At 70.8% G+C, this 115,343-nt stretch carries 95 protein-coding genes, 2 tRNA genes and 2 pseudogenes (2 of these 99 only partly in view); 61 read left to right on the top strand and 38 right to left on the bottom strand.

Annotated elements, in window-relative coordinates:
* Positions 1-3,684, bottom strand: partial view of a hypothetical protein gene (locus tag AB0O01_RS20620; protein ID WP_365315206.1) — the 5' portion only. The gene continues 348 nt to the left of window position 1, outside the view; 3,684 of the gene's 4,032 nt are visible here — the first part of the coding sequence; the start codon lies at positions 3,682-3,684; its stop codon lies beyond the left edge, outside the window.
* A gap of 557 nt (positions 3,685-4,241) precedes the next feature.
* On the opposite strand from AB0O01_RS20620, the gene AB0O01_RS20615 reads away from it, so the two are divergent.
* From AB0O01_RS20615 to AB0O01_RS20600, 4 genes are all read left to right on the top strand, one after another.
* Positions 4,242-4,898: a hypothetical protein gene (locus AB0O01_RS20615; RefSeq protein ID WP_365315204.1), complete on the top strand. Its 657-nt coding sequence runs from the start codon at positions 4,242-4,244 to the stop codon at positions 4,896-4,898.
* Positions 4,899-4,964: 66 nt separating this feature from the next.
* Positions 4,965-5,612, top strand: a complete 648-nt coding sequence (locus AB0O01_RS20610) for a copper resistance CopC family protein (protein ID WP_365315202.1) — start codon at positions 4,965-4,967, stop codon at positions 5,610-5,612.
* Positions 5,602-7,695, top strand: a complete 2,094-nt coding sequence (locus tag AB0O01_RS20605) for a cytochrome c oxidase assembly protein (protein WP_365315201.1) — start codon at positions 5,602-5,604, stop codon at positions 7,693-7,695. The genes AB0O01_RS20610 and AB0O01_RS20605 overlap by 11 nt, the downstream gene beginning before the upstream one ends.
* On the top strand, positions 7,692-8,360 hold the full coding sequence (locus AB0O01_RS20600) for a thioredoxin domain-containing protein (RefSeq protein ID WP_365315200.1): 669 nt from the start codon (positions 7,692-7,694) through the stop codon (positions 8,358-8,360). Before AB0O01_RS20605 ends, AB0O01_RS20600 begins: the two co-directional genes overlap by 4 nt.
* A 141-nt stretch (positions 8,361-8,501) precedes the next feature.
* On the opposite strand, the gene AB0O01_RS20595 is transcribed toward AB0O01_RS20600, so the two are convergent.
* The 4 genes from AB0O01_RS20595 to AB0O01_RS20580 all read right to left on the bottom strand — a co-directional run bounded on the left by AB0O01_RS20595 (position 8,502) and on the right by AB0O01_RS20580 (position 11,213).
* Positions 8,502-9,104, bottom strand: coding sequence for a DUF433 domain-containing protein (locus AB0O01_RS20595; protein ID WP_365315198.1), 603 nt, complete (start codon positions 9,102-9,104; stop codon positions 8,502-8,504).
* An 8-nt stretch (positions 9,105-9,112) separates the two neighbouring features.
* Positions 9,113-9,946: a hypothetical protein gene (locus tag AB0O01_RS20590; RefSeq protein WP_365315197.1), complete on the bottom strand. Its 834-nt coding sequence runs from the start codon at positions 9,944-9,946 to the stop codon at positions 9,113-9,115.
* 270 nt (positions 9,947-10,216) lie between these two features.
* Positions 10,217-10,342 (bottom strand): DUF397 domain-containing protein, encoded by a 126-nt coding sequence (locus AB0O01_RS20585; protein WP_365315195.1) that lies wholly within the window; start codon positions 10,340-10,342, stop codon positions 10,217-10,219.
* Positions 10,299-11,213 carry a helix-turn-helix transcriptional regulator gene (locus AB0O01_RS20580; protein ID WP_365315193.1) on the bottom strand — a complete coding sequence of 305 codons (915 nt, stop codon included), beginning with the start codon at positions 11,211-11,213 and terminating at the stop codon, positions 10,299-10,301. The genes AB0O01_RS20585 and AB0O01_RS20580 overlap by 44 nt, the downstream gene beginning before the upstream one ends.
* Before the next feature lie 177 nt (positions 11,214-11,390).
* On the opposite strand from AB0O01_RS20580, the gene AB0O01_RS20575 reads away from it, so the two are divergent.
* Positions 11,391-11,837, top strand: a complete 447-nt coding sequence (locus tag AB0O01_RS20575; protein ID WP_365315480.1) for an ATP-binding protein — start codon at positions 11,391-11,393, stop codon at positions 11,835-11,837.
* A 125-nt stretch (positions 11,838-11,962) separates the two neighbouring features.
* Positions 11,963-14,017, top strand: coding sequence for an AAA family ATPase (locus AB0O01_RS20570; RefSeq protein ID WP_365315191.1), 2,055 nt, complete (start codon positions 11,963-11,965; stop codon positions 14,015-14,017).
* 15 nt (positions 14,018-14,032) lie between these two features.
* Here the strand turns inward: AB0O01_RS20570 and AB0O01_RS20565 are convergent, their stop codons facing one another.
* Complete coding sequence (locus tag AB0O01_RS20565; protein ID WP_365315190.1) at positions 14,033-15,724, bottom strand: translation initiation factor 2; 1,692 nt, start codon at positions 15,722-15,724, stop codon at positions 14,033-14,035.
* A gap of 242 nt (positions 15,725-15,966) precedes the next feature.
* Between AB0O01_RS20565 and AB0O01_RS20560 the strand changes: the two genes are divergently transcribed.
* Positions 15,967-16,431 carry a hypothetical protein gene (locus AB0O01_RS20560; protein ID WP_365315189.1) on the top strand — a complete coding sequence of 155 codons (465 nt, stop codon included), beginning with the start codon at positions 15,967-15,969 and terminating at the stop codon, positions 16,429-16,431.
* 294 nt (positions 16,432-16,725) lie between these two features.
* Here AB0O01_RS20560 and AB0O01_RS20555 read toward each other — a convergent pair whose 3' ends face one another.
* The 3 genes from AB0O01_RS20555 to AB0O01_RS20545 form a co-directional block, all read right to left on the bottom strand.
* Positions 16,726-18,738 carry a class I SAM-dependent DNA methyltransferase gene (locus AB0O01_RS20555; protein WP_365315188.1) on the bottom strand — a complete coding sequence of 671 codons (2,013 nt, stop codon included), beginning with the start codon at positions 18,736-18,738 and terminating at the stop codon, positions 16,726-16,728.
* Positions 18,735-19,361, bottom strand: a complete 627-nt coding sequence (locus AB0O01_RS20550; RefSeq protein WP_365315186.1) for a restriction endonuclease subunit S — start codon at positions 19,359-19,361, stop codon at positions 18,735-18,737. The genes AB0O01_RS20555 and AB0O01_RS20550 overlap by 4 nt, the downstream gene beginning before the upstream one ends.
* A 95-nt stretch (positions 19,362-19,456) precedes the next feature.
* The gene (locus tag AB0O01_RS20545) at positions 19,457-19,672 is read right to left on the bottom strand and encodes a hypothetical protein (protein WP_365315185.1); all 216 of its coding nucleotides are present in this window, start codon (positions 19,670-19,672) and stop codon (positions 19,457-19,459) included.
* Between the two features lie 2,435 nt (positions 19,673-22,107).
* On the opposite strand from AB0O01_RS20545, the gene AB0O01_RS20540 reads away from it, so the two are divergent.
* From AB0O01_RS20540 to AB0O01_RS20525, 4 genes are all read left to right on the top strand, one after another.
* Entirely contained in the window at positions 22,108-23,184 is a 1,077-nt protein-coding gene (locus AB0O01_RS20540; RefSeq protein WP_365315184.1) for a DUF262 domain-containing protein, read from the top strand.
* Entirely contained in the window at positions 23,181-23,933 is a 753-nt protein-coding gene (locus AB0O01_RS20535; RefSeq protein WP_365315183.1) for an MAE_28990/MAE_18760 family HEPN-like nuclease, read from the top strand. Before AB0O01_RS20540 ends, AB0O01_RS20535 begins: the two co-directional genes overlap by 4 nt.
* The gene (locus AB0O01_RS20530; RefSeq protein ID WP_365315180.1) at positions 23,930-25,036 is read left to right on the top strand and encodes a DNA cytosine methyltransferase; all 1,107 of its coding nucleotides are present in this window, start codon (positions 23,930-23,932) and stop codon (positions 25,034-25,036) included. The genes AB0O01_RS20535 and AB0O01_RS20530 overlap by 4 nt, the downstream gene beginning before the upstream one ends.
* Positions 25,037-26,326: 1,290 nt before the next feature.
* On the top strand, positions 26,327-27,253 hold the full coding sequence (locus tag AB0O01_RS20525; RefSeq protein ID WP_365315179.1) for an aminoglycoside phosphotransferase family protein: 927 nt from the start codon (positions 26,327-26,329) through the stop codon (positions 27,251-27,253).
* A 16-nt stretch (positions 27,254-27,269) separates the two neighbouring features.
* Here the strand turns inward: AB0O01_RS20525 and AB0O01_RS20520 are convergent, their stop codons facing one another.
* Positions 27,270-28,520: a hypothetical protein gene (locus AB0O01_RS20520; RefSeq protein WP_365315479.1), complete on the bottom strand. Its 1,251-nt coding sequence runs from the start codon at positions 28,518-28,520 to the stop codon at positions 27,270-27,272.
* A gap of 386 nt (positions 28,521-28,906) precedes the next feature.
* Here AB0O01_RS20520 and AB0O01_RS20515 point away from each other — a divergent pair, with 386 nt between their 5' ends.
* The 4 genes from AB0O01_RS20515 to AB0O01_RS20500 are packed head-to-tail and all read left to right on the top strand — an operon-like array spanning position 28,907 to position 30,325.
* Positions 28,907-29,482, top strand: a complete 576-nt coding sequence (locus AB0O01_RS20515; protein ID WP_365315178.1) for a bifunctional DNA primase/polymerase — start codon at positions 28,907-28,909, stop codon at positions 29,480-29,482.
* Positions 29,472-29,756 (top strand): hypothetical protein, encoded by a 285-nt coding sequence (locus tag AB0O01_RS20510; protein ID WP_365315177.1) that lies wholly within the window; start codon positions 29,472-29,474, stop codon positions 29,754-29,756. The genes AB0O01_RS20515 and AB0O01_RS20510 overlap by 11 nt, the downstream gene beginning before the upstream one ends.
* A gap of 25 nt (positions 29,757-29,781) precedes the next feature.
* On the top strand, positions 29,782-30,117 hold the full coding sequence (locus tag AB0O01_RS20505; protein WP_365315175.1) for a hypothetical protein: 336 nt from the start codon (positions 29,782-29,784) through the stop codon (positions 30,115-30,117).
* Positions 30,118-30,136: 19 nt separating this feature from the next.
* Positions 30,137-30,325 (top strand): hypothetical protein, encoded by a 189-nt coding sequence (locus AB0O01_RS20500; RefSeq protein ID WP_365315173.1) that lies wholly within the window; start codon positions 30,137-30,139, stop codon positions 30,323-30,325.
* Positions 30,326-30,698: 373 nt separating this feature from the next.
* Here the strand turns inward: AB0O01_RS20500 and AB0O01_RS20495 are convergent, their stop codons facing one another.
* Complete coding sequence (locus AB0O01_RS20495) at positions 30,699-31,451, bottom strand: GntR family transcriptional regulator (protein WP_365315172.1); 753 nt, start codon at positions 31,449-31,451, stop codon at positions 30,699-30,701.
* A 182-nt stretch (positions 31,452-31,633) separates the two neighbouring features.
* Here AB0O01_RS20495 and AB0O01_RS20490 point away from each other — a divergent pair, with 182 nt between their 5' ends.
* The 7 genes and pseudogenes from AB0O01_RS20490 (at position 31,634) to AB0O01_RS20460 (ending at position 36,703) form a co-directional block, all read left to right on the top strand.
* Positions 31,634-31,993 (top strand): hypothetical protein, encoded by a 360-nt coding sequence (locus AB0O01_RS20490; RefSeq protein WP_365315170.1) that lies wholly within the window; start codon positions 31,634-31,636, stop codon positions 31,991-31,993.
* A complete protein-coding gene (locus tag AB0O01_RS20485) occupies positions 31,990-33,351 on the top strand; it encodes an FtsK/SpoIIIE domain-containing protein (RefSeq protein WP_365315169.1) in 1,362 nt (453 codons plus the stop codon). The genes AB0O01_RS20490 and AB0O01_RS20485 overlap by 4 nt, the downstream gene beginning before the upstream one ends.
* Positions 33,352-33,365: 14 nt before the next feature.
* Complete coding sequence (locus tag AB0O01_RS20480; RefSeq protein ID WP_365315168.1) at positions 33,366-33,560, top strand: hypothetical protein; 195 nt, start codon at positions 33,366-33,368, stop codon at positions 33,558-33,560.
* A gap of 157 nt (positions 33,561-33,717) precedes the next feature.
* On the top strand, positions 33,718-33,975 hold the full coding sequence (locus tag AB0O01_RS20475) for a hypothetical protein (RefSeq protein WP_365315166.1): 258 nt from the start codon (positions 33,718-33,720) through the stop codon (positions 33,973-33,975).
* A complete protein-coding gene (locus AB0O01_RS20470) occupies positions 33,972-35,354 on the top strand; it encodes a replication initiator (protein WP_365315165.1) in 1,383 nt (460 codons plus the stop codon). Before AB0O01_RS20475 ends, AB0O01_RS20470 begins: the two co-directional genes overlap by 4 nt.
* A complete protein-coding gene (locus AB0O01_RS20465) occupies positions 35,344-35,541 on the top strand; it encodes a helix-turn-helix domain-containing protein (protein WP_365315163.1) in 198 nt (65 codons plus the stop codon). The genes AB0O01_RS20470 and AB0O01_RS20465 overlap by 11 nt, the downstream gene beginning before the upstream one ends.
* Positions 35,538-36,703: pseudogene (locus AB0O01_RS20460) on the top strand (tyrosine-type recombinase/integrase). Before AB0O01_RS20465 ends, AB0O01_RS20460 begins: the two are co-directional and overlap by 4 nt.
* Before the next feature lie 95 nt (positions 36,704-36,798).
* Here AB0O01_RS20460 and AB0O01_RS20455 read toward each other — a convergent pair.
* From AB0O01_RS20455 to AB0O01_RS20445, 3 genes are all read right to left on the bottom strand, one after another.
* A tRNA-Pro gene (locus tag AB0O01_RS20455) sits at positions 36,799-36,872 on the bottom strand.
* A 48-nt stretch (positions 36,873-36,920) separates the two neighbouring features.
* Positions 36,921-37,706 (bottom strand): Pr6Pr family membrane protein, encoded by a 786-nt coding sequence (locus tag AB0O01_RS20450; RefSeq protein WP_365315161.1) that lies wholly within the window; start codon positions 37,704-37,706, stop codon positions 36,921-36,923.
* Between the two features lie 116 nt (positions 37,707-37,822).
* Positions 37,823-38,749: a metallophosphoesterase gene (locus AB0O01_RS20445; RefSeq protein ID WP_365315160.1), complete on the bottom strand. Its 927-nt coding sequence runs from the start codon at positions 38,747-38,749 to the stop codon at positions 37,823-37,825.
* Between the two features lie 163 nt (positions 38,750-38,912).
* Between AB0O01_RS20445 and AB0O01_RS20440 the strand changes: the two genes are divergently transcribed.
* Positions 38,913-39,377 carry a GatB/YqeY domain-containing protein gene (locus tag AB0O01_RS20440; protein ID WP_365315158.1) on the top strand — a complete coding sequence of 155 codons (465 nt, stop codon included), beginning with the start codon at positions 38,913-38,915 and terminating at the stop codon, positions 39,375-39,377.
* 240 nt (positions 39,378-39,617) lie between these two features.
* On the opposite strand, the gene AB0O01_RS20435 is transcribed toward AB0O01_RS20440, so the two are convergent.
* The gene (locus AB0O01_RS20435; protein WP_365315156.1) at positions 39,618-41,972 is read right to left on the bottom strand and encodes a transglycosylase domain-containing protein; all 2,355 of its coding nucleotides are present in this window, start codon (positions 41,970-41,972) and stop codon (positions 39,618-39,620) included.
* Between the two features lie 481 nt (positions 41,973-42,453).
* Here AB0O01_RS20435 and wblA point away from each other — a divergent pair, with 481 nt between their 5' ends.
* Positions 42,454-42,792, top strand: coding sequence for a transcriptional regulator WblA (gene wblA, locus AB0O01_RS20430; RefSeq protein ID WP_365315478.1), 339 nt, complete (start codon positions 42,454-42,456; stop codon positions 42,790-42,792).
* Positions 42,793-42,895: 103 nt separating this feature from the next.
* Here wblA and AB0O01_RS20425 read toward each other — a convergent pair whose 3' ends face one another.
* Together AB0O01_RS20425 and AB0O01_RS20420 are read right to left on the bottom strand one after the other, a co-directional pair.
* The gene (locus AB0O01_RS20425) at positions 42,896-44,515 is read right to left on the bottom strand and encodes an ArsA-related P-loop ATPase (protein WP_365315155.1); all 1,620 of its coding nucleotides are present in this window, start codon (positions 44,513-44,515) and stop codon (positions 42,896-42,898) included.
* The gene (locus tag AB0O01_RS20420) at positions 44,512-45,489 is read right to left on the bottom strand and encodes an ArsA-related P-loop ATPase (protein ID WP_365315153.1); all 978 of its coding nucleotides are present in this window, start codon (positions 45,487-45,489) and stop codon (positions 44,512-44,514) included. The genes AB0O01_RS20425 and AB0O01_RS20420 overlap by 4 nt, the downstream gene beginning before the upstream one ends.
* Positions 45,490-45,662: 173 nt before the next feature.
* On the opposite strand from AB0O01_RS20420, the gene AB0O01_RS20415 reads away from it, so the two are divergent.
* The 4 genes from AB0O01_RS20415 to AB0O01_RS20400 all read left to right on the top strand — a co-directional run bounded on the left by AB0O01_RS20415 (position 45,663) and on the right by AB0O01_RS20400 (position 48,082).
* A complete protein-coding gene (locus tag AB0O01_RS20415; protein WP_009189813.1) occupies positions 45,663-45,821 on the top strand; it encodes a DUF4177 domain-containing protein in 159 nt (52 codons plus the stop codon).
* The gene (locus AB0O01_RS20410) at positions 45,818-46,285 is read left to right on the top strand and encodes a RidA family protein (protein ID WP_355736229.1); all 468 of its coding nucleotides are present in this window, start codon (positions 45,818-45,820) and stop codon (positions 46,283-46,285) included. The genes AB0O01_RS20415 and AB0O01_RS20410 overlap by 4 nt, the downstream gene beginning before the upstream one ends.
* A gap of 100 nt (positions 46,286-46,385) precedes the next feature.
* A complete protein-coding gene (locus AB0O01_RS20405; protein ID WP_365315151.1) occupies positions 46,386-47,255 on the top strand; it encodes an NUDIX hydrolase in 870 nt (289 codons plus the stop codon).
* On the top strand, positions 47,252-48,082 hold the full coding sequence (locus AB0O01_RS20400; protein WP_365315150.1) for an MBL fold metallo-hydrolase: 831 nt from the start codon (positions 47,252-47,254) through the stop codon (positions 48,080-48,082). Before AB0O01_RS20405 ends, AB0O01_RS20400 begins: the two co-directional genes overlap by 4 nt.
* Positions 48,083-48,101: 19 nt before the next feature.
* Here AB0O01_RS20400 and AB0O01_RS20395 read toward each other — a convergent pair whose 3' ends face one another.
* A complete protein-coding gene (locus tag AB0O01_RS20395; protein WP_365315476.1) occupies positions 48,102-48,875 on the bottom strand; it encodes a nucleotidyltransferase domain-containing protein in 774 nt (257 codons plus the stop codon).
* A 245-nt stretch (positions 48,876-49,120) separates the two neighbouring features.
* Positions 49,121-49,795 carry a Crp/Fnr family transcriptional regulator gene (locus AB0O01_RS20390; protein WP_029382547.1) on the bottom strand — a complete coding sequence of 225 codons (675 nt, stop codon included), beginning with the start codon at positions 49,793-49,795 and terminating at the stop codon, positions 49,121-49,123.
* Positions 49,796-50,115: 320 nt separating this feature from the next.
* Between AB0O01_RS20390 and nth the strand changes: the two genes are divergently transcribed.
* The 3 genes from nth (at position 50,116) to AB0O01_RS20375 (ending at position 53,418) form a co-directional block, all read left to right on the top strand.
* Positions 50,116-51,180 carry an endonuclease III gene (gene nth, locus AB0O01_RS20385; RefSeq protein WP_365315149.1) on the top strand — a complete coding sequence of 355 codons (1,065 nt, stop codon included), beginning with the start codon at positions 50,116-50,118 and terminating at the stop codon, positions 51,178-51,180.
* Positions 51,181-51,394: 214 nt separating this feature from the next.
* Positions 51,395-52,093 carry a CoA pyrophosphatase gene (locus AB0O01_RS20380; RefSeq protein WP_365315147.1) on the top strand — a complete coding sequence of 233 codons (699 nt, stop codon included), beginning with the start codon at positions 51,395-51,397 and terminating at the stop codon, positions 52,091-52,093.
* Positions 52,094-52,218: 125 nt separating this feature from the next.
* Entirely contained in the window at positions 52,219-53,418 is a 1,200-nt protein-coding gene (locus tag AB0O01_RS20375; protein WP_365315145.1) for a MarP family serine protease, read from the top strand.
* Positions 53,419-53,605: 187 nt separating this feature from the next.
* Here the strand turns inward: AB0O01_RS20375 and AB0O01_RS20370 are convergent, their stop codons facing one another.
* The 6 genes from AB0O01_RS20370 to AB0O01_RS20345 form a co-directional block, all read right to left on the bottom strand.
* Positions 53,606-53,785: a hypothetical protein gene (locus tag AB0O01_RS20370; RefSeq protein ID WP_365315143.1), complete on the bottom strand. Its 180-nt coding sequence runs from the start codon at positions 53,783-53,785 to the stop codon at positions 53,606-53,608.
* A 495-nt stretch (positions 53,786-54,280) separates the two neighbouring features.
* The gene (locus AB0O01_RS20365) at positions 54,281-55,231 is read right to left on the bottom strand and encodes an alpha/beta hydrolase (RefSeq protein ID WP_365315142.1); all 951 of its coding nucleotides are present in this window, start codon (positions 55,229-55,231) and stop codon (positions 54,281-54,283) included.
* Positions 55,228-55,761 (bottom strand): phage holin family protein, encoded by a 534-nt coding sequence (locus AB0O01_RS20360; protein ID WP_365315140.1) that lies wholly within the window; start codon positions 55,759-55,761, stop codon positions 55,228-55,230. The genes AB0O01_RS20365 and AB0O01_RS20360 overlap by 4 nt, the downstream gene beginning before the upstream one ends.
* Before the next feature lie 108 nt (positions 55,762-55,869).
* A complete protein-coding gene (gene nhaA / locus AB0O01_RS20355; protein ID WP_365315138.1) occupies positions 55,870-57,342 on the bottom strand; it encodes a Na+/H+ antiporter NhaA in 1,473 nt (490 codons plus the stop codon).
* 434 nt (positions 57,343-57,776) lie between these two features.
* A complete protein-coding gene (gene acs, locus AB0O01_RS20350) occupies positions 57,777-59,732 on the bottom strand; it encodes an acetate--CoA ligase (RefSeq protein WP_365315137.1) in 1,956 nt (651 codons plus the stop codon).
* 445 nt (positions 59,733-60,177) lie between these two features.
* Positions 60,178-63,549 carry a bifunctional SulP family inorganic anion transporter/carbonic anhydrase gene (locus AB0O01_RS20345; RefSeq protein ID WP_365315135.1) on the bottom strand — a complete coding sequence of 1,124 codons (3,372 nt, stop codon included), beginning with the start codon at positions 63,547-63,549 and terminating at the stop codon, positions 60,178-60,180.
* A gap of 335 nt (positions 63,550-63,884) precedes the next feature.
* Between AB0O01_RS20345 and AB0O01_RS20340 the strand changes: the two genes are divergently transcribed.
* Complete coding sequence (locus AB0O01_RS20340; RefSeq protein WP_365315134.1) at positions 63,885-65,177, top strand: hypothetical protein; 1,293 nt, start codon at positions 63,885-63,887, stop codon at positions 65,175-65,177.
* Between the two features lie 161 nt (positions 65,178-65,338).
* Here AB0O01_RS20340 and AB0O01_RS20335 read toward each other — a convergent pair whose 3' ends face one another.
* Positions 65,339-66,319: an ATP-binding protein gene (locus AB0O01_RS20335; RefSeq protein WP_365315132.1), complete on the bottom strand. Its 981-nt coding sequence runs from the start codon at positions 66,317-66,319 to the stop codon at positions 65,339-65,341.
* Between the two features lie 101 nt (positions 66,320-66,420).
* On the opposite strand from AB0O01_RS20335, the gene AB0O01_RS20330 reads away from it, so the two are divergent.
* Positions 66,421-67,245: an oxidoreductase gene (locus tag AB0O01_RS20330; protein WP_365315130.1), complete on the top strand. Its 825-nt coding sequence runs from the start codon at positions 66,421-66,423 to the stop codon at positions 67,243-67,245.
* A gap of 459 nt (positions 67,246-67,704) precedes the next feature.
* On the opposite strand, the gene AB0O01_RS20325 is transcribed toward AB0O01_RS20330, so the two are convergent.
* Positions 67,705-68,556, bottom strand: a complete 852-nt coding sequence (locus AB0O01_RS20325; RefSeq protein ID WP_365315129.1) for an HAD family hydrolase — start codon at positions 68,554-68,556, stop codon at positions 67,705-67,707.
* A gap of 609 nt (positions 68,557-69,165) precedes the next feature.
* Here AB0O01_RS20325 and ssd point away from each other — a divergent pair.
* The 7 genes and pseudogenes from ssd to AB0O01_RS20290 form a co-directional block, all read left to right on the top strand.
* Positions 69,166-70,269 carry a septum site-determining protein Ssd gene (ssd, locus tag AB0O01_RS20320; protein WP_365315127.1) on the top strand — a complete coding sequence of 368 codons (1,104 nt, stop codon included), beginning with the start codon at positions 69,166-69,168 and terminating at the stop codon, positions 70,267-70,269.
* Complete coding sequence (locus tag AB0O01_RS20315) at positions 70,266-71,528, top strand: TadA family conjugal transfer-associated ATPase (protein ID WP_365315126.1); 1,263 nt, start codon at positions 70,266-70,268, stop codon at positions 71,526-71,528. Before ssd ends, AB0O01_RS20315 begins: the two co-directional genes overlap by 4 nt.
* 31 nt (positions 71,529-71,559) lie before the next feature.
* Positions 71,560-72,414: a type II secretion system F family protein gene (locus AB0O01_RS20310; RefSeq protein WP_365315124.1), complete on the top strand. Its 855-nt coding sequence runs from the start codon at positions 71,560-71,562 to the stop codon at positions 72,412-72,414.
* A complete protein-coding gene (locus AB0O01_RS20305; protein WP_365315122.1) occupies positions 72,411-73,211 on the top strand; it encodes a type II secretion system F family protein in 801 nt (266 codons plus the stop codon). Before AB0O01_RS20310 ends, AB0O01_RS20305 begins: the two co-directional genes overlap by 4 nt.
* Before the next feature lie 93 nt (positions 73,212-73,304).
* On the top strand, positions 73,305-73,529 hold the full coding sequence (locus AB0O01_RS20300) for a DUF4244 domain-containing protein (protein ID WP_365315120.1): 225 nt from the start codon (positions 73,305-73,307) through the stop codon (positions 73,527-73,529).
* A gap of 121 nt (positions 73,530-73,650) precedes the next feature.
* Positions 73,651-74,070, top strand: coding sequence for a TadE family type IV pilus minor pilin (locus AB0O01_RS20295; protein ID WP_365315475.1), 420 nt, complete (start codon positions 73,651-73,653; stop codon positions 74,068-74,070).
* A 188-nt stretch (positions 74,071-74,258) separates the two neighbouring features.
* A pseudogene (locus AB0O01_RS20290) lies at positions 74,259-74,609 on the top strand (Rv3654c family TadE-like protein); the annotation flags it as partial.
* A 294-nt stretch (positions 74,610-74,903) separates the two neighbouring features.
* Here the strand turns inward: AB0O01_RS20290 and AB0O01_RS20285 are convergent.
* Complete coding sequence (locus AB0O01_RS20285; protein WP_365315118.1) at positions 74,904-77,489, bottom strand: DEAD/DEAH box helicase; 2,586 nt, start codon at positions 77,487-77,489, stop codon at positions 74,904-74,906.
* A gap of 78 nt (positions 77,490-77,567) precedes the next feature.
* Between AB0O01_RS20285 and AB0O01_RS20280 the strand changes: the two genes are divergently transcribed.
* From AB0O01_RS20280 to AB0O01_RS20225, 12 genes are all read left to right on the top strand, one after another.
* Positions 77,568-77,909, top strand: coding sequence for an anti-sigma factor antagonist (locus tag AB0O01_RS20280; RefSeq protein ID WP_355736290.1), 342 nt, complete (start codon positions 77,568-77,570; stop codon positions 77,907-77,909).
* A gap of 112 nt (positions 77,910-78,021) precedes the next feature.
* Positions 78,022-78,453 carry an ATP-binding protein gene (locus tag AB0O01_RS20275; protein ID WP_365315117.1) on the top strand — a complete coding sequence of 144 codons (432 nt, stop codon included), beginning with the start codon at positions 78,022-78,024 and terminating at the stop codon, positions 78,451-78,453.
* Positions 78,454-78,926: 473 nt separating this feature from the next.
* The gene (locus AB0O01_RS20270; RefSeq protein ID WP_365315116.1) at positions 78,927-81,359 is read left to right on the top strand and encodes a sodium-translocating pyrophosphatase; all 2,433 of its coding nucleotides are present in this window, start codon (positions 78,927-78,929) and stop codon (positions 81,357-81,359) included.
* Positions 81,360-81,757: 398 nt separating this feature from the next.
* Positions 81,758-82,330, top strand: a complete 573-nt coding sequence (locus tag AB0O01_RS20265) for a small secreted protein (RefSeq protein WP_365315114.1) — start codon at positions 81,758-81,760, stop codon at positions 82,328-82,330.
* Positions 82,331-82,608: 278 nt separating this feature from the next.
* Complete coding sequence (locus AB0O01_RS20260; protein WP_365315113.1) at positions 82,609-84,132, top strand: methyltransferase; 1,524 nt, start codon at positions 82,609-82,611, stop codon at positions 84,130-84,132.
* Positions 84,133-84,293: 161 nt separating this feature from the next.
* Positions 84,294-84,491, top strand: a complete 198-nt coding sequence (locus AB0O01_RS20255) for a hypothetical protein (protein WP_365315111.1) — start codon at positions 84,294-84,296, stop codon at positions 84,489-84,491.
* 753 nt (positions 84,492-85,244) lie between these two features.
* Complete coding sequence (gene topA / locus AB0O01_RS20250) at positions 85,245-88,085, top strand: type I DNA topoisomerase (RefSeq protein WP_365315109.1); 2,841 nt, start codon at positions 85,245-85,247, stop codon at positions 88,083-88,085.
* Positions 88,086-88,221: 136 nt separating this feature from the next.
* The gene (locus AB0O01_RS20245; RefSeq protein WP_365315107.1) at positions 88,222-88,473 is read left to right on the top strand and encodes a hypothetical protein; all 252 of its coding nucleotides are present in this window, start codon (positions 88,222-88,224) and stop codon (positions 88,471-88,473) included.
* Positions 88,474-88,752: 279 nt separating this feature from the next.
* Entirely contained in the window at positions 88,753-92,304 is a 3,552-nt protein-coding gene (tmk, locus tag AB0O01_RS20240) for a dTMP kinase (RefSeq protein WP_365315105.1), read from the top strand.
* A 333-nt stretch (positions 92,305-92,637) separates the two neighbouring features.
* On the top strand, positions 92,638-93,843 hold the full coding sequence (locus AB0O01_RS20235; RefSeq protein ID WP_365315473.1) for a DNA polymerase III subunit delta': 1,206 nt from the start codon (positions 92,638-92,640) through the stop codon (positions 93,841-93,843).
* Positions 93,844-94,128: 285 nt separating this feature from the next.
* On the top strand, positions 94,129-95,754 hold the full coding sequence (locus AB0O01_RS20230; protein WP_365315103.1) for an alpha/beta hydrolase: 1,626 nt from the start codon (positions 94,129-94,131) through the stop codon (positions 95,752-95,754).
* A 167-nt stretch (positions 95,755-95,921) separates the two neighbouring features.
* Positions 95,922-95,998, top strand: a tRNA-Thr gene (locus tag AB0O01_RS20225).
* A 736-nt stretch (positions 95,999-96,734) separates the two neighbouring features.
* Here AB0O01_RS20225 and AB0O01_RS20220 read toward each other — a convergent pair.
* From AB0O01_RS20220 to AB0O01_RS20210, 3 genes are all read right to left on the bottom strand, one after another.
* Positions 96,735-97,190 (bottom strand): hypothetical protein, encoded by a 456-nt coding sequence (locus AB0O01_RS20220; protein ID WP_365315102.1) that lies wholly within the window; start codon positions 97,188-97,190, stop codon positions 96,735-96,737.
* Positions 97,191-97,285: 95 nt separating this feature from the next.
* A complete protein-coding gene (locus tag AB0O01_RS20215; protein WP_365315100.1) occupies positions 97,286-99,109 on the bottom strand; it encodes an alpha/beta hydrolase in 1,824 nt (607 codons plus the stop codon).
* A 9-nt stretch (positions 99,110-99,118) separates the two neighbouring features.
* Positions 99,119-99,586, bottom strand: a complete 468-nt coding sequence (locus tag AB0O01_RS20210; protein ID WP_365315098.1) for a hypothetical protein — start codon at positions 99,584-99,586, stop codon at positions 99,119-99,121.
* Between the two features lie 286 nt (positions 99,587-99,872).
* On the opposite strand from AB0O01_RS20210, the gene AB0O01_RS20205 reads away from it, so the two are divergent.
* Complete coding sequence (locus AB0O01_RS20205) at positions 99,873-100,802, top strand: hypothetical protein (RefSeq protein WP_365315096.1); 930 nt, start codon at positions 99,873-99,875, stop codon at positions 100,800-100,802.
* A gap of 241 nt (positions 100,803-101,043) precedes the next feature.
* On the opposite strand, the gene AB0O01_RS20200 is transcribed toward AB0O01_RS20205, so the two are convergent.
* Positions 101,044-103,542 (bottom strand): SdrD B-like domain-containing protein, encoded by a 2,499-nt coding sequence (locus AB0O01_RS20200; RefSeq protein WP_365315471.1) that lies wholly within the window; start codon positions 103,540-103,542, stop codon positions 101,044-101,046.
* 167 nt (positions 103,543-103,709) lie between these two features.
* Here AB0O01_RS20200 and AB0O01_RS20195 point away from each other — a divergent pair, with 167 nt between their 5' ends.
* Complete coding sequence (locus AB0O01_RS20195) at positions 103,710-104,684, top strand: hypothetical protein (RefSeq protein ID WP_365315469.1); 975 nt, start codon at positions 103,710-103,712, stop codon at positions 104,682-104,684.
* Positions 104,685-104,725: 41 nt separating this feature from the next.
* On the opposite strand, the gene AB0O01_RS20190 is transcribed toward AB0O01_RS20195, so the two are convergent.
* A complete protein-coding gene (locus AB0O01_RS20190) occupies positions 104,726-106,099 on the bottom strand; it encodes a right-handed parallel beta-helix repeat-containing protein (protein ID WP_365315094.1) in 1,374 nt (457 codons plus the stop codon).
* A 360-nt stretch (positions 106,100-106,459) separates the two neighbouring features.
* Here AB0O01_RS20190 and AB0O01_RS20185 point away from each other — a divergent pair, with 360 nt between their 5' ends.
* A complete protein-coding gene (locus tag AB0O01_RS20185) occupies positions 106,460-107,671 on the top strand; it encodes a Dyp-type peroxidase (protein ID WP_365315093.1) in 1,212 nt (403 codons plus the stop codon).
* Positions 107,672-107,835: 164 nt separating this feature from the next.
* Here the strand turns inward: AB0O01_RS20185 and AB0O01_RS20180 are convergent, their stop codons facing one another.
* A complete protein-coding gene (locus tag AB0O01_RS20180; RefSeq protein ID WP_365315091.1) occupies positions 107,836-109,560 on the bottom strand; it encodes a bifunctional 3'-5' exonuclease/DNA polymerase in 1,725 nt (574 codons plus the stop codon).
* 333 nt (positions 109,561-109,893) lie between these two features.
* Here AB0O01_RS20180 and AB0O01_RS20175 point away from each other — a divergent pair, with 333 nt between their 5' ends.
* Positions 109,894-111,027, top strand: a complete 1,134-nt coding sequence (locus tag AB0O01_RS20175) for a DUF2786 domain-containing protein (protein ID WP_365315090.1) — start codon at positions 109,894-109,896, stop codon at positions 111,025-111,027.
* Positions 111,028-111,057: 30 nt separating this feature from the next.
* Here AB0O01_RS20175 and AB0O01_RS20170 read toward each other — a convergent pair whose 3' ends face one another.
* The 4 genes from AB0O01_RS20170 to rpmB all read right to left on the bottom strand — a co-directional run bounded on the left by AB0O01_RS20170 (position 111,058) and on the right by rpmB (position 113,193).
* Positions 111,058-111,603 (bottom strand): DUF4232 domain-containing protein, encoded by a 546-nt coding sequence (locus AB0O01_RS20170; protein WP_365315089.1) that lies wholly within the window; start codon positions 111,601-111,603, stop codon positions 111,058-111,060.
* Positions 111,604-111,836: 233 nt separating this feature from the next.
* On the bottom strand, positions 111,837-112,178 hold the full coding sequence (locus AB0O01_RS20165) for a hypothetical protein (protein WP_365315087.1): 342 nt from the start codon (positions 112,176-112,178) through the stop codon (positions 111,837-111,839).
* Between the two features lie 460 nt (positions 112,179-112,638).
* A complete protein-coding gene (rpsN, locus tag AB0O01_RS20160) occupies positions 112,639-112,944 on the bottom strand; it encodes a 30S ribosomal protein S14 (RefSeq protein WP_365315085.1) in 306 nt (101 codons plus the stop codon).
* Positions 112,945-112,956: 12 nt separating this feature from the next.
* The gene (gene rpmB, locus AB0O01_RS20155) at positions 112,957-113,193 is read right to left on the bottom strand and encodes a 50S ribosomal protein L28 (protein ID WP_355745218.1); all 237 of its coding nucleotides are present in this window, start codon (positions 113,191-113,193) and stop codon (positions 112,957-112,959) included.
* Between the two features lie 66 nt (positions 113,194-113,259).
* On the opposite strand from rpmB, the gene rpmG reads away from it, so the two are divergent.
* The 5 genes in view from rpmG to AB0O01_RS20130 are tightly spaced (at most 26 nt apart) and all read left to right on the top strand, a layout consistent with a single transcriptional unit that may run on beyond the window.
* Positions 113,260-113,424 (top strand): 50S ribosomal protein L33, encoded by a 165-nt coding sequence (gene rpmG, locus AB0O01_RS20150; RefSeq protein ID WP_189188566.1) that lies wholly within the window; start codon positions 113,260-113,262, stop codon positions 113,422-113,424.
* An 8-nt stretch (positions 113,425-113,432) separates the two neighbouring features.
* Positions 113,433-113,681: a type B 50S ribosomal protein L31 gene (locus AB0O01_RS20145; RefSeq protein WP_365315083.1), complete on the top strand. Its 249-nt coding sequence runs from the start codon at positions 113,433-113,435 to the stop codon at positions 113,679-113,681.
* Between the two features lie 4 nt (positions 113,682-113,685).
* On the top strand, positions 113,686-114,867 hold the full coding sequence (locus tag AB0O01_RS20140; protein WP_365315081.1) for a GTP-binding protein: 1,182 nt from the start codon (positions 113,686-113,688) through the stop codon (positions 114,865-114,867).
* A 26-nt stretch (positions 114,868-114,893) separates the two neighbouring features.
* On the top strand, positions 114,894-115,313 hold the full coding sequence (locus AB0O01_RS20135) for a VOC family protein (protein ID WP_365315079.1): 420 nt from the start codon (positions 114,894-114,896) through the stop codon (positions 115,311-115,313).
* A gap of 7 nt (positions 115,314-115,320) precedes the next feature.
* Positions 115,321-115,343, top strand: the 5' end (the start) of a protein-coding gene (locus AB0O01_RS20130; RefSeq protein ID WP_365315077.1) for a metalloregulator ArsR/SmtB family transcription factor. 394 nt of this gene lie beyond the right edge of the window; 23 of the gene's 417 nt are visible here — the first part of the coding sequence; the start codon lies at positions 115,321-115,323; its stop codon lies off the right edge, out of view.

Below are 115,343 nucleotides of genomic sequence, written 5' to 3'. Positions count from 1 at the left end.
GGTCAGCCCCTCGCCCAGCGCCCGCGCCTGCCCCGGCCCGGTGGTGTCCCACAGCCGTACGGTGTTGTCGTCGCTGCCGCTGGCCAGGGTGCGGCCGTCCGGGCGGAAGGCGAGGGCGTTGACCGCGCCGCGATGCCCGGCGAACGCCTCGCGCCCACCGGTCGCCCGCGCCGGGTCGGACACGTCCCACAGCCGGATGGTGGTGTCCGCGCTGCCGCTGGCCAGGGTGGTGCCGTCGGGGCTGAAGGCGAGGGTGTTGACATACCCGGTGTGGCCGACGAGGGGCGCGCCGAGGGAGCGGGGGCGGGCCGGGTCGGTGACGTCCCAGAGGCGGATGGTGCGGTCGTCGTAGGCGGTGGCCAGGGTGGTGCCGTCGGGGCTGTAGGCGAGGGCGTCGGGGCCCGAGTACCGGGTGTGCAGGGTGAGCGGGGGGCCGTGCGGGACGGGCCGGGCGGGGTCGGAGACATCCCACAACTGCACCGCGGCGGGCCCGGCGAGCACGGCGAGGGTGGTGCCGTCGGGGGAGAAGACCAGGGACTTCACCTCGCCGCCGGCCGGGCGCAGCGGTTCGCTCAGCCGCACCGGACGGCCGGGCCGCCGTATGTCCCACAGTCTCAGGCTCTGGTCGCGGGCGGCGGTCGCCAGCACCCGGCCGTCCGGGCGGAACGCGCCGATCCGGCCCACCATGTCGGAGGTGGGCAGCGACCACAGCCGTACCCGGCCGTCGCCGGTGCCGGTGGCGAGGGTGCGGCCGTCCGGGCTGAACCCGAGCGCGTACATCTCCCCGCTGCTCCCGGCCAGCGGGGAGCCGACCTGGGAGGGGAACGCCGGGTTGCTGACGTTCCACAGGGTGGCGGTGCTGTCCGCGCTGGCGATGGCGAGCAGGGAGCCGTCCGGGCTGAACGCCACCGACCAGACGGGCCCGGTGTGCCCGATGACCGGCATCCCGATCGGCCGCGCCCGCTCCCGGTCCGAGACGTCCCACAACTGGACGGTGTCGTCGGCGCCGCCGCTGGCCAGGGTCCGCCCGTCGGGGCTGAAGGCGACGGAGTGGACCAGCGCCCGGTGCGCGGTGCGGGGGGTGCCGAGGGGGGCGGGCCGGTGCCGGTCGGTCAGGTCCCACAGCCGTACCGACCGGTCGTCCCCGGCGGAGGCGAGGGTGCGCCCGTCCGGGCTGAAGGCGACGGTGCGGACGGCGGCGCTGTGCCCTTCGAGCACCCCGAGCGACCGGGGCCGCGCGGGGTCGTCCAGGTCCCACAGCCGCACCACCCGCTCCTCGGTCGCGGCGGCGAGGGTCCGGCCGTCTGGGCTGAAGGCCAGCAGGTAGACCGTGCCGTCCTGCTTGGTCCAGGCCGGGCCGAGGGGGCGGGGGCGGGCCGGGTCGGTGACGTCGTACAGCCGCATGGTGCCGTCGTCGGAGGCGGTGGCGAGGGTGCGCCCGTCGGGGCTGAAGACCGCGGTGGACACCCAGCTCTCCGGCCCGGTCAGCGGCGTCCCCAGCGGCTTGGGCCGGGTCCGGTCGGTGACGTCCCACAGGCGGACGGTCCGGTCGTACCCGGCGGTGGCGAGGGTCCGGCCGTCCGGGCTGAAGCTGGTCAGATAGATCGCGCCGGTGTGCCCGGCGAGCGGGGTGGCCAGCGGGGAGTTGACGATCGAGACCAGCCGGTTCCAGGTGTCCTTGTCGTCCGGGCGCAGTTGGTGCGCGACCAGGTCGATCTGCGCGGACAGCGAGGGGTCGGAGTCCCGTACCCGGTCCGCCTCCGCGAGGACCTGCGCGAACACCGCGTCGTTGCGCTCCTGCCAGGCCACCACCGCCGCGCCGACCGCGACCACCACCAGCACCATCAGCGCGGCCACCGCGCCCCGGCTGAGCCAGACGGTACGGCGGCGCAGCCGCACCGAGGCGGCCAGGAAGTCCACGGCGGCCCGGGTCAGGGCGGTGTCCCCGGCGGTCCCGGCCCAGCCGTGCGCCTGCTCCAGCCGCGAACCCCGGTACAGCAGCGCGGAGTCCCGGCCGCCCACCTGCCAGGCCCGGCCGTCCTCCTCCAGCCTCTGGCGCAGCAGATTGCCGCCGCGGTCCTCGTCGATCCACTCGCGCAGCCGGGGCCAGGCGTGCAGCAGCGCCTCGTGGGTGATCTCCACGCTCTCCGCGTCCAGCGTCACCAGCCGGGCCCGGACCAGCGCCTCCAGCGACTCCCGGGTCTTGGCCGGATCGGCGGACTCCGCCGCCAGTTCCCGCCGGGTGCCGCGCCGCCGGGTGGCGGCGGTGTCCTCGCCGACCCGCACCAGCCGCAGCAGCAGCAGCCGGGCGGCGGTCCGGGCCGCCGGGTCCAGCCCCGACCAGGCCCGCTCGGCGGTGGCGGCGACGGCCCCCTGGAACCCTCCGGCCGCCCGGTACCCGCCGATCGTCAGCCGCCCGCCCTTCCGGCGCTGCCAGGTGACCAGCAGCGCGTGCGACAGCAGCGGCAGCACCCCGGCGTCGTGCGTGCCGCGCGGCCCGTCGGCGCTCACCTCCCGCACGATCAGCTCCGCGAGCCCCGGCTCCAGCTCCAGCCCGACCGCCTTCGCGGGCCCGGTCACCGCGTCCCGCAACTCCGCCGCGGTCAGCGCCCCGAGCACCATGCTCCGGTGCTGGAGGGCGTCCGCCAGCTCCGGGTGGCGCAGGCACCGCTCGTAGAAGTCGGCCCGTATCCCGAGCACCACCAGCACGGGCGGCCCGCCGCCGGGCGGCGGGGAGGCGGCGGTGTGCAGCAGCCGGACGAAGGTCCGGCGGACGTCGTCGTCCGGGCAGAGGGTGAAGATCTCCTCGAACTGGTCGACGACGAGAACGGGAGGGAGGGGCACCCCCGGGGCGGCGTCGTCATCGGTGTCGGCGGTGCGGCCCGCCTCGCCTCTTCGAGGCCCCCGAGCGGTACCCGGCACCGCACCGACACCCCCCGCATCCTCCCCGCCCGCCACCTCGATGAGCCCCGGCAGATCGGGTAGATCGGACGCGCCGTCGCGCAGGAACGGCCGGAGATCGGGCACCCCCCGGACCAGCTCCCCCAGCGGATCGCTCCCCGGCACGAGCCGGACGACGGCCCGCTCCCCGCCCAGCACCCCGCTCTCCACGGCGGGCAGCAGCCCCGCGTTGAGCAGCGAGGACTTCCCGGCCCCGGAGGCACCGACCAGCATCACGATCCCGCCGGTGCGCTCGGCGTCCCGGAGCCGGTCGACCAGGGTCTCGGTGGAGCGCCGCCGCCCGAAGAACCACCCCGCGTCCTCCTGCCGGTAGGAGGCGAGCCCGCGATAGGGACAGACCCCGCTCGGCACCTCGGCGGCGGGCACCTCCCCCTCGGGCTCGCGGGCGGCGGCCGGATCGCCGACGGCCAGCTCCCACAGCCGCTGCCACTGGGGCAGGTCGTAGAGCCCGGCGGAGACGGGGGTGGGCCGGGCGCGCCGGGCGGCGGGTATCAGCACCTGGAGCACGGCGGCGAGCGCCGCGAACTGCGCGGGCACGTTCCTGGCCCGCCGCCAGTCGCTGATCCGCTGCGCCGACACCCGGACCGGCCGCCCGCGCTCGTCGACCCGCTGCAACCGGACGACGGCCTCGGCGACGCTCTTCAGGGGCGGGTTCCCGGCCTCCTTGTAGAGCAGCGCGAGCCGCTCGGCGAACGCCGTACGCGCCTCGGAATCGGCCCCCACCACGCCCTCCTCCGCCGGTCCCGCACCGCGCGCCGTTTTCCGGTTCACCCCGGGTCCGTCCGGACCGGAAAACTCAGCTTATATGGCTGACCTGCGACGAAGCGGGGCCGCGAAGACCGGAACCTCCTCCGCGGGCGGCCCCGACTGGCAGGATCACGACCCAACAGCGCACCCGGCGTGCGCAGCCGGGGCAGGTCACCGGCTCGGCGCGCGGAGAGGCACCTGATGACGCCGCACGTTCTGGGTCAACTTCAGCCAACCGTACGAGCCCGCAGCACCGGCCCGACGCAAGCACCCTGAACCCGCCGCCCCACCCCCACTCCCCTCCCCTTCCCCTCACCTCCTTCTCAACCCCTTCTCACCTCCCTCGCGCCCCACCCAGGACCCGCCCCGCCCGCCTTTGGGCCCCGGGTCCCACCAGACGCGTCGCTCGGCACCGGTCTCCACGTGGGGAGGGACCGGTGCCGGGCGACGGGGTACCGCACGGCGGCGCGCAGGGGCCTCGGTACGCTGCCGGGAGCCACCCCCCGCCCCCGTACGCCCCAGAGGTCCCGCCCATGAAGCCGCGTCCCCGCCCCGCCGCAGGCGGTTCGCCGGCGTCCGGGGTGGTGCGGGGGCTGCGGGCCGGGGTGCTGGCGGCGGTGTGCGTGCTGCTGCCGCTGATGGGGCATGTGCTGGCCCGCTGTCACGCGCCGGGCTGGCTGATCGTCGCGGCCGTGGCGGTCGTGGCCGTGCCGGGGGCGCTGCTGCTGACCCGGCGGCGGCTGACCGACGCGCAGGTGATCGCGGCCCTCGCCGCCGCCCAGATCGCCGCGCACTCGGCGTACGCGCTGCCCGATGGTGGCGGGTCGGCCGCGCTGCTGGAGCACGGCGGCGCCGGTGCCGGACCGTCCTCCGGGGTGCTGTTCGCCGGGCATCTGGTCGCCGCCCTCCTCGCGGCGCGGCTGCTGGGCGTCGGCGAACGGCTGCTGTGGCAGAGCGGGCCGGTGCTGACCGCCGTCCACCGGCTGCTGGTGTTCGTGTGGCCCCGGCTCGCGCCCGGGTTCGGGACGACCGGGCCGCGGGTCGCGGTCGCCGGGGGGACGACGCCGCTGCGGTCGGCGATCCGGACGCGGCGACCGGCGGGGCGGGCGCCCCCGGCGCCGCGGTGGTCCGACCTCACCGACCTGATCCCCTTCCGGTCGACGCCGATCGGCGGTCCCGCGCTGCCCTGACGGGCGTGCCCCGAGGGCCGTGCGGTGCGGCGCGCGCCGGGGCCCGTAGAGAGCGCCCGATCGATCATGCAGAGCACCCACAGGCGGGCCGTCCGTACGACGGCCCGCGCCCTCGCCGTACCCGCCGCCGCACTGGCGGTCCTGGCCACCGCCGCCCCACCCGCCGGGGCTCACACCGAACTCACCACCAGCGTCCCCGCCGCCGACGCCACCCTCACCGCCCCGCCCCCCGACATCACCCTCACTTTCACCGACCCGATGAGCGAGAGCTACGCCCAGCTCGCCGTCACCGCCGAGGACGGCACGTCCGTGGGCCGGGGCGAGCCGGAGGTGAACGGCCGGACGGTGTCGCTCGCCCTCGATACCGGGGCCGGTGGTCCCGAGGGCGGCGGGCGGTACACGGTCGGATACCGGGTGGTGTCGCGGGACGGGCATCCGGTGACGGGGTCATACGCGTTCGAGGTGGAGGCGCCCGCGCCGACCCGGGTTCCGGAGCCGGAGCCGGGGCTTCCGGAACCGGAACCGGAGCCGCCCTCGCCCCTCGCGGCGGAGCCCGCCCCCTCCTCCGGATCCTCCGGCTCCTCCGGCCCGGGAACCCCCCTGCTCGCCGCAGGCGCGGCGCTGGCCGCCGCCGGTGCCGGTGCCCTCGCATACGGAGCACGACGACGACGCCAGCGGCGCGGACCGACAGGGAGCAACGACGATGCCCGCTGACCCCCACCCCACCCGGAACCGCCCCCACCGCCTCCCCCTTCTCCTCCTCGCCCCCCTCACCGCCGTGGCCGTCGCCCTGGTCGCGGTGTGGGCCGGGGGCGGGGCGACGAGCGGCGCGAACGTCCCCGGGATCGAGGACGCCGGGGCGTTCACCGCGTGGGCGCTGCCCGTGGCCCGGGTGCTCACCGACGCCGCCGCGGTGACGACCGTGGGGGCGCTGCTGCTGGTGGCGGTGCTGCTGCCGGGCGGCCGACGGCTCGAGCCGACCCAGCTCCGGTACGTGGACTGGGTGGTCGCGTCCGCCGCCGCCTGGGCCGTGCTGTCCGTCGCCACCCTCCTCCTCACTCTCTCCGACCTCTTCGCCCGCCCCCTGCTGACCGGGGACGGGTCCGGAATCCTCACCCCGGAGGTGATCGCGGACTTCGTGATCACCGACGCGCGGGGCCGGGCGTACGCCGTGACGGCGGCCGTGGCCGCACTCGTCGCGACCCTCGCCATCGGCCTCTCCACCGCCCGCTGGGCCCGCGTCGCCCTGCTGCTCGCCCTGACCGGCCTCCTGCCCCCCGCCCTCACCGGCCACTCCGCCGCCTCCGGCAACCACGACACCGCCGTCACCAGCCTCGCCCTGCATCTGGCCGGGGCGGCGGTGTGGGTCGGCGGGCTGCTGTTCGTGCTGGTGGTGGCGGTGCGCGGGGCCAAGGCCAAGGACAAGGACACGGACACGGAAACGGACAAGGAAACGGAGACCGTCGTACGCCGCTTCGGCCCGCTGGCGGGCGGGGCCCTGCTGACGGTGGCGGCGAGCGGCATCGTCAACGCCGCCGTCCGCCTCCCGTCCCCCGCCGACCTCCTCACCACCCCCTACGGACTGATGCTGCTGGGCAAGGTGGTGGCGCTGGGCGGGCTGGCGGCCGTAGGGGCGTGGCACCGCCGCCGGACGCTCCCGGCCCTGCGGACGGGGAGCCGCGGGCCCTTCCTCCGTCTCGCCGCCGCCGAACTGCTCCTGATGGCCGCGACGACCGGCCTGGCCGTGGCCCTCTCCCGCACCCCGCCCCCCGGCGGGACGACCGCCCCCCTCACCCGCGCCGAGGAACTCCTCGGCTTCCCCATGCCCCCGCCCCTGGGGAACTTCCCCTGGACCCCCCTGTTCACCGAATGGCACTTCGACCCGCTCTTCGCCTTCGGCACGGCCGCGGCGGGCGCCCTGTACCTGGCGGGTGTCCGCAAGCTCCGCCGCCGGGGCGACCGGTGGCCGCCCGGCCGGACGACGGCCTGGCTGGCCGGTCTCGCGGTCACCGTCCTGGCGACCATGAGCGGACTGTCGACGTACGGAAAAGTCCTGTTCAGCGTGCACATGGGCCAGCACATGATCCTGGCCATGACGGTCCCGCTGCTCCTGGTCCTCGGCGCCCCCGCGACCCTCGCCCTCCGAGCCCTCCCCACTGCCCCCAAGCACTCACCCCCCGGCCCCCGCGAACTCCTCCTCACCCTCCTCCACAGCCGCTATGTCCGGCTGATCTCCCACCCGGTGGTGGCGAGCGTCCTGTTCATCGGCAGCGCGTACGCCGTCTACTACACCTCGCTCTTCGAGACGCTGATGCGCAGTCACCTCGGCCATGTGGTGATGCTGGTGCACTTCCTGGCCGTCGGGCTGCTGTTCTTCTGGGTGATCATCGGCATCGACCCGGGTCCGCGCCGCCCGCCCTACCTGGGCCGCCTCTTCGCCCTCATCCTCACGATGCCGTTCCACTCCTGGTTCAGCATCTCGCTGATGAGTTCCAGCACCCTGATCGGCGCGGGCTGGTGGAACGCCCTCGACCGCCCCTGGGTCACCGAGCCCCTGGACGACCAGTACGACGCCGGAGCCATCGCCTGGGCCACCGGCGACATCCCCGTCCTCCTCACCACGGTCGTCCTGGCCGCCCAGTGGATCCGGGCGGACCGCCGCGAGGCCCGCCGCATCGACCGCCGCATCGACCAGAGCGACGGCAACGACCCCCTGACGGCCTACAACGCCTACTTGGCGAGCCTCCACGCCCGCGACCGCCGACCGGCGTCCTCCCCCGACCGGAAGAACCCATGACCAAACTGAAGAAGAACCTCATCGCCGCCGCCGTACTGATCGTCGGCTTCGCCACGGCCTACGGCGTCTACCTCCTCCTCGCCCCCGAGGGCACCGGCAGCACCAGCCTGGACGTCCGCCCCGCCGCCGAGGCGGAGGCCGTCCGCCCCTCCAGCCACCGTATGACGACCCCGGAGCGCAGCGAACTGACCGTCGTCGAGTTCCTCGACTTCGAGTGCGAGGCGTGCGGCGCGTACTACCCCGCCGTGGAACAACTGAAGAAGGAGTACGGCGACCGGGTCACCTTCGTCGCCCGCTACTTCCCGATGCCGGGCCACCGCAACGCCGAACCGGCCGCCCGCGCGGCGGAGGCGGCGGCCCGCCAGGGCAAGTTCGAGGAGATGTACGACAAGCTCTTCACCTCGCAGAAGGAGTGGGGGGAGTCGCAGGACTGGAAGGAGGACGTCTTCCGCGGCTACGCCGCCGACCTCGGCCTGGACATGACCCGCTTCGACGCCGACCTCGCCGACCCGGAAACCGCCGGCCGCGTCCTGGCGGACCAGGAGGACGGGGTGGGGCTGGGGGTGAACTCGACGCCGACGTTCTTCGTGGACGGCGAGAAGATCGCGAATCCGGGGTCGCTGGAGGAGTTCAGGGCGGTGATCGAGGAGGGGTTGGGGGAGTGAGGGCGGGGAGGATCTGGCCGGGGCCGGGGCCGGGGCGGGTGCCCTGAGCCCGGCCCGGGTAGAAGAGCACGGCCCCCCGCCCAAGAACTCAGACGGCAAGGCGCACCACTGCGCGGCATAGCGCGTCCACCTGCTCCGGAGTCAGCTCGAAGTCGTAGGCGATGTCCTCGACGCTCTCCCGGCCTCCCAGAGGTCGGTGATGGCCCCGACCGGGACACGGTTCGCGGCCACTACGGGCCTCCCCTGCCCGAACCTCGGATCGATCACCACGGGCACGGACTCCGGGTACTGCCTGAGCCGGAGGCTGGAGGGGAAGTCGTCGTCGGGCTCCCAGTTCAGGTGGCGCAGGTGGTCGGAAACCACCTCCTGGATGGGTGCCTGACCACCTCGGGCTCTGCGGAGATCCCCGAGCCCATGCCCGACGAAGATCTCCACCCCGTCCGTCGCGACCCGCTTCGACACCAGCCCGTACGGCGTGGCGAACGCGTCCCGTACGGCTGCCGCCGCCTCTCTGATCTCACTCATCCGGAGCCCCAGCGAACGCAGGGAACGGAGTACATGCGCCTCGGCCACCGCGATGAACGGCACCGAGGGCTGCCCCCTGCGCCCCGGCTCGACCTGATGAACCAGCGGTGCCCCGGCGGCCCTGGCCTTCAGCCACGAGGCCAGGGTCGACTGCGGAATCTCCAGGTAGGAGGCTGTTTCTGTCGGCGTCAGAAGCCCATCCCTGAACCGGTCGCTCATCCTCCGGCTCACGCGCTGGCCCGCACCGGCTCCCGGCAGTCCCGGCACCGCTCACCCCTGACCGCCGACCGGAAGGCCCGCTCGCACCCGTCGCAGGTCTGGAGGGGCAGCACCGCCGGCCGTTCCGGAAGGTGGTCCGGAAGGGGAGAGGCGGGCGGGGCGGGCAGGGGGGTCTCACGGAGCCGGAAGGCGAGGATGCCCACCGGGCGGCCGAGGAAGTGATCCGGGAGCCGATCGGTGAGGGTGGCGGTGATCTGGTGGGGCGAGACCCCGGCCGCGAGCCACTCGCACACGGCGGGCGCCAGCCGCACCGCCTCCCGCTCGGACAGCACCAGCCGAGGATCGACCCGGCGGAGCGAGGCGAACACGGCGATGGCCTGCGGGTCCACGCCGGACAGGGCCCGCCCTGCCGGGACGGCGGCATCCGGGGCGTCCGGCTTCCGCGCCGGGGGCGGCGGCTCCGGCGTCGGCCCGTCCGGCTCGGGATCACCGCCACCGGGAACGTCGTAGAAGTACGTACGGGTACGGATCTGCCCCGACGCCAGCCGCTCGCGCCGCCGCTCCAGGTACCCGGCGGCCTCCAGTTCCCGCAGCGCCCGCGAGATCAGGATCTCGCCCTCGCTGAAGTGCGCGCAGAGGGCGGCGATGGAGACGGGAGCCCCGTCGGGGAGGGAGGAGATGTACGCGGCGACACCGATGGTGACCGCGCTGCCGCGCCGCTGGACGAGGGCGTTGGAGATCACCGTGAAGTCGGCGGCGAGGCGGGTTCGGATGTGGGTGACGCCGGAGGTCGGAGTACCGGCGTGGGCGCGCGAGGGCGCGTTAGACTGCGATTCAGCCATCGGGAAGGCGCTTCTTCCTGAGCGGTCAGGCCCTCGTCCGGGATGCCAGTCCCGGCGGGGGCCGTCTTGTGTATGGGGTTGTTGCGGTGAACGTAACGGTACGTGTCCCAAACCCGCAAGCGAGTCACACAAACGGGTGACGCGCGCCTCGCGGCGGGTCGGGGGAGGTGAGGTGGGTGGGTGGGCGGGAGTTCTTTACCCCGGTTCTTTAAGGGGGTTGGTGGGGCGCCGGACCCCCGTCAACGAGGGTCCGGCGGCGGAAGCGGATCGCTAGTCGTTCTTCAACCCACCTATGAATGCGGCCCAGGAGGCGGATTCGAAGCGGAGCGCGGGGCCCTCCGGGGTCTTGCTGTCACGGACGGGGACGGCGGACGTGAATCCGGCGGCGACCTCCACGCAGTTGCCGCCCTCGAAATTGCTGTAGCTGCTCCTTCGCCAAACGGCGCTGGTCGGACTGGGGTGGGACCTTCGCTCCACGGTCGCTGACCTCCAACACGGATCGGATCATGTCCAGGGACATGAGCGGGGGCAGCGCTGCCGCCCTCAATCGATCGTAGGCCAGTGCGAAGGCGCGGATCTCCGCTGGTTCTTGGATGAGTTGGCCGTAGTGCGAACCCTCCGTGTAGGCGATCTCGGAGCCATTTGGCATGTTGAGCAGGGACAGTGAGCCGCCCATGACGTCGTGCCCGCTCTGGGAGAACGGCAGCACCTGAAGGGTGATGTTCGGCTGTTCCGCGGCCCAGAGAATCTTCTCCATCTGTTCACGAATCACCGCCGGACCGCCGACAGGGCGCCGGAGCACCGATTCGTCGAGGATCACCCAGAGTTCAGGCCGATCGGGTGCCGTGAGTCGGTCCTGCCGCCCCATGCGGAAGGCGATTCGTTCCTCCAACTGCTCATTGCTGGAAAGCGTTTGACCGAGGCTGAGAACCGTCCGCGCGTAGCCCTCCGTCTGCAAGAGCCCAGGCACCAGATGAGCCGCGTACTCCCGAATGACCAGTGCCCGCCGCTGCTCGGCGATGAACTTCTGCGACCAGTCGGGAAACGCCTCCCGATACACATACGGCCACAACTCGATTAACAAATTATCCGCACCCAGGACGGAGTCCAACGCCCGGGTCAGCTCCAGCGTGGGCTTGGCTCCCGATGCCCGTTCGATCTGCGTGATCCGCGTACTCACCACATGAACCAGCGCGCCCAACTCGGCCTGTGTCAGTCCCGCCGCTTTACGGAGCTTGCACACCCGCCTGCCGAAGAGCACGGCCATGGACACACTCGTGTCAATTTCCTTGGCCAAAGCGTCACTTCCGTTCCTTACGGGCGGAGAGGTAATGCCATGTCACCTGTTGAGGGTAGGGCGACTGGACGACTCTTGAGCACGGAACGTGACGACTCAACAGAAGAAGGCGACGGGCAGGCCGTGCTGACAGAGACGAATACGACGATGACGACGGGAGGCGCCCCCGCCCTCACCCTGCAATTCCCTCCCTCCGCGCGAGGTGCCCGGAGGGCCCGGCGGCTGGCGGTGCTGTGGCTGGCGGAGCAGGGCTGTCCGCCGGAGTCGGACGGGTCGTGCGCCGTGGCGCTGGTGATCGGGGAGCTGACCGCGAACGCCGTGCAGCACGGCCGAGTCCCCGGCCACTCCTGTGGCCTGACCCTGGCGCTCGACCCGGCGACGGGCGTGCTGCGGGTGGAGGTGGCGGACGCCGCCGCCGAGAAGCGGCTGCCTGCGGCGGTGCCGACCTCGCACCCGGAGGGCGAGTCGGGCCGGGGACTGCTCTTGGTGGACGCGCTGGCGCTGCGGTGGGGGTCGGTGCGGCGGCACCCCGTGGGGAAGACGGTGTGGGCGGAACTGGACCTGGACCTGGCCCTTGACTCGGCCTCCGGCTGACTGATCCCACCGCAATAGAACCGACCGCCAATCGGAACGACCGCCAACCGGGTCCCCGTGGTGCATGGTTGGCTGGGTGGTCGTGGAGTCCGTCGGTGCGAGACAGAGTGGGTGAGCTGGGTCCTATGAGGGTGGAGCTTCCGCCGGAGCCGGCGTGCTTCGTGGACCGGTACGAGGAGCGGGACCGGGTCCTGCGGGCCGTGGACGAGTGGACGGAACGTTCCGGACCATCCGGAACGTCCTCCAGGCCGCTGATGGTGACCCTCAGTGGCCCGCAGGGCATGGGGAAGACGGAGCTGGCCCGGCTGCTCGCCCGGGTCCTGAGGGACCGCTTCGCGGACGGCGTCCGCTCCGTCGACCTGGACGACTTCCGGCTGGGCGGCGGGCTCGACCCCGGCGATGTGCTGGCACAACTGCTGGAGTCGCTCGGCGTGGAACCGTCGTTCGTCGCGGCGTCGTTCAAGGCGCGCTGCACCCAGTACTGGAGCAAGACCGCCGACGCCCGGTTCGTCCTCATCCTGGACAACGCGCGGTACGCCTCCGAGATCGTCCCGCTGCTCCCGGCGTCGGGCGCCAGTCTGGTGATCGTCACCAGTCACAGCCCGCTGCGCGACCTGGAGGACGGCACGGCCCTGGGCATGGCCCTGCCACCGCTGGAGGAGTGGGCCGCGACGGAACTCCTGGAACTGGTCGTCCGGGACGCCCGCCTCGCCGCCGACCCCGAGTCCGTACGGGCACTGGTGCGGCTGTGCGAGGGACTGCCCGCCGCGCTCCATGTGGCAGGCGGCTGGGTGCGGGCGCGTCGGCTGCGTCCGCTGTCCCGGCTGATCCCGCAGTTGCGGGAGGAGTGGGAGGAGAAGGGCGTCGCCGGGGTGGAGCGGTTCTGGGACACGGTGTACGACGGGTTGTCGGGTACCGCGTCCCGCCTCTACCGCCTGCTGGCCCACCACCCCGGGACGGCGTTCACCCAGGAGTCGGCGACCGCGCTGCTCGGCCTCGGACCGGAACCCTGCGAGGACGCCCTTGAGGAACTGGACCGCGCCGGACTGCTCGACCTCAGCGAACTGCTCGCCGAGGGCGGCGGTGGTGATGATGGCCGACTGAGGCTGCCAGGCCCCTTGCGCGCCCACGCGCTGCGCCGGAGCCGCAGGGACGCCCCGCAGGGGGAGGCCGAGGAGGGCCTCGGGAGGCTGCTCGGCTGGCTGGTGCGGCAGTTCCAGCGGGCGGACCGGTTCGCCGCCGGTACCCGGCTGATCGTCGCGGACGAACACCCCGCCCTCCCCCTCGCCCCCGACGCACCGCTGGCCGACCCCGGGGCGACGGCCGACCCGGCGACGAAGGCCGAGCGCTCGGACCGCGCGTCCGCCTGGCTGTACGAGGAACGCCATGTGCTGCTGGCGTCCGTCCGGCTGGCGCATGAGCGGGGGATGGACGCGGAGGTGGTGGCGCTGTCCGAGCCGGTGTGGACGTACGCGCTGGACCACCCGCACCAGGCCGGTGTGGTGGGCGCGCTGCGGCTCGCCGTGGCGTCGGCGGTCCGGCACGGCGCCCGCCCGGACTGGCTGGTACGCACCCGGTGCCAGCTCGCGCGCCAGTTGTGGGAGGCGGGCGCGGTGGACGAGGCGGAGCGCGAACTCGACGCGGCCACAGCCGTCCTCCCCCTCCTCGCGGACGGCGAGGAACGGGACCGGAAACTCGCAGCGTCGGTGGTCGAATTCCGAGGAATGCTCGCCGGGGTACGCGGCGAATGGATGCGGGCAGCAACCGAGTTCGACCGCTCCCGCCAGATGCACCGCGCGATCCCCAACCCCTACGGCGCCATGCTCCAGTCCTACCGCCTCGGAGAGGCCCGAGCCCACCTCGGCGAACTGGACGCGGCCCACGACATCCTCACCCAGGCACACGACGAGGCGGTCGCGCTGCATCGCGAGCGGATGGCCCGCCGTACGGGATTCGCCCTCGCGGGCGTCCTGCACCGCCTCGGCCGGACATCGGAGGCGCGAGCACTGTACGAACGGTCCCTGGACGCGGCCCGCCGCCGGGGATCCGGCTTCGACCGGGCACGGGTCCATGACGCCCTGGCGGAACTCGCGCAGACGGAGGGGCACGGCGCCGAGGCGGCGGAACACCGTACGGCGGCGGACGCCATCCGGCGGCTCAACGGCCTGGGCGGGCAGTGACGACGACTCAGACTCTCAGAAGGGGGCCATCACCTCCTCGCCGGTGGCCGGTCGAACCGTCACCCGATAGCTCCGCCCGCCGATCGCACAGCTCAGCGAATGAGCGGCGAGGGGCCGTGGGACTCCGCCGACGAACCAGGCGTGCACGCCCGAGGCAACCGCGGCGGGGTCCGCCCGAACGATCCGCCCGGCCTCGGCGAGGGGCTCGACCCGAACGGTGTAGCAGGCCGCCTCGCCCCCACGGCTCCGGAACAACATCACATCCGCCGACACCACCGCCACCGCCGAACGGCACCCCGGATAGGCGGAAAGGACGTACTCGACCCAACCACCCGCTGTCCAGGACGGGTCCTTCCGGTCGGAGTGCGCGGCGAGGGCGCGCCCGCGCCGGTACAGCAGCCCCGCCGACCGCACCACCCCCTCCCTCGCAACCCCGTACTCGGCCGCCAGATGATCTCCGGGCGCGTCCGGGCTGAGGGGCCGCCGGATGACGCGTACCAAGTCCCCCTCGACCTCGGCGTGCACATCGAACGCCGCCGGGTTCCGGGCCGCGGGCCGTGGCGGGGGCAGAAGCCGGGGCGGGCTGCTGAAATGCGGAGGGACCAGCCCCAGCAGGGCATACAGCTCGGACCGCAGCCGCCGGAGCGCCTGCCCTTGATGGGCGAAGGCCCGCCGGGCCGCGCCCTGCCCGCTTCCCGGAACGTAGGAACGCAGAGCCCTCTCCAACCCACCGGCCAGGCCCCCCGTTGGTTGGCCTGCGGCGGGCACCAGCACGGGAACTCCCCGCAGAAGACCATCGACAGGACTCCCCGGAATCAGCTCGGACCCGCTCCGGGGGAGCCCGACGACGGGCCGGTCCTGCGTGGCGCAGTAGTACAGGGCGGCCGACCCGTGATCGGTGAGCAGGGCATCGGCGGCGACGAGCACGGAAGCCCATTCCTCGTGGGGCTCCGCCAGAACGAGCCCGGCGTCGAGGGCGGGTGCGAGGCGCTCGGCCAGCTCATACGCACCGAGCAGACTCCGTTCGTTGGGATGCACGATCAGCGCGACCTGGTAGGTGTCGTGGGGGAGCCGGGTGGCGAGCAGGGCGGGCAGATCCGGATGGCGCCGGAGCAGGGATTCGGGCCCCCAGGTCGAGGTGAGGGCGAGGAGGGTGCGAGGGCCGGTGCCGAGGGCGTTCCGGTACTGGTCGCGGAGGGCCCGGGAGGCGAGGAGGCGCTCCAGGGTGGGGTCGCCGACCACTTTGGCCCGGTCGGCGGCACGCCGGTCGGCCACGGCGATCCGGGCCACCTGCTCGGGATGGGCGACGGCGTGCAGGGCTATCGGGGAGGAGCCGCCGCCGTCCGCAGGACTCAGCAGCACGGCGTCAAGCCCAGACGCCGAATCCGACCCCGCCGACCCCTCCCCCTCCCCGGGAATCGCCTTGTTGTACCCGGCCCCGTGCGGCAACAGAACCCGCCTCCCCCGGAGGTGGGCCAGATCCCCCTTCGGGCTCGCGGTGAGAATCAGATCGTACGAGCGGGAGCACGCCTCCGCCCAGGGCACGCTTCTGCCGCCGACCCGCTCGATCGCGGAGAGCATGTCGACCCCGAAGTCCGAACCCGGGACGAGGGTGAAATACCGGGAGACGCGCTCATCGCCGGCGAGGGCGGTGGCGGCGTCCAGCAGCCGGTAGAGCGCGACAGCGGACCGAGCGGCAAGCAGCACCCGTCGCCCGTCGCCCGTCGCCCGTCGCCCGTCGCCCGTCGCCCGTCGCCCGTCGCCCCAATCGTTCGATTCTATCGGTTCCTCAGGCAGAGGGACGGGCATTTCCGCAGGTCGGAGAGGTCTACTGGCATCGTCCGGCGGCATGTCGCGATCGTACAGCCCGAGGTGGCGGTGACGTTCGGAGGAGGTGTGCGGTGCGGGCATGGTGAGGTGGGAGCAACGGGAAGCGAAGGAGGGGCCGCATGTCCGAGTTGGCTATCGCGCTGGTCGCGGCGGGGGCGGCGCTCGCGGGCAGCGTCGTCACCGGCTGGTACGCCCGGAACGCGGGAATCCGCCAGGCCGAGGCGGCCCGGCACGCGGGGGACCGGCAGGCGGAGGCGCTGCTGGAGTCGGTCCGCATGACGGTCCGCGGGGCGGACGTCCAGCGCGCGGTCGCTCTCCGACGCCAGGTCTACGCGGAGTTCCTGGGCGCCGCCGAGGCCCGCATCCTGGTGGAGCGCACGGGCCGGGGCACGGGCGACGAACAGGGACCTCTGCAACGGGCTTACGCCGGAGTCGTCCTCGAAGGCCCGGAAGAGGTCGCCGCAGCCGCGCGGCAACTCCTCGACGCCCTGCGGCGCCATGAGACACAGGACGATCTGGACCGCGCCAGGACGGATTTCGTGAGGGAGGCGAGGCGGGCGGTGGTGGAGATTGGAGGGGGGTGAGGCGCTGTTGTGGCCGATACGATCGTCCGCCTGTTCCGGAGGAGGACGATCCTGGGCAGCCTATGGCTTCCTCCAGAAGGGCGACGAACGTCCACGAGGGGCCGGAGCCGAAGGCGAAAGTATCGCGTGCCCACAGCCAGGCCGGACGCGGACTCCGTGAGGTGGCCTGGCGGCTGGCGGGAGTAGGGAGTGGGAGACCAACACAGGCGTAGGCTGAGCAGAACAAGGGTGGAACCGTCCGGATGCAGCGGGAACTCGGCAGCGGTGCGGATGCGACTGTGGCGCCAACTCAGTTTATGCCGGTCCGGTGTAGCCAAGCTCTTTCAGGCGGGCCCTGAGCCGTGCCGCAGCGTCCTCGCTCTGCCTCTCCAAGTCCGCGAACGAGGTCGCGTATCGGTCTCCCCATGACTGATAGACGTTGACCAGTCTCTGTCGTTCCGCGGCGACGAGCCTCTCCGCGCGAGTTCGGAGATCGTCACCAAGGACATCGAGTACTCGTTCGCGCGCCAGGCCCTCAGGACGGTACGAGCGTTGGCCGTCGGCCGCCGCCCACCGGTCGATCACCCCTGAGAAACCGCGGTGGTCCAGGCTTCTGAGGTCATCGTGCCGGTCTGACCACCATGCTGCGAAGACGCCGGCCAGTTGGTACCGGTCCAGGATCCCCTCCGCCAGGAGCTCCTCACGGAAGGAAGCCATGAGGCGGGAGCGCAGCATCAACAGCCTCCCAGTTCCCGCGAGATCGGCAAAACGGGATTCCGTTCCGGCCCACCACGCACGGCAGTGGTCGATGAAATTCCGCTCTCGAACAGCAGCCAGGCCCGGGATGCGCGCAGCGGTCGCCTCACAGCCCTCGCTCAGGAAATCGAAGTAGTCAGAACCGCGCGGCGTGAACAGGTCAGCGAGACCGATACCGAAGACGTGGAACTTCCCGGCCTCCGCATCGACTTCGCTTCTTGGCACACCACCAGACAGCGCCGCACGGACGTCCAGCGGTGGTTCGGCAGGCGGACCGGCGTCGACGTAGCGCCGGATGTTGAGGTTGAAGTCGTTCGCCGCGATCTCATCCAGCGAGACCGCTCGCGAGAAGCCGGGGATATCCGCCCACTCGCGGAAAGCACCCACGATCTTCTCCACGTTCTGCGGCTCCAGACGGTTCTGCGACCGCCCCGTGACCACTTCGCGCTCCGCGTTGATGAACAGCACTTGGCCGCGCTGATCTGCTGGTGCTCCGTTCGTACCCCGCAGCACGAGGATGCAGGCAGGGATGGCTGTGCCGTGGAAGACGTTCGGTCCAATACCGATCACCGCTTCGAGTCGGGCGTCCTCGATGATTCCCCGGCGGATCCCAGCCTCCACTCCGCTCCGGAATAGCACGCCGTGCGGGGTAACCACCGCTCCGATGCCGTCCGGACGGAGTGTGGCCAGCACATGCTGGACATTCATCAGATCGGCCTTCTTGCCTTGCTCGGGTGTCCAGCCGTACTTCATGCGCTCCGGGTGCCTCACCTCCTTCTCGGAGTAGTTCATCGAGAAGGGAGGATTGGTCAGAACACGGTCGAAACGTCTGAGATGCCCGTCCTCCAGTGAGTGGAGCGGATCAGCCAACGTGTCCCCGCAGAGCACCGAACTGTTCCTGATTCCGTGCAACAGGAGGTTCAACCGGGCCGTGGACCACGTTGCGCTGTTCACCTCCTGCCCGAAGAGGGCAAGGTCCGTCCCCTCCTCACTGTGCTCGTCGACGTACTGGCTGGCTTGAATCAGCATGCCTCCTGAGCCAGCGAACGGATCGTAGACCGAGTGTCCCCCTTGTGGCCGGGCCAAGCGGACCATCAGCCGGACCACGGAACGGGGCGTAAAGAACTCCCCACCGCGTTTTCCGGCACTGTCGGCGAATGCGCTGAGGATCAGGTCGTATGCGTGACCGACCACATCGCCGAACTCCAGGTTTTCGTCACTCAGCGTAATGCGGTCGAACTGATCGACCAGTTCGCTCAACTCGGCTCGACCTAGCCTTCTGTCGAAGTCGAGGGCTTCGAATACGCCTTTTAGTACATCCCGGTTGCTCCGCTCAAGTTCCCATAGGGCCTCGTTGAGTACATGCCCCAGCGCCTTACCTTCGTAGCCGACGATATGGGACCAGCGCGCGCGCTCGGGCACATGAAGGATGCCTGGTTGATCAGAGGCCCGCTTGAGGAGCAGCATTCCGGAGACGACGTCACGGTACTGCGAAGCATCCATTTTGCCGCGTAGTACGTCGGCGGCACTGAAGAGGGCCCGCGTCAACTCCCCGAGGGCAAGGGGACTCATGTGTGCCTCGTTCCTTGAATCAGCTCTCCGAAGATGGCCGGCCGCAGCGCCTCCAGGCGGTCGGCCATCTTCCGCTGGATTCTGATTCGGGCGTCCACATCGGTCAGGGCTTCGACGACAGCGTGCTGCCGGACCAAGGGTGGCAGGGTGACCGGCAATGTATTCAGCGTCGTCGAGTTGAGCGAGGGGACGGTGCCCGGGAGGGCCTGTCCAAGCAGGGCCCGCTGCACGGGTGGATAGGACAGATATGACACGAGATACTCGGGAAGGACGAGCTCGCGCTGGGGCCTGATACGAAGACAGGCCGAGCCGTAGAGCCACGTGGCGTGCTCTGCCTTGATGAGCGCCAGCCGACCGAGTGTCCCCTGGCGCACGACGAGGAGGTCGCCTTCCCGCAGAGCGAAGCGGGAGAGCCGTTTGGCCACGCTCCAAGGCACCCGCCGCAGCCGCCGGGTATCCACCGTGTGGTGGTCGGTGAGATCCGGCGGCGCGATCACCGGAGTTCCGTCGGGCCCGTCGTTGAGGCTGTCGAGCAGCGATCCGGACGGACCGGCAGCCACCTCGCAGAGACTCCCGAGCGGAATCTGCTTAACGTGAGCCGGGGATGTCTCGCCTGCTCGCACAGTGCCTCCGTCCTTCTCTCCTCATAACAAACTTCTCTGCTTCTGGGGGTGGGGGAGCTGTATGTGCATAACTCCCCCACACGCCCTCGGTCAGGTCAGACGGTCCGCAGCCAGGTGCGCATTGCGGTCCGCACCATCTCCTCCGCCACCACAGTCAGGATGGCGGCAGCGACGATGGCCAGTGCGTCCGCGCCATGCCCCGTGAACGAAGCACACGCCACAGTTACCACGACGATCCCCAGGAGAACCATCACGGCCCTCCTGGTCCGGGGCGGCAGGGACGATGCATGATGGACGTTGACGATCCTCATTAGGTTGTCCTTCCTGTCCCGCGCGTTGCGCTGGGACGGTGTAGCCGCACTGCCCTGCCGGGCCTGCAAACCATGCGGGGTGGTGCGGCGGCTATTGGTTGAACGGTCTTGATCGCGGAGCCGGACGGGAACCGACGAACCTCTCCCCGCCCTGCCCTGCCACTGCGCACGCAGCCCAGGCACGCCCGAGCTTCGATACTCGAAGCATACACACCGTCAGACTGCGAAGCTAGCTTCGCAGTTGATGGATCGTCTTCTACGCCAAAGCCCGAGTTACCGGTGCCTGACGTCAGGCCGACGTGAGAAGTCAACGAGGCCCACGGGTGACGTCGGACATCTGCCCGAGTCAGGTCCACCCAAGACCACCACTGGCCTGACCGATGTCTCCCCTGGTCAACGTCATAGCCTCAGGCAGTTTGGGAGAGTCTCAAGGGCCCCGGGGAGCAGACCGGCTACCAGATGGCTCCCCGCAGCGAAGCTCGCCCGGGCCCCTGTGGGGCGACGTTCGGCCCTGCCGCGAACCGGCGGAGCCGCCCAGCACGTGTTGTGGGCCGACGCCGCCGAACGGCTGCGGCTCGTACGTGCCAACGGCCCTAACGGACATCTGTTGTCACAGGCGCTGGTACTCGGCAGCGTGCTTCTGCTCCCATCCGGCCGTCACCCGAGGGACGTGCTGCGTGACGTCACCGTCGTGGCTCAGGAGTGAGCCACTGATCCAGATCCGCCGACGCATCAGCGCGAAAACTTCCATCAAGGCTCACGCAGTGCCGTCGCCCGGGGCAGACGGGCTCAGAGCTGCGCCCATGTGACCCCGGGCATGCGCCAGCGCCTGCTCGTGGGCCTCACCAGCAGCGGGAGGCAGCGCTCGGTACCTGACTGTCGATGGCCCCGAGATGAGGCGGAGCAGGGACAGCACGCGGGGAAGCTCACGTCGGAGATCTCGAAGGCGCTATGGTCCGCGGTCGCGGCAGCGAGGACATCGTCCACTTCGGTGATCACGCGACTGCGCGCCAGGCGGATCCGATTCCATTCCGTCGGCGCACACTGGCGAGCCGCGTCGAATGCCCTCCGGTAGTGGGCTCGCTCCGCCTCGTCCGGGTCAGGGCCGTGCAGGAAGCGACCGGCCTTCTGCACCTCGGTGATCTCTGCCCTGCACCTCCCGCCCTCCTTGGGTATGGCGATTTGCCCCCGCGCTTTCAGCGCTCTGGCGGTGAGGGCGAGTTCGGGGGTATCCGACGTGTCAGGCTCGACACCTTGCCTGAACCGGGCCAGGAGGGGGCGAGCTGATGATCGTTGAGGGGTGACCAACAGTGCATGTGATCGTCGTACTGTCGGCGGTCGTGCTGGCACAAGCCATGAGGTGAGCCTTCCGGGCTGACGCTCGGCCCGGCTCTCAAATGGCTCCCAAGACCGGCCCGTAAACCACTCAAGGGCTTGACCCGCGATGCGGATCAAGCCCTTGACCTGGTCTTACAGCCTGTCGGGGTGGCGGGATTTGAACCCACGACCTCTTCGTCCCGAAGCAACTTGGGTACGTGCTCCGCCTTGGGCTGGTGCGCCTCTCACCTGCGTGATGGTCCGCTGACGTTCGCGGGCGTCCTCTGTTGTTCGTCGGCGTTGTCACGCAGTTAGACACTCATGCTTCGATGACTTCGGTCGCAGACTTCTGGCATATACGTAGCGATGCTGGTCGAACGTTGGCCTCTATATGGGGCATGGAACTTCAGTGGTTGGGCCCGTGGGCGGAATGCCATCACCGCATAGATATAGCATCGGCGCGGTGTGAGTGTTCCTGGGCTGCGCCGTGCCCCGCGCCTGCAATGTGGAGCGTCCGTGTCGTGGACGCTGCCAGCGAGAGCTGGTGGGCGGTCTGCGCGGAGCGCGCTGCCTTTTCTTCGGTGCTGCCTTCTGGCTTGCCGACTGAGTAGCACACGGCCCTGGAGGGCACTTCGGCTCGCCCGATTCCCACTGTTCAGGCGCTACAGCACACATGGGGGCAGGCGACCCGTCCACGGATGATCCACGAATACGGAGAATGCGTGTGATCGTGGCGAGGGCCGCGACCTCTGTCTCACTTGCCCTCAGGAGCTGTGTGTGAGCTTCGAGCCCAGGGCTGTGCCTGTCGCTGGCGGAGTAGTTGGAGCCTGACGCCTGGCGTGGGTGCATGCTAGCGCGACGCGCGTCGTGTGTGGTATTTAGGCGTCGTTGTGGTCCATCGTGGATGCCCCATGCGACTCCGCGACCAGGCTCGAGTTGACGCCTGAGGACGCAGGCTGCGTAAAGGCGGAACAACTGCGGCGTGCGGCCTGCTGCATGAGTGAAGCCTGCCTTCGGCAGTGGAGGTGAAGTGAACCTCAGAGAGTGCGTGACAGGGCATGGCATGATCGTGTATCAGGGCAGTCGATGCACTGGGCATAGTGCGTAGGTAGGGACGGATGATGACGAACGGTGATCTGCTGATCGGTCCGGACGAGCAGGCTGCTGCCGAGCAGCAGATCGTTGAGCAGTCAAAGCGCATCGACTTCTATATCACCGAGTACACGGTTGAGATCCTGGCTAGCAAGATGCGGGATGACGAATATGTCGTTCCTCGCTACCAGCGAGAGTTCACTTGGGAACCAGAGCGCAAGTCGAAGTTCATCGAATCTGTCATCATGGGGCTGCCAATTCCATTTGTCTTCTTTTGGGAGATGGATGATGGCAAGCTTGAGGTTGTTGATGGATCTCAACGGCTCCGCACCTTGCAAGAGTTCATTTTCGATGGCTTTCGCCTTGGAGAGCTTGACCAACTCTCACATATCTCGGGATTTACGTTCGCGGATCTTCCCGAGTCGAGGCAAAGGAAGATCAAGAACAAGTCGATCAGGGGAATCGTCCTGAACGAGCATGCTGACGAGGCTGCCCGTCTGGATATGTTTGAACGCATCAACACAGGCAGTAAAATTGCCAACAAAGCCGAGGTCAGGCGCGGCGCACTTGCTGGCCCCTTCCTCGACTTGGTCATTGAGTTGGCAGATGATCCGCTCCTGCACTCCCTTGCTCCCATGAGTAAGAAGCAAAAGGATGAACGCGGATATGACGAACTAGTGACACGATTCTTCGCTTATGGAGACGGCCTTGGTGATTACAAGGATCGCCCGTCCGATTTCATGTTCAAATACGCCAAGAAGATGAATCTAGCGTTCGCTACAGACTCGACTTTGTCGATCTCTTATGCTCGTCGATTCCGTGACACGCTGGAGTTTATTCAGAGAGTATTCCCTTACGGCTTTCGAAGGTCTCCGAGTGGCAGGGCCACGCCTCGGGCGCGATACGAGTCCATCGTCCTCGGTTCTTACATGGCGCTACAGGATCGTCCTGAAATTGCGGACTTTGGGCGAGAGCGCTTTAATGTCGGTGAGTGGCTCGGGAGCGATGAATTCGCAGATATCACGGGGTCTGATGGTGCGAATGCGCGTTCACGCCTTGATGGGCGTATTGGATTCGTTCGGGAAAAGTTGGTGACAGCGTGAGCACCGCGGACCTTTTCCCCTTTTTTGAAGAACGTTTCGGGGAGGTGGATTCCTATATCGACTTCCTTGAAAAAGTTGAAGAGGCGACTCAAAGCGGCATTCCCCGGATCGCTTCGTCTGGATACGGAATCACCGCTAAGCAGCAGAGGATTCTCTATTCGAGCGTCTATTTGCAGCTGTACAACTTGGTCGAAGCTACGATGGCGAGATGCGTCTCGGAGCTGACTGAAGCGACCTCGGCTGCTGGGAGATGGCAGCCGCATCAGCTCAACGATCAACTTCTACAGGAATGGGTGAGGGCCACCGCCCGCACGCATGCTGACATGTCTGCCCCGAGCCGGCTCAAGCATGCTCTCGAAATGAGTGCGCACATTGTTCAGCAGCTCCCCGTCAGACCGTTTGATATAGACGTCGGTGGCGGGGGGAACTGGGACGATGAGGTAATCTACCGGATGGCTGAGCGGCTGGGCTGTCCACTCTCGCTGACCGGGACCACGCAGGCGAACGTCAAGCGGAAGAGGCGTGACGGCCTGGGACCCCTCCAGCTGGTCAAGAACCGTAGAAACGGCTTGGCTCATGGCTCGATCTCCTTCGTGGATTGCGCGGACGGTGTAGTGGTGCGTGAGCTGCGTGAGACGTCACAGTGCGTCGAGGCGTATCTACGCGAGGTGATCGCGTGCTTTAAGAACTACATCGAGTCCTACGATTTTCTCCGATCAGACAGCAGGCCAAGCGGTGATACTGCATGAGTGAAGACCCTCCCTTCATCTCGGCAGTCGACCTGTTTTGCGGGGTCGGAGGACTTACTCACGGCTTGGTTCGAAGTGGTATTAACGTCACGGCTGGCGTCGACTTGGACCCGCACTGCCGTTATCCATTTGAGGCTAACAACGCTGCGCCCTTCATTGAGCGAGATGTGAAGGATCTCAAGCCCGCCGAGCTGGAGCCGTATCTTTCGGCGAGCAAATATTCGATGCTCGCTGGATGTGCTCCTTGCCAGCCCTTTTCTACTTACAGCCAAAGCGGCCGTAGTAGGAAGCGGGGTATGGACTGGCGGCTAGTATTGAACTTCGGCTCGCTTGTGGCCGATCTACAGCCCGACCTTGTGACCATGGAGAACGTGGTCCAGCTGGCGGATCATGCGGTCTTTTCAGAGTTCTTGGATTCCCTGAAGGGATACGCAGTGAGTTGGGCGAAGGTTGAATGCACGCGAATTGGGATTCCGCAATCACGTAAGCGTCTAGTTCTTCTGGCATCTAAACTCGGCGGACATGGCCTTGATCTGACTCCGCAGTTCGTACGGTCTCAGCGAACTGTTCGTCAGGAAATTGGTAAGTTGCCGACGATTGCCGCGGGTGAGCAGCATCCGAGGGACCCGCTGCACACTTCTTCGTCTCTGAGTGAAACAAACATGAAGCGAATCAAGGCTTCAAAGCCAGGCGGTACCTGGCGTGATTGGGATCCGGATCTAGTTGCGGAATGTCATCGCAAGGTGACGGGCTCAACTTACCCCAGCGTTTACGGGCGTATGGAATGGGATGCGCCAGCCCCTACTATTACTACTCAATGTTTCGGGTATGGGAACGGCCGATTCGGGCACCCGACGCAAGATCGCGCGATTAGCCTTCGTGAGGCGGCGATGCTGCAAACCTTCCCCAGGAACTATAAGTTCCTTAAGAAGGGTGAGCAGGTCACGTTCAGTCGTTTGGGAAGATTGATTGGTAACGCTGTTCCAGTTCGCCTTGGTGAGGTAATTGGAAAGTGCCTTATCGAGCACGTTCATGCGTTTGAGCGTGGCGAGGCAGAAGTGGCTGGCGTCGGAATTTCGGAGCAGCTCGGTCGCCTGTTCTAGCGGACTGCTCAGTTTGGTGGAGGCTCAATGATTGAGCCAGGCCAACGGGCGTCGGCCACCAGTGAGGACGGCGCCCGTGCTGGATGCAGGGCTTTGAGATCTGGCCTCATCCCCGCCAACCTCCCTGACCGACCTGATAGGCGACATGGGTGATGCGGTGCTGTCCCTCGGCTGAGTGTCCCTGGGCGTCCGGGACAGACTGCAGGCATCCGGGGCCGTTGGTGTCGGCCGATACCAACGGACTTGACAAGCTCACGAATTACTGTCACGGGTTGCGTCGCGGCCTCCAGGCCAGAACAGTCTCCAATGCCTGTCTGAACACCAGCCGACGACAGTCAGCCACGACGGCGAGTGCGCCGACCAGACCAGGCACGCGTGTGTCTCGCCGCGCTCCCACCTGCCTCGGCCAAGCTATCCGCTTGTGCCGACCGGCCAGAACTACATCCGTCGAAGGCCGTCCACTCAGCATTTCAGCCACAAGGGGCATATTTTCAGCCCTCGCAGTTGCGATCTTGCTCCTATGAGCGCGATGGGCTCAGAACCCTGAAGCAATCGCCGTAGGCTCGGCTGGTTCTGTGAAGTGAGACTACGCAAGCGAACTAGGGGGCGCGGTGGCATACCGCATGCCGTGTTTGGACTGCGGCCGTATCGACAACGTAGCTACTGTTCAAGCCCTCTACCAGGCCAACAGTGGCACGTTCAACGGTAGGTCTACCGGTGGAGCGATTGGCTACGCGGCTGGGCACAGCGCCTATGTGAGCACCAGCACCCGGGCCACGGGGCAGTTGCACACAACACTCGGCCGCTTTGTCTCTCCGCCGCATCGCCGCAGCTTCTCGCGGACTAGCCCGGGACCAGTTGGGTGGATCTTGTTCGGGATCGCCACCATGATCTTCGTTTGGGCATCTGTCAACAACAAGCCCATGGCTTGGGGAGCGGTGCTGGTTCCGGGAGCTGTGGCCTTCTGGGTAAGTAAGACTCGGCGCTACCGCGCCAATAGGGCCCTACACGAACGGCGTCTGGCAATCTGGCGTGAGTTTCTGGTGTGCGTGCCATGCAACATTGCCTTTCTCCCTCCCGGGTCGCCGGAGCGGCTCGGTCTCGCCGTTCCACAGTGGCGAGTTTCGGTCAGTGGCCTACACACAGCGCTTACGCGTCTGGCAACGAAGGGGCACTGATCACGGTGGGCCGCTGAGTAGCCCGGGTTGATTCTGCACTGAACCAAGATCACTACGTGCTGCTTACCTTTGCGCCCTGCCGCACTCCCCACCCGGGCGGTAGCGTCGAAGCATGATCTCAGGCAGCAGCGGGTCCCAGGGCGGCATGACGGACTTCACGGAGGAGACCGCGGGGGAGGTCCTGAGTGAGGCGTGCACCCTGGCCGGGCTGGATGCGTCGGGCGCCGCGCTGCTGCGGCTGGGCTCCAACGCCGTGTACCGCCTCGCATCGCCTCCCGTGATCGTCCGTATCGCCCGAGACCCCGAGATCCTCGACCAGATGGGCCGGGCGGTCGGCGTAGCCCGATGGCTGGAGACGGAAGACTTCCCGGCAACGCGAGCCCTCGGGGGCGTACGACAACCCTTAACGGCCGGCGGCCGGGTCGTGACCTTCTGGGAGAGCGCCCAGGACCGCGAGGAGTACGCCACCCTGAAGGAACTGGCCGATCTGCTGAAGCGGTTGCACTGGATGGAAGAGCCGGAAGCACTCGGCCTCCCCTACTTCGATCCGTTCGCCAAGCTGTGGGACGGGCTCCGGTCCCTCGATGGGATCGCGCAGAGCGAGCGTGAGTTCCTGGAGGAGCGCGCGGGAGCGCTGCACAAGAAGTACGACCGCTTGGACTTCGTGCTCCCCTTCGGGCTGATCCACGGAGACGCGAGCATCGGCAACGTCATCCGGCATCGGGACGGCAGTGCGATCCTGATCGACCTCGATGGCTTCGCCCTGGCTCCGCGTGAATGGGATCTGGTGCAGACCGCTCTCTACTATGAGCGGTACGGATGGCACACTCGGGCGGAGTACGAAGCCTTCGTGTACCACTACGGATTCGACCTGATGAACTGGCCCGGCTATCCGGTCCTCGGAGACCTCCGAGAAATGATGATGGTGATCTGGATCGGCCATCAAGTTGCCACCAGCGACAAGTTTGCTGATGAATTTGGGCGTCGAATGAATTCATTGCGGACCGACGGAAGTCGGCGGAATTGGCGCCCGTTCTAACGGACCGACCCGACACCTACCCTGTCTTCATCTTCCCGCTTGCCACCCAAAGCCGGTGCTCCGCTGCCTGCTCACGGAAGTCACGGATAGCCGCTGTGTCGCCAACGAGATCGAGACGCTGACGGAACTCGGTGAGATAGCTGACACAGCGAGCAGACTTGAGCTGTTCTCCTAGGTCAAGGGCGTCAAGGGCTACCCGGCAGGCTTCTTCGGAATCTCCGGCACGTAGGTGTGCATCGGCCAGCACCATGGTTGCGAAGAAGTCACTCCGGACGTGGCTGCCGCTCATGGCGTTCTGCGCGTGCATGACGGCTCTACGGGCGCTGTTCACATCACGGAAGCAGTGCGCGGCCTCGGCGGCCAATTCGGCCTCGTCGAAGTATGTGATCCACTCCGGTTCGTCGCTGTTATTGCGACGTTCCAGTGCCTTTGTGGCCTCTGAAAGGGCCAGCTCGCACGCGCGGATGTCGCCGATACGGGCCAGTGCACGCGCCTCCATGGCATGAAACTGGGCCATGAGAGTGGGGGTCGCAACGCCAGAGATACCCATGCGTGCCGCACGGGCCAGTGTGGCGGCTTCCGTGAAGTGGCCGATGAACGTCGCTTGGTGGCTCATCGCGGAAAGGATGCTTCCGGCTAACCGCCGGTCGCTGCTGTCCTGGGCGAGTCGTAGGGCTTGCAGAAAATATCGTTGGGCAAGGCCGTGATGGCATGCGTCGTACGACATCCAACCGGCGAGAAGCGTGGTCTCTGCGACCGTGGAAAAGAGCGCGCGCCCGACCGGTTCCGTGTATTGCCCGGTGAGTAGGGGGGCCACGTCCCGGCTGAGGTACTGCACGAGGGAATGCCGGGCGTGTTCGCCGCCGAATCGGTCGTCCAACTCGGCGAACATGCCACCCGTGCTCTTGATCATGCCTACGTCGGTGAGTCCGACGCGACTTCCGCTGGCGTCCTGGACGGCCGGGAACGACGGCTCCGGCGCAACGAGCCATCGGAGAGACGCCTCACTCCAAGCGGGCTGAGACGGCTCGGACAGGACCAACGGCTCGTACCCGTTGAGATCCGCTCGCCAGAGCTGCACCACAACCTGGAAGGCATCCTCCGGCGTCGGCGGGTAACGCGTCTCCAGCAGCCGAGCGTCCTGGCCCGTGAGGTGACTCAGCCCAAGCTCCGCAGCAGAGATACCCAGAGATTCGCACAGCAAAGGGCCGTAGAACTCGTCCGGGATGCTGTGCCCGTTCTCCCAGCTCGCGATGCGGCGCTTCACGCTGGCATCGGTGGGCAGCGTCTCGCCTCGGCGTCCGGCGGCGGTGCGCATCTCGCTGACGAGACGCAGTTGACCCCACCCTCGACGCTTGCGCGCGTCACGAAGGAGCACTCCGAACGACTGTGACGCGTCCGTCATGGGGCGCCTCCTCGTGCGATGGGGCGGGCGTCGACGGGGCTTCGAATTTACGGAAGAAAAGTCCTGCTGTCCTCCACCTTCCCGAAGATCAGATCTCCTCCGGGCAGATGACGGGGGCTGACGTGGTCCTGGAGCGGGCGTCACCCCACGTCACCCCACGTCATCTCCCCCTGCGGTGCCGTGCAAACGACGCTGGTCACAAGGCGGCTGACGGGCCGTTGGGGAGACCTGGGAGGTACGTCAACCTCATGCAGTTGATGACGAAACGCGGACTGCAATGGCTGTCTGCCACGGCCGAAGATCCGGAGGACTGCCGGGCGGCCTGGGCGGATGACCCGCGCAGCCCGTACGCGCTGCCCGCTGGTCGCTACTTCGATGTCGTGGTGATCGAACAGCACGTCGGTCTGGAGACCTTCGCGCAGCTCGACCGGCGCGGCCTGCCTCTTGGCCCGGTGATGGCCGACTGGGGTGGGAAGCGCACCGGCTTCTTCCTGCCGTCCGGATCGCGTGAGCGGTTCGACCGGATGGTCGGGGAGGAGTCGGCGGACCCGCCGAAGTACCGGTACGCGGGCGTGGGGTCGTTCGTGATCGTGCCGGGTCCGATGCCGCTGAGCGGCGACCGCTACACATGGCTCCGTGCCCCAATGCGTCGGCCTGAGGTCACGCCCGCTCGCACGGCGGCGCTGGCGGCGATGTTCGTTGCCGCCGCGGCGATGGTGGCGCGAGCGGATCGGTACGGGGAGGAGTACAGCCGGCTGACCGCGGCTGAGGTCTGGGGCGAGAGCGCGGACGGACGGGATCAAGGCGAGTCTCGTGTCCGGTGAGAGCACGGAGAGGGAGCGGAGCGACGCGGCCAGTTGGTATGCGATCGACGGTGGGGAGTGGTACGCGGCGCGGGATGCGACGGCGGCCCTCCGGGACGTGCTGATCGCTGCCGGGATGGAGCGGGACTTCCCCTACCTGCGGGCCGACCTGAACGCCTTCGGCCAGGGGTTCGTGGAACTCGGCCGGATCTCCCCGGAGACGGCGGAGCGCCTGGCGGAGTTGCTGCGGCTCGCCCTCGCGGACCCGAACGAGGAAGGAAGCGCAGGGACGTGAAGATCAATACGAAGGGGTGGCACGAGTGACTGACCGGCAAGGCGTGTGCGCGAAACGCGTGGAGGACTTCATTCCCGGCGTCCCGTACGTGCGCGGCTGGACACAGGCCAAGCGCGGGGCGAACGCCCTGGCGGAGATGCTGAGGGAGCTGGGGCTCGGCTCCGACTTCCCCGGGTTGAACGGGGACGTCAACATCAACGGCGACGGCATCGTGCGCCTCGGCCCCGTGCGACCTGAGGCGGCGAAGCTGCTGGCGTCCGCCTTGAGTACGGGCATGGTGCGTGAGCTGGGCGAACGGGAAGCCTCGGCGGACCGGAGCGGCGTCGCGAGTCTGCCGGAGAGGCAAGTTCATGCGGAGTGATCTCACGGAGGTCAAGACCGTGAACGCGGCAACCGTGATAGTGGGCGACCTCGCGAGCCTGGAAGGCGTCGAATTCCGCGTGGCCAACATGTTCACGCTGTGCGGCGGTAGGAAGCGCATCCTGTTCGAGAGCGGTGAGGAGATGACACTCGACAGCACGACACCGCTGGTCGTGAGACGCCCGCGTGCCTCCGGGCTCGCTCGCTGATGCGCTGAAGAACCCATGGCGACCGTTTCGGGTCAGGGTCGCATTTTGAGCATCGTGCTCTTCAGGCAAGGCCCCGTGCGCATCGCTGGAATCCACCGACGATGCTCTGCGTACGGGGCCTTGCCCATGCCTCGCGGTGGAATCGGACCGGATGAGGGAGGCGGTCCGACGACCGGAGGACGTCCGGCTCCGTCCCGAAGCTCAGATTGCTCGGGTCGGCTACTCCTCGCGGCGGCCCCGGTCGTCCGGCCGGGACCGGCGCCCCAGCGCCGCAGCCCGGACGGGGCGGCAGGGGCCGCCGGCGGCGCGGACGCGCCGCCCTTGATGAAGTAGAGAAAATCTGAGCCACACGGTGCTGTGGTGGCTCGTGTTGTCAGAGTCCGTAGCTGAGTTCCACACCATCCCCGGGAAGCTGGAACTCCTCCAAGGCAAGGGGCGTGCCCTGCTGGTTGAGCGACACCCGGAGGACGTGAAGAACGGGCACCCCTGCGGGCAGGCGTAGCGCCTGGGCCTGGTCCGGGAGGGGCATGCGAGTGCGTACGTACTCGGTGAAGCGAAGCTCGTGCCCCAGCTCGGCCATGGCCACGTAGAGAATCGGGGCCGGTGGCGGCGCCTCCTCCTCGTACTTCGTGTCGATAAGCACGGAAAACGGCACGTACGTCCGGTGAAGCTGGCGGAGCCGCCCGTTCTCGGCGGTCTGCAAGCTGTCGTACGTGAACATGGGCTCGCCCGGCGGAATCCTGAGCAGGTCCGCGAGCGCGAGCGGGGCGTCCGTGCGGGTGGCGACCGGGGGTTCGGCGTCGGTCCAGCGGAGGCCGTCCGCCTCGATGTAGCGGCCGTCCGTGTCCTGGCGTACGCCGCGCGGGCGGGTGAGGCCGGGGCGGGCGTGGGGGGAGCGGACGAACGTCCCCCGTCCCATCATGGCTTCGATCAACCCGGCGGCCCGTAGCTCCGCGATGCCCTGCCGGACCGTCGGGCGCGTCACGCCGAACTGGCCCGCCAAGATCTCCTCGGACGGGAGCGGCTGGCCTGCGGGGTAGGTGCCGTCCAGGATGCCTTTTCGCAGGTGATCGGCAATCTGCTGGTACTTGGGCGGGTCCTTCTTCGGGTTGCTCTTGGGTGGCATGCGGGTCTCCGCGCTCTGCTTCCGGTTCGCCTTGTCAATCAGCCCGTACAGCGTCCAACACTTCTTGTCGCTTGACAACCCGTAGTACGGGTGCTCATTCTTGAGCCGAACCCGTACTACGGGTCGCTATACAACCCGAAGGGGTTGGCCTTCGGGTCGAAGACACAGAAGGAGTTCAAGTAGTGGTTGCCCTTCCGATCGACACCGCCAAGTTCACGGGGATCATCTGCGCCGTCGCCCCGACTCCGCGCGTGGCCAACCGGGAGACCGGTCAGTTGCGGGTGGACCGGGAGACCGGTCAGACCGTGTATCAGGTCGGCCTGTGCCTGATGGCCGGTACCTCGGCCGACGTGGTGACGGTGAGCGTTCCCGGTGAGCCGGCGGGCGTGCAGAACGGGATGCCGGTGCAGGTCCGGGACCTCATCGCCACTCCGTGGGAGAACGAGGGACGGCACGGCGTCGCCTTCCGTGCCGCCGAGATCAAGCCCTTGACCGCCCCGGCCGGTTCCTCCGGCCAGGTGAGGAAGGCGGCCGGGGAATGAGGTTCCTCGCCTCGGCACCCTCGGCCGGTTCGACGTGGCTGAGCGGAACACTGCTGGTCGTCGCCGTACTGGCGCTGGGCCTGCTCATCGCGGGTCCGGCGCTGCACCGACGCTACCCGGCGGCCTGGTGGTTGGTCGTCGGCTTCCCGGCCGCGTGCCTCCGGGTCTCGTCGACCTGGCGGCCGTTGATGGCCGGGTGCGGTCTGGCGGTGAGCCGCAAACCGGCGCTCACCGTGGTCTCGGGCCTCGTCGGCAACGGGGCTGCTCCGCCTCAGCCTCGCGTCCCCCGGCGCTCCGCCATGCGGCCGACGCCCGGCGGCTTCCGGTTCCAGGTCCGGCTGCTGCCGGGTCAGGTACCGGAGGACTTCGTCAAGGCGGCTTCGGCCATGGCGCACGACTGGGGCGTGCACATGGTCCGCGTGACCCTGTGGAAGCCGGGAGTCGTCCGCATATCCGCCGCCGCGGCCGACCCGCTGAAGAACCCCCGCGTACCCCGGCAACGAGGGTCCGGCCAACTGCTGAGCGTCGTCGTCGGCGTCCTGGAAGCCGGTACGGCCTGGGTGATCGACCTTCGCCGCATTCCGCACTGGCTGATCGTCGGGGCCACGCGCTCCGGCAAGTCGACGCTGATCAACGCACTTGTCGCTGGCCTCGCGCCGCAACCGGTCGCGCTGGTCGGGATCGACTGCAAGGGCGGCATGGAACTGTCGCTCTACGGCCCTCGACTGTCCGCACTGGCGACCAACCGAGCCGAAGCAGTGAAGGTGCTGGCCGCGATGGTCAGCGAGACGCAGGACCGCATGGCTCTGTGCCGTACCCACCGCGTCCGGAACATCTGGGGCCTGCCGGACGGCGCCCGCCCGGTCCCGATCGTCGTCATCGTGGACGAGATCGCTGAGTTGTTCCTGATCACCGGGCGCGGCGAGAAGGACGAAGCACAAGCGGCGGCGACCTCGCTCGTCCGCCTGGCACAGCTCGGCGCGGCCCTCGGGGTCTTCCTCATCGTCGCCGGACAGCGGGTCGGCTCCGACCTGGGCCCCGGTGTCACTGCCCTGCGGGCGCAACTCGGCGGGCGGATCTGCCACCGGGTGGCCGACCCCGGTACGGCGGAAATGACGCTGGGAGACCTCAACCCGGATGCCCTGCAAGCGGCTCAGTCCATCGCGCCGGAGGACGCGGGTACGGCCGTCCTGGCGTCGGCGGACGGCTGGGAGCGGGCCCGGTCCCACCTGCTCTCCGAGCACCAAGCCGAATCCATCGCGGCCGAGTACGCACACCTGACCCCGCATCTTCCCGACATCTCCGATGCGGTCGGCGGATTCACCGTGCGCCTCGAACGCCTCGACCAGAGCGAATGAACGGGTGAGCCAACGTGCTGGTGTCCCTGTCGGCCGTGCTGCTGCTCGGCCTGCTGATCTGGTTCCTCCTCCACATCCGCTACCTGCGGTGGTCGACGGTCCTGCTCTGCGGGACGTTCGGGTTCCTGCTGGACCGGACGGTTGTCGCTCCGCTCGTACTGACGGCCCTGGAGACCTTCGCCGCGTTCCTCGGCCAACTGAGGTTCTGACCTCGCCGTACCTGCCCGGGAAGGACGGCCCGTGAGCCCACAGCCACCCAACGAACCGCACCACCAGAGCCCCCGGCGGGGCGCGAAGTCGCCAAACCCGACCCCGCCGGGAGCCCACTCCAACCGCCACGTGAGCAGTGAAAGGAGCACTCACACTTTGTCCACCTCCAACCGTCCGCGCAAATCCCCGCCCCCGCAGTGCGAACTGCGTGAAGACGAAGAGCCCACCTGCGTCGGTCCGGCCGTCGTCGTCCTCGTCATCGTCGGCGCCTACGGACGCGAACAGCGCGTCTGCGCGAGCCACGCCGCTGCCCTGTGGCTGACGGACCCCACCGTCGTCTTCAGCGCCAAGACGGGGCCGGAAGCCATCAAGGCCGTGATGCGGCAGGCGTTCGGGTCCGGGGGCTCCCGATGACCGACACCCACCCGGTCACGCCGCTGCCCGCGTCCGTCTCCGCGCACCTCGCACGGTCGGCGGAACCCGGCTTCGACGCCTGGCGCCGGAGCATCGTCCGCCTCAACGGCTGCACCAACCCGATTCACCTCGTCGGCAGCACCGCACTCGCTGATCCCGCGACCGGGGAGGTACTGCACACGTACACCCCGGAGACGGACGGCGGCCGACTCCTGATCGCCTGCGGCAACCGCCGCACTGCGGTCTGCCCGACCTGCGCCCGCCTCTACCGGACCGACACCTACCACCTCGTACGCGTCGGCCTCGTCGGCGGGAAGGAGATCACCCCGGAGGTCGGCGGGCACCCCAGGGTGTTCGCCACCCTCACGGCCCCTGGTTTCGGCCCGGTCCACACTCGCCGCGAAAGGGACGGTCGAGTAGTGGCCTGCCGTCCCCGCAAGGCGGCCGACCACTGCCCGCACGGTATGCCCCTGGGCTGCCACCTCCGCCACGCGGAGACGGACCTCCGGCCCGGCGAACCGCTCTGCCCGCGCTGCTACGACTACGCCGGAGCCGTGCTGTGGCAGGCACATGCAGGAAAGCTCTGGCATCGGTTCGCCCTCGAACTCCGCCGTGAGCTGGCCCGCCTTGTTGGTCTGTCGCGCACGGAGTTCACGGACGTGGCACGGCTGTCCTACGTGAAGGTCGCCGAGTATCAGCGGCGCGGCCTGGTCCACTTCCATGCGGTCGTCCGCCTCGACGGCCCGGACGGTCCGGTAGCGCCTCCACCCGCTTGGGCAACGGCCGAACTCCTCACGAACGCCGTACGGACCGCTGCCGAACTGGTACGGCTTCCAGCCCTCGGCGCGGACGTCGTCGGGCGCCGGACCCTGCGATTCGGCCCTCAGGTCGACGTACGCCCCATCGCGTCCCTCGCCCCCGACCCCGACACGCGACTCAGCTCAGCGGCCGTCGCCGGCTACATCGCCAAGTACGCCACCAAGGGCGCCGAACCCGCCGGAGCCGTCGACCGGCGCATCCACCATGCCCGAGACCTGGCCGAACTGCCGGTACGGGCCCACACCCTCCGCATGATCGGAACGTGCTGGTGGCTGGGCGGCCTGGAGACGTTCGAGCCGCTCGGCCTGCGCCGCTGGGCCCACATGCTCGGCTACCGCGGCCACTTCTCCACCAAATCCCGCCGCTACTCCACCACCCTCACCGACCTACGGCAGGCACGCACCGACCACCGCGCCCAGGAACGTCACGCCGCGCTCGGCCTAGCCAACCGCCACGTGATCAGCGTGGGCAACTGGCGCTACGCGGGGCGCGGCTACACCCCGGAGGCGGCCGTCCTGGCGGCGTCGGTCCGGGAAGACGGCGGCGACCATGACGCGTGATCACCACCCCGAAGAGCTACTGACCGTCCCTGAGGTCATGACCCGGCTCAAGGTCGGGCGGACCAAGGTCTACGACCTCATCCGCACCCGGCGTCTGCACTCCATCAAGGTTGACGGTTGCCGACGCATCCCGGATGACGCCGTACGCGTCTTCATCCGTCACCAGATGGGAGATGCGGCCGGATGACAAAGCGCCGTAGCCGTGGAGACGGCGGCCTCCACTGGGACGTCAAGCGGCAACGCTGGATCGCTACAGCGAGCCTAGGCTTCGACCCGAGTGGCAAGCGGATCGTGAAGCGGGGGAGTGGCAAGACCAAGACGGAGGCGAAGAACAAACTCAATGAGGTGCTGCGCGACCACGAAGACGGTCTTGCCATCGCCCCCACCAACTACACGGTCAAAGACGCCGTGACGGACTGGCTCACTTACGGTCTGGCCGGTCTCGACCCGAGCACCGTTGAAACCACCAAGCTCCTCAGCCAGAAGCACGTCATTCCATCGCTGGGTGCGCGCAAGCTCCGCGACCTCAGTGCTGAGGACGTGGACCGCTGGTTGGCCAAGGCGAAGACACTCAGCACACGCACTCTCCAGTCGCTCCACTCCTGCTTGAATCGCGCGGTCAAGCGAGCCATGGCGCGGGACAAGGTGAAGCGGAACGTCGTTGAGCTGTGCTCAGTGCCTCAAGGACAGGCGGGGCGCCCCTCCAAGGCGCTCACATTCGCTCAGGCTGAAGCTGTGCTGAAGGGGGCTGAGGGCACCTCGATGTACGCCTACATCGTCGTCGCGCTCCTGACCGGGACTCGCACCGAAGAACTCCGTGCCCTCACGTGGGATCACGTCTTCCTGAGGGGCCGACCCGAAATGGACCCACCCCAACCTCCCCACATCGCCGTTTGGCGCTCGGTCCGGCGGAGCGGAGACACCAAAACCCGGAAATCCCGCCGCACCCTGGCTCTGCCGACCCGCTGTATAGACGCTCTCTGGCAGCAATTCGAAGATCAGGGTGGGATCGGCTGGCTGCCGACGAGAAGTGGGAGGAACACGGCCTCGTCTTCTCCTCGGCCGTGGGAAAGCCGCTCGACGCGGCGAACGTCCGCCGTGCCTTCCGGCAAGCGCTCAAGGATCTCGATGGGATCAAGGCTGACGATTGGACGCCCCGGGAGCTTCGGCACAGCTTCGTGTCGCTGCTCTCCGACCGGGGCGTTCCGCTGGAAGAGATCTCGCGACTCGTCGGGCACTCCGGGACGGCCGTGACGGAAGAGGTCTACCGGAAGCAGATCCGGCCGGTCATCCAGACCGGGGCCGTGGTCATGGACGGCATCTTCGGCACCGACCACCAGCGCCGGTAGGCACACACGAATCGGCAGTCACGCAGATAGACACGCAGCAACGCCAGAGGGCCCTTACCGATCCGGTAAGGGCCCTCTGATCTGCTATTTAGCTGTCGGGGTGGCGGGATTTGAACCCACGACCTCTTCGTCCCGAACGAAGCGCGCTGCCAAGCTGCGCTACACCCCGATGTCCCCACTGACCGTGGCGACGTCGATTACTTTAGCCCACCGGTGGCTAGAGACGAAATCCGGTTTTGGTCCGATGGCGGACCGGGTTCGGGCGGATGTGGTCCACGGCGACCAGCACCACCGCGGCGGCGTACAGCCCCAGCCCCAGCAGCAGCGCGTTGGCCAGAACCCCCCGGTAGCCGTGCTGATCGACGTCGAGGAAGGGGTAGAGGTACCGGCCCGCCGCCCCCGGCAGCATCAGCTCACCTCGCCCCAGGGAAAAGGCCAGGTAAGCGACCGGATAGAGGAGCCACGGCGCGGTCTGGCGGAGCCGGAGGCGGCCCGGCGTCGTGAACAGGAGCCAGTCCAGCACCGCCGCGGCTGGCGTGACCGTGTGCAGCAGGATGTTCGCCGCCGTGGCCCAGCCCGTCGCCTGCGGCTGGCCCGCCGCCCCGGACGTCGCGGTCATCGCGAACGGGCTCCCCCCGTTCGCCAGCAGCAGGTGGTACACCAGCGAGGTCGCGACGATATAGAGGAGCGCCGCCCCTGACACCCCGCCCGGGAGCGGGCGGCGGGCGGTCCAGGCGCGCCGGGCCGACGCCAGCATGACCAGCGCGAGCAGGATGTTCGCCTGGACGGTGAAGTAGCTCAGCACCCGGAGCGGGCTACCGAGGAGTAGATAGACGGCGATGCCGGTGGCCGCCGTCAGCGCGATCAGTACGCGGAAGACGGCGGCCGGCGGCCGGCGCACCGGCGTCACCACGGCGGCGGCCGGAACAACGGACGGAAACATCGCGGGCACACCCGGGACCGCGGGGAGGTCGGGTATGTCCCGAGGTATCGGGGCGGTCATGCCCTCAGACTAGGCAAAAGGGGTGTATCGGGCGAAGCGGGTGGGCTGTGCGGGGGAACGGGTCCCCAGGGACCACCGCAGCCCCTCCCTCTCCCCCTCCCCCTCCCCTCTCCCCCCTACTCCCGCCCCACCAACGTCAACAGCGAAGCCTCCGGCGGACAGGCGAACCGCACCGGCGTATACCGGTTCGTCCCGCACCCCGCCGACACATGCATGTACGCCGTCCGCCCCTCCGCCGTATGCGTGGACAGCCCCTTCACCCGTTCCGTGTCCAGATCGCAGTTCGTGACGAACGCCCCGTAGAACGGCAGACACAACTGCCCCCCATGCGTGTGACCGGCGAGGACCAGCGGGTAACCGTCCGCCGTGAAGGCGTCCAGGCTGCGCAGATACGGTGCGTGCACCACGCCCATCGCGAAGTCGCCCGCCCCCGACGGACCGCCCGCCACCTGCTCGTACCGGTCCCGCTTGATGTGCGGGTCGTCCACGCCGGTCAGCTCCACCGACACCCCCGCCGCCTTCAGCACACCCCGCGTGTTCGTCAGGTTCAGCCAGCCGGCCTCGTCGAAACCGTCCCGCAGCTTCTGCCACGGGTTGTGGATCGCCCCCACGGCGGGCGGATTGCCGTTCAGCCCGTAGCGGCCCTGCGCCTTCTCGAACAGATAGCGGGCCGGGTTGCGCAGCTTGGGGCCGTAGTAGTCGTTGGAGCCGAAGACGTACGCCCCCGGGAGCTCCATCAGCGGGCCCAGCGCGTCCAGCACCTCCGGGATGCCCTCCGGGTCGGACAGGTTGTCCCCGGTGTTGATCACGAAGTCCGGCCGCAGCCCGGCCAGTGCCCGCAGCCACCGCTGCTTCTTGCGCTGTCCGCTCACCATGTGGATGTCGGAGACATGCAGCACGCGCAGCGGACGCATCCCCGTGGGCAGGACCGGGATCGTCACCCGCCGGAGGCGGAAGGAGCGGGCCTCGAAGCCCGCCGCGTAGAGCAGTCCGGCGGCACCCGCCGCCGTGATTCCCAGGGGTACACCGTATCGAGCACGCATACGACCATCGTGTCAGAACCGTCCGGTATACCGAGCCCGGCCCGGCACCCGCTCGTCCGGGTACCCGCCCGCCCCGGCGACACCCACCCCTGCCCCCGCCTCGCCCCTACCCCCACCCCGAAATCCCCGGCACCCCTTCCCCCGCACCTGCGACAATCAAGTCATGACCACGCTCAAGTCGAAGCTTCAGGATGACCTCAACGCCGCGATCAGGGAGCGCGACGAGCTGCGCTCCTCGACGCTGCGGCTGACGCTCACCGCGATCACCAAGGAGGAGGTCGCGGGCACGACGAAGCGCGAGCTGTCCGACGACGAGGTCCTCAAGGTGATCACCCGCGAGGCGAAGAAGCGCCGCGAGGCCGCCGACGCCTTCGCCAAGGGTGGCCGTGCCCAGCAGGCCGAGCGGGAGACGGCGGAGGGCGAGCTGCTCGCCGAGTATCTGCCGAAGCAGCTCTCCGACGCGGAGCTGGAGCAGATCGTCGTCCAGGCCGTGGCGGAGGCGAGGGCCGCTGGTGCCGAGGGTCCGCGGGCCATGGGCGCGGTCATGAAGATCGTGAACCCCAAGGTCGCCGGTCTGGCGGAGGGCGGCCGGGTCGCCGCCGCGGTCAAGAAGCACCTCGCGGGCTGACCCACCTGACCCACTGACCTACCTGACCCGCCCTCTCGCCCCGCACCCGCGCGACGCGACCACCTGTCGGCAGGCAAGCAACAGCGGGGGCGCCCCCGGATAGAGGAGCGCCCCCGCCACCAAACCGACTACCTACTGCCGCCTACCGATCACCGGCACCGCTCCCGACCTACGGCACCGGCACCGGCACCGCTCCCAACCCCCGGCATCGGCAACGGCACCGCTCCAGACCCCGACCCCCTACGGCCAACTCCCCCCATCCCCCCCGTTCCCGTTCCCATTCCCATTCGTCCCGCCATTCTCATTCCCCTCGATCCACCCCGAGGGAATCGAGAACGTCGGCGTGGGAACGGTCCCGCCGGTCCCGCCGTTCGTGCCGATGCCGCCCCCGCCGTCAGCCCCCCCGCCCGTGGCCAGGCCGCCGATCAGACCGCCGATGTTCGACTGGTCGCCGTCCCCGTCGCCGTTGTCCCCGTCGTCGTTCCCGCCCCCGTCATTGCCGCCGTTGCCGTTGCCGGGCTCGCGCTCGGGGCGGTCGGGGATGTTGACGAGGTTGAAGTCGGGTGCCGACTTGTCGGCGAGGGCGCCGGACATCATGTCGCGCCAGATCGGCCCGGGGACCTGCCCACCGAAGACCTTGTCGTGCCAGACGCCGCCGATGGTGATGTCGGACATCTGACGGTCGTGGGCCGGGTCGCCGACCCAGACCGCGCCGGCCATGTTCGGGGTGTAGCCGACGAACCAGGCGGCGTACCGCTCGTCCGTCGTACCGGTCTTGCCGGCGCTCGGCCGGCCGCCCAGACCGGCCTGCGCGCCCGTGCCGTCCTCGACCACACCGCGCAGCAGGGTGTTGATGGTGTCGGCGGTGGTCTCGGACATCGCGCGCGAGCACGTCGACTTCGGGACCGCCAGGGACTTGGTCTGGTCACCGATCCGCTGGCTGATGGACTCGATGGCGACCGGCGTGCAGTACATCCCGCGCGAGGCGAAGGCGGCGTACCCGGCGGCCATGGTCAGCGGGGAGACCTCCTGGCTGCCCAGCGCGATGGCCGGACCCTGGTCGAGCGCCTTGCCGTCGGCCCGCTCGACACCCATCTTCCCGGCCATCCGGACCACCGGGCAGGTGCCGATCTCGCTGATCATCTGCACGTAGTAGGTGTTGACCGACTTGGCGGTCGCCTCCTTCATGTCGTACGGGCCGACCTCCGACTCGTTCTCATTGGCCAGCTCGATGCCCTCTTCGTCCCAGACCTTCCCGTCGCACTGCTGCACCGGCGTCGGATAGTCCATCTCGTACGGCGACGAGTACACCTTCGTGGCCGGCATCCCGCCCTCTATGGCCGCCGCCGCCACGATCGGCTTGAACGTCGAACCGGGCTGGTAGCCCGCGCCGCCGCCCATCGACTGGTCGACCGAGAGATTGATCTGCGTCTCGTTCTTCCCGAAGCCGTACGGCCGGGACTGGCCCATCGCCAGGATCTTGCCGGTGCCCGGCTCGACGATGGTCGCGGCGGTCGCCACCTCGTCGTTCTGGTACACGTGGTCCTTGATCGACTCCTGGACCGACTCCTGCGCCGTCGGGTCGAGCGTCGTACGGATGGTCAGGCCGCCCTGGTTCCAGACCTTGGCCCGCTCCTCCTGGGTCTTGCCGAAGGCCGGGTCGCTGAGGAACACCGCGCGGACGTAGTCACAGAAGAAGCCCGCGCCCTGGACGGCGGTGATGCAGCCGTTCTTGGGCTGGCTGACCTTCAGGCCGAGCGGGGTCCTCTGGGCCTCCGCCGCCTCCGCCGGGGTGATGTCGCCGACCTCGGCCATCCGCTGGAGCACGGTGTTGCGGCGCTTGGTGGCCTCCGCCTCGTCGTTGACCGGGTCGTACCGGCTGGGCGACTGGACGATACCGGCCAGCAGGGCCGACTCCTGGAGGTTCAGCTCCTTGGCCGACTTGGAGAAGTAGCGCTGGGCGGCGGCCTCGACGCCGTACGCCTGCTGGCCGAAGAAGGTGATGTTGAGGTAGTTCTCCAGGATCTTCTTCTTGCCGAGCTCCTCCTCGACCTGGATCGCGTACTTCAGCTCCTTGATCTTGCGGCCGAGGGTCTGCTGGGTGGCCTGGGCGACCTTCGTCGGGTCGTCGCCGGCCTCCTCCACGAAGACGTTCTTCACATACTGCTGCGTGAGCGTGGAGGCTCCCTCGGCGACCCCGCCGCTCTGCGCGTTTCTGTTCAGGGCGCGCAGCACGCCCTTGAGGTCGACCGCGCCGTGCTGGTAGAAGCGCGCGTCCTCGATGGCGACGATCGCCTTCTGCATGTACGGCGAGATGCTCTTGAGGTCGACCACGGTGCGGTCGCGTGAGTACACCGTGGCGATCTGGCCGCCGTCGGCGTCGAGGATGGTGGTGCGCTGGCTCAGCGGCGGGGTCTTCAGATTGGCGGGAAGCTCGTCGAAGCTCTCCACCGAACCCTTCGCCGCGAGCCCGAGGACACCGACGGCGGGCAGCGCGATCCCGGCCATGACGGCACCTGCGAGCACACTGACACCGAGGAACTTGGCGGCCTGCTGCGTCGGGGACAGACCACCGCCCGAGCGGTTCTTTGGCATGGGGGCAGCCTACGTTCTCATTCGCCGGACACGCGTATATGCCTTGGCCTAAGCTGCTCTCAACTGTCACAGCAGTAGGGCTATGTATCAATACGTCCGGCGACCCCGAATCGTTCCGGAGGTTCCCCGGCTTTTTTCGATTCTTTCGATTCTTTCGATGAACTGTCGGTTCGCTGTGGATGGGCATCGTCGGGCACCGCTGGGGACGGCGATGAGAGCGTGTCCGAAACCGCCTTGAGTGTCAGGTGAAGTCCGTTGTGACTCGACAGAGATGCCCCGGTTTGCCGGGATAATCACGCATGTCGTCAGCTCACTCCCCCGGGTGATCTGCCGCTTACGCATAGTCCGTTCGGGCCATTCAAGATTGGGCCCGAAGGGGGTGTTGCGCTGTGCCTGCCTTCCGTAACGTCCTCAACTGGCGGCGGTGAATATGCCGCTGCCGCCGTGGGGGAGCCTCGATTCGGGAGAGGACGGCGCCGGTATGGGCTGGGTAACCGACTGGAGTGCGCAGGCGGCCTGCCGCACTACCGATCCGGATGAATTGTTCGTTCAGGGAGCAGCGCAGAACAGGGCCAAGGCGGTGTGCACCGGCTGCCCGGTGCGCACGGAGTGCCTGGCCGACGCGCTGGACAACCGCGTGGAGTTCGGCGTGTGGGGAGGAATGACCGAGCGGGAACGCCGCGCACTGCTGCGCAGGCGGCCCACCGTCACCTCCTGGCGCCGGCTCCTGGAGACCGCGCGGACGGAGTATGAACGGGGGGTCGGGCTGGTACCGCTCGACGACGACGAGGTGTACGAGAACTACGCGGCGGTGGGCTGACGGCCCGCCCCGCGCGGGGTGTCGTCCGGGGGTGCCGTCCAGGCCGGCGCCGCATGTTCGCGCGCTCGTCACCCGGTCGTCATGTCCAGACGGGTGATTTTCCTCACTCACCCTCAGGTCTCTCCCCGCGCTCGGCGTTGGCCGCCAGCCGGTCGCCGATGTCCCGCAGCCCCGAGAGGTCGTGCACATCCCCGGGCAGCGCGGCCACCTCGGCCACCGCGACCTCCGGATGGCGCGCGGTGAAGCGGTCGCGCGTACGCCGCTCGCGGGCGAGCAGATGCATCCGCTCGGCGTGCAGCCGCAGCAGACCCGCCGTGAGCAGCTCGACCGCGCGCGCGGAGCCGTCGTCGCCGTCGTCTCCAGGGGCTTCTGCCTCCAGGTCTCCTGTTCCCGGGTCCTCTGATCCGGAGTTCCCGGAGTCTCCCGAGCGGGTTCCCGAGTCTCCAGGCCCTCCCGAGTCTCCAGGCCCGCCCGGGCGGCCTGCCCGGTGATGGCCCGCATGATGGTCCGCGTCTTCCGATTCCTCCGAGGCTCCCGGGGCATCCCCTACGGCGTCCGGGGCCCCAGGAGTGCCCTGAGGCGCCCCATGGCCGGGTTCCGGTACGTCGTCCGAGGTCACCGGGGGGTCCGGCGGGGCGGGGGAGCCTGCGTCGGGTGCGGTGGTCTCGGGGTCGTCCGGGGCTGAACTGCCGTGGGTTTCGGGAGAGTTACGAAGTCCAGCTTTCCCGCCCCCCTGATCCACAATGCGGGAGTCCTCAAGATTTTCCGCGGCGGCCAGCGCCCGCTCGGCCGACAGCCGGACCGCGTCGCTGCCGTGCACCCGGTTCAGCACCAGCCCCGCCAGCGGCATGTCCTCCGCCGCCAGCCGCTCCACGAAGTACGCCGCCTCCCGCAGCGCGTCCCGCTCCGGCGCCGCCACCACCAGGAACGCCGTACCGGGCGCCTGGAGCAGCTTGTACGTGGCGTCCGCGCGGGTGCGGAAACCGCCGAACATCGAGTCCATCGCCGCCACGAAGGTCTGGACGTCCTTCAGCAACTGACCGCCGAGCACCTTGCCCAGGGCGCCGGTCATCATCGACATCCCGACGTTCAGGAACTTCATCCCGGCCCGCCCGCCGACCTTCGCCGGGGCCAGCAGGACCCGGATCAGCTTGCCGTCCAGGAACGAGCCCAGGCGCTTGGGCGCGTCCAGGAAGTCCAGCGCCGAGCGCGAGGGCGGGGTGTCGACCACGATCAGGTCCCACTCGTCCCGCGCGCGGAGCTGCCCCAGCTTCTCCATCGCCATGTACTCCTGCGTGCCAGCGAAACCCGCGGAGAGCGACTGGTAGAAGGGGTTCGACAGGATCGCCTGCGCCCGCGCGGGATCCGCGTGCGCCTCGACGATCTCGTCGAACGTGCGCTTCATGTCCAGCATCATCGCGTGCAGCTCGCCGTCGCCGTCCACGCCCTTGACCCGGCGCGGGGTGTTGTCGAGCGAGTCGATGCCCATGGACTGGGCGAGGCGGCGGGCCGGGTCGATGGTGAGCACGACCACCTTCCGGCCGCGCTCGGCGGCGCGCAGGCCCAGCGCCGCCGCCGTGGTCGTCTTGCCGACGCCGCCCGCGCCGCAGCACACCACGATCCGGGTGCCGGGGTCGTCCAGCAGCGGGTCGATGCCGAGCACGCGCGCGGGCGCCAGCCGACCGGCGCCGTCCCGCCCGGATGAGTCCGGGTCCACCGTCATGAGATCCCCTGCTTCCGCAGCTCGGAGGCGAGTCCGTACAGGCCCGCCAGGTCCATGCCCTCGGCGAGCAGCGGCAATTCGTGCAGCGGCAGGTCCAGCCCGGTCAGTACGGCCCGCTGCTCGTGCTCCAGCGCGTACCGCTCGGCGTACTCCTCGGCCTGGGCCAGCAGCGGGTCCACCAGCCGCTCCGCGTGCTGCCCGCGCCGCGCGCCGCCCAGCCCGGCCGCCGACAGCGCCCGCGCGACGGCCCCCCGCTCCGTGCTCCGTACGAGGTCCAGGGCGGCCTCGTCCAGCAGCTCGGGGCGGACCATGTTGACGATGACCCGGCCGACCGGGAGCCGCGCGGTGCGCAGCTCGGCGATGCCGTCGGCGGTCTCCTGGACCGGCATCTCCTCCAGCAGGGTCACCAGGTGCACGGCCGTCTCCGGGGACTTCAGCACCCGCATCACCGCCTGCGCCTGGTTGTGTATCGGGCCGATCTTCGCCAGCCCGGCCACCTCGTCGTTGACGTTCAGGAAGCGCGTGACGCGGCCGGTGGGCGGGGCGTCCATGACCACGTAGTCGTAGACGAACCGGCCGCTGCGGTCCTTGCGGCGGACCGCCTCGCACGCCTTGCCGGTCAGCAGGACGTCCCGCACGCCCGGGGCGACCGTGGTGGCGAAGTCGATCGCGCCGAGCTTGCGCAGGGCACGGCCCGCGCTGCCCATCTTGTAGAACATCTGGAGGTAGTCCAGAAGGGCCAGTTCGGGGTCGATGGCCAGCGCGTACACCTCGCCGCCGCCCCGGGCGACGGCGATCTTCCGTTCCTCGTAGGGCAACGCCTCCGTCTCGAAGAGCTGGGCGATGCCCTGCCGGCCCTCGACCTCGACGAGGAGGGTCCGCTTCCCCTCCGTCGCGAGGGCGAGGGCGAGTGCGGCGGCGACCGTCGTCTTTCCGGTCCCGCCCTTGCCGCTGACGACCTGGAGCCTGCTCACGTCTTCGAGCGTAACCAGTCCGCGCCCGGAGCGATCGGGAGGCTCGGGAGCCTGTGGACAACCCGGGCCTGTGGATAAGCGTTGGCCCAAGGTTCGCGGGAGGGCAGGGGGGAAGGAGGGGCGAGTGGAGGGGGCGGGCGGAGGGGGCCGTCCCAGCGGCTACAGTCGCCCCCATGACCAAGTGGGAATACGCAACCGTGCCGCTGCTCGTCCACGCCACGAAGCAGATCCTGGACACCTGGGGCGAGGACGGCTGGGAGCTGGTGCAGGTCGTGCCCGGCCCCAACCCCGAGCAGCTCGTGGCCTACCTGAAGCGCGAGAAGCAGGCGTGAGCGCGGTCGAGGCCCGCCTCGCCGAGCTGGGCCTGACCCTGCCCCAGGTGGTCCCGCCGCTGGCCGCCTACCAGCCGGCCGTGCGGACCGGGCCGTACGTCCACACCGCCGGGCAGTTGCCCATGGTGGACGGCAAGCTGCCGGTCACCGGCAAGGTGGGCGCCGAGGTCACCCCGGAGGAGGCCAGGGAACTGGCCGCGACCTGCGCGCTGAACGCCCTCGCGGCGGTCAAGTCCGTCGCTGGGGACCTGGACCGCATCGCGCGCGTGGTGAAGGTCGTCGGCTTCGTCGCCTCGGCGTCCGACTTCACCGGCCAGCCCGCCGTCCTCAACGGCGCGAGCGAACTGCTCGGCGCGGTGCTCGGCGACAAGGGCGTGCACGCGCGCAGCGCGGTCGGGGTGGCGGTGCTGCCGCTGGACGCTCCGGTCGAGGTCGAGCTGCTGGTCGAGCTGACCGCCGACTGAGCGGTCCGGACCCCGCTCACCTGCACGAACCTCCTGCGGATGGCCGTCCGGATGATCACCGCCCCTCGAACATCCGCGCCCCAGCGGATAGCCTCCGCCCATGGCTAACGGGCAGTGGTATCCAGCGGACTGGCCGGACCGGGTCCGCGCGCTCACCGAGGGCCGCCTCACCCCGGTCGAGCCCAGGGCGGCGGCCACGGTGATGCTCCTCAAGGACAGCGCCGCCGGTCCCGTCGTCCACATGCTGCGCAGACGCGCCTCCATGGCCTTCGCCGGGGGCGCGTACGCGTATCCGGGCGGCGGGGTGGACCCGCGCGACGACGATCACCGCATCCGCTGGGCGGGCCCCTCGCGCGCGTGGTGGGCGACACGGCTCGGCGTCGGCGAACGCCGGGCCCAGGCGATCGTCTGCGCGGCCGTGCGCGAGACCTACGAGGAGTCGGGTGTGCTGCTCGCCGGGCCGGACGCCGGATCGGTCGTCGGGGACACCACCGGCGAGGAGTGGGAGGCCGACCGGGCGGGGATCGCCGCGCGCGAGGAGTCCTTCGCGCACTTCCTCGACCGGCGCGGCCTGGTGCTGCGCTCCGATCTGCTCTCCGCGTGGGCGCGCTGGATCACCCCCGAGTTCGAGGCCCGCCGCTACGACACCTGGTTCTTCGTCGCCGCCCTGCCCGCCGGGCAGCGCACCCGCAACGCCTCCACCGAGGCCGACCGCACGGTGTGGATCAGCCCCCGGGAGGCCGCCGCCGGGTACGACCGGGGCGAACTGCTGATGATGCCGCCCACCATTGCCGCACTGCGCCGGCTCGCCGTGTACGGCTCGGCGGCCGACGCGCTGGCCGCGGCGCCCGCGCGGGACCTGACGCCCGTCCTGGCCGAGGCCCGCCCCGCGGGCGGGGAGATCGTGCTGTCCTGGCCCGGACACGAGGAGTTCACCCTCCACATCCCGACCGGAGGTGCCCCCGCATGACGGACGCGAGCGCTCTGCCCGGCCAGCCCCGCGGGGGCGTCCTCTCCGGACCGGCCACCGCGCGGACCGTCAATGTCCTCGCGCCCAACCCGTCCGCGATGACCCTGGACGGCACCAACACCTGGATCGTGGCCGAACCGGACTCCGGCCTCGCGGTGGTGATCGACCCGGGCCCCCTGGACGACGGTCATCTGCGCCGGGTCGCCGCCACCGCCGAGCAGTCCGGCCGGCGGATCGCGCTCACCCTGCTCACCCACGGCCACCCCGACCACGCCGAGGGCGCCGCCCGCTTCGCCGAGCTGACGGGAACGCCGGTACGCGCGCTGGACCCGGCGCTGCGGCTGGGGGAGGAGGGCCTGGGCGCCGGGGACGTGGTCACCGTCGGCGGGTTGGAGCTGCGGGTCGTCCCGACCCCCGGGCACACCGCCGACTCCCTGAGCTTCCATCTCCCGGCCGACCGGGCGATCCTCACCGGCGACACGATCCTGGGGCGCGGCACGACGGTCGTGGCGCACCCGGACGGCCGTCTGGGCGACTATCTGGACTCCCTGCGCCGTCTGCGGTCCCTGACCGTCGACGACGGCGTCCACACCGTCCTGCCGGGCCACGGACCGGTCCTGGAGGACGCGCAGGGCGCCGTGGAGTTCTACCTGGCCCACCGCGCCCATCGGCTCGCCCAGGTCGAGACGGCCGTGGAGGACGGCTACCGCACGGCCCCCGAGATCGTCGCCCATGTCTACGCCGACGTGGACCGCTCCCTGTGGCCGGCGGCGGAGCTTTCGGTACGGGCGCAGGTGGAGTACCTGGAGGAACACGGGCTCATCTAGGGCGCGACCGGGGACCGCCCTAGGGTCTGGGTGTCTTGACGCCGTGCACGCGCGCGTACTCCGTGGCCAGCCAGGGCCCCAGGTCGTCCACATAGGCGCGCAGCAGGGCCGCGTCCCCGCGCGGATCGAGGCCCCTCAGGGCCGCCGTACGGAGTTGCTCCGCGCGGTCGGGGTAGTACGCGGCGAACACCTCGGCCATTTCGCGCAGATCGCTGGTCCAGCCCTGCCAGCGGGGCATCACCAGGGTGAAGCCGGTGCGCACCAGATGCCGGGACATGAAGCGCACCAGGGGCCGCAGAGCCGTCTCCGAGCCGTCCGTGGCGGCGAGGCGGTCCCGCCAGCGGGGCAGCAGCAGGGCGAGATCGCCGTTGGTCTCGCGGGCCAGCAGCGTGTCGGGGCGGTAGCGGGGCAGCAGGGCGGCCAGGTCCTCACCGGCCAGAGGCGTGCACAGACAGGCGACGAACCAGCCCAGGTCGTACCGCTCCAGCTCGCTCAGCACCTGCCCCCGGCCCAGCACCAGGGTGCCGGATCCGTCGATCTCCGGGAACTCCGCGTCCAGGGCCGCGTCCAGCGCGCGGGCGTCCGCCCGGTCGGCGTCGGTGGGCTCCGTAGCCAGGGTGATCAGCAGATCGAGATCACTGTGGCCCACCCGAGCGGTGCCCCGCGGGATCGATCCATAGACGTACGCACTGGTCAGCCGTGGGCCGAAGAGGCGCGGGAGCCGCTCGCGGGCGGCGGTGACCACGGGGCGGAAAGCGGGCGCCACGCGCGCGAGGGAGCCCTCGGGGGCGATGTGGCCCTCCGGGTCGAGCCCTCGGGCGTCATCGGGGCGCCCGGGGGCCGCCGGGGGCGCGGGAGGGCCCTGGGGCCGGTTCGAGGGGCGGTTCGCGGGCGGGGGATTTACGGGCGGGGGGCTTGCGTGTGGGTCTGCCCGCGGGGCTGCCTGCGGGTTTGCGTGTGGATCCGCCTGCGCGTTCGCCTGTGGGTTTTCAGGCGGGCTCGTGTGCGGCGCCGTGGGCCCCTGGGGGCCTTCCGGGGTCAGCGGGAGCGCTTCGCGAGGCGTTCCACGTCCAGGAGGATCACCGCGCGGGCCTCCAGACGGAGCCAGCCGCGCTGGGCGAAGTCGGCGAGGGCCTTGTTGACCGTCTCGCGGGACGCGCCGACCAACTGGGCCAGCTCCTCCTGCGTGAGGTCGTGCACGACGTGGATGCCTTCCTCGGACTGCACACCGAAGCGCCGCGAGAGGTCCAGCAGGGCGCGCGCGACACGGCCCGGGACGTCCGAGAAGACCAGGTCGGACATGGCGTCATTGGTCTTGCGGAGCCGGCGGGCGACGGCCCGCAGCAGCGCTGCGGCGACCTCGGGACGCGCGTTGAGCCAGGGCTGGAGGTCGCCGTGGCCGAGGCCCAGCAGCTTGACCTCGGTGAGCGCGGTGGCGGTCGCCGTACGCGGGCCCGGGTCGAACAGCGACAGCTCGCCGATCAGCTCTCCGGGGCCGACCACGGCCAGCATGTTCTCGCGGCCGTCGGGGGAGGTGCGGTGCAGCTTCACCTTGCCCTCGGTGACCACATAGAGCCGGTCGCCCGGGTCGCCCTCGTGGAACAGCGAGTCGCCCCGCGCGAGGGTCACCTCGCTCATGGAGGCACGCAGCTCAGCGGCCTGCTCGTCGTCAAGAGCCGCGAAGAGCGGGTTGCGCCGCAGAACGTCGTCCACGTGTTCTCTCCTTGTCGACCTGCTCAGGGGATCTTTCTCCCCCGTGTACCAGGGGTCCGTGCTCCCCATTTTGCCGGACAGTCCAAACAGTGTGATCTGTCACAAGGATGCCGCACTGGTGTGCCCTGGTAAGCGGCAGGGGTCCAATTGGGGGCCGATCTTCGAGGTCCGGGGCGGATGTCGGTGCCGGGTCGTAGGCTGGCCGGGTGTCCAAATCGCCGGTGAGAGCGCAGGCCGAGGGGGCTGGACGAGTGGCGGCAGAACATGATTCCGCTGTGGGCGAACAGTCGTCCGAGGGTGGAGGAAAAGCGAATAAAAGGATGAATCGGGCTGGTGGGCCCGATGGGGGAAAGTCGACGCCGGTGAGGAAAGCGGTGGTGAAGAGGGCTCCGGCGGCGAAGACGGTGGCTGAGGCTGCGGGCAGGACCGCACCCGGGACGAGAGCCGCGTCCGCGAAGAAGGCTGCACCCAAGAAGACCGCACCCGGGAAGGCCGCGAAGAGCGCCGCGCCCGTGAAGGCCGCCAAGAAGGCCCCGCCTGGGAAGGCCACGAAGGCTGCGAAGGCCGCCCCGGAGGCGCCGGCCCCCGTCAAGAAGCCCGCCCCCCGCAAGCCCGAGTCGCACACCGCCCTGGTCCGCCGCGCCCGCCGGATCAACCGCGAACTCGCCGAGGTCTATCCGTACGCCCACCCCGAGCTGGACTTCGAGAACCCCTTCCAGCTCCTGGTCGCCACGGTGCTGTCCGCCCAGACCACCGACCTGAGGGTCAACCAGACCACCCCCGCGCTGTTCGCCGCCTACCCCACGCCCGAGGACCTGGCCGTGGCCGACCCGGAGAAGGTCGAGGAGATCCTGCGCCCGACCGGGTTCTTCCGGGCCAAGACCAAGTCGGTGATAGGGCTGTCGAAGGCCCTCGCGGAGCAGTTCGGCGGGGAGGTGCCGGGCCGACTGGAGGACCTGGTCAAGCTGCCCGGCGTCGGCCGCAAGACCGCGTTCGTGGTGCTGGGCAACGCGTTCGGCCGCCCCGGCATCACCGTGGACACCCACTTCCAGCGGCTGGTGCGGCGCTGGCAGTGGACCGAGCAGACCGAGCCGGACAAGATCGAGGCGGCGGTCGGGGCGCTGTTCCCGAAGACCGAGTGGACGATGCTCTCGCACCATGTGATCTTCCACGGCCGCCGTATCTGCCACGCCCGCAAGCCCGCGTGCGGCGCCTGCCCCATCGCCCCGCTCTGCCCGGCCTACGGCGAGGGCGAGACGGATCCGGAGAAGGCGCGCAAGCTGCTGAAGTACGAGAAGGGCGGCTTCCCGGGCCAGCGGCTCAACCCGCCGCAGTCCTACCTCGACGCGGGTGGCCGCCCGGCGCCGCCGCTGGGGGCCGGATGACCCCTCGACGGCCGGGTGATCCGGCAGCGCGGTACGCGGCGCGACGCCGCTGGGCTCCGGTGGACGGCTCCGTTCCGGCGGACCGGCCCTTCCTGGCGGACCGGCCCCTCTCGGCGGACCGCCCCGTTCCGGTGAACCGGCCCGCCGGTTCGGTCCGGGCGGAACGATCCCGGCGCCGTCGGCCGTTGGATCCCACAGAACGACGGGGGTGTCGATGACGAGTGCCAGTGGTACGCAGGGCGGGGCGGCGGTGGCGGTCAGCAAGGACGGGCTGCCCGGTTGGCTGGACCCGGTGGTGCACGCCGTGGAGACGGTGGAGCCGCCGCAGCTCAGCAGGTTTCTGCCGCCCGCGGACGGCGGCGGCCGGCAGTCCGCCGTGCTCGTCCTCTTCGGGGACGGTACGCGCGGTCCCGAACTGCTGCTGATGGAGCGGGCCACCTCCCTGCGCGAGCACGCGGGGCAGCCCGCCTTCCCGGGCGGCTCGCTCGACCCGGAGGACGGCGACCCCCAGGGCGACGGCCCGCTGCGGGCGGCGCTGCGCGAGGCCGAGGAGGAGACCGGGCTCGATCCCGCCGGGGTCCAGGTCTTCGGTGTACTGCCCAAGCTGTACATCCCGGTGAGCGGGTTCGTGGTCAGCCCGGTCCTCGGCTGGTGGCGCCGTCCGAGCCCGGTCGGCGTGGTGGACCCCAACGAGACCGCGCGGGTGTTCACCGTGCCCGTGGCGGATCTCACGGACCCGGCCAACCGGGCCACCACGGTCCACCCCGGCGGCCACAGAGGTCCGGCATTTCTGGTCAACTCGGCCCTTGTCTGGGGGTTCACGGCGGGAATCATCGACCGCCTCCTCCATTACTCGGGCTGGGAGCTTCCCTGGGACCGCGACAAGCAGGTCCCGCTCGACTGGCGGTCATGACAGGGTGGTCGCCGAGCTGTGTTCCGCCGGGAACGGCCATGTCCGCGCGCCGCAGGGCGCAGGGCCGGGCCATGCCCCCGGCGGGGTCCCCGTGACCGGAGAATGACGAGGCGAGGCCGAAAACGGTGAACGTGCTGGACATCCTGCTGCTGCTCGCTGCCGTCTGGTTCGCGATCGTCGGCTATCGCCAGGGTTTCGTCGTCGGCATCCTGTCGGTGATCGGCTTCCTGGGCGGCGGTCTCGTCGCCGTCTACACTCTCCCGGTCATCTGGGACGCGCTCACCGACAACTCCGAGGTGAGTACCGTCGCCGCGGTGGTCGCGGTGATCGTCGTCATCGTCTGCGCCTCCATCGGCCAGGCCCTGACCACCCATCTCGGCAACAAACTGCGCCGGTACATCACCTGGTCCCCGGCCCGCGCGCTGGACGCCACGGGCGGGGCCCTGGTCAACGTCGTCGCGATGCTCCTCGTGGCATGGCTGATCGGGTCCGCGCTGGCCGGTACGACCTTGCCCACCCTGGGCAAGGAGGTCCGCGGCTCCAAGGTGCTGCTCGGGGTCTCCCGCGCGCTGCCCGCCCAGGCCGACACCTGGTTCGCCGACTTCTCCTCCGTCCTGGCGCAGAACGGGTTCCCGCAGGTCTTCAGCCCGTTCGCCAACGAGCCCATCACCGATGTCCAGCCGCCCGACCCGGCCCTGGCCAACAGCGAGGTGGCCACGCGTGCGAAGAGATCCATCGTCAAGGTGATGGGCACCGCGCAGAGCTGTAGCAAGGTTCTGGAAGGCACCGGTTTCGTCTTCGCCGACCGCCGGGTGATGACCAACGCGCATGTCGTCGGCGGGGTCGACGAACCCACCGTCCAGATAGGCGGCGAGGGCCGCCGCTACGACGCGACGGTCGTCCTCTACGACTGGAAGCGCGACATCGCCGTCCTCGACGTGCCCGACCTGGACGCGCCCGCGCTGCGGTTCACCTCCGACGACGCGACGAGCGGGGACAGCGCGATCGTCGCCGGGTTCCCGGAGAACGGCGCCTACGACGTACGCGCGGCCCGGGTGCGCGGCCGGATCCCGGCCAACGGGCCGGACATCTACCACCGCGGCACCGTGCACCGCGATGTCTACTCCCTGTACGCGACCGTGCGCCAGGGCAACTCCGGCGGTCCGCTGCTCACCCCCGACGGCGAGGTCTACGGCGTGGTCTTCGCCAAGTCCCTCGACGACCCCGAGACCGGGTACGCGCTCACCGTGGACGAGATCCGCGAGGACATCGACCTCGGCCGGACCGCGAACCAGCAGGTGGACAGCGATAGCTGCGCGATGTGAGGCCCCGGGCGCGTGCTGCCCGGTGTATGGGTGCGCGCCGCTGGGTGGGGCTCGTGTGCCGCCCGGTGTATGGGTGCGCGCTCCTCGGTGGGGCTCGCGTGCAGGCGGGTGCCGGGGTGCGTGCCGTTCGGTGAGGCTCGCGCACGGTCCGGCGGGGCTCGCGTGACCCGGGGCGCGGGGCGGCGCGTCAGCCGCGTGGGTGCCGCAGCCGTACGGACACCCAGCGGGCCCGGCGGCGCAGGATGCGCGGAATGCCCACCCTGGGGTCCTCGCCCTGGAGTTGCGGAGCACTCCGCTGGTGGGAAGTCGGACCGCCCGCTGAGCGGCGGTCGCGTGCTGCGTCACTGTAATCGTGCGTCCAGCCCATACCGGGACGTGTGCCCCTGGCCCAAGGTCGATAACCTCGTCCGGGCCGCCCAATTGGCCTATGCGTCGGGCAAGTGGCCGTTCGTAGTACAGGTGTTCAGATCCGGATACCGGGCGCGAGGGCCCGCTCACCCGGCGCGGTCGCGGCCATTCGGCCAGACGGCCGGGACTGACCAGAAGTCAGTCCAGTGGCGGAGTGGGGAAGTGACGGCGTCCAGGGGGATCCGGCGTGAGCCGGGGCCTGCTGTGCACCCGGAACAGGTGTGGGCCCGAGTGTGCGGGTGTGCCCGTGCCGCCCGGAACTGATGTCGGCCGGAGCCTGCCGTGCAACCGGAACCGGAACCGGAACTGGAACGGGAAGTGGGTGTGGGCCGGAGCCCGGCATGGACCGTACCGGAGCTGACCCGTACTCGGCATCGACCCGTACCCGGCACGGACCCGTACCCAGAGCTGGCCCGTACCCGTACCCGTATCCGCACCCGCCGCGGAGCGGGCCTCACCGGTCCGGTTCCGGGTCCTTCAGCCAGTTCACCAGCTCCCCGGAGAACGCGGCCGGGTCCTCCTCGTGCGGAAAGTGGCCCAGCCCGTCGAAGAGCCGCCACCGGTACGGCGCTTCGACATACTCCCCGGAACCGGCCGCGCTGCGGGTCCGGGTCACCGGGTCCAGCGACCCGTGCAGATGCAGCGTCGGCACCCGCACCGGCCGCTTCATCCGCCGGTTGAACTGGATGCCGTCGGGCCGCGCCAGCGACCGCACCAGCCACCGGTACGGCTCGATCGAGCAGTGCGCGGTGGAGGGGATGCACATCGCCCGCCGGTACGCCTCGATCGCCTCGTCGTCCGGGAGCCTCGGGCCGGACCAGTCCCGGATCAGCCGCCCCACCAGCGCCCCGTCGTCCGCGACGAGCTGCCGCTCGGGGATCCAGGGCCGCTGGAACCCCCAGATGTAGGAGCTGGCGGCGGTCTGCCGGGCGTCCGAGAGCATCGCCGAGCGCCAGCGCCGGGGGTGCGGCATCGAGGAGACCGCCAGCCGCCGGACCAGCTTGGGCCGCATCACCGCCGCCGTCCACGCCAGATAACCGCCCAGGTCATGGCCGACCAGCGCCGCGTCCGGCTCGCCGAGGGAGCGGATCACCCCGGTGATGTCGAGGGCGAGGTTGGCCGGATCGTAGCCGCGGGGGGTGCGGTCGCTGCCGCCGACCCCGCGCAGATCCATGGCGACCGCCCGGAACCCGGCGTCGGCGAGCGTCACGAGCTGATGCCGCCAGGTCCACCAGAACTGGGGGAAGCCGTGCACCAGCATCACCAGCGGACCGTCCCCGAGTTCCGCGATGTGGAAACGGGCGCCGTTGGCGGCCACATCGCGGTGGACCACCGGCTGCCCGCCGGGCAGATCGATCCGTACGGCCGAGGCCGGATGCGCCGAAGGGGTGGCGGGGTCGGTCATGACGAACCGCGCGCGGTGCCGCCGGCGCCGGCCGCCTCGATGGCGGCGGGGACCCGGTCGCCCGCGCCCGTCAGTGCCGGACGGTCGTCCGTGACGGGCTCGGGGCGCGGGTGCGGCTTGGCGTTCTGGAGCACGCCCGCAGTCTCCTTCACCGACGCGGCGACCTTCTGCGGGCCCTTGCCCTTCTTCGCCTTCTTGGCGAAGGCCAGACCGATCAGCGCGAGCGCGACCGCCACCAGGACGTTCGCCGCGAAGGACAGCAGAAAGCAGAGCGCCAGATTCCAGCCGCTCCAGGTGCGGATGCCGTACGCCAGGGCGAAGTTCAGCATCGGCAGGGAGAACAGCAGGACGACCGCGGCCACGCCGAACGCGCCGCCGCTCAGCACGCCCCGCTTGACGTCCTGCTTGAGCTGCGCCTTGGCCAGCGCGATCTCGTCGTGCACCAGCGCCGACATGTCCGTGGTCGCCGAGGCGAACAACTGGCCGATGCTGCGTTCCGCGCCGACCGGGCTGCCGTCTGGTGCGCTCATCGCGGTCTCCCTCGTGTGCGTACGGTGCCGTCCGCGCGCCTGTGTCCAGCCTCGCTGTCCGTCTCGGCCGACGCGTCCGGTCCCGCTCTTTTGTACCGTCTCGTCAGATCATGCCGGACCGCGGTTCTCCTCGCCCGCCCCGCCCGGCACTTCGGCAACCGCGTCGCGGGCCGCCCGGGTGCGTTCCTCGGCGATCCTGCGGTGCTCGGCGGCCTTGCGGTCGTAGATCTCCGCCATCCGCAGGTGGTACGCCGGGTCGTGCTCCTCGTAGATGTCGGGGATGCCGTCGAGGTCGTCGTCGCGGTCCTCGTCCTCGACCATCCTGCGGTACTTGGCGTTCCGTATCTTCAGCAGGACGGTGGCGAGGACGGCGGCGATCAGCGAGCCGGTCAGCACGGCGGCCTTGATCTCGCCGGTCATCGCGGCGTCGCCGTCGAACGCGAGTTCGCCGATCAGCAGGGAGACGGTGAAGCCGATCCCGGCGAGGGAGGCGACCGCGAAGACATCGCCCCAGGCCAGATCGTCGCTGAGGGAGGCCCGGGTGAAACGGGCGGTGAGCCAGGTGCCGCCGAAGATGCCGACGGTCTTGCCGACCACCAGCCCCAGCACCACCCCCAGCGTCTCCGGCTGTGTGAAGACGTCCCGCAGCGCCCCGCCGGACACCGCCACACCCGCGCTGAACAGGGCGAACAGCGGTACCGCGAACCCCGCCGACAGTGGCCGGACGAGGTGCTCGATGTGCGAGCCGGGGGAGTGCTTCTCGTCGTCGTGGGTGGTGCAGCGCAGCATCAGGCCCATGGCGACACCGGCGATGGTGGCGTGGATGCCGCTGTTGTACATCAGCGCCCAGATCACCAGCGCGAGGGGGACGTAGATGTACCACCCGCGTACGCCCTTGCGCAGCAGCACCCAGAAGAGGACCAGGCCGGCCAGGGCGCCGCCGAGGGCGGCGAAGTTCAGTTGGTCGGTGAAGAAGACCGCGATGATCAGGATGGCGAAGAGGTCGTCCACGACCGCGAGGGTCAGCAGAAACGCGCGCAGCGCGCTGGGCAGCGACGTCCCGATGACCGCGAGCACGGCGAGGGCGAAGGCGATGTCGGTGGCGGTGGGCACCGCCCAGCCCGCCAGGGACCCGCCGCCGGAGGACGCGGTGAGCGCGTAGACCAGCGCGGGGACGGCCATTCCGCACAGCGCCGCGACCACCGGGAGCGCGGCGGCCTTGGGGTCGCGCAGATCACCGGCGACCAGTTCGCGCTTCAGTTCGATACCGGCCACGAAGAAGAAGATCGCGAGCAGTCCGTCGGCCGCCCAGTGCGCGATCGACAGATCCAGGCCGAGGGCGGCGGGGCCGAGGTGGAAGTCCGAGACCGTCGCGTAGCTGTCGCCGAAGGCGGGTACGTTCGCCCAGATCAGCGCGGCCACGGCGGCGACCAGCAGCAGTACCCCGCCGACCGTCTCGGTGCGCAGGGCTTCCGCGACGAAGTTCCGCTCGGGCAGCGACAGCCGTCCCAGCACCTTGCGGGGGGCGGTGCTCCCCGTGCTGTCCTGGGGGTTTTCCTTGCGGCGGACGGGCGCGGACACGGTGAGACCTCCGGTCGGTGAGCATGACGGGACACTTGCCGACCAGACTTCCCGGCACACCAGTTGCAGATCTCCACGGCAACGGACGCGATCTTGTCGCGTTGTTGACGCACTTCTTATTTTAACCGCACGGGATCAGGGCGCACGGGAACGGAAGGGGGGACGGGAACGGAGAGGGGCATAGGAACGGGAACGGAGAGGGGCATGGGAGCGGGAACGGAAAGGGGCACCCCGGGTGGGGTGCCCCTTGTAGTGCCGGTCGGCCGGTGCTGCGGGTCCGCCGTAGCGCTGGGTCGGCCGGTGCTTCCGGTCTTCTCGCGTGCCGGGTCGGCCGGTGCTCCGGGTTTCCGATGCGCTGCGTCGGCCGGAGTCCCGCGTCCTCCGTTGTGCCGGGTCGGCCGGTCCCGTCCGCTCTCCGGTGGTGCCGGGCCCGGTCAGTCCTCGCTGGGTGCCGAGGGGAGCTGGGCCTGGATCAGGTTCATGACCGTGGAGTCGGCGAGCGTGGTGACATCGCCGACCTGCCGGTTCTCCGCGACATCGCGCAGCAGCCGGCGCATGATCTTGCCAGAGCGGGTCTTGGGCAGCTCGGCCACCGGCAGGATCCGCTTGGGCTTGGCGATCGGGCCGAGCGTGGTGCCCACGTGGTTGCGCAGGTCGTTGATCAGCCCCTCGTCCTCCGAGGCCGAACCGCGCAGGATCACGAACGCCACGATCGCCTGACCGGTCGTCTCGTCGGTGGCGCCGACGACCGCCGCCTCGGCGACCGAGGGGTGCGAGACGAGCGCCGACTCCACCTCGGTGGTGGAGATGTTGTGACCGGACACGAGCATCACATCGTCCACCCGGCCCAGCAGCCAGATGTCGCCGTCGTCGTCCTTCTTCGCCCCGTCACCGGCGAAGTACTTGCCCTCGAAGCGGGACCAGTAGGTGTCCAGGAACCGCTGGTCGTCGCCCCAGATGGTGCGCAGCATCGACGGCCACGGTTCGGTCAGCACCAGATAGCCGCCCCCGCCGTTGGGCACCTCGTTCGCCTCGTCGTCGACGACGGTCGCCGAGATGCCGGGCAGCGGGCGCTGCGCGGAACCGGGCTTGGTCTCCGTCACCCCCGGCAGCGGGGAGATCATCATCGCGCCGGTCTCGGTCTGCCACCAGGTGTCCACGATCGGCGTGCGGTCGCCACCGATGTGCTTGCGGTACCAGATCCACGCCTCGGGGTTGATCGGCTCGCCGACCGACCCCAGCACCCGCAGGCTGCTCAGATCGAACTTCGCGGGGATGTCGTCGCCCCACTTCATGAACGTACGGATCGCCGTGGGCGCGGTGTAGAGGATCGTCACCCCGTACTTCTGGACGATCTCCCAGAACCTCCCCTGGTGCGGGGTGTCGGGCGTGCCCTCGTACATCACCTGCGTGGCGCCGTTGGAGAGCGGCCCGTAGACGATGTAGGAGTGCCCGGTGACCCAGCCGACATCGGCCGTGCACCAGTAGACATCGGTCTCCGGCTTGAGGTCGAAGACGGCGTGGTGGGTGTACGACGCCTGGGTGAGGTAGCCGCCGGAGGTGTGCAGGATGCCCTTGGGCTTCCCCGTAGTACCAGAGGTGTAGAGGATGAACAGCGGGTGCTCGGCCTCGAACGCCTCGGGGGTGTGCTCCGCCGACTGGCGCCCGACGATCTCGTGCCACCAGACGTCCCTGCCGCCGTCCCAGGCGACCTCCTGCTCGGTGCGGCGCACGACAAGCACGTGCTCGACAGTGCCCGCCTTCTGCACCGCCTCGTCCACGGCCGGCTTCAGCGCGGACGGCTTGCCCCGCCGGTACCCGCCGTCGGAGGTGATGACGACCCTGGCGTCGGCGTCCTGGATACGGGTCGCCAGCGCGTCGGAGGAGAAGCCGCCGAACACCACGGAGTGCGCGGCGCCGATCCGCGCGCACGCCAGCATCGCGACCGCCGTCTCCGGGATCATCGGCATATAGATCGCGACCCGGTCGCCCTTGGCCACGCCCAGCTCCAGCAGCGCGTTCGCCGCCCTGGAGACCTCGTCCTTCAGCTCCGCGTAGGTGAGCGCGCGGCTGTCGCCGGGCTCCCCCTCGAAGTGGATGGCGACCCGGTCCCCGAGCCCTGCCTCCACATGCCGGTCCACGCAGTTGTACGCCACATTGAGCGTGCCGTCCTTGAACCACTTCGCGAACGGCGGGTTCGACCAGTCCAGCGTCTCCGTCGGCTCCTGGGCCCAGGTCAGCCGGCGGGCCTGCTCGGCCCAGAAGCCGAGCCTGTCAGCCTTGGCCTGTTCATACGCCTCCGCCGTGACATTGGCGTTCGCGGCCAGGTCGGCGGGGGGTGCGAACCTGCGCTCTTCCTTCAGCAGGTTGGCCAGGCTTTCGTTGCTCACGACATCTCCCTTTCCAAGGGTGTCCGTTGTGTCCCAAGCCACAGCTCACCAGAACCGAGGGGCCGATGACAAGGGTCGACGGGCAAATGGTTTAGACCTGTGAGAAGGGACTCCGCCGGGCGCGCCCCGAACCGGTCCCTCCCGGTCTTTCCCGCCGGGCATGGGGCACGTCGTACCAAAACTTCACCGCTCCAATCCTTCCCACGGGCGCGATCCCCGCCAGGTTCAGGCTGTGTCTTCCATGTCACACGGGGGTGAGGGGGTGGGCCATAGGGGTGGGAGGGAGGGATGGGGGGACGGTAACGGGGGCCCCGGAGGGAGGGGCGGGGCGGTGTCGGGAGGGGCGTTCGTGGGGGCGGCCGGAGGGGAGGGGTGGGCCGGTAACGGGAGAGGGGAGCCGGGGCGCAACCGCTGGCGAGCGGGGGTGCGCCTGCGCCGACCTCGGTCAGGCCCGGCTCCGCAGCCCGTCCGCCCCCTCCACGTCGTCGAACACCCGGTCCTCGCCCCGCTCGGTGAGCAGATACGCCTGTGCCTCGCCCACATGGAAGTACATCCCGTGCAACTCCAGCTCCCCTTCGCGCTGTGCCTGCGCCACGGCCTCGTACGCCCGCAGATGCTCCAACTGCTGCACCACATTCGTCAGGCACAACTGCTCCACCGCGTCCGCCGGACGGCGCCCCGCCAGCCGGGGCCACGGACGCCCGGCGTCGGCCATCCGCTCCAGGCTGGGCCTGCCATGCCGCAGCCACCGTCTGAGCGGCGTCATCGCCCCGCCCGGCTCGGCGTTGAGCAGCGCCTGCATCCCGCTGCACCCCGAGTGCCCGCACACCGTGATGGACCGCACCCGCAGCACATCCACCGCGTACTCGATCGCGGCGGCCACCGAGTCGTCCCCGCTCTCGGCACCCGGCAACGGCACCAGGTTCCCCACATTGCGCACCACGAACAGATCACCCGGACCACTGGAGGTGATCATCGAGGTGACGACCCGTGAGTCCGCGCAGGTGAGGAAGAGCTGCGACGGCCGCTGCCCTTCCCGCGCCAGCCGCGCCAGCTCTCCGCGCACCAGCGGCGCGGTGTTCCGCTGGAACGCGCTGATCCCACGCGCCAACTGCTGACCGCTTTCCTGACCGGGGGCGGGGGCGGGGGCGGGGGCTGGGGCTGGGGTGGGGTGGCCTTCGGCGTCGCTCTCGGCGCTGGTGCCGGTCCCCCTGCCCGTGCCGAGGGCTGCGGATGCGGATGCGGCTGGGGGTGCGACTGGGGCCGCGGTCGGGACGCCACCGGCGTTCTGCCCGAGTACCGGGGCGTACCCGTCGGGCGCGGACCGGTCAGGCGACCCGGGACCGAACCGACCGTCCCGCATCGATACCCCCAACACCTCCGACGCCGCCCCCAATGACCTCGACACCGGCGACGCACCCGCTGCCTGCGACGCAGCCGCCCGCGACGCACCCGACACCTCCGGTACCTCCGACACCTCTCCCCTCTCCACCCCCTCCCTCTCCCGCGCCGAACCCGTCGGCTCGCACTGATGGTTGCGCCACGGCGTCCAGGGCCGACAACGGCAGTCGGCGATGGGCGCATAGGCGCTGTCCGGGGCCCCGACGCCAGCCGCCGCCTCGGCACCATCGGCCGCCCCGACGTCGTCCCCCGCCACCCCGCCGCTCCCGACAGCCGCCCCCGCTCCCACCGCCTCTGCGGCTCCCACGACCTCCGCGGCTCCGATAGATCCGGACGGTGACGGGGAAGGTGACGGGGACGGGGAAGGTGACGGGGTCGGCCCCGAGCGCCCGACGCCGCCCTCCGCACCCCTGGCCCCCGCCGCCCTCAGGCCCTCCATGCCCCCGCCCCCCGCCGCCCTCAAGCCCTCCGTACCCCCGCCCCCGGCAGCCCTCAAGCCCTCCGATCCCCCCGCCCCCTGCATCTCCCCGGAATCGAAACCGCCGGACGGCACTCCCATCGCCCCCGCCGCACAGCCCTCTCCCAAGGCCCGTCCGGCACAGGTCCCCGCCGCGGCACCCCCCGTGGCAGCACCTGCGGCACCTCCCGCCGCACCCCCCGTGGCAGCACCTCCAGCACCTCCCGCGGCACCCACCCGCCCCCCTTCGACACCCTCCGCGCCCCCCGCCAGCCTCGCGGCCTCCCCCGCCCCCGGGCCGGAGGCCGCCTCCGGCCCCGAGGTAGGCAGGCTCGCGTCGAGGTCGAGGAGGGGGGTGGCCGTGGGCCCGGTCAGGCGGGGACCGCGACGGCCGCTCAGATGGACGGTGCCGCCCTGGGCGGTGTGGGTGTTGCGCCAGTCCTGGAGCGTTTCGTAGGCCGCGTGGTCCATGAAGGAGCCGTCCAGCACGACGACGGCGTGGGCCCCGTGCGGCACATGGTGCAGGGCGCGGCTGAGGCGGGGCACGGCGAGAAACGTCAACTGGCCTCTGACATGGATGTGATGGGCTCCTTCCTGTTCGTCGTGGGTGATCCGGGTGCGGGCCAGGCGATTGAGGGCGACGGCGACGGCGACGGCGATCCCCAGCGTCACGCCCTCCAGGACGCCGAGGAGCACCACGCCGAGGGTGGTGACCGCGTAGACCAGCACTTCTCGGTGGCGGGTCACCGTGCGAATGTGGTTCAGGGAGACCATCTGGATGCCGACGGCCATCACCAGGGCGGCGAGTGAGGCGAGCGGGATCAGCTCCAGCACCGGAATCATCAGAAGCGCGGCGACCACTACGAGAACGCCGTGCAGCATCGTGGAGTTCCGGCTCACCGCACCCGCGTTCACATTCGCCGAACTCCGTACGGCCACGCCCGCGACGGGCAGTCCGCCGAGTGCGCCGGACGCGATGTTGGCGGCGCCCTGGCCGAGCAGCTCGCGGTCCAGGTCGGAGCGGCCGACCTTGCCGGTCAGGCCGGGGCGGGCGGCGGCCAGCTTGTCCACGGCGACCGCGCCGAGCAGCGACTGCACACTGCACACCAGCGTGGTGGTGAGGACGGCGGTGGCCAGGCCCAGCGCCGGGCCCTCGGGCAGCCCGGCCAGCGCATGGCTCTGCCAGGACGGCAGTTCCACCTTGGGCAGACCGATCCCGGCGAGCGAGGCGGTGGAGGTGGCTCCGGCGACGGCGATGAGGGGGGCCGGGATCCGGCGCAGCAACTGTCCGGCGCGGCCGGGGATCCGGGGCCAGAGGAACAGCAGGGCGAGGGTGAGCGCGCTCATCGAGACGGCGGCCGGATGCAGGTGCGCGAGCTGGGCGGGCAGCGCGGCGAGGTTGTCGAGGACGGCGCTCTGCGGGGTGCCGCCGAGGACGATGTGCAGTTGGGCGACGGCGATGGTGACGCCGATCCCGGCGAGCATGCCGTGCACGATCGCGGGGCTGACGGCGAGCGCGGAGCGCGCCACCCGCAGACAGCCGAGGCCCAGTTGGGCGAGCCCGGCGAGGACGGTGATGGCGCAGGTGGTCCGCCAGCCGTAACGGTGGATCAGGTCGGCGGTGACCACCGTCAGTCCGGCGGCGGGGCCGCTGACCTGGAGGGCGGAGCCGCCGAGCCGGCCGGCGACCAGTCCGCCCACGGCGGCGGCGACCAGCCCGGCCTGGAGCGGGGCGCCGGTGGCCAGGGCGATGCCCAGGGAGAGCGGCAGGGCGATCAGGAAGACCGCGATGGCGGCGGAGACATCGGCGCCCGCGATCCGGAAGCGGGGGTGCCGCCGCCCGGCCGGGGGCGGGCTGTGCGGCTGGTGGGCATGGCGCGCGCGCCGGGCGTCGACAAGGCGGGTCCCCTTGGCCCGTGCGGTTTCCAGGGCCTGGGGCAAGGTGCGGAAAGCGGACATCGGGTCCCGTCTCCTCCGGGGCGGCGCGGTCGCGGAACAGGTGGTCCCCGTGTGGGGCGGGGGTCGGGTCGCGGCCGTGGGACACGGCGTGCAGCGGCGGGATGAAATGAGCGATTGGTAAACGGATCGTAATCCGGAGTAAAGGTCAAGCATGGATTTAAGGGGCAAATGGGCTAAGAGATCACCTTCATGAGCGAATCAATAATTCAGTCGGCTTGTCGTACTAATTCCTTCTCGGTTCTGTGCGAGCTTGACCGCGCCGCCGGTTCTCCCGGCGGACGCCGTCCGGTCTTCGGCGGCGCGTTGGCCCGAGAGAAGGAAGAAGGTGGGCGGACATGGCCGCCACCCAGAGGATCGCCGCGGGGGCCGTGGTCGCCGCGGTCTGTGCCGCGTCGCTCGCCGGCTGCGGCATCGGCTCCACCGGTTCCGGCTCCTCCGGTTCCGGGGAAGGGGCGGCCGGATCGCAGGGGGCCCGGCCCGCCCCGGCGCCCAAGAGCGCGGTCCGGCTCATCGGCGACGGCTCCACCGCGTTCACCGGCGCCCAGCCGCATCTGCCCCGCCCCGAGCGGCTGAAGCCAGGTCAGAAGCCCCCGCAGTTCGTGGTGTTCTCCTGGGACGGCGCCGGGGAGGACAGCCAGAAGCTGTTCTCGCACTTCCGCGAGGTCTCCAAGCGGAACAACGCCACGATGACCTACTTCCTCAGCGGCGTCTATCTGCTGCCCGAGGAGAAGCGCGACCTCTACCGGCCCCCGCAGCACTCCCCGGGCCGCTCCGACATCGGCTTCAACGACGACGAGGGCATCGCCGAGACCGTCAAGCAGCTCCGCCTGGCCTGGCTGGAGGGCAACGAGGTCGGCACCCACTTCAACGGCCACTTCTGCGGCGAGGGCGGGGGTGTCGGCGAGTGGTCGGTCGAGGAGTGGAAGGACGAGATCGCCCAGGCCAAGCAGTTCGTGAAGTCCTGGAAGACCAACACCGGCATGCGCGACGCCGCCCCGCTCCCCTTCGACTACGACAAGGAGCTGATCGGCGCCCGCACCCCCTGCCTGGAGGGCCAGAAGAACTTCACCAAGGCCGCCGCCGAACTGGGCTTCCGCTATGACACCAGCGGCGTCAACAACCAGGTCTGGCCCGGCCGGAAGGAGGGCCTGTGGGACCTGTCCATGCAACTCGTCCCCTTCCCCGGCCACACCTACGAGCAGCTCACCATGGACTACAACTTCATGGTCAACCAGTCCGGCACCACCACCCAGGGCGACCCGTCCCAGTACGAGTACTGGGGCGACCAGATGCGTGACGGCCTGCTCCAGGGCTTCGAACGCGCCTACAACGGCAATCGCGCGCCCCTGATCATCGGCAACCACTTCGAGTCCTGGAACGGCGGCACCTATATGCGCGCCATCGAGGAGGTCGTCGAGGGGGTCTGTACGAAGTCGGAGGTGCGCTGCGTGTCCTTCCGCCAGCTCGCCGACTGGCTGGACGCCCAGGACCCGAAGACCCTGGACAAGCTGCGCACCCTGAAGGTGGGCCAGGCCCCGCAGCAGGGCTGGGAGCCCTTCCTGTCGGCGAGCCCGGCCCCGGCCCCCAAGGGTGTGCCCGGAGCCCCGCCCGCCGACCGGAAGCAGTAGGCGCCCGAGGGACCCTCATACACGGGCGCCACCCAGGGGGACCCGTGTACACGGGCGCCCAGGGGGACCCGTACAGGCGGGATGGCAGGAGTGGCCGAGGAGGGGGGCGGCCGGCCCAGGACGGCGGCAGCAGCCCGAAGGCCAGGCGTCCCCCGAACGGGCTACACGGGCGCCGCGACGCTCTCGCCGAGTACGAAGCCGGGGTCGACCTGGGCGGCCAGGTCGGCTCCGGTGCGCTCGTTGCCCCACGACTGGGCGTTCTTCAGATGGAAGTGCACCATCTGGCGGGTGTAGTTCTCCCAGTCGCGCAGCGCGTAGGTCGCGTCGGCGGCGGTCTGCAACTGCGCCAGGGCCCGGCGGTTGGGGTCCTCCAGCAGCTCGAACCGGGGCGGACGGCCCTTCTCCATGGCCCGGACCCAGTCCGAGTGCCCGACCGTGACGAGCAGGTCGTCACCGACCTCGGCGCGCAGGAAGTCGAGGTCGTCCTGACCCTGCACCTTGTTGCCGACGACCTTGAGGGTGACACCGAAGTCGCGGGCGTACTCCTTGTACTGGCGATAGACGGAGACCCCCTTCCGGGTCGGCTCGGCGACGAGGAACGTGATGTCGAAGCGGGTGAACATGCCGGAGGCGAAGGAGTCCGATCCGGCTGTCATGTCGACCACGACGTACTCGTCGCGCCCGTCGACCAGGTGGTTGAGGCACAGCTCCACCGCTCCGGTCTTGGAGTGGTAGCAGGAGACCCCCAGATCGGCTTCGGTGAAGGGCCCCGTGACCATCAAACGGACGGCCCCGCCGTCGAGTTCCACCGGTCGGGCGCAGGCGTCGTAGACCGGGTTGTTCTCGCGCACCCGCAGCAGCCGTGAGCCGTCGCCGGGCGGGGTGGTCTTGATCATCGTCTGGGCGGAGCCGATGCGCGGGTTGCTGCCGCGCAGATAGTCCTTGATCAGCGGCAGCCGGTCGCCCATGGCGGGCAGGGCGGCGGCCTGGTCGTCGTCCAGGCCGAGCGCGGCGCCCAGGTGCTGGTTGATGTCGGCGTCGACGGCGACGACCGGGGCTCCGGTGGCGGCCAGATGGCGGATGAAGAGGGACGACAGGGTGGTCTTGCCGCTGCCGCCCTTCCCGACGAAAGCAATTTTCATGTTCAGTAAGCCTAGTGGTGCCCGGCACCCGGCGGGCCCGGGGACGTGAAGAAGACCACTCCTTCGTGGGGTGCGCGCCCCGGGTGCGTAGGGTCGTACCCATGAGTACGACAGGCGCGACCGACGACCCGCTCGCGGCCCTGGGCTCGCTGCCCGGCGTGGCCGACTCCGTCGAGTCCGTGCGCAAGGCCGTGGACCGGGTGTACCGGCACCGGGTCATGCGGCGGCGCAGCAACGAGATCACCTCCGAGGCGGCGCTGCGCGGCGCGCGCGGTTCGGCGGCGCTCTCCGGTGCCGACTGGGCGCTCGAAGAGGTGCGGCGGCGCAGTGACTTCGGGGTGGACGGCGAGGCCCGGGTCATGGGGGCGGCGCTGCGGCTGACCGCCGAGGCGGGTCAACTGCTGTCCATCTGGCGGCAGTCGCCGCTGCGGGTGCTGGCCCGGCTGCATCTGGTGGCCGCGGCGGACCGGGGGGACGAGGTGGGGCGCCCGCGGGTGGCGGACGAGCCGGTCGACGAGCCCCTGATCGCGCTGCCGCTGCCCGGCGCCGACGAGGTCGCGGGCCGGCTGGAGGGGCTGGGTGAGCTGATCGTCGCGGGGGGTTCGGCCCCCGCTCCGGTCACGGCGGCCGTCGTCCACGGCGAGCTGCTGGCGCTGCGGCCCTTCGCCTCGTACAACGGGCTGGTCGCGCGGGCCGCCGAGCGGATCGTGCTGGTCGGCAGCGGTCTGGACCCGAAGTCCGTGTGCCCTGCGGAGGTGGGGCACGCGGAACTGGGCCGTGCGGCCTATCTCGCCGCGTTCGACGGCTATGTCTCCGGTACGCCGGAGGGGATGGCGGCCTGGATCGCGCACTGCGCGCGGGCGGTCGAGCTGGGGGCGCGGGAGTCGACGGCGGTGTGCGAGGCGTTGCAGCGGGGCGCGGCCTGACGGCGCCGCCCCTGTGCGCGTGATCCGCCGGACAAGGGTTGCGGCGGTACGAGGTCTCGCACCGCCGCTGGCATGGATACCTGGTTACCAAGCGTCCTCGATGTTTTGCCCATCAGGTCGGGTACTTCGCCCGTCACCTGGTGCGGCTGGCCCGTAATCGACGGGTCGACGTCGCGTGGGTGCCCTGCATTCATGCGCGGTCCGTGGGGCCAAATGCGTTGTTCAAGGTGATCCTCTCGGATATGTCCTTGGTCTCGCGGGCCGTTGACTCCTTTGTACTCCCGCCCCGCGGGCAGCGGAAGGGCTGGCTTCGGTTCTTTACTTTTAGGTTCAAAAAGGATCAAAACAACAGTAATGACGTGCTCATGGTCGGCGGGTCGAAGGTGTGTCGCGAGTGGGAGGGAAGAGGGGCAGGTCAGGGGCGCGCCGGACGGGCGAGGCGTGGCCCGGCGGAGCGGGTCAGGCGGCGGAGCGTAGGGCGGCTGCCGCCGCGCGGCGTCGGCTGGCGTACCAGACCAGGCCCGCGGTGGCCGCGGCGGCTCCTATGGCGGCCGCCGCCACCAGGGCCGGGCGCGGCGGTACGGAGAACGAGGGCAGCCGCTGCTTGAGCCGGACCGGGCGGTGGAAATCCAGAATCGGCCACCCGCGCGCGAGGGCCTCGCGGCGCAGCGCCCGGTCCGGGTTCACGGCGTGCGGACGGCCGACCGTCTCCAGCATCGGCAGATCGGTCGCCGAGTCGCTGTAGGCGAAGCAGCGGGCGAGGTCGTAGCCCTCGGAGGCGGCGAGCTGCCGGATCGCCTCGGCCTTGGTGGGGCCGTAGGCGTAGTACTCGACATCGCCGGTGAAGCGGCCGTCGGCGCCGATCACCATCCGGGTGGCCACCACGCGGTCCGCGCCGAGAAGCTCCCCGATCGGCTCGACCACCTCGGCCCCCGACGTGGACACGATCACCACATCGCGGCCGGCGATGTGATGGTCCTCGATGAGGAAGGCGGCCTCGTCGTAGATGAGCGGGTCGATGATGTCGTGCAGGGTCTCGGCGACGATCTCCTGGACCTGGCGGACGTCCCAGCCGCGCACCAGTTGGGAGAGATAGGCGCGGGTGCGTTCCATCTGGTCGTGGTCCATGCCGCCGACGAGCAACACGAACTGGGCATATGCGGTGCGCAGGACGGCCCGGCGGTTGATCAGACCGCCTTGGTAGAACGACTTGCTGAACGAGAGCGTGCTCGACTTCGCAATGACCGTCTTGTCCAGATCAAAGAAGGCCGCTGTGCGGGGCAAGGAGTGGTTTTCCACGCCCTTGAGCATAGGGGCAGCCCATTCGGCGTAAGGTGAGGCGCGTGGGTTTGCCTGAGAGGGCTCTCGGGTACACCATGGAAGTCACGGATCGTTCGCGACCGTGCTAACCCGGTCCGGCTCCTCCCCCCCCCGAGTCGGCCGTGGGGACGACCCCCGCTCTCCCCCCCGGCGGGGGTCGTCGCATGTCCGGACGGCGTTTCGCGTTCTTCTCCTCATCTCCTGCGGCAGCGGTGCCGCACAGGGGCGGCTGCGGCCGCCCCTTTCGCATGTCCATGATCGGTCACTCTGAGTAGCGTTCGGGCTGCTCTGCGGGAGTCGCACGAGATGCGGTGCGGGGCTGGCCAGCCGTCACCGGTGTGGGTGACGGCGATATTCACAACCACCGAGTTGTCCACAGATTTCGACCAAGATCCACATCATTTCCAGGATCGCTGCACGCTCATTCCAACGCGCCGCGATCGATGCGAGTTCGCCATCGGCGGACCTGTTTCCCGGACGCGTTTGGCCGGTTTCCTGCGGCCGTTCAAATGGAGGCCGGAGCCCCGGTTCTTCCCGCCCATGCGAATCGCGGCACTCCGGGCGCCGCGCGAGCCGAGTCGAGCAACGAGGGGGAGTCCCATGTCCACCACCGTCACCCACGATCCGCCACCGCCCGGCCACGGCCGCCGGGCCGGACCGCTGATCCTCACCGAGGACCCCGACCTGCTGGACGATCTGCTGCGCCTGTGCGCGGCGGCCGGAGCCACGGCCGAGGTCCACCACTCGGTGCCCGAGCGCACCGACGGCTGGGAGGCCGCACCCCTGGTCCTGGTCGGCGACGACGCCGCCGGGCGCGTCCGCGGTACGGCCCGGCGGCGCGGGGTCGTCCTCGTCGGCCGCGACCAGGACGACCCCGGGGTGTGGGAGCGGGCCGTCCGGATCGGCGCCGACCATGTCCTGCTCCTGCCCGACGGCGAACAGTGGCTCGTCGACCGGATCGCCGATGTGGTCGAGGGCGTCGGACGGCCCGCGCTCACCGTCGGGGTGCTCGGCGGCCGGGGCGGGGCGGGCGCCTCCACACTGGCCTGCGCGCTCGCCGTCACCTCCGCGCACGAGGGGCTGCGCACCCTCCTGGTGGACGCCGATCCCCTCGGCGGCGGACTCGACGTCCTGCTCGGCGGCGAGAGCGCCGAGGGGCTGCGCTGGCCCGCGTTCGCCGCCTCCCGCGGCCGGCTCGGCGCCGGAGCGCTGGAGGAGTCCCTGCCCGAACTGCACGCGCTGCGGGTGCTGAGCTGGGACCGCGGCGACCGGCTCACCGTGCCCTCCCAGGCCGTCCGCGCGGTGCTGTCCGCCGCCCGGCGCCGCAGCGGCACGGTCGTGGTCGATCTGCCCCGCCGGCTGGACGACGGGGTCGCCGAGGTGCTCGCCCAGATCGACATCGGCCTGCTCGTCGTCCCCGGCGAACTCCGCGCCGTCGCCGCCGCCGGCCGCATGGCGTCCACCGTGGGCATGGTGCTGCGGGACCTCAGGGTCGCCGCCCGCGGGCCGTACGCGCCCGGTCTCCACGATCGCGAGGTGGCCCGGCTGCTCGGGCTGCCCCTCGCCGGGGAAGTGCCCGTCGAGGCCGGGCTGCTGCGCCCGGACGGGAGCAAGTCGCCGCCCGCGGCCGGTGGACGCGGTCCCCTGGCCCGCTTCTGCAAGGGATTCTGGGAGCGCGCCCTGACCGAGGCGAACGCGGCATGAGCGCGCGATCCGCGCCCGCCCTGCTGGACGGGGTACGGCAGTGGCTCGCCGAGAGCGGCGCCGAACCCACCCCCGCGCGCGTGGCGCAGGCCCTGCGCGAACAGGGCCGCGTCCTGGGCGACGCCGAAGTGCTCGGGGCCGCCCGCCAGTTGCGCTCCGAACTGATCGGCAGCGGCCCCCTGGAACCCCTCCTCGCCGACCCGTCGGTGACCGACGTCCTGGTCTCCGCCCCCGACCGGGTCTGGGTCGACCGAGGCGGCGGCCTCGAACTGACCCCGGTCGCCTTCCCCGACCCGGCGGCCGTACGGCGGCTCGCGCAGCGCCTCGCCGCCGTCGCCGGGCGGCGCCTGGACGACGCCCGCCCCTGGGTCGACGCCCGGCTGCCCGACGGCACCCGCCTCCACGCGGTGCTGCCCCCGGTCGCCGTCGGCTGCGCCTGTCTGTCCCTGCGGGTCGTCCGCCCGCGCGCGTTCACCCTCGGCGAGCTGGTAGCGGCCGGCACCGTACCGCCCGGCGGGGACCGGATCCTGCGCGCGCTGCTGGCCGCCCGGCTCTCCTTCCTGATCAGCGGCGGCACCGGCAGCGGCAAGACCACGCTGCTCAGCGCCCTGCTCGGGCTGGTCGGACCCGGCGAACGGATCGTGCTGGCCGAGGACTCCGCGGAACTGCGCCCGGACCACCCCCATGTCGTACGGCTGGAGGGCAGACCCGCCAACCAGGAGGGCGCCGGCCTGGTCACCCTGGAGGACCTGGTGCGCCAGGCCCTGCGGATGCGGCCGGACCGGCTGGTCGTCGGCGAGGTGCGCGGACCCGAGGTGGTGCATCTGCTGGCCGCCCTCAACACGGGCCACGAGGGCGGCTGCGGGACCGTCCACGCCAATGCCGCCGCCGATGTCCCCGCCCGGCTGGAGGCCCTCGGCACGGCGGCGGGCCTGGACCGCGCGGCCCTGCACAGCCAACTGGCCGCGGCGCTGTCCGTCGTCCTCCACCTGGTCCGCGACCGCGACGGGCGGCGCCGGATCGACGAGGTACGGGTGCTGGAACGGGACCCGGCCGACCCGTCCGGCCTGGTGCGCACGGTCCCGGCGCTGCGCTGGGGAACCGGGGCCTTCGCGCGCGAGCGGGGCTGGGAGCGGCTGGAGGCGCTGCTGAGGGGGGCCTCGGGTGACGGGGAGGAGGTCGGCGGTGATGGCCGGGCGACGGGAGGGGGATCGGCAGTGGTGACCGGGCGACGGGGGCGAGAGGAAGGCAATGGGTGAGATGGGAGTGAACGGGATGGGAGCGAGCGGGATGGGTGAGGTCTGGATGGGGGCGGCCCTGGGGTGTGTCGGGGTCGCGGTCCTGCTGATGGGCGGCGGGCCGTTCGGGGCGCGGCGGACGCGGTTGCTGTTCGCCGGTGGGGGTGGCGTGGGGCACGGCCCGCCGCTGTGGCCCCGGTGGGCGCGGGTACGGGCGCGGGCGCGCGTGCAAGTCGAGTGGTGGGTGCCGGTGGCCGGGCTGGCGCTGGGCATCCTGGGCGGTTCGGTGCTGCCGGTCGTCGCGGGGGCGGCCGGAATGCCGGTGGTCCGGCGGATGCGGCTCGCGTGGGAGGCGCGACGGGACCGGGAGCGCCGGACGGCCGAAGTGATCGCGCTGTGCGGGGCACTGGCCGGGGAAGTACGGGCGGGACGGCAGCCGGGCGACGCGCTCACACGGGCCGCGCGGGAGTCCGACGGGCTCGGCGCGGCGCAGCCGGCGGTGCTGGCGGCGGCCCGGTTCGGCGGGGACGTACCCGGGGAACTGGCCGGGGCGGCACGGCAGCCGGGCGCCGAAGGGCTGCTGGGGCTGTCGGCGTGCTGGCGGGTGGCCGTCGACCAGGGGGCGGGACTCGCGGCCGGGCTCGACCGGCTGGACGCCGCCCTGCGCGCCCAGCGGGACCGACGGGCCGACCTGCGCGCCCAGTTGGCGGGCGCCCGCGCCACCGCGCTGATGCTCGCCGGGCTGCCTGCGGCGGGCCTGCTGCTGGGCACCGCCCTCGGCGCCGACCCGCTCCGTGTCCTGCTGCACACCGGCCCCGGCCTCGTCTGCCTGGCCGTCGGCCTGGTGCTGGAGGCCGCCGGGCTCTGGTGGGCCCTGCGCATCGTCCGCCGGGCGGAGGCGGCATGAACGGCGTCAGCGGCGAGGTTGTCCACAGTCTGGGGGCGGCCCTGGGGACGGCGCTGGCCCTCACCTGGGCGGCACGGCGGGTGCGGGTCGCCCGCCGGGAGCGGCGGGTACGACGCCGGGTGGCCCGACTGCTCACGCCGGACGCGGTGGTGCCGGAGCCGCGGCTCTCGGCGGGGGCCGCGCGGGCGGTGGTCCTGCGCTGGGCGCCCTGGGGCGGTGTCGTGGGCGCCGGGTGGGTGCTGATCGGCGGGGTCGCGGGCGTGGCGCTCGGCGCCGCCGGGGCGGTCGGCCTGTGGTGGTGGCGTCGGCGGCAACGCGCGGAGAGCGCGGCGGACTCGGCGGCCCACCTCGCGGAGGCCGGACGGCAACTCCCGCTCGCCGCGGATCTCCTGGCCGCCTGCATCGCGGCCGGCGCGGGTCCGGTGACCGCCGCGCACGCGGTGGGCGAGGCGCTCGGCGGCCCGGTGGGTGACGCGCTGGCCCGGGGTGCGGCCGAGGTCCGGCTCGGCGCCGAACCGGCCACGGCGTGGCACGCGCTGGCCGCACTGCCCGGCGCCCAGGCACTGGCCCGGCTGCTCGCGCGGGCCGACGAGTCGGGGCTCCCCGCCGCGGCGCCGGTCGCCCGGCTCGCCGAGGACACCCGCGCGGAATGGACCCAGGAGGCGACGGCACGGGCCAGAAGGGCGGCCGTACTGATCAGCGCCCCCGTGGGGCTGTGCTTCCTGCCCGCGTTCATCGCGGTGGGCGTGCTGCCGGTGGTGCTGGGGATGGCGGGCGAACTGCTGGGAGGGGGGTGAGGTCAAGGGGCGGCGAATGACGGACTGGGCGTGATCGGCAATCGGTCGATCGGCAGGCGAACGACAAGTGAGTGCGGACCTACGGGGGTTGAGATGTACGGACTGGTACGCGCGCGGGTGCGCGCTTGGGCGGGGCGGGTACGGGCGCGGGTGCTGCGCCGGGCGCGGAGTGACGCCGGAATGGCGACGTCCGAGTATGCCCTCGGCGTGGTGGCGGCGGCCGGTTTCGCTGTCGTCCTCTACCGGGTGCTGACCAGCGGAACGGTCGCCGCAAAGCTTCAGTCGATGGTGGAGAGTGCCCTCGATGCGGGCATGTGAGCCGCTGGGGGCGGCGGACGAGCGGCGGAACGAGGGGCGGGCGGGGCGGCGGATCGACGAGGTACGGGTGCTGGAACGGGACCCGGCCGACCCGTCCGGCCTGGTGCGCACGGTCCCGGCGCTGCGCTGGGGAACCGGGGCCTTCGCGCGCGAGCGGGGCTGGGAGCGGCGGTCGGACGGCGGCTTCGTGACCGTGGAGGCGGCGGTGACGCTCCCGGTGCTGGTGATGTTCGCGATGGCGCTGGTCTGGGCGCTGTTCGTCGCGGCGGCGCAGATCCAGTGCGTGGACGCGGCCAGGACCGGCGCCCGCGCGGCGGCCCGCCAGGACCCCGACACGGCGGTCGTCGAACTGGCCCGAGCCGCCGCCCCGCGCGGAGCGGAGGTCACGCTCGGCCGGGAGGGGGACCGTGTCCGGGTGGTGGTCGTGGCCCGGCCACCGATGCTGGGAGGGTTCGCCTTCGAGCTGAGGGAGGAGGCCGTCGCGGTGGTGGAGGGGACGGTCGGGGACCGGGCACCCGGGACGGTGGAGGCCGTGCCGTGACGGGGAGGTTCCGGGCCTGGCGGGCGCCGCTCAGTGTGGACGGAGCGGCGGCGTCGGACAGGTCGGCCGGCACGCCCCGCGCGGCCTCGGGCCTGGGGTTGGAGAGGGTCGCCGAGGCGCTCAGAGCGGCGGGCGCGGCTCACGAGGGCGAGGGCGATGGCGACCGGTGCCAGCGCCGGGCCGACCGGGACCGGGGTTCCGCCACCGTCCTCAGCCTCGCCGTCGTCGCCGCGCTCTGTGTGGTCTTCGGCATGGTGCTCGCCCTGGGGCAGGCCGCCGTGGTCCGGCACAGGGCGGCGACCGGGGCCGATCTCGCGGCGCTGGCGGCGGCCGAGTACTGGGCCCAGGGCCCCGGCGCGGCCTGTGCTCGGGGCAGGGAGGCCGCTGCGGCGCACGGCGTGCGGCTGGTGCGGTGTGCTGTCGCCGGGGAGATCTCGGACGTGACGGCGGCTTCGGGGTGGGGCCCGTTCGAGGCGGAGGTACGGGCGAGGGCGGGACCGCCGACGGCGGCGGCACCCGGCCCTGGAGGGCTGCCGTGAGCGACCTGATGGAGGGTGGACGGATACCTGTACCGCCCCTATGAGCCGCCCCGGCAGGCGCACAGCCCTGGAACCTGGACCCTGGACCCGGACCCCGAAGCCACCCCGCCAGGCGTCCAGCCACGCGCTACCCCCGGAGGCCGAAGCGCCCGCGCCCCGCCCTCGCGGTCCAACGCTGTCCAAAGCGCCCGCGCCACGCCCCCCAGCGTCCAGGCGACCGCCGCCGCCCCGTCCAGACGGCCCCACCCCTGACCCCGCCATACGGCCCCCGCCTGAGGGCACCTCGGCCGATGCCTAGGAGCCCTCCTGCCCCTGCCCCTGCCCCTGCCCCGCACCCTCCGCATCCTGAGCCGCCCCCTCGGCCCCCACCCGCCCCGACTCCCCCACCCGTCCCGACGCCGCCTCCCTCTCCGCTCCCTCCGCCCCCTCCCCCTCCGGCACCCCCCGAAGCAGCTCCCCAAGGAGGCGTACGGCGCCCCGCTTGTGCAGGGGATCGTTGCCGTTGCCGCACTTGGGGGACTGGATGCAGGACGGGCAGCCGGCGTCGCACTCGCAGGACGCGATGGCCTCGCGGGTCGCCGTGAGCCACGCGCGGGCGGTGTGGAACGCGCGCTCGGCGAAGCCCGCGCCGCCCGGGTGGCCGTCGTAGACGAAGACGGTCGGGAGGAGCGTGTCGGGGTGCAGGGGGACCGAGACGCCGCCGATGTCCCAGCGGTCGCAGGTGGCGAAGAGCGGGAGCATGCCGATGGAGGCGTGTTCGGCGGCGTGCAGGGCGCCGCCAAGGATCTCGGGGGTGACGCGGGCGGCGTCGAGCTGGTCCTCGGTCACGGTCCACCACACCGCGCGGGTGCGCAGGGTGCGGGGCGGGAGGTCGAGCTTGGTCTCGCCCAGGACCTCGCCGGTGATCAGGCGGCGGCGCAGGAAGGAGACGACCTGATGGGTGACCTCGACCGAGCCGAAGCAGAGCCGGCCGGCGCCCCAGGGGATCTCGGTGTCGGTGTCCAGGACGGAGATGGCGGTGGTGTCGCGGGCGACCGTGGAGTACGGGGGGCTCGCCTGTTCGACCAGGGCGACGTTCTCGTCCAGGTCCAGGGAGCGGACCAGATAGGTGCGGCCCTGGTGGAGGTGGACCGCGCCCTCGTGGACGGTGGTGTGGGCGGCGCCCGCGTCGACCGTGCCGAGCAGCCGCCCCGTACCCGACTCCACGATCTGCACGGGGCTGCCGCCCTCGCCGCGGATGTCGGTGAGGTCGGCGGCGCGTTCCCGGCGGGTCCAGTGCCAGGCGGTGGCGCGGCGGCGCAACAGCTTCGCGGCCTCCAGTTGCGGCAGCAGCGCGGCGCTGCCGGGGCCGAAGAGGTCGAGGTCGGCCTCGGTCAGGGGAAGCTCCGCCGCCGCGGCGCACAGATGCGGGGCGAGGACGTACGGGTTGTCGGGGTCGAGGACGGTGGACTCGACAGGCTGGTCGAACAGGGCTTCGGGGTGATGCACGAGGAAGGTGTCCAGCGGGTCGTCGCGGGCGACCAGGACGGCGAGGGCGCCCTGTCCGGCGCGCCCCGCCCGGCCCGCCTGCTGCCAGAGGGAGGCGCGGGTGCCCGGGTAGCCGGCGATGACGACGGCGTCCAGGCCGGAGACGTCGATCCCCAGTTCGAGGGCGGTGGTGGCGGCGAGGCCGAGCAGTTCGCCGGAGTGCAGGGCCTGCTCCAGGGCGCGGCGCTCCTCGGGGAGGTATCCGCCCCGGTAGGCGGCGACACGCCGGGACAGGGACCGATCGATCTCGGCCAGGCGTTCCTGGGCGATGACCGAGATCAGCTCGGCGCCGCGCCGGGAGCGGACGAAGGCGACCGAGCGCACGCCCTGGACGGTGAGATCGGTGAGCAGGTCGGCGGTCTCGGCGACGGCGGTGCGGCGGACCGGGGCGCCCCGCTCGCCCTCCAGGTCGGTCAGCGGGGGCTCCCAGAGGGCGAAGACCAGCTCTCCGCGCGGGGAGGCGTCGTCGGCGACCTCGACCACCGGCAGCCCGGTCAGCCGCCGGGCGGCGACGGCGGGCTCGGCGGCGGTGGCGGAGGCCAGCAGGAACACCGGGGAGGAGCCGTAGCGGGCGCACAGCCGGCGCAGCCGCCGCAGCACCTGGGCGACGTGCGAGCCGAAGACGCCCCGGTAGGTGTGGCACTCGTCGATCACGACGTACTTGAGGGCCTTGAGGAAGGAGGACCAGCGGGCGTGGGAGGGCAGGATCCCGCGGTGCAGCATGTCCGGATTGGTGAGGACGTAGGTGCCGTACTGGCGGATCCACTCGCGTTCCTCGAACGGCGTGTCGCCGTCGTAGACGGCGGGGCGCACGGCGGTGCCCAGGGGGCGTGAGAGTTCTTTCACGGACCGGTGCTGATCGGCCGCCAGGGCCTTGGTGGGGGCCAGGTACAGGGCGGTGGCGCCGCGGCCGTTCGGGGCCTCGGAGCCGTCCAGGAGGGTGGAGAGCACGGGCACCAGATAGGCCAGGGACTTGCCGGAGGCGGTGCCGGTGGCGACGACCACCGACTCGCCGTCCAGCGCGTGCTCGGCGGCCCGTGCCTGGTGGGCCCAGGGGTGCTCGATGCCCGCGGCCTGCACGGCGGCGACCACCTCGGAACGGATCCGGTCCGGCCAGACGGCATGGCGGCCCGCGCGCGGGGGCAAGTGCTCCGTATGAGTGATGCGCGCGGCCCGGCTCGGGCCCGAGGCGAGCCGGTCCAGGACCTCGCCCGGGGCCGGGCGGCGCGCGGAGTCCGTCGGGAGTCGATCGGAACGGTGATTCTTGGCCATCGGCACCGAGTGTGTCATTGGAGTGACGGACAATGGGCTCAAGGCGTCGTGCACGCCTGCCGGTAAGTGATTGAATGCCATCGCGGCTGGCGAACCGTCCCGGGGGCTCCGCCGAGGTGCCCAAGGGCGACCGCTCGATAGCAAGGTGCTGGAGGATCCGTGGACCTGTCTCTGTCGACCGAGACCATCGGCGATCGCACGATCGTCAGGGTCGGTGGCGAAATCGACGTATATACCGCGCCCAAGCTGCGCGAGCAGTTGGTCGAGCTGGTGAACGACGGGAATTTCCACCTCGTCGTCGACATGGAGGGCGTGGACTTCCTCGACTCCACCGGTCTCGGCGTGCTGGTCGGCGGCCTGAAGCGCGTGCGCGCCCATGAGGGCTCCCTGCGCCTGGTGTGCAACCAGGAGCGCATTCTGAAGATCTTCCGGATCACCGGCCTCACCAAGGTGTTCCCCATTCACACCACGGTCGACGAAGCGGTAGCGGCCACCGACTGACCATCCGGTCCGGGTCGCCCCGCGCGGCCCGGACCGGCCCTGTTTCACTGGGGGACCGGGGCGTTCGACGGCCCGGCCCCCGCTCGCACGCCCGTAGCTCCGAGGGGGATGCATGGCCACCGTCGAACTCCGTTTCAGCGCGCTTCCCGGGCATGTCCGTACCGCCCGGCTGGTGGCGGCTGCGGTGGCGCGCAGGGCCGGGGTGGACGAGGCCGTCCTCGACGAGGTGCGGCTCGCCGTCGGAGAGGCGTGCAGCCGGGCCGTGGGCCTGCACCAGAGCGCCGGGATCACCGCGCCGGTGCGGGTGGCGCTGATCGAGGAGGAGAAGCAGTTCTCCATCGAGGTCGGCGATGAGGCCCCCCGTTCGGGGCCCGGTGGCGCCGCCTCGGGCGACGCGGCGGACGCCGAGGCCGAGGAGGACGAGATGGGCCTTGCGGTCATCAGCGGCCTCGTGGACGACGTCGAGGTCACCTCCGACGCGCACGGCGGGCTGATCCGGATGACCTGGCAGACGACTCCGCCGGAGGCGGCTGTTCCGGCGTAGACGCAGGTGCGGGTGGCAGTGCGGGTGCCGGTACCGGCGTAGGTGCCGGTGGCGGTTCCGGTGAAGGTCCTGGTGCCGGTTCCGGTGAAGGTGCCGGTTTCGGTGCAGGTTTCGGTGTGCAGATCCACGTGCAGCACCGGTGCAGGCCCGGTGTCGCGGCGCCCCTTCGGGTCGCGTACACGCGTTCGCCGCAGTTTTTCGAGGGTCCCGCGGAGCGGGGCCCTTGATTGTTTTCCGGACCCCAACAGGGCCCCACAATTCGTGAATGAATTCACGATCAAGCTTTAATTCCTTCGATGCATTACGACTTTCCAGATCATGGTTTCTGGGCGATCATTTGCTGAAGGTCATGCGAGGTGTGCGTGAAAGTGCGTGTGAAGGCGAATTCCGCTTACCGCGCACTGTTTTGATCAGAGTAAGATCCCTACAATCCGTCCACATCTTGAGCTCAGCCCAAGCGTCAAGGAGGACGAATGGCGGGGCTTTCTTCCCCTCATCAACTGGATCATCCCTGGGATCATCCATCAACCTTCGCCGCCGCAGTGCTGACGGACGACAACCGCGTCATGGTGATGGTCATCGCGGCCGTCGCGTTGGCCGCGCTCGTGGTCGCCGGTGTGCTGCTGCGCCAGGTGCTCGCCGCGGGCGAGGGCACCGACGGCATGAAGAAGATCGCGGCGGCCGTACAGGAAGGCGCGAACGCCTATCTGGCGCGGCAGTTGCGCACGCTCGGTGTATTCGCGGTGATCGTTTTCTTCCTGCTCCTGCTGCTGCCGGCCGACGACTGGAATCAGCGCATCGGGCGATCGGTGTTCTTCTTGATCGGCGCGCTGTTCTCGGCGGGCACCGGCTATATCGGCATGTGGCTGGCCGTACGGAGCAATGTGCGGGTCGCCGCGGCGGCCCGGGAGGCGACTCCGGCCGAGGGCGAGCCGGAAAAGGATCTCACCGAGGTCTCGCACAAGGCGATGAAGATCGCATTCCGTACGGGCGGTGTCGTCGGCATGTTCACGGTGGGGCTCGGGCTGTTCGGGGCCTCCCTCGTGGTGCTGGTGTACGCGGCCGACGCGCCGAAGGTGCTGGAGGGTTTCGGCCTCGGGGCCGCCCTGATCGCCATGTTCATGAGGGTCGGCGGCGGCATCTTCACCAAGGCCGCCGATGTGGGCGCCGACCTGGTCGGCAAGGTCGAGCAGGGCATCCCGGAGGACGATCCGCGCAACGCCGCGACCATCGCCGACAACGTGGGCGACAACGTCGGCGACTGCGCCGGAATGGCCGCCGACCTGTTCGAGTCGTACGCCGTGACGCTGGTGGCCGCGCTGATCCTGGGCAAGGTCGCCTTCGGGGACGCGGGGCTCGCCTTCCCGCTGCTGGTGCCCGCCATCGGAGTGATCACGGCCATGATCGGGATCTTCGCGGTCGCTCCCCGCCGCAGCGACCGCAGCGGCATGACCGCGATCAACCGGGGCTTCTTCATCTCCGCGGTGATCTCGCTCGCCCTGGTCGCCCTCGCCGTCTTCACCTATCTGCCGTCGTCGTACGCCGACCTGGACGGCGTCACCGACGCGGCGATCGCGGGCAAGGACGGCGATCCGCGGATCCTCGCCCTGGTCGCGGTGGGGATCGGCATCCTGCTGGCCGCCGTCATCCAGCAGTTGACCGGCTACTTCACCGAGACCAACCGGCGCCCGGTCAGGGACATCGGCAAGACCTCGCTGACCGGCCCCGCGACCGTCGTCCTGGCCGGTATCTCGGTCGGCCTGGAGTCGGCCGTCTACACCGCGCTGCTGATCGGGCTCGGCGTGTACGGGGCCTTTCTGCTCGGCGGCGCGTCGATCATGCTGGCGCTGTTCGCCGTCGCGCTGGCCGGCACCGGGCTGCTCACGACGGTCGGTGTGATCGTCGCCATGGACACCTTCGGTCCGGTCTCCGACAACGCCCAGGGCATCGCCGAGATGTCCGGCGACGTCGAGGGTGCGGGCGCGCAGGTGCTCACCAACCTGGACGCCGTCGGCAACACCACCAAGGCCATCACCAAGGGCATCGCCATCGCCACCGCCGTTCTCGCGGCGGCGGCGCTCTTCGGGTCGTACCGCGACGCGATCACGACAGGGGCGCAGGACGTCGGGGAGCGGCTCAGCGGCGAGGGCGCGCCGATGACCCTGATCATGGACATCTCGCAGCCCAACAACCTCGTCGGGCTGATCGCCGGCGCCGCGGTCGTCTTCCTCTTCTCGGGGCTGGCGATCAACGCGGTGTCCCGGTCGGCGGGGTCGGTGGTCTACGAGGTGCGGCGGCAGTTCCGCGAGCGGCCCGGGATCATGGACTACACCGAGAAACCCGAGTACGGAAGGGTGGTGGACATCTGTACGAGGGATGCCCTGCGGGAGCTGGCCACGCCGGGTCTGCTGGCGGTCCTGGCGCCGATCTTCATCGGGTTCACGCTGGGGGTCGGCGCGCTCGGCGCGTTCCTGGCGGGCGCGATCGGCGCGGGCACGCTGATGGCGGTGTTCCTCGCCAACTCCGGTGGTGCCTGGGACAACGCGAAGAAGCTGGTCGAGGACGGTCACCACGGCGGCAAGGGCAGTGAGGCGCACGCCGCGACGGTGATCGGCGACACGGTCGGCGACCCGTTCAAGGACACCGCCGGGCCCGCGATCAACCCCCTGCTGAAGGTGATGAACCTCGTGGCGCTGCTGATCGCCCCCGCGGTGATCAAGTTCTCCTACGGCGCCGACGAGAACCTCACGGTCCGCATCCTGGTCGCCGTACTGGCGTTCGTCGTGATCGCCGGGGCGGTGTACGTGTCCAAGCGGCGCGGGATCGCCGTGGACGATGACGACGGCGGGGACGCGGGGGACTCGGGGAAGTCGTCGACGCCGGTGGATCCGGCTGTGGTGCCGTAGAGGGCCGTAGGGGGAGCGGCTGGTGGCGGCTGGGCCGTTTGGGGCGCCGGGCTCCCGGGCGGGCTGAAGGGCTGCCGGGCTGCTGGGTCACTGAGTGGGATTGGGTGGCCGGGCTGCCCGGGTCGCTGAAGGGCCGGGGGTGGGCGGAGGGCGTGCGTTGTGTCGGTGCGCTGTCCGCCCGCCTCGTGCCGGTCACGCCGATCGCGCTCGGCTGCTGCCACGCGTTACCCCGGGTTGCGCTCTCCCAGGTGCCTGTGTCGCTTCCAGCCGCTGCTGGTGAGCCTTCTCTCGCGAGGCCGAACTCTGGTAAAAGTATGTTTAACAGACGTACCTCTCCATGGTGTCGTGCGCGTCCCGTGTATGTTCCGGGGCCGAGGGCCACGGAAGGGACCGATCCGGTGAACAAGAAGCTCGGCGCCGCGCTGTCCGGCGGCGCGGTACTGGTACTGGCGCTGACCGGGTGCAGCGGTGACGACAGCAACGAGAAGCTGAACGCCTGGGCCAAGCAGGTGTGCGACGCGTTGCAACCGCAGGCGAAGAAGATCGAGGGCGCCAACACCGCGATCCAGAAGGAGACCTCCGACAACAGCACACCGGCAGAGGTCCAGAAGACCGACGCCGCCGCCTTCCAGGACATGTCGGATGCCTACAAGGCGATCGGCGATGCCGTCAGCAAGGCCGGGCCCCCGGACGTCGAGAACGGCGAGAAGAAGCAGCAGGACGCCGTCAAGGAACTCAACGGCATCGCCACCTCCTACGCGTCCCTGAAGGCGAAGGTCGACGAACTCGACACCGAGGACCAGGCCAAGTTCGCCGACGGCCTCAAGGACATCGCCACCGAGCTGGACAAGCTCGGCCAGAGCGGCAGCGACGCCCTCAGGACGCTGGAGGAGGGCGAGGTCGGCCAGGCGATGGCGGCGCAGGAGAGCTGCAAGAGCGCTTCGGTGGAGGCGTCGCCTTCGGCGGAGTGAGCTGTGCGCCTCGGGGGCGGGTCATCGCAGAACACGGATCACAGGGACCGGGTTCCCCGCTGTGCCCCACCCGGGGGCGGGTCATCGACGTCCGTCGGGCCGGGGCACGGGTGAGGCGGAGCGAAGGCAAGGCGGGGCGAGGGTAAGGCGGGGCGGGGCAGAGCGCGGGTAGCGCGGGGCAAGGCCTGGGTGCGACCGGTGCGCGGCCAGGGGCCAAGTGGCGGGTCCGCGCGGGCCCGTGTGAGCGCCCTGGCGGGCCGAGCGGCCACAATGGGGGCGTGAGTGACACGAGCCTGCCGCCCCTGCCCTCCGCCGATCGTCCCGATGCCGCCGCCCGGCTGCGCGAGGCCCTCCTGGGGGCCGCCTTCACCGCCGACGGCCTGCTCGACCTGCTCGGCGCCCCCGCGTACGCGGCACTCGCGCGCAGCGAGACCGTGCCCGCGCTCCGGGCGACCCGCGGCGACACGCCGCTGGAGACCCTCGTACGGCTCTTCCTTCTCCAGCAACCGGTGCCCCGCGCGCGGGTGGCCGATGTGCTGCCGCTGGCCGACTGCCTGGACAGCGGCTGGCTGACGGTCGCCGGGGCGCCGGACGAGGTGGCCGCGACCGTCGACGTACGGCCGTACGGCGGGTCGGACGGCGAGGACTGGTTCATCGTGTCCGACCTCGGCTGCGCGGTCGGCGGGGCCGGCGGTATCGGGCGCCGCGCGGAGGGCGTCGTCCTGGGCGTCGGCGGCGCGTCGACCACACTGGCCGGGATCACCGTCCGTACGCCCGTCTCGACCGCGCTGGACCTCGGCACCGGCTCCGGCATCCAGGCACTGCACGCCGCGCAGCACGCCACGCGCGTGACGGCCACCGATCTCAACCCGCGGGCGCTGCACATCGCCGCCCTCACCCTCGCCCTGTCCGGCGCCCCGGCCGCGGACCTGCGCGAGGGCTCGCTGTACGAGCCGCTCGGGAGCGGGGAGAAGTTCGACCTCATCGTGTCCAACCCGCCGTTCGTGATCTCACCCGGCGCGCGCCTCACCTACCGCGACGGCGGGATGGGCGGGGACGATCTGTGCCGCTCGCTCGTTCAAGGGGCGGGGGAACGGCTGACGACGGGCGGGTTCGCGCAGTTCCTCGCCAACTGGCAGCACGTGGAGGGGGAGGACTGGCAGGACCGGCTGCGCTCCTGGGTGCCGCGCGGGTGCGACGCCTGGATCGTGCAGCGCGAGGTGCAGGACATCACGCAGTACGCCGAGCTGTGGCTGCGCGACGCCGGGGACCACCGGGGGGACGTGGCCGAGTACGAGGCGCGGTACGACGCCTGGCTGGACGAGTTCGAGGCGCGCAAGGTGAGGGCGGTCGGCTTCGGCTGGATCACGCTGCGGCGGACGGAGGCGGCCGTGCCCTCGGTGACCGTCGAGGAGTGGCCGCACCCGGTCGAACAGCCGCTCGGCGACACCGTGCGCGCGCACTTCGAGCGGCTCGACTATCTCCGCTCCCGCGATGACGCGGCCCTGCTGGAGGAGCGGTTCCGGCTGGTCACCGAGGTGGTCCAGGAGCAGGTCGGGCTGCCCGGCGCCGAGGACCCCGAGCATGTCGTCCTGCGGCAGAACCGGGGCATGCGCCGGGCCACGCGCGTGGACACCGTCGGCGCGGGCTTCGCGGGCGTCTGCGACGGCTCCCTGACCGCCGGCCGGATCCTCGACGCCATCGCCCAACTCGTCGGCGAGGACCCGGTCCTGCTGCGCGACCGGACGCCCGCGCAGATCCGGCTGCTGGTGGAGCAGGGGTTCCTGGAGCCGGCGAAGTAGCGGGGGAGCGGTCCGGGGTTCGGGACCGCCGCTCCCCGTCCCTCCCTCGCCGCCACCGCCCGCCCCGCGTTCACCTCAGGTTCGCCTGGCTGCCGTGCGCGCGTGCCAGTCTTCCCGGGCTTGGTACGCGCGGACGGCACGAGAGAAGGGCGCGGTGGCACATGGAGAGCGGGCCGGCGATCTTCACCGGAGTGGTCTTCGCCCTGTTCGGGGGCGGACTGCTGCTGTGGACAGCGGTGCGGGTACGGCGCCGGGAACCGGTCGCCGCAGGAGTGCGCCAGGGGACCTCCGCGGCGGTCACGACAGTCGCCTCCGTGGCCGCGCTGGTGATCGCCGTCTGGTGCTTCGCACGGCTGTGACGGCGTCCCGGGCCGACGAATCGCCCACCATGTGACGTACGCCTCCGGACGCACCTTCGGGACCGACCTGATCCCGGCCGCGCCGCACAGAATCTCGGCCATCCCGCACGGCCGAAAGCCGCCCATGGCCGCCCATGCGAGCGCGCCCCTCACACCGCGCACCCCGCTCCCGCGCACAGCGACCCACCCATGGAGCCCTGCCCCGCGCCGACGGCCCCCTGCGCCCAGCCCTGCACCGGCACCGGCCTCGCACTCCGCGCCACCACCCCTCCCCCCAGCGGCCTTCCGCCGACCTCCAACCGACCTCCCACCGGGCCTCCGCCCGCGCTGGTTCCGACCTGGGCTGGCACCAGGGTCGGAACCAGCACGGGACCACCCGCACCAGCCGGGACCGGCGTGGAAGCGCCCCTCCCCCGCCTCCCCGGCACCCCCCTTCCCGGCCCCCACCCGGACTCCCCCTGGCCCCCACCCGGACTCCCCGGGGCCCCGCCCCGGCCCTCCCCACCCCCCTCCCCCTGTCCATGATCACCAACAACCGATAAGCCCCCCTCCGCTTCCTTCCGAACGGCCCGGTCGGCACTCCGGGCGGCAGGAAAGGCGGTAGTCGGGTTACCGTTCGAGTGGCCGTTGCGGGCTTTTCCCGTTTGACACGGGGGCGGGATGTACCGTCACACTCCGCAGCGTCACCACCACCCGACCCCGGGAACAAGCCCCTGGGAAGGCCCTCAGCGTCGACCGGAGAGAAGAGCGAAGTTGTCCCCGACCAGCGAGACCGCGCAAGGCGGTCGCCGACTCGTCATCGTCGAGTCGCCCGCCAAGGCGAAGACGATCAAGGGCTACCTCGGCCCCGGATACGTCGTCGAGGCGAGCGTCGGGCACATCCGCGACCTCCCCAACGGCGCCGCGGAGGTGCCCGAGAAGTACACCGGCGAGGTCCGCCGCCTCGGTGTGGACGTCGAACACGACTTCGAGCCGATCTATGTGGTGAACGCGGACAAGCGGGCGCAGGTCAAGAAGCTCAAGGACCTGCTCAAGGAGTCCGACGAGCTGTACCTCGCCACCGATGAGGACCGCGAGGGCGAGGCCATCGCCTGGCACCTCCAGGAGGTGCTCAAGCCCAAGGTCCCGGTCAAGCGGATGGTCTTCCACGAGATCACCAAGGCCGCGATCCAGGCCGCCGTCGCCAACCCGCGCCAGCTCAACCAGAAGCTGGTCGACGCCCAGGAGACCCGCCGCATCCTCGACCGGCTCTACGGCTACGAGGTCTCCCCGGTGCTGTGGAAGAAGGTCATGCCGCGGCTGTCGGCGGGCCGGGTCCAGTCCGTCGCCACCCGGCTCGTCGTGGAGCGGGAACGCGAGCGGATCGCCTTTCGTTCGGCTGAGTACTGGGACCTGACCGGGACCTTCGCGACCGGCCGCGCGGGGGACCCGTCGGATCCGTCGTCGCTGGTCGCCCGCCTCCAGAGCGTCGACGGCAGGCGGGTCGCGCAGGGCCGCGACTTCGACTCCCTCGGACAACTCAAGAGCGCGAACATCCTGCACCTCGACGAGGCCAACGCGCGCGCCCTCGCCGCCGCCCTGGAGCAGACCCGCTTCGCGGTCCGCTCCGTCGAGTCCAAGCCGTACCGCCGCTCGCCGTACGCCCCCTTCCGTACGACGACGCTCCAGCAGGAGGCCAGCCGCAAGCTGGGCTTCGGCGCGAAGGCGACGATGCAGGTCGCCCAGAAGCTGTACGAGAACGGCTACATCACGTACATGCGTACGGACTCCACGACGCTGAGCGACACGGCCGTGTCCGCCGCCCGCGCGCAGGTCACCCAGCTCTACGGCGCCGACTACCTGCCGGACCGGCCGCGCACCTACGCCGGGAAGGTCAAGAACGCGCAGGAGGCGCACGAGGCGATCCGCCCCTCGGGTGATCGTTTCCGCACCCCCGCCGAGACCGGGCTGACCGGCGACCAGTTCAAGCTCTACGAGCTGATCTGGAAGCGGACCGTCGCCTCCCAGATGAAGGACGCCACGGGCAACAGCGTCACCGTCAAGATCGGCGGCACGGCGGCCGACGGACGCGATGTCGAGTTCAGCGCCTCCGGCAAGACGATCACCTTCCACGGCTTCCTGAAGGCGTACGTCGAGGGCGCCGACGACCCGAACGCGGAGCTGGACGACCGCGAGCGCCGGCTGCCGCAGGTCACCGAGGGCGACCCGCTGGCCGCCGAGCAGATCACGGTCGACGGCCACGCCACCAAGCCGCCCGCCCGCTACACCGAGGCCAGCCTGGTCAAGGAGCTGGAGGAGCGCGAGATCGGCCGCCCGTCGACGTACGCGTCGATCATCGGCACGATCCTGGACCGCGGCTATGTCTTCAAGAAGGGCACGGCACTCGTCCCGTCCTTCCTGTCGTTCGCGGTGGTCAACCTCCTGGAGAAGCACTTCGGCCGCCTCGTCGACTACGACTTCACCGCCAAGATGGAGGACGACCTCGACCGCATCGCGCGCGGTGAGGCGCAGTCCGTGCCGTGGCTGAAGCGGTTCTACTTCGGCGAGGGCACCGGCAACAGCAGCGCCGCCGACGCGGGCAACGGCGACGGCGACCACCTGGGCGGTCTCAAGGAGCTGGTGACCGACCTGGGCGCGATCGACGCACGCGAGGTCTCCTCGTTCCCGGTCGGCAACGACATCGTGCTGCGCGTCGGGCGCTACGGCCCGTACATCGAGCGCGGCGAGAAGGACACCGAGCAGCACCAGCGCGCCGACATCCCGGACGATCTGCCGCCGGACGAGCTGTCCGTCGAACTGGCCGAGGAACTCCTCGCCAAGCCGAGCGGCGACTTCGAGCTGGGCAACGACCCCACCACCGGGCACGCCATCGTCGCCAAGGACGGCCGCTACGGGCCGTACGTCACCGAGGTGCTGCCCGAGGGCACGCCCAAGACCGGCAAGAACGCGGTCAAGCCGCGCACGGCCTCGCTGTTCAGGTCGATGTCCCTGGACACGGTCACGCTGGACGACGCCCTGCGCCTGATGTCCCTCCCGCGGGTCGTCGGCGCGGATGCCGAGGGCCAGGAGATCACCGCGCAGAACGGGCGCTACGGGCCGTATCTGAAGAAGGGCACGGACTCGCGGTCGCTCCAGAGCGAGGACCAGCTCTTCACGATCACCCTGGACGAGGCGCTGGCGATCTACGCCCAGCCCAAGCAGCGGGGCCGCGCCGCGGCCAAGCCGCCGCTGAAGGAACTGGGCCAGGACCCGGTCAGCGCCAAGCCGGTGGTGGTCAAGGACGGCCGCTTCGGACCGTATGTCACCGATGGTGAGACCAACGCCACACTGCGCTCCGGCGACAGTGTGGAGACGATCACACCGGAGCGGGGCTTCGAACTGCTCGCCGAGAAGCGGGCCAAGGGCCCCGCCAAGAAGACGGCGAAGAAGGCGCCCGCCAAGAAGGCCCCGGCGAAGAAGGCTCCGGCCAAGAAGACCGCCGCGGCGAAGACGACGGCCGCCAAGAAGACGACGGCGAAGAAGACGGCGACGGCCAAGAAGACCACGACGAAGGCCGCAGCCGCGAAGAAGGCGGCGGCCGAGCAGGCGGACTGAGCGGACGACCGGACACAGACCGGGGCCCGTGAGGCACCCCGGTCGGTGGACGGGGGGCGGGTACGTCCGGCCGGGCATATCCCTCGTGGACGGGGACGGGGACGGGGACGGGGACGGGGGCAGGGTGTCGTTTCGCGTGACGTACACGGTCGAGACCAAGGCGACCGCGGACACCATGTCCCCCGAGCGGCGCGGGCTGCTGGAACGCGGGCTCGCCAAGCTGGCGCTCGACCCGTATCACAAGGCGAGCACGCATATCGGCACCCACGAGGACGACCGGAAGGCGCAGGTCGCGCCGGGTCTGCTGATCGAGTACGTGGTTGCGCACGGACTGCTCGTGGTGGTCGTGATCGAGATCTTCGACGAGGCGCTGATCGTCGGGGACTGAGGGCGGACGCGATGGCCCCCCGGGCAAGGCTCGCCGGAGGCGATCTCCGGGTCGTCCCGGAGATGTACCGGATGCCGGTCGCGGCGACCGATCAGGGACCGATGAGAGGCCGATCAGGGATCGGTGAGGGGCCGACCGGGAACTATCGGCGAATCCCCCGGGAATCCCGGCACGACCGGGGCCGTGGCCCCGCCTGGGGGGTGCGGATCGTCCGTGGAGGGGGTGCGGGTGTTCGGGTGAGCGCCGTGGAGTGTCGGTGCGGGCCGATAGGCTGAACGCATGACGCGAGCCGAGCAGCCAACGGCCCACCAACCAGCCACCGACGACGCCCTCGTGGCGGACTCCCGCGAGCGCGCGGTGCGCGCCCTGCTGCGCCGACCGCAGCTCAAGCGGCTGTGGAGCGCACAGCTCGTCGGCGGGATCGGTGACACGCTGGCACTGCTGGTGCTGGTCCTGCTGGCGCTCCAGGCGGCGATCACGACCGCCCCGTTCGGCGGCGGCTACCGGGGTGTGGCCCTCACGGTCGCGACCGTCTTCGCCGCGCGGATCCTGGCGACCCTGCTGTTCGGCGCGGTGCTGCTGGGGCCGCTGTCCACGCTCACCTCCCAGGACGGCCCGCTGGACCGCCGCTGGACCATGGTCGGTGCCGACGGTGTGCGCGCCGCGCTGCTGATCGTGGCGCCGCTGTGGATCGACTGGACGCCGGACAACGCGCTGGCGATCCTCCTGGTCACCGCATTCGTCACCGGCGTCGCCGAGCGGTTCTGGACGGTGAGCCGGGAGAGCGCCGCGCCCGCCCTGCTGCCCGCCCCGCCGCCGGAGGGCGCGACGGTCCGGCCGCTGCCGGACCACATGGACGCGCTGCGGCGCCTGTCCCTGCGGACGGCCTTCGTGGCGGTCCCGCTGGCCGGTGCCGTCCTGGTCGCCGCCTCGCTGCTGAACAATCTGCTGGGCGCCGGTATCGACTGGTTCGCCCAGCACCAGGCCGCGCTGGCCTCCTATGTGGCCGCCGGGCTCTTCGCCGCGTCGCTGTCGGTGCTGACGTTCCTGGAGGTGCCCGGTACGCGCACGCCCCGCGCGCGGTCGCCGCTGGAGGGCCTGCGCCGCCCCAGGACGGGCACGAGCGCCGACAAGGGCCGTACCGGCGCCATCACGCTGCTGGTGCTCGCCTGCGCGTCGGTCGCGGGCGCGGTCGCCGCCGCGGTCGCGGTGTCGGTGCTGCACGCCAAGGACCTGGGCGGCGGGCCGGTGACGTACGGCCTGCTGGTGCTGGTGCTGACCGGTGGCGTGGCGATCGGGATCCGTACGGCGCCCAGGCTGCTGGTGTCGCTGTCGCGGCGGCGGCTGCTGGCGCTGGCCATCGCCTTCACCGGGATCGCGCTGCTCGCCGCCGGGCTGGTCCCGGACGTCGCCACCGTGCTGCTGATCATGGCCCTCGCGGGCGTGGGCGCGGGCGTGGCGGCCAACACCGGGCATGCGCTTCTGGACCAGGAGACCGAGGAGTTCCGCCGCGCCCGGACCACCGAGCATCTGCACGCGGTCGTACGGGTGTTCGTGGCGCTGGGCGCGCTGCTCGCGCCCGTCGCGGCGGCGCTGATCGGGCCGCACCGGGTGGAGAACGGCAGGTTCGTGTTCGCGCACGGGGGTGCCGCGTTCACGCTGATGCTGGTCGGGGCGCTGCTGCTGCCGGTGGCGGCGCTGGTGCTGGCCAAGCTGGACGACCGCGCGGGAGTGCCGCTGCGGCACGACGTACGGGACGCGCTGCTGCGCGGGGACGACCCCGTGCAGGCCCCCGCCGCCTCCGGTTTCTTCATCGCCCTGGAGGGCGGCGACGGCGCCGGGAAGTCCACGCAGGCGGAGGCGCTCGCCGAGTGGATCCGGGAGAAGGGCCACGAGGTCGTGCTCACGCGCGAGCCGGGCGCCACGCCGGTCGGCAAGCGGCTGCGGTCCATCCTGCTGGACGTGTCGAGCGCCGGTCTGTCGCACCGCGCGGAGGCGCTGCTGTACGCCGCCGACCGCGCGGAGCACGTCGACACGGTCGTACGGCCCGCCCTGGAGCGGGGCGCGGTGGTCATCACGGACCGGTACATCGACTCCTCGGTGGCCTACCAGGGCGCCGGGCGGGATCTGTCCCCGACCGAGATCGCCCGCATCTCGCGCTGGGCGACCGCCGGGCTCGTACCGCATCTGACGGTGCTGCTGGACGTCTCCCCGGAGGCCGCGCGGGAGCGGTTCACGGAGGCGCCGGACCGGCTGGAGTCGGAGCCGGCCGAGTTCCACGAGCGGGTGCGCTCCGGCTTCCTCACGCTGGCCGCCGCCGACCCCGGCCGGTACCTGGTGGTGGACGCCGGACAGGAGCCGGAGGCCGTCACGACGGTGATCCGCGCCCGGCTCGACCAGACGCTGCCGCTGTCCGAGGCCGAGATCAGGGCCCAGGAGGAGGCGCGGCGCAAGGCCGAGGAGGAGGCGCGCCGGAAGGCCGAGGAAGAGGCCGCGCGCAAGGCCGAGGAGGAGCGGCTGGAGCGCGAGCGCGAGGCTCAGTTGGAGCGGCTGCGCGCGGAGGAGGCCGAACGCAAGCAGCGTGAGCTGGAGGAGGCGCAGCGGCGCGAGGCCGAACGGCAGGCGGAGGAGGCCCGGCAGCGCGCCGAGGAGGCCCGCCGCCGGGCGGAGGAGGAGCGCGTCCGGCTGCTCGCCGAGGAGAAGGCGCGCGCCGAGGAGGAGGCGCGGCGCGAGGCCGAGCGGGCGGCGGAGGAGGCCCGGCGCGAGAAGGCGCGGGCCGAGGAGGAAGCCCGGCACAAGGCCGAGCAGGAGCGCCTGCGGCGGAAGGCCCAGGAAGAGGCCCGGCAGCGCGCGGAGGCCGAGGCACGGCGCCGGGAGAAGCAGCAGAAGGCCGAGGCGGCGCTGCTCCGCGCCGAGCAGGCCCGCCGGGCTGCGGAGGAGGCCGCGGCGGCGGCAGCGGCGGGCCCGCGCCGCCCCAGCGCGCCCCCGCGCGGGCCGGAGGCGGCGACCGTGCCGACGCCGGTGGTGTCGCTGCCCGGGGAGGGCACCGGAGCCGGCGGCGTGGCGGGCGGCGGCGCGGGCTCAAGGCCCGGGAGTTCCTCCAGCGGCCGTTCCGGTTCCGGCGACGACACGGCGGTACTGCGCCCGATCCGGGACGACGGACCGCAGGACGAGCGGCCTTCGGGTTCGCCCGGGGCATCGGGGTCGTCGTCGTGGTCGCTGGCGAAGGACGACGCCGGGGAGGGCACCGCGCGCGGGTCCGGCACCTCCGGCGAGAACGACGTGACCGCCGAACTGCCCCAGCCGCCGGTGCCGGGCGGGGCCGCGGAGGAGACGGCGGTACTGCCACCGGTCCCTGCCGGAGCCGCCGAGGAGACGGCGGTGCTGCCACCGGTGCCGTCGGGTCCGGCGGACGGGACCGCGGTACTGCCGCCGGTCGCTCCGGGCGCCGCCGACGAGACGGCCGTACTGCCGCCCGTACGGGACGCCGATCCCGTGGACCGGGTACCGCCCGGTTTCTTCCGGGACGAGCCCGCACGGGGCGGGGCACGACCCGACGACGGACAGGACCGTACGCGGGAGATTCCGCAGATCGCCGAGGACGGAACGTCCGGAGCGGGCAGAGCGGACGAGGCCCCTCGGCGCCGGGCGCGGTCGGACTGGGCGGAGGAGACCCCGCTCGACGACCTCCCGACGCTGGCGGACGAACTGCTCGGGCGGCGCGACGACGAATACCGTGACGACGAGTACGAGGACGGGTACGACGACGGGTCGGGGAACGGCGGCGGCACCACCGGCGGCCGGGGGAGGGGCCGGGGCCGCCGCGGCTGAGCATGGCGGCGGGCGGCGCTCTGCTGAACGCTCCCCGACATCCACCTGTGGGGGCACGCGCGCACGGCCATGTCCGTCACCTATGGCGGACGGGCTGCCATGACCAGCCATGACTGTCGTGACCGCCGTGGCGGATTGCCCGGCAGATCGGCAGATCGGCAGACGGGTAGATCGGTGGATCGACGGACCACGCGCCATGGCCGTCGCGCCGGCGCCTCCTCCTCCGCACCGGATTGTCAGTGCCGGGCCGCACAATGGAATCCGCACAGTGACGCAGGACCGGCGGCGCGGAGTGAGGCCGCGCGGCCGGGGGTACGGAAGGGTGGGGTGACCATGACCGTGTGGGACGACCTGGTGGGGCAGGAGCGGGTGAGCGCGCAGCTCGGCGCCGCCGCCCGGGACGCCGACGCGCTGGTCACCGCGGCGGCCACGGACGCGCCACCGCCGGAGGCGTCGAAGATGACGCACGCCTGGCTGTTCACGGGCCCGCCGGGCGCGGGCCGGACCCAGACCGCGCGGGCCTTCGCCGCGGCACTGCAATGCGTGAGCCCCGACCGGGCACTCGGCGGCTCGCCCGGCTGCGGCTTCTGCGACGGCTGCCACACGGCGCTGGTGGGGACGCACGCGGATGTGACGACGGTCGCGGCGGTCGGTACGCAGATCCTGGCCGACGACATGCGCGATACGGTCCGCAAGTCGTTCACCTCACCGGCGAACGGCCGCTGGCAGGTCATCCTCGTCGAGGACGCCGAGCGGCTGAACGAGAAGTCGGCGAACGCGGTCCTGAAGGCGGTCGAGGAACCGGCGCCGCGCACGGTCTGGCTGCTGTGCGCCCCGTCGCTGGAGGATGTGCTGCCGACGATCCGCTCCCGTTGCCGACATCTGAATCTGAGTACGCCGTCGGTGGCCGCGGTGGCCGACATGCTGGTCCGGCGCGAGGGCGTCGAGCCGGAGGTGGCCGCGGCGGCGGCGCGTGCCACGCAGGGCCATGTCGACCGGGCGCGGCGGCTGGCGACCGACCCGGCCGCGCGGGCACGCCGGGCCACCGTCCTCAAGCTCCCGCTCCGCGTCCAGGACATCGGCGGCTGCCTCAAGGCGGCGCAGGAACTGGTGGACGCGGCGGGCGAGGACGCCAAGCAGCTCGCCGAGGAGAGGGACGGCAAGGAGACGGAGGAGCTGAAGGCGGCGCTGGGCGCGGTCCAGGGCGGACGGCTGCCGCGCGGCACGGCGGGCGTGGTCAAGGACCTGGAGGACATGCAGAAGCGCCGGAGAACGCGCACGCAGCGCGACAGCCTCGATGTGGCGCTGACGGACCTGACCAGCTTCTACCGCGATGTCCTGGCCCTTCAGCTCGGCTCGCGGGTGGCGATTGCCAACGTGGAGGTGGAGGACAGCCTGGACAAGCTGGCGCGGGCGGGCACCCCCGAGGCGACGCTCCGCCGTATCGAGGCGATCGGCGCGTGCCGGGACGCCCTCGACCGCAATGTGGCGCCGTTGCTGGCGGTGGAGGCGATGACCATGGCACTGAGAGCGGGCTGAGGCCAAGGGTTGATGACCCATGACCCATGACCCATGACCGATAACCGATGGGCTGATGGCTAATGGCTATGGCCAAGGACTGATGGCCGAGAGACTCCTCGCGGGGCTGCCTGCGTACTGCCTTCCGTACCACCCTTCGTACCACCCACCCTCCGCACAGCCCCTCGTACCGCCCTCCGCGCAGCCCGCTGCGTACCGCCGCCTGACGCGTTGACCCTGTACCTCATCCGTGGCGCATCGCGTGCGTACGGTGCTCGGCGCGTCGCGCACAGTTACCCTCGCGGGATGCACACAAGGCGCACCCCCCACACCGCCCACACCCTGCACGCCCCCCTCCACGCCCTCCGCACCCATCGCACCTCCCGGACCGCCATCACGCTCCTTGCCTCCGCCGCGCTGCTGGTCTCGGCGTGTTCGTCGGGGAGTGCGACGGGATCGGCGACGGCGGGGGCGGACGCGCCCCTGGCAGCGCTGCCGCAAGCCACGCCGACGGCCCTGACCTCTTACTACAGGCAGAAGCCGGCCTGGCGGGCGTGCGGTGCGACGGGGTTCCAGTGCGCCACGCTGCGGGCGCCGCTGAACTACGGCGACCCGGGGGCGGGCGATGTCCGCCTCGCCGTGGCCCGCAAGAAGGCGACGGGCCCGGGGAAGCGGCTGGGGTCGCTGCTGGTGAACCCGGGCGGGCCGGGCGGTTCGGCGGTGGACTTCCTCCAGTCGTACGCCGGGATCGGCTATCCGGCGCAGGTGCGGGCCCGGTACGACATGGTGGCGGTCGATCCGCGCGGGGTCGCCCGCAGCGAGCCGGTGAAGTGTCTCGACGGCCCTGCCATGGACCGTTACACGCAGACGGATGTGACACCGGACGACGGGAGGGAGCGGGATGCGCTGGTCGCCGCGTACCAGAAGTACGCGGAGGGCTGCGGCGCGCGTTCGGCGCGGGTGCTGCGCCATGTCTCCACGGTGGAGACGGCACGGGACATGGACATCGTGCGGGCGGCGCTGGGCGACAAGAAGCTGAACTATGTGGGGGCGTCCTACGGGACGTTCCTCGGGGCGACGTACGCCGGGCTCTTCCCGGCGCGGGCGGGGCGGCTGGTCCTGGACGGGGCGATGGACCCGTCGCTCACCGCGCGACGGCTGAACCTGGACCAGACGGCGGGCTTCGAGACGGCGTTCCGGGCGTTCGCGAAGGACTGTGCGCGCCGGTCGGACTGCCCGCTCGGCAAGAAGAAGACGAGTCCCGACCGGGTCGGCCGCAACCTCAAGGCGTTCTTCGGCAAGCTCGACGCCCGCCCCGCGCCCACCGGCGACGCGGACGGCCGCCGGCTGACCGAGTCGCTCGCGACGACCGGCGTGATCGCGGCGATGTACGACGAGACCGCCTGGCCACTCCTGCGCGAGTCGCTGACCTCGGCGATGAAGGAGAACGACGGCGCCGGACTGCTGATGCTCTCCGACAGCTACTACGAGCGTGAGCCGGACGGCCGGTACACCAACCTGATGTTCGCCAACTCGGCCGTGAACTGCCTGGACCTGCCGCCCGCCTTCGAGCACCCCGACCAGGTCAGGTCGGCCCTGCCCGAGTTCGAGAAGGCGTCCCCGGTCTTCGGCGAGGGCTTCGCCTGGTCGGCGCTGAACTGCGCGTACTGGCCGGTGGCGCCGACCGGGGAACCGCACCGCATCGAGGCGAGGGGCGCCGCCCCGATCGTCGTCGTCGGTACGACGCGCGACCCCGCGACCCCGTACCGCTGGGCCCAGTCCCTCTCCCGCCAGCTCACCTCGGCCCGCCTCCTCACCTACGACGGCGACGGCCACACCGCGTACGGGCGGGGGAGCGCGTGCGTCGACCGGACGATCAACGACTATCTGGTGCGGGGGGCGGCACCGAAGAAGGGGAAGCGCTGCTCGTAGGGTGGGTAGGAAGAACCCCGCAACGACGCCCTTCCCGGCCCCCTCCGAGGCTCCCCTCAGGGCGACTCCGAGCAGCCCGGAGGGGCCTCCCGGGCCGGTGCGGAGCACCCTGCGAAACTGTGTAGACTTACCGACGTTGCTGATCGCACCATAGGTGTGAGCAGCGTGCCGCCTTAGCTCAGATGGCCAGAGCAACGCACTCGTAATGCGTAGGTCTCGGGTTCGAATCCCGAAGGCGGCTCCATGGTGAACCCCAGGTCAAGTCTCTGACCTGGGGTTCTTGTTGTCATTGACCTTGGAATCTCGCCAAATCGACGCGATAAACCCTGGTGGGCAACCGTGCGTAAACGGCCTTGGGACTGCTCGCCGAGCATGTCGGCGACTGTGTCGAGCCGGGCGAGGACCGCGTTGGCGGTGGGCTGGGCGAAGATCGCGCGGATCGTTGCGGCGACCGTCTCCGCCGCGTCTTTTCTTGAGCACGCTGAAATGCGCTGCCCAGGAGGTGAACTCCGCAGCTCCTCGACGCGCGCAAGGGAAGCCTCGAACAGCGGGTACGGGATAGTGGCCAGCAGCATCGCCACCAGCAGCCGACCTCCGGGCATCAGCCAGTTGGCCAGGCCACGAAGCGAGTGCGCTGGATCGGCCACGCGATGCACCGACTGCTTCAGCCACATCGCGTCGACTTGCTCGTGCGACAGTCGCGTACGTCCGTCGGCGATGGCGTCGGCGGAAGCAACAACTGGCGTCAGGCCGACTGGAGGCGGCGCCCCGAGCTGACCGAGCGTTGCCTCGGAAGGCTCGACACACAGAATGGGATGGCGCGGCTGGAACTGCGGCCACTTCCCGGGCGAACAGGCCCGCGCGAAGAAGTGCCACGAACGCGCTCGTCCCGGCCGGTTCGCCCGTCGCGAGCACTCTGTGCCGCCCACAACCCAGCAGCCTCAAGATTCCGCCGAATGCTTTGCTTCCGGACGCGTGCGTCAGCTCGAAAGGGGCTCGTCGCTCGACCAGAACGTCGACTTCACGTTCGGCGCCGGCAGCTCCTGCTTCGAGTAGTCGGGGCCGTTCGGCTCGCTGGTCGGCTGAGCAACGTCGGACTTTTCCACACACGGGGTGGTGACGCTCAGGTGGGCCTGACCATTGGGTGCGATCAGGACTTCGAGCTGGAAGCCGTCCTGTGTCTCGAAGTTGGCCGCCAGCCCATTCTCGCTCGTGGCGACGAGCTTGTAGCCCCTTCCCTTCCAATAACGTTCCAGCACACCAAGAAAACTGCCCCGCCGTTCGGTCGAGATGATCGTCATAACGGAACGATCGCGGTCCACATAGCAGTCGCCCGGCATGGAGTAGATGTGCGTCCATTGGACGGGAGGCTTGATGGTCGCAAATGTCTCGTCCAGAATCAGATCCGCCCGGTCAGCCGCCTCTTGAAGGTTCATCTTCGATTTACTTTCCTTGCTTGAGGATGTGCTACCTGTCGTACCGCATCCGGAAGTGAGCAGAGCCAGTACCGCGATCGACGCAACCTTTGTTCTCATCGCGGTGTCTCCCTCGTGACGTACCCTGGCTGTCCTGCGACAATGGCAGCGATGTTTCGCGCAGAAACCTTGTCCTTCCCTTCCTCTGGGTTGAAGTAATTACTATGGGCTTCCATATCTATCTTAGAATCCAACATGTTGGGGTAGGAAGGCTGAATCAGCTCCGGTCCGGGCAGGGTCTCGAATCTGTTGGCGCCGAACGCTTTACTTGCCGGATCCTTGCCGAACCAGATGTCGTCATCACCCTGGTCAGCGACTTCCCCTCCCAGGTACGTGCCAACCGGCCCTCCCGCGAAGAATCCCACGGTTCCCGCCACAGCTTCCTTTGACGAAGGGAGCTTGGTGACAATGTCATTCTCGGCCGCGCCCACCCAGACGTGCTCCTTGCCCACTCCCAAGTCCTCCGCCTTGTCGACTCCGACGCCGGGACTTCCGACGAGAATGATGTCATCAGCCCCCGGGACCCCTCCTGCCTCCTGCGTGGCAGCCCCTACCAGTCGAGAACCATAGGAATGTCCGATAGCAGTGACATGAGGATCAACATTCTCATTGGTTGCCGAAATTCCACTCATGAAGCTGTTGTATGCCGGGGCACCGCGCTTGGCGTCAGTGGCAGTCATCACGTCGATCGATTGAGGGGCATCGTAGCCGAGCCATACGATTGAGGATGAGGACGGATCAATTTTCTGGGCGCCTTTAGCCGTATGAAAGGCACGCGTCACTGTGCCGTCGGCGAATTCAGGGTTGAGTTTGGTACCAAGGCCGGGCACATAAGCCGAGACATTCTTCGAAGTATCCGGGTTTCCGTAGGCAACGATCGCCCTTCCGTTTCCTTCAACGCCGATACCCAGAAGGTACATGGGTGGCTGGCTACCCGCGTTGAGCTTCGTCTGGATACCTTTCAGTCCTTCGAGCTTTTCTTTGGATGCCGGGTCGCGCTCGCCCTCCAGTTGTGCGATGAGGAGGCGGATGCTCTCCCGGTTCACCTCGTCCCGAACGGTTGACGGGATCCCGTCCAAGTTGCCGATGATTCCAGGGAAGGCCGTCCTGTACTCCTCGCGCTCCTCATCACTGAGGCTCTCCCACCACTCCTTGCGGTCGGCGGGTGACTTGTCCAGCGGGATATGGTCCTGAAGGTATGCACTGGCTGCTGAGCTGACCGCATCGACATCTGATGCCACGTCCGCCCATGTCCGTGCGTCGACGTTCAGCCCCGGCGCCGCCTTGAGCTTGTTCAGCGCCCTGCTGTACCGATCGTCGATCTCCCGCGCTTCCCGTACGGCGTGGGCGATGCGGTCGGCGATATCCACGGCCTTGGCGTGGTGCGGGTTCGGGTTCTTGAACTGAGGATTGCTCGGGGTCAGCCCCGGTGACCGAAACCCTGTGCCGTCGCCCGTCATCAGGCCGTTGCTGCCCAGGACGGTGCCACCGGGAACCGGCTCACCGGTCAGCTCGTTCTCACCGCCGGCGGGATACGTGATGGTGCCGTCCGTGTTGACGGTGTACGCCAGCGCTGCCGCATCGTCCAGTGCCTCGGTCAGGCGCCGCTTGGGAGCGGTGATCTCGGACGAGAAGCCGTCGAGAGCACCAGTGATCAGGCCGCACTCGACCTGGGTGTAGTGGAAGTTCTCCGACAGCTTCCGCAACTGCTTGAGTGCCGCGTCCGCGGCCTCACCCTCGTTGGCCTTCTGCATGGCCGCGGTGATCTGCTTGTCGACGCGGTCCTTGGCCTCATCGGCCATACCGCTGATCGCGCGGTACCCGTTCGCTGCCTCCGCATACTCGGTCGGCTTGAGGGCCCTGAGCGTCAGGTGGTCCATGTGTCCGGGTCACCGACCCATGGCCAGGCCGTCGGCGGGCTCGTCCCCGTAGTAGTCGGTCCTGAGCTTGGCGATCTCGGTTTTGATGGCCTCGTCGGTCCGTAGCTGGTCGTTGCCCGCCTTCTCCAGCACGTCGGCAAGCCCGTCGCACACCCCGCCCACGTCCTTGACGTAGCGCTTCCAGGAGTCATGGACATCCTGCTGGGCCGCCGCGGTCAGGCACCCGGTTCCCTTCTCGAGTCCCGTCTGGCCCAACTCCATCTCCCCCCAGGCCTTGTCGAGGTCCCCCCGTAACAACCCGACGGATTCCCCTGCCTTGGTCCACGCCGCTCTGTCGGACCTCAGCTTGAGGACACCGTGGCCACCAGCGCCGGAACCGGTGGGTCCCTGGTCGGCGGGCAGTTGGTTGAGCTGCATGTGCGTGGTGTGCCGATCGGCGGCTGCGGCCTTGAGCTGCTCCCATTCCTCCCACGCCATGCGTGGTCCCTCCCCGTGTCCTGGTCGCGCGCCGCCGAGTGAATGTCTACCTGCGAATGCAGCGCTGTCGTGGTCGAGACGTACCGTAGCGCCCTGCACAACGTGCCCCATCCGTATCGGCCACCATGACCTCTGAGTATCCGTACTCAGGTGGAGCCCGGCCCTCGATCGGACGGTGTGGCACCGTCCGATGTTCCCGCATACATGTGCGAATGCGGTGTGGAACCCAAGGGCACACAGGCCAGCTGATCGGCGACGGGCGTGGAGGTCAGGAAGGCAGCCGAACGTGCCCGATGCCCGCGGACGACAGCAAGGAGCGCGATCGGCGGCTCCAAGGAGTACGACAACTCCGGTACCCACCGCGACCCAGAGGGCGCTGCCCTCCGTTGACGCGGCTGCCGCGGAACTCGACCGACTCGGCATCGAGTCTGCGGCGTACCCACCTGGCACCGATCCCGCTTCGCGCGCCGAACTCCTCAGCGGTGCCCACAGCCTGTGGTACGAGTACGCCCGCCCGGAACTTCATCAGGCGCTCGCCGATTTGGACGAAGCCCTTACCGCGGTGCCGGAGCCCATCCGAATCGCGATCGGCTCGGAACTGGAGACTGAGGCACGGCAATTGGCTGAGGCATCCGCCGAGTATGCGGAGGGGACTTCCGTACCCGAGGTCGAGGGCCGGCGTTCCTGGGAGTTCGGGCAGCCGTTCGTGACGTATGACGGCGGGGTCGACATGCTGAGTCATGAGGCTCGTGAGCGGCTGGATCGCCTGGAGGAGGGGATCACTCCGGCGGAGCGTGCGACGGCCGTCGCGAATCTGCGCGTGCTGGTCACCGCCTGCTCCCGGTTCCCTGACATGCTGGGAGGGCTGGAAGAGGCCAACCTTGAGATCTTCGCCGAACCGTACGGTTCGGACGGGTACTTCCTCACTGTCCAGGCACCGAACCCCGGTGACGACGGCACCGATCTCTGGAACGTCGAGGTCGGTCGCTGGGTACCCGATGACCCCGACGAGGACTACGAGGAGTGCGGCGGCAGCGCTACCGGCAATGCGGTGGTCGGCTGTGTGCTTCCCGCGTCGCCGGGCGCCGATGAGATCGCCGATCTGCTGAACCGGATCGAAGGACAGCCGGACCTGCTTGCCCAGTGGGCCACGGCGCCTGTCGGGGGAGTGCTCGCGGGGACAGGGTTCGTCGTCACTGAGCGCTACGACCACTGAGTCGGTCGCGCGGCATGCTCGATCCGTCGGATTTCGTCTCAGAGCGGTGAGCGGTGAGCGATCCTGCGCCGGTATGTCTCATTCACCAGCCACCAGCCACCAGCCACCAGCCACCACCGGCGACAACGTTCTTCAGTCATCACTCCCACCCCCGCACCTGACGGGCCAGCGCAACACACCACCGGCCCGTCAGATACCTCGCAAAAGCCTCCCTCCTCGGCGGTCAGCGATCAGCGGTCAGTCACCGATGACTAGCCCGCCGTTGCCGGCTGGCGAACACCACTGCCGCTCCCGCCCCCAGCAGTACGGCCACGAGGGCGACGGCGCCCACCAGGCCGGACATGCCGGTTTCGGCGAGGCCGCCGTCCGGTCCCGGGGCGTTGGGCGCGGGGCCCGTCGGCTTCGGGGCCGAGGAGTCGGACTCGGTCGGGGTCGGGGTCGGAGAGGGGGACGGGGATTCCGAAGAGGTCGGCGTCGGTGTCGGGGTCGGAGACTCCGGCTCCGGGATGTGCACCCCGGCGTCGATCGTGTGATCCACCCCTCCCGGTGAGGCCGGTGCGGTGACCGGGGCGTAGCCGTTGCAGAGCCGGCCCGAGGTCGGCGGGGTGACGTTGGAGTCGTGGACCGTGTCGTCACCGGCGCGCGGCAGGGTGAACCGCAGGTCGGTGGCGGCCGGCTGCCCCGGCACCTCGCTGGTGTCCGCCGTGCACACATCGAACTGCACCGTGTACTCGGCGCCCGGCGTCAGCTCGTACTCCGCGCCGACCCCGCCGAAGTAGTACTCACCGGCGGCGTCGGTCGTGGTCGTCGCGACCTGTTCGCCCTCGGCGTCCAGGAGGTTGATCGTGGCGCCCGGCAGCAGTACGTGCCCCGGATCCTGGATGCCGTTGCGGTCGCCGTCGTACCAGACCACGTTGCCGATCTGGATCGGGGCGTTGGCCGCCGCGTAGGCGATGTCGCCGAGGCCGCCGGCCTTGCCGAAGCCGTTCTGGTTCGGGCCGATGAACTCGTACGCGTTGTTGACCGGGTCGTTGCCGGGGCCGAGGCCGGTGGCGACGTCGTAGTACCCCGTTCCGTTGGTGATGACCCGGCCGGTCGGGTCCATCTGGGTGCTGACGACCCACTGCTGCTGCGGGATGTAGGCGACCGAGCCCAGCGCCGACTCCTGATGCGGTCCCGGCGAGGTCGAGGAGCCGCCGTTCGGGAAGTAGTCACCCGGGAAGTACTCGACGACGCTGGCGGGCTGGACGCCGTCCAGGCCCGGGGCCGTCGCGTGGTCCGGGCAGATCCCGGTGCCTTCCCAGTCGTAGCCGCCGTCCGGCCGGGCGCAGGCCATGTTGATGTCACCGCCGGACATGCCGTTCTGCGGTGTGTTGTTGCCCGGTCTCGGGTCCAGGCCGCCCCAGCTCACGACGTCCATGAACCGGTCGCGGAAGCCGAGGATCAGCGAACCGTCACGGGCGAACGCCATGCTCGCCAGCGACGGCTGCGGGTTGATCATCGGACCGTCCACATTGAAGCTGTCCCAGTCCGCCAGATCGGTGTTCCAGGGGTTCCAGTGCGAGACCTGGTCGTACTGGGCCCGGCCGGTGAGGACGGCCCCGCGCTCGAAGTCGAGCGGCTGGGACAGGACGGTGGTGAAGTCCTCGCCGTCATAGGTGGCGACGACGGCCTTCAGGTCCGCGCGGTTCTGTGTGCTCTCGGCGCTGCACACACCCCCGACGTACACGCTGCCGTCGTGCGCCGCCACGCTGAACGGACGCCAGTCGCCGTCCGCCGCGCAGCCCGGGTCGGGGATCCGCACGGTGTCCTCGGGCGCCGAGGCCGTGGCCCCGGTCGCGTCGAAGCTGACCAGGCTACGGGTGAGCAGATTCACTGCGTACAGGGTCGAACCGTCCTCCGACAGGGCCAGCCCGCCGATGCTCTCCTTGCCCGGAGCGTCGGTGAAACCGGCGTCCTTGATCAGGTTGGCGGTGTCGTGCGGGGTCTCGGAGGCGCCCGGCACCTTCGCGAAGAGGGTGGGGGTGCCGCCGTCGGCGGGCTGGATGTAGATCGCGTTGCCGCCGTCCGGCCCGTACTCGGTGTACCGGCGGGCGAACGCCGACTGGAACAGCCGGTCCCGGAACCGGTCGAAGGCCAGCCCGTACGTCGTGCCCACCTGGTCCTGGGTGTTGAGGATCTCCGGGCAGGTCTCGTCGGCGGGACAGGTGCCCCGGGCGTCCGTCCCGAACGCCACCAGCGCCCGGGTGTCCGTCCCGCCCGCACCGCTCTGGATCGGGACGAAGTAGCGGGACTCGGGCAGGGAGTAGTCGGCCGGGTTCCAGACCCCGGTGGTCACCGAGTCGTCCTTGCCGTCCGAGACGTCCACGAACGACGTGAAGCTGTCGAAGTGGTTCTCTGCGGTCGACGCGGGCGCCGCCCGCAGATAGTCGCTGTAGGGCGCCGGGACGGTGACATCGACCCGGTACCGGCCGCCGGTCAGCTCGCTCGACGACGGTACGACGACCCGTCCGGTGGCGTCCGTGACACCGGTGACCCGGTTGCCCTCCAGGTCGATGACATCGACCCGCATGCCGCGTTGGGGCACGTCCATGGTTGTGTTGATCACGCCGGTACCGAAGAAGTCCCGCAGTACCTCGACGGTCAGGGTGCCGTCAGGGGCAGCAGCTCCGGCCTGCCCGGCGCCGGTCAGAACCGTCCCCGCGCCGCCCCCAACGAGCAGCAGACCGGACAGCCCCATCCGTAGCAGTGCACGTAATCGCATAGCTCACCTTTACCTCGTCCTAAGCTAACGCAAATGCAGCAACTTCCGGGCAGAGACTACAGTTGACGGGCCGTCATGTCTGGCAACCTCGGAGTTTGAGGGTGCTTCGGAGAGAGCTGTTACGATCGCGCCGCGTGCGGAGCATGTGGAGCAGACAGACCAAGTCGGGTGGCGGCGCGCGCGGCGCCGAGGCGCGGGGGGCCGGAACCGAGCGGCGACCCCCAGTGGGCGGGACGGCGGAACGACGGCGCCGATGGCCGCGATTACGGTGGGCAGCAGCCGCGGCGCTCTGCCTCGTAGCCGCCGCGACCAGCGCTTTCGTCCTCCTCGGCGACGGCGACGACCCCGCCGGACAACGGGCGTTGACCCCGGACGAGGTGAACCGGCTGGCGGTCACCCGCTTCCTCAACTACCAGGCGGGTGGCCGGGCGGTGACCATCACCGTCCCGAACGTCACGGGCGGGCTGGTCGTCACCGGCTCCATCGACTACCGCACCCACACCGGGTACGGCGTGGTGCGCGGCAGCGGACGCGACACCTCCAGCAACGGGCTGATCCAGTGGACGGCCGGTACCGTCCTCGTCCATCCCCTGGCGGATCCTCCGGCCACCGCACCGGCGTCGCCGCCCGCGGCCGGCTGGTACAGCCGTCCGATGCAGGCGTCCGGCATGACCCTCGACAGTGCCCTCGCCATCGCCCTCGACCTCGGCAGCGACCGGCCGGACAACTCCGCGCTGCTGCCGCAGAACGGGGCGGCGTGGGTGGGGCGGGAGGTGGTGCGGGGGCATCGGACGGACATCATGAAGGGGCCGGAGGCCGAAGGGGGTTCCGGGGCCGCTTCTGATTCCGGGGGAGGTGCCGGGGGTGGCGCCGGGGCTGATTCCGGGGGAGGCGCCGGTTCCGAGGGTGGTGCCGACCTCGATTCCCGTGACGGTGAATCCGGCGACCCCACCCCCCGTACCCCGTCCCAGACCGTCCGCTACTGGATCGGGCCGGACGGCACCATGTACCGAGTCGAGGCCGCCATCGCCTCCGCGCCCGAACCCGTGCTCTTCGACTTCGACACCCAGCCCTACGTCCCCGTCCAGCCGCTGCCCGGAGCCACCCCGGCGTCATAGTCGCCGCTCAGCCGGAGCCAGCCCGGCGTCATAGCCGCCGCTCAGGAACCCGTCCCTACCCGGGCGTCGGTGGCGAGCAGGGACGGGGACGGGAGCGTGATGTCCGCGACGACCGGCAGTTCCGGAACCTCCGGGACGACGGTGGCCCCGGCCGTCGCCGCCCCCGGGAACTCCGGCTGCGCGGCGGGCGCGGCCACCTCGGTGAACGGGATGCCCGCGGGCGGCGCCGGATTGCGCCAACTGCCGGAGGGCGTGGGGGAGGTGGCGGCGACCGGGCAGGCGGCGCTCGACGCGAGCCCGTCCGGCACGGTCGTCCGGAGCTCGTTGCCCTCCAGGCAGTTGCCCTGCCCCTGGGTGGCGGTGGGGAAGGTCCAGCCGATGTCGATGCCGTTGGCGGTGAAGGTGTTGTCGGTGATCCGGTTGCGGTCCGCCGTCAGATCGGCGGTCGCGGTGATCACGAGCCCCGCGTTGACATTGCCGGTGACCAGATTGCGGACGAACCGGTTGTCGCTGCCGCCGTCGACACCGATGCCGATGCCCCAGCCGCCGTCGGCCTGTTCGGGGGTCTGCTTCTGCTGGTTGTCCGCGATCAGGTTGCCCGCGATGACGGCGTCGCGCTGCGGGAGCAGCTTCTCCTGGTGGTCGGAGTTGGTGGTCAGCCCCACCCGATTGCCCACCAGGCGGTTGCCGACCACATACATGTCACCGCTGGCGTTGGTGCCCTCGTAGCCGACCGCGTTGAGTTCGGAGATGTTGTTCCGCACCACGATCCGGCACGGCCGGCACTGGCCGACGTAGATCCCGGAGTCCGCCCCGCCGGAGGCGTAGGAGTCCTCGATGACGCCGTTCTGCGCGGAGAACGCGTAGATGCCGTAGAGCCCGTTGCGGGTCGCGGTCACATGCGAGACGAGGAACGACTTGAGGAGGCTGACGGGTTCGTCGCCGGTGTCGTAGCCGCCGCTCCCCGGCAGGCTGTTGACCGCCGCCGCCGAGCCGGTGACCAGGACGCCGTTGTGCGTGTTGTTGCGCACGGTCAGGTTCTCGACGGCCACTCCGGGCGCCGCGACGACCACTCCGTTCGGCCTCCGCACCTGCCCGTCGATGATCACCCCGGCCCGGGACTCGCCGCGCAGGGTGACGCGCTCGGTGTCGATCTGCACCGACTCGCGGTACACACCCGGAGCCACCAGGACCAGATCGCCGGGCCGGGCCAGGGACACCGCGTCCGAGATCGTCGGGGCGTCGCCGGGCACCCGGATCGTCACCCGCGTACCGTCCGGGCGCCGGCCCTCCCCCGATCCGTCGTCGCCGTTTCCGCCACCGCCGCCGCCATCACCGCCACCGCCGCAGCCGGTCACCAGGGTCAGGGCGCCCAGGGCAGCCGCCGCCCACGCGCGAAGAGCTAATCGAGACATGATCCCAGTCTGGCACGGCCCCGAACCGCTCGCCTGGCTCTCGAACTCCCGGCCGGGGTGGGGCGGTTGAGCCGCGGGGCCCGGGGCGGGTGTGGCACTGTACGCATCATGCATCGCCGCCCGGACCATCGCCCCCCGTCCCGCCGCGCGTTCCTCGACGCCGCGGGCGTGGCGGTGGCGGGGGGTGTTCTTGCCGGGTGTTCGGTGGGGTCGGGAGGACCGGGGGGATCAGGGGATGCGGAGGGCTCGGGTGGCTCCGGGGATTCCGGTCAGCCGGGTCAGCCCGGTCGGCCGGGATCTTCCGCATCGGGGGGTTCCGCGCCCGCGCCGGTCGCGGTGACGGGCCGGTATCAGGCGGGCGTGACGCTTCCCCGTACGGCCCAGACCCATTTGCTGGCCCTGGTGGTGGACCTCGACGCCGGGGTGGCGCCCGGCCCGCTCCTGGCCGAACTGGGCGAGACCGTCCGCACCATCGCCGCCGGATCCGACCCACGCCTGCTGGGCCTGTCCCCGGGCGATGTGACGGTGACCGTGGGCGTGGGGCCACGGCTGGTACGGATGGCGGGCGGGGCGGGCGTTGACGGCGGGGCACCACCCTCCGGCACGGCATCTCCGGGTACGGCATCTCCCGGTACAGCGCCCTCCGGTACAGCGCCCTCCGGAACGGCACCCTCCCGAACGCCCCAGCCCGGCACGGCTCAGTCCGGCACCGCACAGTCCGACACCGCACAGCCCGGAACGCCACAACCCGGCACCCCTCGCCCCGGCACCTCTCACCCCGGCACCTCTCACCCCGGAACACCCCTCCCCGGCGCCACCGACCTCCCGCGCTTCTCCCGCGAGCGGATCGCCGCAGGCGCGCGCGGCGGTGATCTGCTGCTCCAGATCTGCGCCGGTGACGCCCTGCTCGTACCGGTCGTCGCCGCCGCCCTCCTGGACCAGGCCGGCGACCGCGTCCGGGAACGCTGGCGGCAGTTCGGACGCCGAGGTACGGAGGTGCCGGTGGCCGAGGGCCGCTCCGCACCGCGCAACCTGCTCGGTTTCATCGACGGCATCGTGGGCCCGAACACCGCCGCCGAGCAGGAACGCGACCTGTGGCTGGCCGGACCCTCCGCGGTCGCCGGGGGCACCCTGGCCGTACTGCGGCGCATGGAACTCGACCTGACGCGGTTCGCCGCCCTGTCCGTCGCCGAGCAGGAGGCCGTCTTCGGGCGGCGCCGGGCCAGCGGCGTCCCCCTCTCCGGCGGCGACATCGCCTCGGCCCCCGGACTCGGTGCCAAGACACCCGACGGGCGCTATCTGGTCCCCGTGGACGCCCATGTCCGCAGGGCGAACCCCAACGTCGTCGGCGTCGGCCATATGCTCCGCCGCTCCTACAGCATCGACGACCCCGCCCCCGGTCTGCTCTTCATCAGCTTCCAGAACGATCTGCGCACCTTCACCGCCACCCTCTCCCGCATGGACGCCTCCGACGCCCTACTGCCGTTCACGACCACGACGGCCAGCGCGTCCTTCCTGATCCTCCCCGGCTACGACGAGGGACGCCCACTCGGGGCTTCGCTGTTCGGCTGAGCCGGAGCCCACCGCATCCGCCTCCCTCCGCCGATACGCCGTCCCGCCGATGCGCCGATCGCCCGTCCCGATGATCGGCCGACCCGCACCCGCGGCACCTCCGCCACCCCACCACCGCCACCCCACCCGTCATCACCACACCGATGTCCTGCACCACCCCACCCCTACTTCGCCTCCGCGTAACACTCCACCACCGCCGTACTGAACGGAAACCGCACCGGCGTCTCCCCGAACGTCAGCCGGGCCGCCACCCGCGCCGACTCGTGGATCGCCGCGACCACCGCCTCCGTCTCCTCCTCCGGGCAGTGCACGATGACCTCGTCGTGCTGGAAGAAGACCAGCTCCGCCGAGAGGCCGACACAGGAGCGGCGCAGGGCGGCGAGCAGGAGGAGGGTCCAGTCGGCGCCGCTGCCCTGGACGACGAAGTTGCGGGTGAAGCGGCCCCGCGCGCGGGAGTTGCGGGACGCGTAACCGGGAACCCACTCCTGCGCGCCGCCCTCGTCTCCCTCTCCCCGTCCCCCGGCGGCCGTGTCCTCGCCGTCGTCCATCGGGATGCCCGCCTCGTCGCCGATGTCGTCCCGCGAGGAACCGGCCGCCGGTGGGCAGGTCCGGCCCAGCCAGGTGCGGACCAGGCGGCCTTCCTCCCCGGCACGGGCGGCGTCGTCGACATAGGCCACCGCCCGCGGGAAGCGGCGTCTGAGCGCGGCGAGGTTCTTGAGGCCGTCGCCGCTGGTCTGGCCGTAGATCGCGCCCAGCACCGCCAGCTTGGCCTGGTCGCGGTCGCCGGAGAAGGCGCGGTCGGAGACCGACTGGTACAGGTCGCTCTCGCGGGCCGCGACCTCCATGAGGCCGGGGTCGCGGGAGATCGCGGCCAGCACCCTCGGCTCCATCTGGCTCGCGTCCGCCACCACCAGCCGCCAGCCCGGGTCCGCGACCACGGCCCGCCGGATCACCTTCGGGATCTGGAGCCCGCCCCCGCCATTGGTGACCCAGCGCCCCGTCACCGTGCCGCCCGCGAGGAACTCCGGCCGGAAGCGCCCCTCCCGCACCCAGTCGTGCAGCCACGACCAGCCGTGCGCGACCCAGATCCGGTACAGCTTCTTGTACTCCACCAGCGGCTTCACCGCCGGATGGTCGATGTTCTCGATCTCCCAGCGGCGGGTCGAGCCGATCTTGATGCCCGCCCGCGCGAACGCCTTGATCACATCGGCCGGCAGATCCGGCCGCACCCGCCGCCCGAACGCCGCCGACACCTCCTCCGCCAGCTCCGCGAGGCGCCGCGGCTCGCCCCCGCCCGCGTACCGCTCGCCCAGCAGCTCGTGCAGCACCTCCCGGTGGACGTCCGCCCGCCAGGGCAGCCCCGACGCGTTCATCTCCGCCGCCACCAGCGTCCCCGCCGACTCCGACGCCGTCAGCAGCCGCATCCGGTCGGGGTGCTCCGCCCGCTCGTGGCGGTGCTGCTGCTCGGCGTACACCGCGAGCAGGTCGGCCAGCGGTACATGCGCCGACGGCGGCTCGAACAGCGGTGACTGCGCGCCCGGTTCCGCCGGGCGCAGCGGTGGATCCGCCGGGACCGGGCCGCCGCGCAGCCGGGCCAGGGCCGCGGCGGCGGAACGGGGCTCCCCGTACCGCCCCTCATGGCCGAGCAGCAGCGTCTCGGCCGCCTCGATGTCGTAGCACCGCTCCACGCGCACCCCCGCGGCGAGCAGAGCGGGATACATCTCCCCGGTGGACCGCCACACCCACCGCGTCACATCGGGCCGCCCCCGCACGGCCTCGGCCGCGTCCGCCTCCCGGCGCACCGGCCCGCCGGGCAGCCCGTCCGGGCCGAGGGGGGCGACCTCCACGCCACCACCCTCGACCGCGGCGAGTGCCCAGCGATCGACCATGCTGCCGAGTGTGCCACCCGGGTCTGACAATGCCCGGGATGGCCTTCTTTGCGGCATTGGGGATGGTAGATGCCTCCGTGGCCCGACGCCCGCCCTCGGCCTCGTCGCGCAGGGCGGGCAGCGGCTGAAGCCCCGGCCCGGACCGAGGTCCGTGGACTCCTTGGGCGCGCAGCATCCGGGAGATGAGGGCGGAGCCGGAGACGGGGTCGGTGACGGGGTCCGTGACAGGGGCGGTGACGGGTCGGCGGTGCTGGGGCGGCGACGGGGCGGCGGTGCCGGGACGGCGCTGGCGCTCGGCGGGAGCACCCCCTCCCGCGTGGCACGATCGAGCACGTGAGTACGACCCCGCCCACCACCGTCGACCGCGCCCTCGCCGCCCTCTACGCCCCCGACGGCGACGGCACCGCCCTCGACACCGCCGCCTCCCTCCTCGCCGCCGACCCCTCCGCCGACGCGGAGCTGGACCGGCGCGGCCGGGAGTTCGTCGCGGCGGCCTGGCGGCGCGGCTGGCAACCCGCCGACGTCCTCCGCCTGGTACGCCGCGAACTGGACGACGTCCACGCGCGCCTCGCCGCCGCTCTCATCCGCGCGCAGGCGCCCGACGACCGTCCGCGCGGACCCCGCTGGGCCGGTCAGCTCGACGCCCTGCCCGCGGGTACGCCGCCCCGCGCGGACCGCTTCTCCCACGCCGGGGCGGTACTGGAGCTGTACCGGCTGCTGCTGCGGCTGCCCGCCCTGGAGCCGCTCGACGACCACCCCGACAGCGGCGGATCCGGTGCCTCCGGCGGCTCCCCGTCCCGCACCCTGGTGCGGATCCGCGCCCTGCTCGCCAAAGCCGAGGCCACCGGCTTTCCCGACGAGGCCGAGGCGCTCACCGCCAAGGCGCAGGAGCTGATGGCCCGGTACAGCGTGGACGAGGCGCTGCTCGCCGCGCGGGCGCCCGCCCCCGACGCGCCCGGCGCCTGCCGGATCGGTGTCGAGCCGCCCTATGAACAGGCCAAGGCCGTCCTCCTGGACGCGGTCGCCACCGCCAACCACTGCCGCGCGGTGTGGAACGAACCCTTCGGCTTCTCCACGGTCGTCGGGTTCGAGGCCGATCTCACCGCCGTCGAACTGCTCTACACCTCGCTGCTGGTCCAGGCCGACACCGCCATGACCCGGGCCGAGGCCGCCCAGCGCAAGGGCGGTCGCAAGCGCACCAAGACCTTCCGGCAGTCCTTCCTCGCCGCCTACGCCCACCGCATAGGGGCCCGGCTCGCCGAGGCCGCCGAGACCCAGGTCAGCGACGATCTGCTGCCCGTGCTCGCCACCCGCGCGGTGGCCGTCACCGACGCCACCGACCGGATGTTCCCCGAGACCACCACCACCCGGCTCCGCGGTGTCACCGACGCGGCCGGCTGGGCCCAGGGCTCCGCAGCCGCCGACCGCGCGGAGGTCGCCTCCCGCCGACGGCTGCCACCTCGCTGAAACCCGGCCCCAGGGGAGCCCGCCCGAGCCTCAGTCCCCCGCCTGCTGGAACGCGCTCACCGAAGCCTCCGGTACCCCGCCCTCCGCTGCCACCGGGCCGTACGACCACGGAAGCCCCGCCCCTTGGTCGCCGCCGGGAAGGCTGACCCGCAGTTGCTCGGCGTCGACACCGCCCGTACCGCGCACATAGGTGACGGTGAAGGTCGCGGTGACGTCCTTGGCGAGCGTCAGTTGCTGAGCGGTGGCGGCCTCGTCGGCCGGGATGTCCACGGCGGCGTCGCCGCCCTCCAGCTTGACGCCGGGGAAGCCGTCCAGGACGCAGTCCTCGCCCTGGTTGGTGAGGGTGACCGGCACATTGCCGGTGTCCCCGTCGGCCGGTGCCTCGGCGGCCGGACCGGCCTCCACCGTCAGGTCCCCGATCGCACACGCGCCGGGCGCCGCCGAGGCCGCCGACGCCTTGCCGTCGGCAGCGCCGCCGTCGCCGCTGTCGTCGCCGCTGTCGTCACCCCCACAGGCACCGAGCAGCAGAGCGCCCGCAAGGGCGAGGACGGTGAGCGAAAGCGGACGCGCGCGCATGTACAAGATCCCCACGGGTGGCAGAGCAGATGACGGAAGAAGAAGACCACCGGACGACAGCCAATGGCCGGCAGAAGCCGATGATCTGGCAGGAGCTTACGCTGGCCGGACGAGTCGGCTCCGGAAGAAAATCTCGGCGGACCGGGAACTCGGCGCCGCCCCCGGCCCGTTGATCCATCAGCCGGACGGCGAACGCCCGCCCGGCGAAGGCCGGGAAGCCCAGGACGGACGGGTCACTGCCCCGGACCCGGCGTCGGCAGCCCCGACGGCAGTCGTCCGCCCTCGGCCTTGGTGTACGTCTCCGTCCCGAGCGTGCCGCCCCAGGTCACCTCAAGCATGGTGGCCGACACGGAGCCGACCGTGCCCGCGGCCCGGTCGTCGCCGTCGGTGCACTTGAGGCTGATCACGCGCTCGCCGTCCGCCTCCGCGACCGTCCCGCCGCACACATTCCCGCCGGTCGCGAAGAGCCCCGCGTCCGTGCCCGTGACGATCAGGGCGACCACCTTCCCGTCCTCGGAGGTGGTGACCCAACTGCCCTCCAGCTCCCCCGCAGCGGAAGGCGAACCACCGGACACATCTCCGGTACCCGCCGAGGCAGCGGCGGTGGGGGAGGGGGAAGGGGAAGAAGGGGAAGCCGAAGGGGGCACGGAGCCGCCGTCCGAGCCACCCCCACCACCCCCGCTACCCCCTCCTTCACCCCCTCCACCACCGCTGCACCCGCTCACCGCGAGTACGCCCGTCGCCCCGGCGACCACGGCAACCCACCGCGCCCACCGGACCCCCCGCCCCCACCGACCCGTACCAGCACCAATGCCCGTACCAGCACGACTACCAGCACGTTCACCAAGCCCACTCGACACCGAAGCCACGGAAGCCCCCACAACGAACCGATCGGACGTCATGACCCATGACGCATGTTTCACGACCCATGACTCACGACCCAAGACCCACAGCAAGCTACTACCAGCCCCCGACCCCACCGCCCCGAACTCGGCAAGCCCCGCCCGCGCGCAGCCCTCCCCTTCACCAGGACGCCTACCAGGACGCCTTGCGCACCCCCGGCAGATACCCCGCGTGCGCCTGCCCCCGCAGCCTCACCCGGGACAGGCCGAACGCGCGGAAGTACCCCCGCGGGCGCCCGTCCACCGCGTCCCGGTTGCGCACGCGGGTGGCGCTGGCGTCGCGTGGCTGGGCGCGCAGTTCGCGCTGAGCGGCCAGCCGTTCGGCGTCGGTCGAGGCGGGGCGGCGGATGATCTCCTTCAGTTCGGCCCGCCGCTCCGCGTACCGGGCGACGATCGCCCCGCGCCGCTCGTTCTTCGCGATCTTGCTCTTCTTCGCCATGGACCCGCCCCCTCAGACCTTGACCCCGCGCGCCCGGATGCGCGCGACGGCCGCCTCGACGCCGATCGTGTCGACCGTCCTGATCCCGCGGGCGCTCAGCCGCAGCCGTACGTACCGCCCTTCGCTCGGCAGCCAGTAGCGCTTGGACTGGACATTGGGGTCGAACCGGCGGGGAGTGCGCCGATGGGAGTGGGAGATGCGGTTGCCGAAGCCCGGCCGGGCGCCGGTGAGCATGCAGTGCGCGGACATGGGGTGGTGACGTACCTCTCTGCCAGGGAAGGTGTTAATGGGAATCGTTTTCAGTAAGATAGCAGCATGGCACGCAACGAACTCCGTCCGGTGGTGAGGCTCCGGTCCACCGCCGGTACCGGCTACACCTACGTCACCCGCAAGAACCGCCGCAGCGACCCGGACCGTATGACCCTGCGCAAGTACGACCCGGTGGCCGGGCGGCACGTCGACTTCCGAGAGGAGCGCTGAGGCACCGCATGCGCCAGGGAATCCATCCCGCCTACGGCCCCGTCGTCTTCCGCGACCGGGCCGCGAACCACGCCTTCCTCACCCGTTCGACCATGACGAGCGAGAAGACGATCGTCTGGGAGGACGGCCGCACCTACCCGGTGGTGGATGTGGAGATCTCCCATGTGAGCCACCCCTTCTACACGGGCACCGCGCGCGTCCTGGACACCGCGGGCCGCGTCGAGCGCTTCGAGCGCCGGTACGGAAAGCAGGGCTAGGCCGGTGCCCGACCTCCCCGTGGTGATCGTCGGCGGGCTGCACGCCGATGCCCGCCGGGCCGCGGTGGCCCGGCTGCTCGCCGACGTACCCGGCAGTGTCGTACTCCACCACGACCTCGCGACGGCCCCGGCCGGCACCGTCGTACGGACCGTCTCCGACGCCGGCGGCGTCCTCGCCACCGGTGAGGCGCCGCTGGTCGACGACTGCGCGTGCTGCGCGCTGCGCGAGGACCTGGTGCCCGAGCTGGCGCGGCTCGCCCGGGGCGGGGTCACCCCGCTCGCGATCGTCGAGTTGTGGGACTCCGTCGAGCCCAGGGCGATGGCGGAGGTGATCGTCTCCGGCGGGCTGCGGCTCACCGCCGTGATCACCGCCGTCGATCCGGCGCTGCTGCTGCCGTATCTCGCCAACGGCGACGATCTCGCCGAGCGCGGCCTCGCCGCCGCCCCCACCGACCGGCGCACGGTCGCCGACACCTTCGCCCGCCAACTCGAGTACGCGCCGGTCCTCGCGATCACCGACTCCCCGGAGGCCGACGACGAGGACCGCGAGCTGCTGACCCAACTCCACCCGACGGCCCACCGCATCCCGGTCGAACCGCCGATCCCCACACCGTCCCCAGAATCGCCAAAACCACCCCAGCCGCCACAGAACACCCAACAACCACCCCCACCCACCCCCAGCCTCCACACCCCCCGAACCCCTCTGACCCCCCAAACCCCCTGCACCCCCCTCACCCCCCTCACCGAAACCGCCATCGCCCCCACCGCCCGCTTCGACGTGGACGCCGCCGCGGCAGCCCAGCACCCCGCCTGTGCGCTGCTGCCCGCCGAGGCCGACGCGCACGGGGTCGGCACCCTGGTCTGGCACCGCAGAAGACCGTTCCACCCCGAGCGCCTCTACGCCGCGCTGGAGGACCTGACCTGCGCCGCCGTGCGCAGCAGAGGGCGGTTCTGGCTCGCCGACCGGCCGGACACGCTGCTGCACTGGGACGCGGCGGGCGGCGCGCTCTGCGTCGAGACGGCCGGTCCGTGGCTGGCCTCGCTGCCGGACGCGGCCTGGGACCTGGTGCCGCCGACGCGCCGGGCCGCCGCCGCGCTGGACTGGCACCCCGAGCACGGCGACCGCTGCCAGCACCTGGTGCCCCACCACCAGACAGGTAGGAGATCCCCTACGTTTGACGCGTAGGGAATCTCCTACCTATAGTCACCTGTATGACGAACCCCACCGCAACCACTCCCGCCCCCACTCCCAACCCCACCCACATCACCCACACCTCCTTCATCACCCTCCCCGTCACCGACCAGGACCGAGCCCTGCGCTTCTACCGGGACGTCCTCGGTTTCGAGGTCACCGCCGACCTCCAGATGCCGCCCGGCCGCTGGCTCCAGGTCGCCCCGCGCGGCGCACAGACCGTGTTCACGCTCTCCGGGCCCGGCATGGGCGGTTTCGAGCCCGGCTCGACCCGGGGGATCATGTTGGTCACGACCGATGTCGACACCGACTGCGCGCGCCTCACCGAGGCGGGCGTCGCCGTGGAGGGCCCCGAGGAACAGCCGTGGGGCCGGATGGCCTCCTTCCGCGACCCCGACGGCAACGCGCTGATGCTCCTGACGGAGAAGGAAGGTCTCTGATCACGCCATGACCGCAACCGGGACCGGGAC

Source organism: Streptomyces sp. NPDC093252 (genome assembly GCF_040683675.1).
GTDB lineage: Bacteria > Actinomycetota > Actinomycetes > Streptomycetales > Streptomycetaceae > Streptomyces.
Note: the sequence above shows the minus strand (reverse complement) of the source record. Positions and strands in the feature narration are given on the sequence as shown.

Bases quoted from the DNA above. Each gene is read 5' to 3' on its own strand.
- AB0O01_RS20615 (WP_365315204.1), top strand. From the start codon at position 4,242: ATGAAGCCGCGTCCCCGCCCCGCCGCAGGCGGTTCGCCGGCGTCCGGG.
- AB0O01_RS20610 (WP_365315202.1), top strand. From the start codon at position 4,965: ATGCAGAGCACCCACAGGCGGGCCGTCCGTACGACGGCCCGCGCCCTC.
- AB0O01_RS20605 (WP_365315201.1), top strand. From the start codon at position 5,602: ATGCCCGCTGACCCCCACCCCACCCGGAACCGCCCCCACCGCCTCCCC.
- AB0O01_RS20600 (WP_365315200.1), top strand. From the start codon at position 7,692: ATGACCAAACTGAAGAAGAACCTCATCGCCGCCGCCGTACTGATCGTC.
- AB0O01_RS20595 (WP_365315198.1), bottom strand. From the start codon at position 9,104: ATGAGCGACCGGTTCAGGGATGGGCTTCTGACGCCGACAGAAACAGCC.
- AB0O01_RS20590 (WP_365315197.1), bottom strand. From the start codon at position 9,946: ATGGCTGAATCGCAGTCTAACGCGCCCTCGCGCGCCCACGCCGGTACT.
- AB0O01_RS20580 (WP_365315193.1), bottom strand. From the start codon at position 11,213: ATGGCCGTGCTCTTCGGCAGGCGGGTGTGCAAGCTCCGTAAAGCGGCG.
- AB0O01_RS20575 (WP_365315480.1), top strand. From the start codon at position 11,391: ATGACGACGGGAGGCGCCCCCGCCCTCACCCTGCAATTCCCTCCCTCC.
- AB0O01_RS20570 (WP_365315191.1), top strand. From the start codon at position 11,963: ATGAGGGTGGAGCTTCCGCCGGAGCCGGCGTGCTTCGTGGACCGGTAC.
- AB0O01_RS20560 (WP_365315189.1), top strand. From the start codon at position 15,967: ATGTCCGAGTTGGCTATCGCGCTGGTCGCGGCGGGGGCGGCGCTCGCG.
- AB0O01_RS20555 (WP_365315188.1), bottom strand. From the start codon at position 18,738: ATGAGTCCCCTTGCCCTCGGGGAGTTGACGCGGGCCCTCTTCAGTGCC.
- AB0O01_RS20545 (WP_365315185.1), bottom strand. From the start codon at position 19,672: ATGAGGATCGTCAACGTCCATCATGCATCGTCCCTGCCGCCCCGGACC.
- AB0O01_RS20540 (WP_365315184.1), top strand. From the start codon at position 22,108: ATGATGACGAACGGTGATCTGCTGATCGGTCCGGACGAGCAGGCTGCT.
- AB0O01_RS20530 (WP_365315180.1), top strand. From the start codon at position 23,930: ATGAGTGAAGACCCTCCCTTCATCTCGGCAGTCGACCTGTTTTGCGGG.
- AB0O01_RS20525 (WP_365315179.1), top strand. From the start codon at position 26,327: ATGATCTCAGGCAGCAGCGGGTCCCAGGGCGGCATGACGGACTTCACG.
- AB0O01_RS20515 (WP_365315178.1), top strand. From the start codon at position 28,907: ATGCAGTTGATGACGAAACGCGGACTGCAATGGCTGTCTGCCACGGCC.
- AB0O01_RS20495 (WP_365315172.1), bottom strand. From the start codon at position 31,451: ATGCCACCCAAGAGCAACCCGAAGAAGGACCCGCCCAAGTACCAGCAG.
- AB0O01_RS20485 (WP_365315169.1), top strand. From the start codon at position 31,990: ATGAGGTTCCTCGCCTCGGCACCCTCGGCCGGTTCGACGTGGCTGAGC.
- AB0O01_RS20470 (WP_365315165.1), top strand. From the start codon at position 33,972: ATGACCGACACCCACCCGGTCACGCCGCTGCCCGCGTCCGTCTCCGCG.
- AB0O01_RS20465 (WP_365315163.1), top strand. From the start codon at position 35,344: ATGACGCGTGATCACCACCCCGAAGAGCTACTGACCGTCCCTGAGGTC.
- AB0O01_RS20450 (WP_365315161.1), bottom strand. From the start codon at position 37,706: ATGACCGCCCCGATACCTCGGGACATACCCGACCTCCCCGCGGTCCCG.
- AB0O01_RS20445 (WP_365315160.1), bottom strand. From the start codon at position 38,749: ATGCGTGCTCGATACGGTGTACCCCTGGGAATCACGGCGGCGGGTGCC.
- AB0O01_RS20440 (WP_365315158.1), top strand. From the start codon at position 38,913: ATGACCACGCTCAAGTCGAAGCTTCAGGATGACCTCAACGCCGCGATC.
- AB0O01_RS20435 (WP_365315156.1), bottom strand. From the start codon at position 41,972: ATGCCAAAGAACCGCTCGGGCGGTGGTCTGTCCCCGACGCAGCAGGCC.
- wblA (WP_365315478.1), top strand. From the start codon at position 42,454: ATGGGCTGGGTAACCGACTGGAGTGCGCAGGCGGCCTGCCGCACTACC.
- AB0O01_RS20425 (WP_365315155.1), bottom strand. From the start codon at position 44,515: ATGACGGTGGACCCGGACTCATCCGGGCGGGACGGCGCCGGTCGGCTG.
- AB0O01_RS20415 (WP_009189813.1), top strand. From the start codon at position 45,663: ATGACCAAGTGGGAATACGCAACCGTGCCGCTGCTCGTCCACGCCACG.
- AB0O01_RS20405 (WP_365315151.1), top strand. From the start codon at position 46,386: ATGGCTAACGGGCAGTGGTATCCAGCGGACTGGCCGGACCGGGTCCGC.
- AB0O01_RS20400 (WP_365315150.1), top strand. From the start codon at position 47,252: ATGACGGACGCGAGCGCTCTGCCCGGCCAGCCCCGCGGGGGCGTCCTC.
- nth (WP_365315149.1), top strand. From the start codon at position 50,116: ATGAATCGGGCTGGTGGGCCCGATGGGGGAAAGTCGACGCCGGTGAGG.
- AB0O01_RS20380 (WP_365315147.1), top strand. From the start codon at position 51,395: ATGACGAGTGCCAGTGGTACGCAGGGCGGGGCGGCGGTGGCGGTCAGC.
- AB0O01_RS20370 (WP_365315143.1), bottom strand. From the start codon at position 53,785: ATGGGCTGGACGCACGATTACAGTGACGCAGCACGCGACCGCCGCTCA.
- AB0O01_RS20365 (WP_365315142.1), bottom strand. From the start codon at position 55,231: ATGACCGACCCCGCCACCCCTTCGGCGCATCCGGCCTCGGCCGTACGG.
- AB0O01_RS20360 (WP_365315140.1), bottom strand. From the start codon at position 55,761: ATGAGCGCACCAGACGGCAGCCCGGTCGGCGCGGAACGCAGCATCGGC.
- AB0O01_RS20345 (WP_365315135.1), bottom strand. From the start codon at position 63,549: ATGTCCGCTTTCCGCACCTTGCCCCAGGCCCTGGAAACCGCACGGGCC.
- AB0O01_RS20340 (WP_365315134.1), top strand. From the start codon at position 63,885: ATGGCCGCCACCCAGAGGATCGCCGCGGGGGCCGTGGTCGCCGCGGTC.
- AB0O01_RS20335 (WP_365315132.1), bottom strand. From the start codon at position 66,319: ATGAAAATTGCTTTCGTCGGGAAGGGCGGCAGCGGCAAGACCACCCTG.
- AB0O01_RS20330 (WP_365315130.1), top strand. From the start codon at position 66,421: ATGAGTACGACAGGCGCGACCGACGACCCGCTCGCGGCCCTGGGCTCG.
- AB0O01_RS20325 (WP_365315129.1), bottom strand. From the start codon at position 68,556: ATGCTCAAGGGCGTGGAAAACCACTCCTTGCCCCGCACAGCGGCCTTC.
- ssd (WP_365315127.1), top strand. From the start codon at position 69,166: ATGTCCACCACCGTCACCCACGATCCGCCACCGCCCGGCCACGGCCGC.
- AB0O01_RS20315 (WP_365315126.1), top strand. From the start codon at position 70,266: ATGAGCGCGCGATCCGCGCCCGCCCTGCTGGACGGGGTACGGCAGTGG.
- AB0O01_RS20310 (WP_365315124.1), top strand. From the start codon at position 71,560: ATGGGTGAGGTCTGGATGGGGGCGGCCCTGGGGTGTGTCGGGGTCGCG.
- AB0O01_RS20305 (WP_365315122.1), top strand. From the start codon at position 72,411: ATGAACGGCGTCAGCGGCGAGGTTGTCCACAGTCTGGGGGCGGCCCTG.
- AB0O01_RS20300 (WP_365315120.1), top strand. From the start codon at position 73,305: ATGTACGGACTGGTACGCGCGCGGGTGCGCGCTTGGGCGGGGCGGGTA.
- AB0O01_RS20285 (WP_365315118.1), bottom strand. From the start codon at position 77,489: ATGGCATTCAATCACTTACCGGCAGGCGTGCACGACGCCTTGAGCCCA.
- AB0O01_RS20275 (WP_365315117.1), top strand. From the start codon at position 78,022: ATGGCCACCGTCGAACTCCGTTTCAGCGCGCTTCCCGGGCATGTCCGT.
- AB0O01_RS20270 (WP_365315116.1), top strand. From the start codon at position 78,927: ATGGCGGGGCTTTCTTCCCCTCATCAACTGGATCATCCCTGGGATCAT.
- AB0O01_RS20255 (WP_365315111.1), top strand. From the start codon at position 84,294: ATGGAGAGCGGGCCGGCGATCTTCACCGGAGTGGTCTTCGCCCTGTTC.
- tmk (WP_365315105.1), top strand. From the start codon at position 88,753: ATGACGCGAGCCGAGCAGCCAACGGCCCACCAACCAGCCACCGACGAC.
- AB0O01_RS20235 (WP_365315473.1), top strand. From the start codon at position 92,638: ATGACCGTGTGGGACGACCTGGTGGGGCAGGAGCGGGTGAGCGCGCAG.
- AB0O01_RS20230 (WP_365315103.1), top strand. From the start codon at position 94,129: ATGCACACAAGGCGCACCCCCCACACCGCCCACACCCTGCACGCCCCC.
- AB0O01_RS20220 (WP_365315102.1), bottom strand. From the start codon at position 97,190: ATGAACCTTCAAGAGGCGGCTGACCGGGCGGATCTGATTCTGGACGAG.
- AB0O01_RS20215 (WP_365315100.1), bottom strand. From the start codon at position 99,109: ATGGACCACCTGACGCTCAGGGCCCTCAAGCCGACCGAGTATGCGGAG.
- AB0O01_RS20210 (WP_365315098.1), bottom strand. From the start codon at position 99,586: ATGGCGTGGGAGGAATGGGAGCAGCTCAAGGCCGCAGCCGCCGATCGG.
- AB0O01_RS20200 (WP_365315471.1), bottom strand. From the start codon at position 103,542: ATGGGGCTGTCCGGTCTGCTGCTCGTTGGGGGCGGCGCGGGGACGGTT.
- AB0O01_RS20195 (WP_365315469.1), top strand. From the start codon at position 103,710: ATGTGGAGCAGACAGACCAAGTCGGGTGGCGGCGCGCGCGGCGCCGAG.
- AB0O01_RS20190 (WP_365315094.1), bottom strand. From the start codon at position 106,099: ATGTCTCGATTAGCTCTTCGCGCGTGGGCGGCGGCTGCCCTGGGCGCC.
- AB0O01_RS20180 (WP_365315091.1), bottom strand. From the start codon at position 109,560: ATGGTCGATCGCTGGGCACTCGCCGCGGTCGAGGGTGGTGGCGTGGAG.
- AB0O01_RS20170 (WP_365315089.1), bottom strand. From the start codon at position 111,603: ATGCGCGCGCGTCCGCTTTCGCTCACCGTCCTCGCCCTTGCGGGCGCT.
- rpsN (WP_365315085.1), bottom strand. From the start codon at position 112,944: ATGGCGAAGAAGAGCAAGATCGCGAAGAACGAGCGGCGCGGGGCGATC.
- rpmB (WP_355745218.1), bottom strand. From the start codon at position 113,193: ATGTCCGCGCACTGCATGCTCACCGGCGCCCGGCCGGGCTTCGGCAAC.
- rpmG (WP_189188566.1), top strand. From the start codon at position 113,260: ATGGCACGCAACGAACTCCGTCCGGTGGTGAGGCTCCGGTCCACCGCC.
- AB0O01_RS20145 (WP_365315083.1), top strand. From the start codon at position 113,433: ATGCGCCAGGGAATCCATCCCGCCTACGGCCCCGTCGTCTTCCGCGAC.
- AB0O01_RS20135 (WP_365315079.1), top strand. From the start codon at position 114,894: ATGACGAACCCCACCGCAACCACTCCCGCCCCCACTCCCAACCCCACC.